Here is a 115,343-nt window from a genome sequence, read left to right as displayed (position 1 = left end):
ACGAGGTTTTCATCACTTCGGCTGGCACTCTTGGTCTTCCGGCTTATGAAATTGACGGAAAGAAAGTCGGCGGCAAGGCAGGGGAGCTTTTGAAAAAACTTCAGGTTGCCGTTGTCGATGATTTTGAAAAGGAAACTGGAGTCAGACCGGACGTTATATAGAACTTTCGTACATGCTGTATTATAATTGCTCCATAGTTTTTAGAGCCACTGGAGGTCATTATGGCTGGATTAATCAAAAAAGTTAATCTTAGGGATCAGGTTTATGATTATATAAAAGCTGGAATTTTATCTCAGGAATTCAGCCAGGGGCAGAACATAAACCTGGACGACCTCAGCCGGAAACTTGGTGTCAGTAATACTCCAATCAGGGAAAGCATCAATCTTCTTGTAAAGGAAGGCTTGATTGAATACAGACAGAACAACGGATTTTTCGTCATATCTCCGGACAGGGAAACCGTGAATGAAATCCTTCAGGTTGTTTTCTTCATGGTAGTCGCCGCATACAGATTCTGCTACAGAAACGGAAGGATGGAAGCGGTGATTCAGAAAATGGGAGAACAGCTTGAAAATCAGCGTAGAATGCTGGACAGCGGGAATTCCCTCGGATACATGGAAACGACATATTTGTTCGAGCGCTGCATAATTGAGGGCGTAGGCAACAAAATGCTGATTTCAGAATATGACGGCAAGCAGACCATTCTGGGCTTTATTTCAACTTACTATTCCGACAACAACATTGAGGAACTGAGGAAGGTTTTTTCGCAGCACGAAGAAATCTACAGGCTCATCAAAGAGCAGAAACTTGAAGATGCGATAGTAAAGATGCGCGAACATTATTATAAGAAGTAGCTTTCCCGCTTTTGCATGTACGGTATTTCTTTTTTTAAGGAGATATCAGCTATGGGAAAAATTGAAGACATTGTTTTGCGTCATTCGGCAAGGGGAATGGATATCCTTCGCACAAAGATGAAGGGAGAATATGCAAAAGCCGCAGCCGAAATGATTCTTTCATGGGAAAAGGGAACCGTCTTTCTTGCAACCGGATTTTTTGTCGCGGGCTTTGCAGAAACGGACGGACCTGCCGGAACCATTTTTCTGGCCCTTGCCCTTAAAAAGCTGGGCTATAATCCCGTCGTAATCACTGATTCCTACACCAAGGGCTTTTTTGAGTGCAGGGATATTGAAGCCGTCTACATGCCTTTTGACGGAGACGAAGACTGGTGCAGGGGACTTCTTAAAAAATACCAGCCGGTCGGACTTATAAGCATTGAAAGGTGCGGAAAGAACAGCAATAATGACTATGCCAACATGCGAGGCGTGAGCATTGCCGACAGGACTGCCAAAATCGACATCCTTTTTGAGCTTGCTTACGGCCACATCCCGACAATCGGAGTGGGGGACGGCGGAAACGAAATCGGCATGGGAAATGTCGCTTCCATCGTTTCAGAAAAACTTTCCCTTGTTCCCTGTGTTGTAAAGACTGACCTTCTTGTGATTGCAACCGTTTCCAACTGGGGAGCCTACGCGATTACCGCTTATCTTGAAAAACTGAGCGGCAGGCATGTCCTCATGAAATTTGCGGATGTCTATGAATACATAAGGCAGACCGTGAGCATTGGCAGCGTGGACGGAGTCCGCAAGGAAAGGACTGTCAGCGTTGACGGTTTTGAGATGAACGTCGAGGAAGAAATAATAAATTCGCTCAGAGAGGCGGTTTAGTTTAGGACATATTGCCATGAAAATTGATTTGAACTGCGATTTGGGAGAAAGTTTCGGAAATTACAAAATCGGGCTTGATGAGGAAGTCATAAAATTCATTTCCTCTGCCAACATTGCCTGCGGTTTTCACGCCTCAGACCCTCTTGTAATGGAAAAGACAGTTCTCCTTGCAAAAAATAATTCTGTTGCCGTGGGAGCCCATCCCGGTTTTCCTGATTTAGTCGGATTCGGCAGAAGGAACATGAACGTAAGTCCTGCCGAGCTTAAGGCAATGATTGTCTATCAGCTCGGTGCCCTGGACGCTTTCTGCCGGTCAAACAAAATCAAAATGCAACATGTAAAGCCTCACGGAGCCATGTACAATATGGCGGCAAAGGACGAGAAAATGGCGCTTGCAATTGCAGAAGCCATAGCCGGATACGACGATTCCCTGATTCTTTTAGGTCTTAGCGGAAGTCAGATGCTTCTTGCGGCGGAAAAGGTCGGCCTTCCATTCAAAAAGGAAGTCTTCGCTGACCGTGCCTACGAGGAAGACGGCTCTCTTGTCGCCCGCACAAAGCCCGGTGCCATGATTGAAAGCGAGGAAGAGGCGATTGAGCGCATAATCAGCATGATCCGCTTGGGAAAGGTAAAGGCTATTACAGGAAAGGAAATTTCTGTGGAGCCGGATTCAATCTGCGTGCACGGAGACAATCCAAAGGCTCTAAAATTCGTTTCGGCAATCCTAAGCCGGCTCAGGGAAGAAAACATCTCCGTCGAGCCCATGGGAAGGTAAAAATCTTTTATCAGGTAGACAAAAGTATCATTAAAGGTTCCAGAAGAATTATTGAACATTTTTTTTGATTCTGATAGATTTAAGGCAATTAAAAACATCATGCACGATGTACTTTAAGATATACAACCAAGTCAACAAAGACGTTGCGTGTGTATAAAAAAAGAGCTGTACAGCCCTTTTAATTTATATGCAGAAAGTCTTGTTGAAGCTTGGAAACTTTCTCAGGGCTTTCTGTAAAAAAAACAAGGAGCCCGCTATGATTAGACTCAACAAAACTCTTGCCATTGGACTTATTGCTTTGATGGCACTTTCAAATGGCTTTGCCGCTAAAAAGCCTAAGACAATCAAAATTGGTTTTAACATTCCTCTTACCGGTGATTCTCCGAAAGTCGGCGAGAGTGCAAAATATGCCGGGGAAATCGTAAAGGAAGAAGTCAACTCTGTCGGCGGACTTGACGTTAAAGGCGAAAAAATCAAGCTCGAATTCGTTTATGTTGATAACGAACTCAAGGCTGACTCTGCAATCAACGCCGCAAACAAGCTTATAGACATTGATAAAGTCCTTGCTTCAATCGGACCTGAAGGTTCAGGCCGCTCAATCCCGGCCGGTGAAATCTACAATGATGCCCGAGTTCCGATGATTGCTCCTTGGTCAACAAACCCAAGCGTTACAAAAAACAGACCGTTCTGTTTCCGTGCCTGCTTCCTCGATCCTTTTCAGGCTCCTGTAGGCGCAAAATTTGCCAGCGAGCAGTTCGGCTCAAAGAACGTCGCAATCATCTACAACCTTGAGGACGACTATTCAAAAACACTTGCCGAGCTTTTCAAGGGCGAGTGGGAAGCAAAATACGGTAAGGTCGTGGTTTACGAGTCATTCGGCCAGAAAGACCAGGACTTCAGCGTACAGCTTACAAAAGTCGTAAACTCGGGCGCAGACTTCCTTTACCTTCCGGTTTACTACAACCACGTCGGCCTTATCACTTCTCAGGCAAAAGACCTGGGCTGGAAAAAGCCTGTAATGGGTTCAGACTCATGGGGTTCAGCTGACCTCTTCCCGCTTTCAAAGGGTGCCGTAGAGGGCGACTACTTCACGACTCACTATGCGGCAAAGGGCGCTACTGGCAAGACAAAGGCTTTCATCGAAAAATACCAGCAGAAATACGGCTATGTTCCTGATGACGTTGCAGCCCTCACATATGATGCGGCTTACATAGTCCTTCAGGCAATCCAGGACTGCGGACTTACCGGCAATCTCAAAAAAGACCGAGTCGCAATCAAGGATGCACTCGGAAGAATCAAGAGCTTTGAGGGAATCACTGGAAACATGAAGTTCAATCCAGAGGGAGACCCTCTCAAGGATGCCGTAATCGTCCGTGTAACAAAAGAAGGTGAATTCGAGTTCGTAAAGAGCCTGCAGCCGTAGTTACTGAAAAAAAGCATGAGGGGCTTTTGAAAAAGATTTACCTGGCAAAAGCCCCTTCTATTTCAAAAAGGAGGGTCACCAAATGACTTTTTTCATACAGAACTTTTTTAATGCACTTCAATGGGGCAGCTTTTATTCAATGATTGCCCTCGGCTACTGTCTTGTATATGGAGTTTTGCGCCTCGTAAACTTTGCGCACGGTGACATCTTCATGACATCCACATACATCGCATTCTTTCTGGTAGCCTTTTTATCAGCACATTTTGCGGGACTTACGGGAGTTCCCCTTTTTGTAATCACTCTTGTATGTACGATGGCGCTTACAGCCCTGCTTGGTGTCGGAATCGAAAAACTTGCCTACAAGCCCCTGCGTGCAAAAGGAGCGAACAGGCTTTATGTAGTAATTACGGCACTGATGATTGGCTTCATTCTTGAAAACGGAAACCTTGCAGTTTTTGGAGCTTCTGCGAGAAGTTTCCCGGACATCCTTGCAAAGCACGTCTGGAATATCGGACCGGTCACAATCACAAGCCTTAAGGTTCTTGTAATTGTCAGTGCAATCGTCATCTTTGCCCTGCTTCAGTTTATAGTTCAGAAAACAACACTTGGCATGAGTATGCGTGCCATTTCCTATGATAAATTCGCGATTCCACTGATGGGAATCCCTGTAAATACAGTAATCACCTTTACCTTTGCATTAGGTTCAGCCCTTGCGGCGGTTGCCGGAATCCTTTTCGGCATGAGCTATCCTGTCATGGACCCTTACATGGGTATGATTATCGGCTGGAAGGCCTTTATAGCGGCGGTCGTCGGCGGAATCGGTGACATCAAGGGCGCTTTCATCGGCGGCTTCCTGCTGGGATTCATCGAAATCTTCGTTACGGCTTTCCTGCCGTCAAGCTACAAGGACCTGGTTTCCTTCGTAATCCTTCTGGTTATCCTTACGATTAAGCCTACAGGATTCTTCGGCGTTGCAAAGAGCACAAAAATTTAAGGAGGACTGGATATGAAGTGGTTAGAAAATTTAAACAGCCGGATTGATTCAAGATTCAATCCTTCTCCAAAGCAAAGAAAATTCATCATGCCTGTCACGACGATTGCTTCGATTCTGCTTGTAACCCTGCTTGCAAAATTCGGAATCATCAACAACTACATTCAGACAATCATCGTAACAATCTGCATCAATATAATCATGTCGGCCAGCCTCAACATCGTAAACGGCTATATGGGAGAATTCAGCTGCGGTCACGGCGGATTCATGGCAACAGGCGCCTACGTTTCTTCTGTCGTCTCGCTAATTCTTTTCAAGGACGGAAACTCAATTACGGGGCAGGCTCTCCTTCCTGAAGGACTTGCTCTTGTCGGATTCCCGATTTCAATTTTGATCGGCGGACTTGCGGCAATGCTCGTCAGCCTTATCGTTGCGATTCCTTCTTTCAAAACCCGTGACGACTATCTTGCAATCATTACGGTTGCGGCAAACTTCATCGTCACGACGGCGATAAACAACATCCCTCTGGTCGGTGCCAGCCGCGGCCTCATGGGAATGAAAAGCGTAATGAACAGCATGGCGGATGTAATCGATGTTCCTTGGATTTTAATCTGGGGGCTTGTCTTTGCAGTCCTTTCAGTTCTTTCTATATATTACCTCATGAATTCAACTCTGGGAAAAGGCATTTCGGCAGTCCGCTACGATGAAATTTCAGCTGAAATCATGTCGGTCAATACAAACAACATGAAGCTGATTGCCTTTACTTTCAGCTCCTTCCTTGCAGGCATTGCGGGCGGTCTTTTTGCCCACCTGCTGGGATTCATCAACCCTTCAAGCTTCGGAATCATGAAGTCAACGGAATCCCTTGTAATGGTATTCTTAGGCGGCATGGGCTCTCTGAGCGGTTCAGTTCTTTCGGCAATCGTCTTTACGATTCTTCTGGAACTTCTGCGCCCGGCCCAGATCTGGAAGTGGGTAATCATTCCTTTAATCCTCATCCTGATTATGGAATTCCATCCTGAAGGAATCATGGGCTCAAAGGAACTCCCTCAGGTATTCCCGTGGCTCAAAAAACTTTTCCCGGCAAATAAAAATCAAATCCGGCCTCAGGCTCAAAGGGAAGGAGGGGCAGCATGAGCGAAACTTTATTGAAAATCGAGCACCTTACGCACAGGTTCGGAGGTCTTCAGGCTCTTACTGACATCAACGTTGAGATAGAAAAAGGTTCAATCAACGCTTTAATCGGACCGAACGGAGCAGGAAAGACAACAGTCTTCAACCTTGTAAGCGGATTTTACGTTCCGTCTGAGGGCGACATCGTTTTTGACGGAACAAGACTTAACGGTCTTCGTCCCCACAAAATCGCCGACCTTCAGATTGGCCGCACTTTCCAGAACATCCGCCTCTGGAGCGACATGACTGTTTTGGACAACATCTGCATAGCCCAGCACTCAAGAATGGGCTTCACCCTGAAAGATGTTTTCCTTCGTACAAAAAAATACAAGGATAGGGAAGCTGAAATCCACAAAAAGGCCTGGGAACTTTTGGAAAAGTTCTCGCTTGCAGACACGGCATTGGATTATCCGAAAAATCTTCCTTACGGCATTCAAAGGCGTGTAGAAATCGCGCGGGCACTCAGTCTTGAGCCTAAGCTTTTGATGCTTGATGAGCCTGCAGCCGGCCTTTCAACATCCGACCTCGACGGACTTATCAGCTACATCCGCTGGATTCACGATACTTTCGGAATCACAATCTGGATGATTGAACACCAGATGCAGGTCGTAAACACTCTTGCTAACCGGATAAAGGTAATCAATTTCGGAAAGGAACTTGCGGAAGGCACGCCTGAGGAAATTCAGAAAAATCCGGCGGTCATCGAAGCCTACCTTGGAAATTCTGACATCGATATTAAGAATGCGTATCCAAGCCTCTCAAAAAAGAGCTAGGAGGAAAAAACATGTTGCTTGAAGTAAAAGATTTGGTTGTGGGCTATGGAAACATCGAAGCCCTGCACGGAATAAATTTTAATGTGGACAAAGGCGAAATCGTCACTTTAATCGGGGCAAACGGAGCCGGAAAAACTTCGACCCTGCTGACCCTTTCCCGCCTTTCAAAACCGGAAGCTCCGACAGTCCGAAGCGGAGACGTTCTCTACGAGGGAAAGAGCATTTTAAAGCTTGAGCCCCACACGTTGATTCAGGACAGGATGATGTGTCTTGTCCCTGAAGGCCGGCATATTTTCGGAAACCTGACCGTTGAAGAGAACCTTCAGATGGCCTGCTATGCACGACAGAAGGAAAAATGGAATGAAATGAACATCATGCAGCAGTATGACCTGGTTTATGATTTGTTCCCCCGCCTTTACGAGCGCCGCAAGCAGAGGAGCGAGCTTCTTTCGGGCGGTGAGCAGCAGATGCTTGCAGTCGGAAGGGCATTGATGACGGACTGTCCTTTTATTATGCTTGATGAACCGAGTATGGGCCTTGCTCCTAAGCTGATGTTTGAAATGTTCCGCGCCCTCAAGAGGCTTAACGTTCAGAAAAAGATGACTCTTCTTGTCGTCGAGCAGAACGCGAAAGTCGCCCTTGATTTTGCGGACCGCGGATATGTCTTGCGCACTGGCGAAATCATTGCGGAAGGCACAAGCGACGAGCTGAGGGCAAACCCGGAAGTTCAGAAAGCATACCTTGGAGGATGATAATTCACAGATGAATGATGTCAGCGTGCTTGTTTCCAGTGAAGATTCAATTCAAATTCAGTTTCCGCAGAAAATTTGCGGCGAAATCAATGAGCGGATTACGGACTTTGTCGAAAACTTAAAGGCCTACACATGTGATGTGCCGGAAATAATCGAAATAGTGCCGACTTACTGTGCCGTAACCGTCTACTTTAATCCCGATGAAATCAGGCAGGATTTTGTCCTGAAACTAATCGGAGAAGTGATTGAAAAAACTGACAAGGGCGCATCATCATCAAAAAAGGGCGGAAAACTTGTTGAAATTCCAGTCTGCTATGAGGACGAAGAATTTGCTCCTGATTTGGCGGATGTTTCAAAACATACAGGCCTTTCAAAAGAAGAAATAATCGCCCTGCATTCATCAAGAGACTATCTGATTTACATGCTGGGCTTTTTGCCGGGATTTCCATATCTGGGCGGAATGGACGAAAGGCTTGAAACACCCCGCCTTGAAAGCCCCCGCACCAAGATTCCTGCCGGAAGCGTTGCAATCGGCGGAAAACAGGCCGGCCTTTATCCCAGTGATTCTCCTGGCGGCTGGCGTATTATCGGCCGTACCCCGCTCAAAGTCTTTGATCAGACGAGAAATCCTGCCTGCCTTTACGAAGCCGGAGACTCAATCCGCTTTGTCCCGGTTTCGCGGGAGGAATTTGACAGGATTGCAGAAAAGCAAAGCTCTTCTTCTGATTCGAAAATTCCGGGGCAGGGGAAAAGTGGCGGTCAGGCTTCAAGTTCCCTTCAAAGATATGTCTGCACGGGCGGAATAAAAATCCTCGAAGGGGGAATGTGCACCACCGTTCAGGACAAGGGAAGGTTCGGCTTCCAGCACCTGGGAATAGGCCAGGGCGGAGTAATGGACTTTGAAAGCTATCAGATAGGAAACAAAATCCTCGGCAATGATGAAAATGCCGCCTGCCTCGAAGCGACTCTCCTTGCTCCGACCATTCAATTTACCAGCGGCTGTGACTTCGTCATTACAGGCGGAATCTGCCAGGCGACTCTGGATGAAAAGCCAGTTCAGATGAATCAAAAATATCATGCGGAAAAAGGAAGCATATTAAAGTGCGGCTTTGTCATGAAAGGCCTGCGCTCATACCTGTGCTTTAAGGGCGGAATCCTGGTCCCTGAGCTTTTTGGAAGCCACTCTACAAATTTAAAAAGCAAAAGCGGCGGATATTTTGGCCGTAAGCTTGAAGCAGGCGATGAGCTTGCAATCGGGGATTTTTCCTGCAAAAAAGGAATTGGCGAAAATCCTGCACCGATTGAAAGCAATTCAATAGAAGAAAACGAAGTTCTTGTCCTTTCCTGCACGAAGGGAAGCCAGTATTCTTCTTTTTCAGAGGAAGCGGTCAGAAAATTTCAGGAAAGTGTCTTTACCGTCCTTCCCGAAAGCGACAGAATGGGAATCCGTTTTTCAGGCCAAAGCCTTGAATGCGGAAAAACTGACATCATTTCAGATGCCATTCCCTTCGGCTCTGTCCAGATAACTTCGTCCGGGCTTCCGGTCGTAATGGCAAGTGACAGGCAGACAACAGGCGGCTATGCAAAAATCGCGGCCGTCACACGAAAGTCGATGTGCGCTCTTGCGCAGGCCCTGCCGGGCACAAAAGTGAAGTTTACAATCAAGAGCAATTCCGGGCTTTTGCCGGAATCTTTTTAAGAGGTAGCAAAATGAATACAAATCCATATAAAGACATCACGCCTAAAGAAGTGCGGAAGTTAATCCGCGAAGAAAAAATTACAGGTCAGACATCGGGAATGTGCGCGGGCTTTGCTCAGGCAAACCTCTGCATCCTTCCAAAAAAATACGCATACGATTTTCTGCTTTTCTGCCAGAGAAACCAGCAGTCCTGCCCCCTTCTCGAAGTCAGCGACGAGGGCTCAAGATTTTTGAAAACTTCTGCCTCAAACTGTGATATTGCGACCGACGTGCCCAAGTACAGAGTTTGGAAAAACGGCGGGCTTGCAGGCGAATATAGTGACGTAAGCAGCTTCTGGCGGGATGACCTTGTGACCTTCGTTATCGGCTGCAGCTTTTCTTTTGAGGCTCCCCTGATTGAAGCCGGAATCGACGTAAGGAATATTTCTGAAAATCACAACGTTCCAATGTACCTTACAAACATCGACACGAATCCGGCAGGCATTTTCAGCGGAAAAATGGTCGTTTCAATGAGGCCGATTCACTACAGTCAGATTGTAAAGGCAACGACGATTACAGCACGGGTTCCAAAAGTCCACGGCGCTCCAATTCATATCGGCTCCCCGGAGTTTATCGGCATAAAGGACATCTCAAAGCCTGATTTCGGAGAGGCGAGCACAATAAAAGAGGGCGAAGTTCCGGTCTTCTGGTGCTGCGGAGTAACGCCACAAAGCGTAGTCATGAACTCAAAGCCAGACTTCTGCATCACCCACGCGCCTGGGCACATGCTGATTACGGATATTCCGGAAACTTTCTTACAGAACTAGGGGGCACTATGCGTTGTACAAAAGCAGTAATTTATAAGGATAACCTCAAATATAATCTGGAGCAGATTCGCCGTCATGTCCGACCAAAGACAGAAATCTGCGTGGCAGTAAAGGCAGATTCCTATGGTCACAGTGCAGTCCTCACGGCAAAAACAGCTCACGAAGTTGGCGGAATCAATTATTTTGCCGTTGCAACAGTCGATGAAGGAATTGAACTTCGTGAAGACGGAATCACGGAAAACATAATCGTCCTCAGCCTCTGCGTGCCGGAAGAATTTGATTCCCTCTTTTCATATAGCCTTACTCCCTTCACTTTCGGAGAAGACTATATTTCAGCCCTTTCAGAAGCGGCGGACAAGTTTTTCAAAAAAGATGAAAAATTCCCGGTCTTTCTTGCAGTTGACACCGGAATGGGAAGAATCGGCTGCTATCCTGATGAAGCAGGAAACGAAGCCAAGCTGATTGAGCAGAGCGCCCACCTTCATCTAAAGGGCATGGCAAGCCACTTCTGTGAAAGCGACAGCGTTACCACTGAATGCCAGAATTTTACCCACCTTCAGTATGAGGAATTCTGCCGTGCCGTCGAAAATGTTCAGGCAAAGGGAATCAATCCCGGAATATGCAGCATCGGAAACAGCGCCGCAATCATGAACAATCACGACATGTACTTTGACATGGTTCGGCCCGGAATCATTACATACGGCTACTACCCCGACCAGATAACAAAGGAATATTTGCAGTCCAGGCACGAGGACTTTGACATCAAGCCCGTCATGGCCCTTGAAACACAGATTGTCGCAATCAGGCATTTCCCCAAGGGAAAGTCAGTCTCTTACGGAAGGACATATTTCTGCGAGGATGAAACAGACATAGCCGTCCTGCCAGTAGGTTACGCCGACGGACTTTTAAGGCGCTTTTCTCCAGGCCTTGAAGTCACCATCAACGGCAAAAAATATCCGGTCTGCGGCAGAATCTGCATGGACCAGTGCATGGTAAACATAGGCAAAGACAACCCCGAAGTCCACCTCTGGGACAAGGCAATTATCTTCGGCCCCGAAGAAAGCGGAGCCCTAACCACCGCCGACGACCTGGCCAAAACCGGCGGCACAATCTCCTACGAAGTACTAACATCAATCGGAAAGCGCGTAAAGCGAATTGTAAAGTAGAACGATAACGAGAACAGCAAAAAAAAGTCCGCCGGAGCGGACTTTTTTCATTCTAAAAGAACGTTAACTTAGCAGTTCTCAGAGAAATATTTGATAGTGCGAACCATCTGAGATGTGTAGCTGTTCTCGTTATCGTACCAAGAAACAACCTGAACCTCGAAGAGACCGTCAGCAATCTTTGTTACCATTGTCTGAGTAGCATCGAAGAGTGAGCCGTAGCGCATTCCGATAACGTCAGAAGAAACGATTTCGTCCTCGTTGTATCCGAATGTCTCTGGGTCAGATGCTTTTTTCATAGCAGCGTTGATAGCTTCTTTTGTTACATCGTTGCCTTTAACAACTGCTGTGAGGATTGTTGTAGATCCTGTTGGAACTGGAACACGCTGTGCAGAACCAATGAGTTTTCCGTTCAACTCTGGGATTACAAGACCGATAGCCTTTGCAGCACCTGTTGAGTTTGGAACGATGTTCTGAGCACCAGCTCGTGAGCGGCGGAGATCACCCTTGCGCTGTGGACCGTCGAGAATCATCTGGTCACCAGTATAAGCGTGGATTGTAGCCATGATACCTGACTGGATTGGGAAAGCGTCGTTGAGAGCTTTTGCCATCGGAGCCAAGCAGTTTGTTGTACAAGAAGCAGCAGAGATAACATTGTCGCCCTTCTTGAGAGTTTTGTGGTTTACGTTGTAAACGATTGTTGGGAGGTCGTTTCCAGCTGGAGCTGAGATTACAACCTTTTTAGCACCAGCAGTGATGTGAGCCTGAGCCTTCTCTTTTGATGTGTAGAAACCTGTACACTCGAGAACTACGTCTACGCCGATTTTTCCCCATGGAAGTTCAGCTGCATTTGGAATCTTGTAGATAACGATTTTCTTTCCGTCAACAACGATGTAGTTGTCTTCGCCTTCACCGTCATGTGACTCAACTGTGTGTTTTCCTTCACCGATGCGGCCAGCGTATCCACCCTGTGCTGTATCGTACTTCAAGAGGTGAGCGAGCATTTTTGGGCTTGTCAAATCGTTGATAGCGACAACCTCATAACCTTCTGCACCGAACATCTGGCGGAATGCCAAACGACCAATACGGCCGAAACCGTTAATAGCAACTTTTACTGCCATTTTTATCTCCTTAAAATAAAGAATACAAAATTTATAGATATAAAATAACGCATTTAAAAGAATTAAGCAATATTCTTGTAAAAAAACTAACTTAAAACTCCGGCGCTATTTATTTTTCTCCCGCTCCTCACGCTCTTTTTCAAATTTCTCAAAGAAATGCGTGGTGATTGGAGACTCCATGTCCTGCCAGAAACCAAGCTCCATGACTTCGATTCCAGGCTTTGTATGCTCGAGCTGAACCTTGTAAATGCCCGGCTTGAGGTTGACAAATGCCGCAACCGCAAATGATTTCTTGCCGTCCGTGCTGCGGCACTCAAATGAGCCAATCGCCTTGTCGTTGACGAGGACGTTTGTGATTGACTGAGAAAGGGTGTCACCGCCATCCTTTCTGAATGAGCCATAAATCCTGTATTCGCCGCCCTTTTCAATCTTGAAGTAGACGACTGAAGCCAGGTCTTCGGCAAAGGCAGGACGGCCTGAAATAAGGTTTGCGCCTTCCGGAGCCGAATTGATGTCGCTTTCGACGAAGACTTCGTTACGGAGTGGTCTGAGCGGAGCTTTTGCGGCAAATGTTTCTGTGATGAAAAGCAGAATGTCCTTTGCGCAGAGCTGGAGCTGGGCCTTTGAGAGCGAGCCCTTTTTGAGCGATTCTTCGAGATTGTCACCGAAGCCGCCCTTGTCAGCCGTGTCGTTTACGCAGACCATGTAAATGTCATTGCGGGCCTTGAGCATTTCGCTGAACTTGTAGCCGTCTGCCTCGCCGCCCTTTACGCAGTCGTTCATTGTTGCCCACCAGTCAGTCATTACAAGGCCGGTAAATCCCCATTCTCCGCGGAGAATTGAATTGTTCAAATCGAAGTAAGAAGCTGCCTTGAAGCCGTTTACCGTGTTGTAGGCTGTCATTACGGAGCGGGCGTTACCTTCCTTGATTGCGATTTCAAAAGGCTTGAGGTAGATTTCGCGGATTGCGCGTTCAGAAGCGACAGAGTCAACGTTGCGGCGATTCTTTTCCTGATTGTTGAGGGCAAAGTGCTTGATTGTGGCGATTGCGCCTGTTTTTGCAAGACCCTTGCATGCCGCAGAAGTCATAATTCCTGAAATAAGAGGATCTTCTGAGTAATATTCAAAGTTTCTTCCATTGAGAGGGTTTCTGTGGATGTTGCAGCCAGGTCCAAGAAGAACGTCGATTTTGTTTTCCTTCATTTCGTTGCCCAGGACTTCGTAAACTTCTTCGACAAGAGCTGAATCCCATGAAGAGGCGAGGGAAGTTCCGATTGGAAGAAGGATTGCCTTTGTGCCGTTGTCCATGCGGATTCCGGAAGGACCGTCAGAACAGCCGACAGCCGGAACCTTTTTGTCGTGAAGAGAGTCGCTTAAGCCGCCGAAAGCAGATGCGATTCCAGCCGTTACCTTGCGGCTCATCATGCCCTCTCCGCGGACTAAAGTCATAAGCTCAACGTCTGAAAGGGTGCCGATGAATTCGTCAATGCGGCTCTTGTCTGCAATTACGTCGCTGAATGTTACGCTGGACTTAGTTGCAGGAATTTCAGCCGGAGTGCTTTCCCTGATTCTTTTTGCAATGTCGACTTTTGAAAGAGGAACTGTTTCTTTTTCTTCTATAAATAAGCCGTCAGAATTGACTTTTCCAGGTTTGATTCGCATAAATTCGCGGTTCGGAGCACAACACTGGCTCAAAGTCTCAAGGGCATAAGTCTTTTCGACTGAGAAAGCGCCTGATACAGCCGGAACTTTTTTGCATGAGAAACAGTCACTTCCAGCCCAGAAATTGTAGTCTCCTTCTTCGAGAACGTAGCTGTAGGCAAAGCCCGTAACTCCTGAGTCATCGTAAGAAGCAAAGCGGCTGACCGGGAATGAAAGCTCAAGCTCCTGACTTTCTTTTGGAGCAAGCTCCTTTGTTTTTGCGAATGCACAGAGGACGCGGCTAGCCTTTCCCAGTTTACCCTGAGGACACTCTGCATAAACCTGAAGGACTTCGCGGCCGCTTTTTGAGCCTGTGTTTGTTACTTTTGCGCGAACAGTGATTTTTGAGTCAGAGAATGAGTAAGATTCGCCTGAAACTTCAAAAGTCGTGTAGGAAAGTCCGAATCCGAAGGGGAACTGAACCTTGCTCTTTGCGAAAGTCGTGAAATATCTGTAGCCGACGTAAATATCTTCCTCGTAGAGAAGGAAATCCTTGTGTCCGAAGTTTTTTGATGAAGGATAGTCTTCGATTTTGTAAGCGATTGAGTCCGGGAGCTTTCCTGAAGGATTAACCTTGCCGCAGAGAACGTCTGCCAGTCCCTGACCGCCCATCATGCCGCCATGCCATGAGAAAAGAACTGCCGTGATGTGAGACTTGAAGACCGACTCGTCAATCCATGAAAGGTCCATGATGTTTGAGGTGTTGAATACGATTGCGACCTTTTCAAAGTGGGTGCAGATAAGCTCGATGTTTTTGCGCTCGATTTGAGTGAGAAGGAAGCTTCCTGCCTCTGCGCTGTTGTCCTGGTCTTCGCCTGCCGTTCGGCCAACGATGAAGACGGCCTTGTTTGATTTTGAAGCGGCCTCTTTAACCAGAGAGTCGCCCAGCTCCATTTCAACCTGACTCCATGGTTCTGCTGCCCAGGCGCCTTTACCGGCATCAAAAGGATGTTCCTTGAGCCAGTCCGAATAGACTTTTAAAAGCTCTTCGTTAAGCTGTGGAAGAGGGAAGCCTTCTTTTTTGAGGGTTTCCATGCCTGAAACAAAATTGACTGAAAAAGGAACGTGGACTGAACCGCCGGAACCTGTTCCGCTTTTGTAGTAATCGACCTGACATCTGCCGAAAACGGCTACATTATCAGAAGGCTCGAAGGGGAGGGTGTTTTTTTCGTTTCTCAGAAGAACGACGCCCTGAGCCGCAGCCTTACGCAGAATTTCGAATTTGTCCATAAAATTAAATTCTCCTCTTGGAAAAAGGAATTAGGATTTGTTATCTTCAGCGGTGAACTTCGTACGGAAATGCAAGACACGGTATTTCTTTGGAGTAATCCCGCAGTTTTTCCTGAATACGTTTATGAAGTAGCTTTCAGAACTGAACTGAAGGTAATTCGCTATGTCCGTAGTTGTGTAGTCACTAAAAATAAGCAGATTTTTTGCCACCTCGATTTTTTTGCTCTGGATATACTGGGCAATCGTGATTCCAACTTCGCTATGAAAGAGTTTTGATACATACGAAGTGCTTAATCCTGAAACCTGAGCCAAATCCTCAAGGGATATCTTATTGTGCAAATTGTCATAAATATAATCAATACATTGCGTGATGGGACGTGAATAAAGACGCTGTTTTTTGACTCCCTGCATTCGCTTTACATAGTTTTCGCAGAGTTCCTTGTGGATTTCGTTTATGCTCTCCACGTTGTTGCAGGTGTCAATCTTTCGGATGTAGATGTCGCTGAGGTTGTAGGCGGCTTCCATTTCAAGACCGGCCTCAATGACGTAGCGGGTAATCATGGCTACTGTAATGATGAGGTGATATTTTAAATTGCGGAGAGGATTGTCACTGAGCTTGCCGAATCCTTCGACGCAGAGAGGCTTGAAAAGACGGTGCATTTCTTCCATATCACCGTTTTTTATGCTCTGGAAAAAAGCCATCTCGCTGTCATAGGGAATATGATTTATGAGATACTCTCGGTTTTTGAATTCGGTTTCGGTAAGTTCGTCTTTGATACCCATGCTTAGCCCCCGTCTAAAAGTGTACAACGTTTTTCAATTTTTTAAAAGCACAGATTTTAAAAAAACTTGACAAACGTAAATCTTCATATATACTGTATGTAAAATCTACAACGTTGTAGATTTCTCTTTAAATAAGGGGGAAACATGAAAAAAATTGTTTTGTTGGCTGCAGCTTGTGAGAATCCCACAGATTCTTCATTCTGCTATGAATTCAAATCTGCGAGGTCAAAAAAATATGGCATCTAAAAAAGAAGAAAAAACAAAGGTAAAAAAGACAAAAAAAGTTGATTACAACAAATGGGGCTATTTCTTCATTGCTCCATTCTTTATCATCTTTACAATCTTCTCATTGATTCCTCTCATTTCGACCTTCGTAAACAGTCTCTATGAGAACTATCGTGTAGGTTTGATGACAATCGGACCTGATTTCATCGGTCTTGAAAACTTCAAATCGATTTTTGAGAGTGACATTCTCCGTTATATCGGTAATACATTTGTTATGTGGATTGCGGGCTTTATTCCTCAGATTGTGGTTTCATTGCTGCTTTCAATTTGGTTCACAAGCACTGACCTTAAAATCCGCTTCCAGCAATTCCTCAAAACAGTTATCTACATGCCAAACCTTATCATGGCTTCGGCTTTCGCAATGCTCTTCTTCACATTGTTCAGTACAAACGGTCCTGTAAACAGCATTCTCGTTAAATCAGGCCTCTTCACTGAAAATGTACGCTTCCTGGCAGAAGCCGGCTGGACCCGCGCTCTCGTCGCAATCATGAACTTCCTCATGTGGTATGGTAACACAACAATCATGCTCATGGCTGGTATCATGAGTATCGACACAAGCATTTACGAGGCTGCCCGCATCGACGGTGCAAACCCGGTTCAGACATTCTTCCGAATCACAATGCCATTGCTCATGCCAATCTTCATCTACGTTTTGATTACATCTCTTATCGGTGGTATTCAGATGTTCGATGTTCCTCAGATTTTGACAAACGGTGAAGGTACTCCTGACCGCACAAGCATGACCCTCATCATGTACCTCAACAAACACCTTGCCAGCAAGAACTACGGTATGGCTGGTGCTGTTTCTGTAGTAACATTCATCATCACAAGTGTCCTCAGCTTCTCAGTCTACACTATGACTATGAGCAAATACCGCAGCATGACAGGAGCTAAAAAATGAAAACATTAACACGATATATCATTTATTTCATTCTTATCGCGCTCGTAGTATTCTCTTTGTTCCCGTTCTTTGTTCTTCTTGTCAATGCTACACGCCTTCACTCAGAAATTCAGAAGGGCTTCTCGGCTCTTCCAGGTCTTGCTTTCGGACAGAACCTCAAAAACCTCATGTCAAACGACAATACTCCGATTGTAAGGGCTTTGTTCAACAGCGTCTTTGTTTCATCAATGTGTGCTCTTCTCACAACATACTTCTCAACAATGACTGCTTACGGCATTTACATGTACAATTTCAAGCTTAAGGATGCATCTTTGAAGTTGATCATGATGATCATGATGATTCCTACCCAGTGTTCTACACTTGGTTTCTTGAAGTTGCTCGATGCTTTCGGCCTCATGGACACACTTGCAGCCCTCTACATTCCGGCAATCGCAGCCCCAGTCGTTTTCTTCTATATGTATCAGGCAATGCAGTCAACGCTTCCTTACTCAATCGTTGAGGCAGCTCGAATCGACGGTTGTCACGAGGTTGCAATCTTCAACCGAATCGTACTTTACATGATGAAGCCGGCTCTCGCTGTTCAGGCAATCTTCTCATTCGTAAGCTCTTGGAATAACTACTTCGTTCCTGCCCTTGTAATTTCAAGCAAGGAAAAGAAGACTATTCCTATCATGATTGCTCAGCTCCGAAGTGCTGACTACCAGAAGTTCGATATGGGACAGGTTTACATGACAATCTGTATCGCTATCGTTCCTCTTATGATTGTTTACCTCTGTCTTTCACGATTCATCATCAAGGGTGTTTCTCTTGGTGCTGTAAAAGAGTAAATCTAAAATCATTAACCGGGCTTCCTTTTTGGAAGCCCTTTTTTTTACATTGACAAAATCCCTGCATTATCTGAAAATTAGGGCATGAAAAAACTCCTTGCCCGCATTTTTCTTTCTATTATATCGGTTATTCTTACAATCCTTCTTCTGCTTGCCGCAGCCCTTGCTTACTGTGCTTTTGACAGAAAATCCGCGCTTTCTTCAATTCCGCGAAACTATTCGCTTTATATCCATACAGATTCCGCCTTTGACACGGTGAACCCGCTTTTTGATTTGCAGGCGGCCGATCTTTTCCTTTCATCGCCTGAGTATTCTTCGCTCCGAAAGCCCTTTATGGATTTCCGTTCGTCTGATTTGCGCGATAACGGATTCGTGAAGTTTGCGGCTTCCCGCCAGGTTGACTTTGCAGTTTACGGCGACGGCTCAAAAATAGGCAGTGATTCCCATTTCGTCGCAGTCCTCAATCTGGGCATTTTTTCCCTTGCAAGCCGGGTGGGCTCCTACATGTACCCCAAGCTTAGCCTTTCTGACTCCCAAAACGAATTCCTTAAAAATCTTTCCTACGAAACAAACGAGCAGACTTCTTACTTTGTCTACAAAACTCCAGACCTTACCCTTTATTTGAAATCCGTTAAAAATCTTTTGATTGCTTCTGATTCTTTCGAGCATCTTCTTACGGCAAGTCTGGTTGAAAATGACACCACATACACTCCAGCCCAGAAAAAGCTCTTCCGTTCAGGAAAAAAGGGCGAGCTTAGGATTGTTGCCGACGCCAGCTCCCTCATGCATTCTGTAACCGGCGGCAATCCAATTCTCTCTTCAATGTCAAATCTGATTGCATCTGACTCGCTGAGCGTGGTTTCCTTTAACATCACTGATTCAGACCTTTCCCTCAAATGCAGGCTTCCGGTAACCAGCGAGTCTGAGGATGCTGCTCCCCTGGCTCCGATTCTTGCCAAAAAATCTAGCGTTCCTTCCATAATAACCCGCTTTTCTGACATTACCCAGTATTACACGGTTTTGAATGCCGGCACTCTTGAAGAACTTAAAGATGCCGTCCTGCCTTTCATTCCCGACGTAAAAAATCCTGATGAATACTGGAAAAATTGCGATGACTGGTGCAAAACCCTTCTTTCCATGGATTTAAATGAATTTCTTTTTTCATGGATGGGGGATGAATTTGCTGTCTTTGGCATTGAAAACCAGAACGACCCGGTTTTTGCCATTCAGATTAAGGATGAAAAAGCCCGCCAGTCTGTCTTCAACAAGCTCCTTTCTTCAATCCTTATAAAAGATGACAATTCCCTGATTTTGGGCGGAGTCCGCCTCTCAAAACTTGAATTTCCGTCATTCCTAAACTGGATGCTGGGTATTGTCGGAGTCAACATGCCGTCGCCATATTTTATGGTTCTGGATGGAACAATCTATTTTTCTGAGAGCGCAGAATGTCTTTCTGCCGTTTACACCAATGCCCACTCAGGAAAATCCCTGATAAAAAGCAAGACTTATTCCGAAGTTTCAAAAGACCTGAAGAATGACACGTCAATTTCCCTTTTCTATAACCTTGAGCGCAGCGTTCCCTTCTTTTTGCGGAGTAACGAGGCTCTTTCCCAGGTTTTAAAATTGTACACGATGGGCCGCTTTGACGTGCGTATCGAAAAAGACGTCCTTGAAATAAATCTCCATGCCTGTGCCCGAAAATCAGGCAGCCTCTATTCGGTTCCGGGCTTCCCGCTTTCACTTGAGCAGAAGGCTTCTCCCTTGAACCTGCAGGTTGATTCCGGCAAAAATCCAAAGCACCTTTACTGGGTTGAGGGCCAGACTTCATTAAAAGCCCTTGACCTTTCCAGCATGCAGATTGCTTCAAAAGAAGATTCCGACAAAATCGAAATCGTAGCAAGCTCTAAGCCTAAAAACGGCGGCACGGTCTGGAGCGTCTCTTCCCACGGAGTCGTCTCCCTCCTGAATCCTGCCCTTGAAGCTGTCGGCCGCTTTCCCCTCATGCTGGGGGAAAATATTTCATGCAGGCCTTGCAGTTCAGGCGAAAATCTTGTCCTCGTTTCTGACTTGGGCACTGTCTTTATCGTAAAGCCGGATGCATCTTTAGTCACGATAGAAATTCCCGGCCTTTCGGCAAAGTCTGAGCCGGTCGCTCTTTCTGACGGCAGGGCTTTTGCGATTTACAGCAAGGGCTTTCTGGGAAAAATTTATTATTTTGAGGGCGAAAAGTGCGTTAATCTTGAAAATCCTTTTGAAATTCCGGGAATTGCCCTGGGGTCACCTGCAATCCTCAAGAATTCTTCCAAAATTTATGTGGGAATCATCACCCAGGCCGGAGAATTGAATATCTGGCGCGCCGATTCAAAGGACGGTGAGCAGATTGACGGCTTCCCGCTAAGGCTGGGCGGCGTTTTCATGACCAACCTTGTCGCAAGCGAAAAATATTTCTACGCCCTTTCAAGCGATGCCCTTTTGTACCGCATTTCTCTGGACGGCTCTATTCTCACTGTTCAGATTCCGAATTCAAGCGCAAGGCACGGATTCATCTGTCTGCGTGATACTGAAAACAACGGCCGGGAAAGCCTCTTTGTCTGCGCGGATGCAAACGTGATTTACGGCTTCAACGAAAATCTGGAGCTGCTTTCGGGCTATCCGCTGGCAGGCTGGGGCAAGCCGGTCTTTGCGGACGTTAACGGTGACAAAGTGAGCGAGTGTCTCGCCCTTACAATCGACAAAAAACTGACGGCATGGAGAACCAGGTAAGAAAATGAAAGTTGAAAACCTAAAATTGAAGATTAAACTACAGGAGGGGGAGGTCGCTCCCTACCCGCAACGCCCCTTTTGGCTCCTTCTTTGCTTTTGTTTCCTGCTCTTGGCTTCTTGTGCTTCGATGCAGGATGATATTGCACTTGATAATATTGCTGGAAATGCTGAGATTTCTGCCTTTGAGAGCCGTTTCAGTGAAATCGATTCGGCTTATTTTGAGGCCGACGAGTCCATTAAGGATAAAAATCTTCTTCGAAAGGCCGAACTTTTGCTTTCCGACATGGAAAAGACTAGTGAAAATCCTGCATTGAAAAATGCCTTTCTTGCCCGCCTTTATGCCCTTTCCGGCTGTCTTGCCTTTGACCTGGGCAAAAAATCACTGGCAAAAAAATATTATGAATCGTCTTCCTCAGCCTTTAAGGGTGATGCCCGCGCCCTGATTCTTGCCCGCCGCCTTGGAATCGAAAAGAATTTTGACGAAAAAACGAAGCAGTTTTCGGACAAGTCCCTTCTTGTTCTGGAAAAGGCTTTGATCAGCTATTCTTCCTGTGATTACGCCAAGGCCCTGGCTTCTTTTGACGAGGCTTTCCTTTCTCTTGAGCCCTTTTACCGCCGTTTTTATGGCGGCCTCCGTGATAAAAGCTGGCAGCTGCGTTCTGCCGAAGGAGGGAAGGGGCTTCTTTCACTTGAAAAACTTTCCGTCCTACAGATGATTCTGCTTACAAATCAAAATCCTGACCTGCTTTACAATTACACGGCCGGCAAGGAGCTTTCTGAAAAGGACCTGTACAAAAAAATAGCAGGCAGTGGCCTTCTAAATCCGGTTTCAAAGTCTCTTGATGCAGAAAACGCCGTCACCAAAGAAACTTCCGTCACTCGCCTGATTGCAGCCCGCTTCCTCTGGAACCTCTACAACCAGCGCAAAAACACGCCGCATCTTGCCGCCAAATATTCTGAAGCCTACAAAAACAAAAAGCGCAGCCCCATCCTTGACGTAAGGCTCGACTCCCCTGACTTCGACGCCGTCCTGGGCTGCGTAGAAAACGAAATAATGAACCTTGAGGACGGAATCGAATTCGGTGCCGAAAAGGAAGTAAGCGGCATTGAATTTAACGAAAGTCTGGGAAAGATTAAATAATCTCCGTCTTGCAAAGAAGGTCGCAGAAGGTGCAGATGTCACAGGTCTTACCTTCCGGCAGCTTTCCCAGTTCCTTTAAGATTTTTATCTGCGATGAAAGTCCTTCCTCGTAGCAGATTTTTATCATCCTGCTCTGCCCGGCATTTTTGAGCACGTCGTCAAAGGTGTCCGTGATTTTTCCGATAAAGAGGGGCTTGTTCTCGTTCGCAAAGCCGCAGCAGGGAGCTATGTCGCCTGTCGCGTGCACGAAAAGAATCTGCCCCATTTCAGCACAGTGCTGGTCCTTGAACCAGCTCTTGTCCTTCCAGGCCCGAATGTCACCAGCCTGATAGCTTTCTGTCTGAATATAGGCCGGCAAAAAATGCTCTCCGTCAGAAAGAGTCGCGATTCCCAGCCCGGATTTTGAAATCTCTTCCTCGTAAGAAAGATTCAATTTTTTTGCAAGAGATTTGAGCATTTGAGTTGTACCTGAACCGCTTTCTCCCTCACTTTTTACGCTTTGGATTTCAACCGCATCGCTTCCAAAAATATCCCAAACGGTCTGAATGAAGCTTGCAATCCGCTCTTCGCTCTGGGCGTGGAAAGTGTCGTAGCTCAGACCGATTTTTCCGTCGTAGCCTGCATCGTAGACTTTCTGCAATGTAGTGCGCAAATCTTCTTCGTTTTTCCACCAGTCGCCGTTGGTCATGATTCTGTCGAACATAAAATCCATGTCGATAGCAGCTTTTATCACCTGGCACAAAAAATCCGGCCTCAAAAAAGGCTCTCCGCCCGAAAATCCCACCTTTTCTATAGAAGAATCCGGCGAATCATTGACGCTTTTGAGAAAATTCACCGCATCTTCGGCCTTGAGGTTAAAAGGATTTCGGTTTACAAAACAGTGGGGGCAGTGCAGGTTGCATGCCGTCGTCACCGCAAAAATAATTTCTTCTGGATTGAACATAGCTCAATTATAAAGAAATTTAAGTACAGATTACACTCTCCGTGTGATTGAATTTGTATAAAAAACGATGTAAAATTGCACAATAACTTTCTTAAAGGAGTTTTACAAATGATTAAAACTGTTAAAGATGTTGATCTTAAAGGCAAACGCATCATCATGCGCGTAGATTTCAACGTTCCTATGAAGGAAGGCGTTGTTCAGGATGATACTCGTATCATGGCAGCTCTCCCTACAATCCAGTATATCCTCGAGCAGAAACCACGTTCTCTCGTTTTGATGAGCCACCTCGGCGATCCTAAAAAGGATGTTAAAAAGGCTCAGGAGAAGGCTGAAAAGGCTGGAAAAACATGGACTTCTGAAGACGCAGAGAAATTCATCAACGGCAAAAACCGCATGAAGCCGGTTGTTGAGTATTTTGCAAAAAAACTCGGCAAAGAGGTTACATTCCTTCCTGATGCACTCGGTCAGAAATCAGCAATCGACGCTCTCCCAGAGGGGGCAGTTGCAATGCTCGAGAACGTTCGCTTCCATAAAGAAGAGACTTCAAAAGACGCAGCTGAGCGCGACGTTATGGCAAAAGAGCTCGCTTCTTACGGCGACATCTTCGTAAACGATGCTTTCGGTACAGCTCACCGCGATCAGGCTTCTACAGCTTCTATCTCTAAATTCATGCCGGTTCCATCAGTTGGCGGCTTCCTCATGGAAAAAGAAGTTAAATACATCCAGCCAATGGTAGAAAACCCACCAAAACCACAGGTAGCAATCATCGGTGGTGCAAAAGTTTCTTCAAAAATCGCTGTTTTGGAGAGCCTCTTGAAAAACGCTTCTGCCCTCGTTATCGGCGGCGGTATGGCTTACACATTCCTCAAAGCACAGGGCCACAAAGTTGGTATCTCATTGGTTGAGGATGACTTCATCGACACAGCTAAAAAATTGCTCGCAGATGCAGCTGCAAAAGGCGTTAAAATCGTTCTCCCAGTTGACCATGTTGCAGCAGACAAATTCGACGCTAACGCAACTCCAGTTGCAGTTGACGGCGTAGATATTCCTGACAATCTCATGGCAATGGACGTTGGTCCAAAAACAATCGCCCTCTATACAGAAGTTCTTTCTACAGCTAAATCAGTTGTATGGAACGGACCGGTCGGCGTATTCGAGTTCGACGCATTCGCAAAGGGTACAGCTACAGTAGCTCAGCTCGTTGCAGACGCTACAGGCCGTGGTGCTATGACAGTTGTTGGTGGCGGTGATTCAGTTGCAGCCGTTAACAAATTCCACCTCGCAGACAAAATGAGCCACGTTTCAACAGGTGGCGGTGCTTCCCTCGAATTCCTCGAAGGAAAAACACTCCCAGGTATTGCAATTTTGGCTACGAAGTAGACAAAATTGCTAAGCACGCGTAAGCGTGCGACGCATTCTTGCTACGAAGTAGACAAAGCCTGAGGCACAAAAAAAATCCTGCTCATTCGAGCAGGATTTTTTTTGTGCTTAACGCTTATTATTTGCTTGCAAATTTACAGATTGTTGTGAACTTGTCAACTTTGAGTGAAGCGCCGCCGATCAAGCCACCGTCGATGTCCGGCTGAGCGAGCAATTCTTCTGCGTTGCCGTCGTTCATTGAACCGCCGTAGAGAATCTTGATTTCGTCAGCTGCTTTCTGGCTGTAGAGGCCTTTGATTACGTTGCGTACGAAAGCGTGTACTTCCTGAGCTTCTGCTGGAGTAGCTGTTTTACCAGTTCCGATAGCCCAAACCGGCTCGTAAGCGATAGAAATGTGAGAGAGCTGATCTTCTTTAACGCCAGCGAATCCCTCTTTAACCTGGTTTTCACAAATCTGGTTTGTAACGCCAGCTACGCGCTGTGAGTAAAGCTCACCGATACAGAGAACTACGTCGAGACCGTTGTCCAAAGCCTTGTGAACTTTTTCGTTGATGAGCTTGTCGCTCTCGTTGAACTCGTCGCGGCGCTCTGAGTGACCAAGGATAACAGTCTCAACGCCGAGGTCTTTGAGCATTGCCCAAGAGATTGCTCCTGTGTGAGCACCGTTGTCTGTTACAGTCATGTTCTGTGCGCCCAAGATGATGTTTGAGCCTTTTACAACCTGTGATACAGCATCAAGATATACGAAAGGTGGTGCAATCATGTATTTAGCATTGAGGCCTTTGAGGCTCTCAACCAAACCCTGAGCAAGAGCGACTGCCCCAGCCTTGTCCATGTTCATTTTCCAGTTACCGGCTACATACTTTGTTCGTGCCATAGGAATCTCCTTAAAATTGTTTGCGATGTTCTATTCTACGATTTTTTTGAATCTATGTCAAAATAGGGGAGAGGTCTCTCCCCTGCGCTGCACTTTGTTGCATCGCACCCCTCTCTGCGGGCTCAGTCGCCGCCCGCAACGCCTGCTCCTCGCTTGACTACAATCCTTCTTTTCTATAAAATTATCTCTACTTATTTCAAATTGTATTCATTCGTTGGAGAAAAAAATGGATTCTATCATTAAAGGCGTGCTCTTAGTTGCATTCGTAATTATTTGTGTTCTTCTTGTTCTTCTTGTCCTCGTTCAGGATCAGGACAACAGCGGAATGGGTGGATTGCTTGGTGGTGGAAACTCTGCTGCTTTCGGTTCTCATTCGGCTTCGGTTCTCACAAAGGCAACTGTTGTTTTCGTCGTCCTTTTCTTTGTCGTCACTTTTGCAATCGCAAAAATGCTTCCTACAAAATCTGATTCTACAGATGCTGACCTGCTTTCTGCTGCAGAGGCCGCTGGTAAAGTTGAAGCTGCCGCTGAGTCTACTCTTCCAAAAGAATCAGACGGAAAATGGTGGAATGAATCAGAGAAAGAAGCAGCTCCTGCTGAAAGTGCAGAAATTGCTCCTGCTACTGAGTCAGCTGCACAGTAATTCAAAATTTAAATCTTGGAGAATGATGTGGTTTTAGGACAGGTTTTTCCAAAAAATACTATTGTAATGGATTTTTCCAGCACGGAAAAAGACGAGCTTTTTGAGGAACTTGTTGAAACCATTCATTCTAATTATCCGGGCTTTGATAAAAACGAAGCCCTTAATGTCCTTAATGAGCGTGAGTCGAAAATGACCACCGGAATCATGCATTCGGTCGGCATTCCTCACGCTCTAATTCCTTCTATTAAAGATTCAATTGGTGCAATCGGCATTTCTCATGATGGAATAGATTATGATTCTTTGGACAAGGCTCCTGTTCATGTCGTTTTCATGATTATCGGCCCCGATAACGATCCAAATCATCATATTCAGATTCTAAAACAGCTGGCATCCGTTTTGCAGATTCCTGATTTTGTCAAAAATCTACTTTCCTTAAAATCAACTTCAGAAATTTACAATTTTATTTGCACATCCGAAGAATCTTTGATAGAATAATACATCGTACTTTTTCGAGGTGAATCATGGCAGAAAAAGAAGTAAACACAATTGCACATCTTTTGGAAATGGAGCAAAAGGCTTCGGCCATGACGTTAAAAGCTCAGGAAGATGCCGATAAAAAAATCGCTCAGGCAAAGGCTCAGGCAGATTCCGAATTCAAGGCTCAGTACGAGCAAATAGTCACTTCACAGGAAAGCTCTTTCAACAGCAAAATTGCCACCCTTCAGTCTGGCAAAGAGCAGAAAATCTCCGAATACAAATCAAAAATTACGGCTTCTCCTCAGGATAAAGCTGCTTTCAACTCGTATCTTGATTCAGTTCTGCTGGCTTAAAGGAATGCGTTATGGGCAATTTGGACAAGTCAGCGGCTTCAAGTTATGTTTACGCCAGGGCAAGCGGTCTTCTCTCAAAATCATTCGTCGGTGCGAATGCAAACAAGCTTTTTGCCGTCCAATCTCTGCGTGAACTTTACACCCTTCTTTTTGACAGTGAAATCCCAAGTGTTCCCGAAGTTATGCTTGCCAAGGAAATCGAAGTAAAGGCAGCCGAAAATTTCATCAGCCTTTACAAAAGCCTGCTTGCCGAATTTGACAAGCCGTCTCCAATCCTTTCCGAAATTCTTTCTTTTTACGAATATGAAAATTCAGAAATTTCTGATTCAGAATCTGATAAAGCCCGCATTCTGGCGCTCTGGAAGGCCGTTTCTTCATTGAGGGGCAGCGACAGGGCCAATCTTGAGCAGCTTTACAAAATGGAAATTTCTTTCAAAAATATTCTCTGGGTTCTCCGCCTCAAAGTCTATTATCATTTTACTGCAGAAGAAATTATGGAGCAGCTCGTTTTTGCCAAAGAGGGCAGGAATAAAGATGACGAGCTTGCCAGGGATGCACTTGCAATCCTTAATAAGGACGTTTCTTCTTATGACGACTGGAAGGGCTGGAAGTACGCCAGATTTTTAAATCCTCACGAAGAAGGCCTTGTCTGGGAACTTGATCCTTGCTGGATTGAACGTTCCCTCAAACATTATCTCGCAAAGAATTATACACATTTCTTCCATAAAGACCCCATGAGCGTCACGAGTTTTGTCGCATGGTTCAGAATCAAACAGTACGAACTTGATTGTATCCGCACTGTGGCAGAAGGCTTGCGTCTCGGAGTTGAGAGCGAAAAGGTAATGGAAGTAGCTGGGCTTAACGCTCAATTTTCTGCGGGAGTATAGGGGAGCAAAATGGCTAGAACGACACCAATGAACCTTGTCGAACTTATGATCATGAAAAATGACATTCGTCCGGTCCTTGAATTTCTTGGAAAAAAGGGTAATTTTCAGTTCCAGAATCATAAAAGTGACTCATCAAAAGTTTCGGATGCTTCACGCTCAGGTGAGGCAAAAAATCCAGAAAGAGATTTATTTGTCCGCTTGCAGGATGCGCGCTCTTTCTTGAATGTAGAAGATATTGATGCTGCTTTAATCGCTTCATCAAAGCAGGCTGGTGAAAATGAGATTACACTCGCAGAAAAGTTCCTTTCAAACGTCGAGGAACTTAAAAAACGCCAGGTCGTAGCCAGCGATGAGCTTAAGCGCGTAAAAGAGTCAAAGGAAGAGGCTGAGTCTTTCAAAAACCTCAAGGTTCCTTTCTCAGAACTTGACCATCTTTCTTTTCTCTCCCTCAAAATCGGCAAAATTGACCCGGAAAAATTCGACGAAATTGATGCGGCCGTAGGTAACCGGGCAATTATCGTTCCGCTTGGTGATGACAAATCAAAAATCATGGCCGCAAGTTCAAAAAAGGCCCGCTTCTCACTCGACACCGAGCTCAAAAAATTCGGCTTTGTTCCTTTTGAGATTCCTTCAGACTTTAAAGGCGTGCCGGATGAAGTTCTTGCAGGTCTTGAGTCAAAGCTTGCAGACTCACAAAAGGCAGTTGAATATATCGAAGAAGAAAAGCGCAACCTGGCTCAGACTCACGCTGAGTCCCTCAGGACTTTGCTGGCTTCATTTGCAATTGCGGCTCAGATTGTTGACGTTCAGAATAACCTGGAGTCAACCAGCCTTGTTTACCGAATCACCGGCTGGATTCCTTCCGATTCATGCCATTCAATGATGAAGGAAATGGACAAGCTCACTGAAGGACGAATCGCAATCCGCGTTTACAATCCTTTTGAAGTTCCTTCTGTCATTAACGGCACGGAGCAGGTTCCTGTCCGCCTCAAGCACGGCAAGCTGGTCGGTGCCTTTGAGCGCATGATTTTCAGCTACGGCTCACCTGTTTACGGAGCAATCGATCCTACTCCTTTTGTCGCACTTTTCTTTACGATTCTTTTCGGAATCATGTTCGGCGATGCAGGCCAGGGCTTTATCTTCCTCTTGATGGGCCTGCTCATGGGCTTTAAGGTCATCAAGGTTGGCGGCTGGAACAAATTCGCGCCAATCTTCATGGCAATCGGTACCTCCAGCATGATTATGGGTCTGCTTACCGGCGAATTCTTTGGCAACGAGGAAGTTTTGCGTCCTCTTTCACTTGCAATCACAGGTCTTTTTGGCGAGCCTCATGCTCCTATCCTCCACCTCATGCCGGACGGAAGCGCACATTCAATTAAAACAATGTTCATGTTCTTCGGCGCAACAGTCGGAGTCGGCTTCATCATCAATTCTGTAGGTCTTGTGCTTAACATCATCAACAACATTATCCTGCACAAAGTTCCAAAAGCCCTCTTCGGCAAAAACGGACTTTCAGGCGCCGTATTCTTCTGGTATGTCGTCGTCATGGTAATCCGCATCGTTCTTTCAGGACATTCTGTTGATTTGACCGACGGAATCGTAATCGGAGTCACTCTTTTTGTTACCATGTTCTCCGAGCCTATCCACCGGATTATGGAGCACGAAAAACCTGTCCTTGAAAACGGTCTTTTTGCAGCTGTAATTGAAGGTGTCGTAGAGCTTTTGGAAACTCTGATCAGCTACATGTCAAATTCAATCAGCTTCATCCGAGTCGGTGCCTTTGGTCTGGCTCATGCGGTTTTGGGATTTATCATCCTTACGCTTTCTGAAATGGCAGGGCCTGCTTATCTTGGCGTCATGCTGGTCGGAAATGCGATTGTTGTAGTTCTTGAGGGAATGATTGTTGCAATTCAGGTTATCCGATTGCAGTACTATGAATTCTTCTCTAAATTCTTCAATGAAACGGGCAGGGAGTTTAAGCCTTTCTCGTTTGATTATTAGCAGCATTTGCAAACTCTGTTAGTTTTCAAATGCTGCTGACGCCCAGCCTTCGCTGAGCGCGAATTTAATGGAAACTTTTCAAAAATTGAAATTTTTGAAAATATATAGTGAGGTTTTATTATGAACAAAAAAATTCTTATGGTTGCGGCTCTTCTTACAGGATTCGCTCTTTTTGGAACTGTCGCTCAGGAAGCTTCTGACAAACAGCCTGCTCAGACAACTCAGGTTGCACAGACTGAAGCTGCTGCACAGCCAGCAAAAGATTCTTCTACAATCAAGTACATCGCTGCTGGTCTCGCTGTTGGTATTGCATGTCTCGCAGGTGGTATGGCTGTAGGCAAAATTGGTGCTGCCGCAATGGGCGCAATGAGCGAAAACGCTGAGCTTTCTGGTAAGGCTCTTCCGTTCGTAGGTCTTGCTGAAGGTATCTGTCTCTGGGGATTCCTTGTAGCTTTGCTTATCATCATTCTGTAAATATATGGAATATTTTGTCATCGCAGAAAGAGAAATTATTCTCGGCTTCAAATTGGTTGGTGTTGACGGTACAGTTGCGCTCAACCGCACTGAGGCATTGGACGCTTTCCGTCGTGTCACCGGGCTTGGCGGCACAGAAAGTGTCCCTGTCGGTGAGCGACCGAAAATTTTGATTCTGACTGAAGACGTGTCTGCCATGATTGAAGATGAAGTCCTCGCATGGCAGAAGGGCAGTCAGTATCCGCTGATTGTTGAGATTCCTGGCATTCACGGCCACATGGAGGGCAAAAAATCCCTCACAGACGCGATTCGTGAAGCGGTAGGCATCTCGGTTTAGGGAAAAATAATGGAAGAGTTACGCTCTACTGAAATACTTGATAAAGAAATTGAAGCTGATGCGCGCAAAAAGGCTGAGAAGATTTTCGCACGGGCAGAAGAAGAAGCAAAAGCAATTCTTTCTGATGTTGAACGCCGTGTAAATGAGGCAAAAGCCCAGAAGGAATCTTACTACTCTGCAAAATATGCACAGGCCGAAAGAAGCGTGAATGAGGCTTTGCCTCTTGAAAAAGGCCGTTTCCTTGTTTCGTTTTACAGTGATGCCGTTTCAAAGGCATTTAATGAATATCTCGAAAATCTCGGGGAGTCAAAAAGACTTGCCCTTATAGAACATAAATTGGAGCATTTGCCTGAAAGCTTGCTTTTAAAGAAGGTAAATGCCCTTGTATTCGGATTTAAAGTTTCCGATGCAAAAAAACTTCTCGAAAAATCCGTTAAAAATCTCGGAAAAGTCGAGGAAGTTTCTTTTGAGCGGTCTGGCGAGGAAGAAGCCCTTGGAAATGCTTTCCACGAAGGAATCATCCTTTCTTCTGATGACGGATTCGTAAAAGTCCGTGCTACAATCGACCAGCTTGTCCGCGAAATCAAAGACAAATACAGCATGGAGCTGGCAGAAAAATTGTTCGGCGGGAGGTTGCCTGAATGAGCGTAATTAAAGGTAAAATCACAAGAATCTCCGGCCCGATTGTTTATGCCGAAGGATTGGAAGGCTGCGGTCTTTATGATGTAGTCGATGTCGGTGAAAAGAAAATCATTGGCGAAATTATCCGCCAGAATGAAGGAAAAGCCACAATTCAGGTTTACGAAGACGACACAGGCATGAAGATTGGCGAGGAAGTCGTTTGTAACGGCCGGCCTCTTTCTCTGCGCCTGGGACCTGGCCTTGTCGGAACAATTTACGACGGAATCCAGCGTCCTCTTAAAAATATGTTCGAAAAATCAGGAGCTTTCCTTGTTCCTGGTGAGCGAACTGAACCGATCGATGTCGAAAAGAAATGGAAGATGACTGTAGCCGAGGGCGTTTCTGAAGGAATGGCAATTTCGGCTGGAATGGTCCTGGGCTATGTTCAGGAAACCGAGTCTATCCGCCATAAAATCATGGTTCCGCCAACTGTAAAGGGCAAGACCCTCAAATCTTTCAAGGGCGAGGGCGACTACACTGTTGATGAAGTAATCGGAACTACTGATTTGGACGAGGAAATCAAGCTGTCTCACTACTGGCCGCTCCGAAATCCACGCCCATACGCTCAGAAACTTGAAGTAAGCCAGCCGCTTGTTACCGGTCAGCGTGTAATCGACGTATTCTTCCCGCTTTCAAAGGGCGGCACGGCTGCAATTCCTGGCGGTTTCGGTACAGGTAAGACAATGACTCAGCACGCTATTGCAAAATGGTGTGATGCTGACTTAATCGTATACATTGGATGCGGTGAGCGCGGCAACGAAATGACAGACGTTCTCACTGAATTCCCGACTTTGATTGACCCGAGAACAGGCCGTTCCCTCATGGAGCGAACCATTCTCATTGCAAATACTTCAAACATGCCTGTTGCGGCTCGTGAAGTTTCCCTTTATTCGGGAATTACTCTTGCAGAATATTACCGCGACATGGGAATGCACGTTGCAATCATGGCTGACTCAACATCCCGCTGGGCAGAGGCTTTGCGTGAGCTTTCAGGCCGAATGGAAGAAATGCCTGCCGAAGAAGGCTTCCCGGCTTATCTGCCTACACGATTGGCAGAGTTCTACGAGCGCGCCGGCCGCGTAAATGCACTTTGCGGCGAAGAAGGTTCTGTTTCCGTTATCGGTGCTGTTTCACCACCGGGAGGTGACTTTTCTGAGCCTGTTACCCAGCATACAAAGCGATTCATCCGCTGTTTCTGGGCCCTTGACCGCGAGCTTGCAAACGCACGACACTATCCTGCAATCGGCTGGATTGAAAGCTATTCTGAATATGCCGAAGAAATCCGTGAATGGTGGGATAAACTCGACCCGGCCTGGGCAGAAGTCCGTCTTTCAGCCCTGGAGCTTCTCAAAGAAGAGCAGAGGTTGCAGCAGATTGTCCGCCTGATCGGGCCTGACGCCCTCCCGGATGAAAAGCGAATCGTTCTTACTGTAGCCGACATGATTAAAAACGGCTTCCTGCAGCAGAGCGCTTTCGATGCAGTTGACGTTTACTCAGTTCCGGAAAAGCAGATTGCAATCCTCATGCTGATGATGACTTACTACAAGCGGGCCCTTGCCGTAATCAAGGCTGGCGCTCCGCTTCCGACAGTAACATCGCTTTCAATAAAAGACGAAATCGTCCGCTTAAAGTCATCGGTTCCAAACGACAAGCTGGAGCAGATGAAGGAAGTAGAAGGCCGTCTCGAAGAGCAGATGGGTAATCTGGAACGACAGTATGTAGTTAACCGCCGGTAAAGGGGCGTTACGGGGTATCCCCGTAGAGTGGGGTACGACACAACGAAGTGTGGCGTAGGGGAGAGGCTTCTCCCCTTTTGGAGATAGCAAATGAAAGGTATCGAATACAAAGGAGTCTCTAGCGTTGATGGACCTATTATTGTCGTAAAACGCAGCGAGAACATTTTTTACAATGAAATTGTCTCTGTCCGTGACCGAAACGGCGAAAAAAAGACTGGCCGTGTCATTGACTTGAACGAAGATATTGCGATTGTTCAGGTTTTCGGCTCTACTACCGGCCTTGACTTGCACGAAACCACTGTTGAGTTCCTTGAGGAGCCGATGGAGCTTCGTGTCGGCGATGGTCTGCTCGGACGAATTTTCAACGGTCTTGGTGAGCCGATTGATGGTCTTCCGCCGATTGTCTCAAGCAAGAAAGTTGACGTAAACGGCATGCCGATCAATCCTTTTGCGCGAGTTTATCCTCGTGACTTCATTCAGACTGGAATTTCTTCAATTGACGGCATGAACACTTTGATCCGCGGCCAGAAGCTCCCGATTTTCTCTGGAAACGGTCTTCCTCACAACCGCCTTGCCGCTCAGATTATCCGTCAGGCAAAAATCCGCAGCAGCGATGAGCAGTTCGTAATGGTTTTTGCGGGCATGGGCATCAAGTACGACCAGGCTCAGTTCTTCATCCATTCTTTCGAGGAATCTGGCGTTCTTTCAAAGGTCGTTATGTTCCAGTCACTTGCTGACGCTCCTTCAATCGAACGAATCATCACTCCGCGCTGTGCTTTGACTGCCGCTGAGTATCTTGCTTATGAAAAAAACATGCACGTTCTGGTCGTTATGACCGATATGACCAACTACTGTGAGGCTTTGCGAGAAATTTCCACAACCCGAGGCGAAGTTCCTGGCCGAAAAGGCTATCCGGGCTACTTGTATTCGGATTTGGCAGAACTTTACGAGCGCGCAGGTAAAATCAAGGGCAGTACGGGTTCAATCACTCAGATTCCAATCCTTACAATGCCTAACGATGATATTTCACACCCGATTCCTGACCTTACAGGCTACATCACTGAGGGACAGATCGTTCTTGACCGTGAGTTGAGCCAGAAGGGCGTTTATCCGCCGGTTTCAGGCTTGCCTTCACTTTCTCGACTCATGAAGGACGGTATCGGTGAGGGCATGACCCGCGATGACCATTCTGCCGTAGCAAGCCAGCTTTTTGCGGCTTACTCAAAGGTAAAGTCAATCCGAAACCTTGCCGCAATCATCGGTGAGGAAGAATTGGGCGAAGTTGACCGCATGTACCTCAAATTTGGTGAGGCTCTGGAAACAAAATTCTTCACACAGGGCGAATACGAAAACCGAAGCATTGAAGAAACTCTGGACCTGGGCTGGAAGCTTTTGAAAATCCTGCCGAAGAACGAGCTTTACCGAATCAAACCTGAACTTATCGAGAAATATTACCCGAAAGACGAGGAGTAGATGGCAAAGCTTAACATTGCACCGACTAAATCTAATCTTCTCGCTATAAAGGAACAGCTTGCTGTTGCAGTTGACGGATATGACTTGCTTGAGCAGAAGCGTGAGATTCTTGTCATGGAACTAATGCGCATGGTCGAGAAAGTCAAACTGCTGGAGCGGGAGCTGGACAAGGCTATTTCTCAGGCTTATCCGGCCCTCAAAAACATGCTGATGACCGTTGGCGGCGACCAGACCGAGCGAATTGCAAAGGCCGTTCACTACGAGTACGACATCAAGGAAAAGAGCGTCGTTGCGGGCGGAATGAGCTTTAATTCGGTTGAGGTGGCTTTGCCCAAGCAGCAGTTATTTTATTCTTTTATGGGAACTTACGCTGATTCCGATAAAGTAATGACTGAGTTCTTCAAGCTTCTTTCTCTTTTGACTGAGATGGCTTCAATCCGAACGATTGCATGGCGGCTTGCAAACGAAGTCAAAAAAACTCAGAGGCGTGTAAATGCGCTCGACAAGATGATTATTCCCCAGGACCGCGAGACCAAGACTTACATCGAAAGTGTTCTTGAAGAGCGGGAAAGGGAAAACACATTCGTCCTAAAGAGTTTGAAAAATCGTAAGGGAAAGTAAAAGCGCCTTTGGGGGAAGCGATGATAAAGCCTTTGTTTCAGAAAATTGTTGTTGCGGTGAATGGCTCTGAATCTTCTATCCATGCGGCTATGTATGGGATTCTTCTCTCAAAGCAGTACAAGTGTGAGCTTAAGGCGATTTATGTCGTGGACACTTCGACCCTCAGGCAGCTTACCATGAGCAAAATCTTTATCGAGGAAGAAAGCGTTGACTATGAAAAATGTCTTGAGGAAGACGGAAGGCGCTATCTTTCTTATCTTGAAAATCTTGCCAAGGAAAAAGACGTAAAAATCAAAACCGAACTGAAAAAGGGTGCAATCTGGTCTGAACTGATTAAGTCTGCCGAGGATTTTGGGGCGGATTTGATTCTTGTGGGCGGAAGGGAGCCTGCCAAAGACGGAGGACGAAATTCAGTCCGCTATGATAAAGTTTCAAACACCAAGTCAGAAATCATCGGCAGTGCAGGCTGTAATGTCCTGGTCGTAAAAATGCCGGAAATCGAGAAATTATTTAAAATTGCATGAAAATTCTGCTTTTTTCATAGTCTGTCGCTTGACAGATTATTTTTTTGTTTTATAATGTAACCAGTTTTATGAAAGCAGTTTCAAAGCAAAGTACAATTTATGATGTTGCAAGACTGGCTGGGGTCAGTTCGGCAACAGTCTCTCGTTTTTTGAATGCGCCTGACCGTGTGGCCCAGGAAAAGCGGGAGAGGATTCAGACCGCGATTTCGGAGCTGAATTTCGTTCCAAAGGCTGATGCAGTTGCCAAGGCCCGCAGTTCATACCGGAAAATCGGAGTGGTTGCGCCTTTCTTTACTCAGCCGTCTTTTATGGAGCGTCTTCGCGGAATTGCGGCTGTTTTGAGCGCGGAACATTATGAGCTGGTCGTCTATTCAATTGATACCATGGAAGACCTGTCAAATTATGTTCAGATGCTTGTAAATACTCAGCGGGTCGACGGACTGATTCTTCTTTGTGTCAATCTTCCGCCTGATCTTTTGGATTTGCTTAGGGGAGCCAGCTTCCCGGTCTGCTTTGTTGAGAATGAGTACGAGGATTTTGACTGCGTGGTCGTTCACAACCTTCAGGGCGGGCAAAAGGCAGCTCAGTTTTTGTGTGAAAAAGGCTGCAAAAAGCCTGGATTCATCGGCGAAAAGTCAATGTTTGAGTATGCGGTCAATGCTACTGAAGAACGGCTTCGCGGATTCAAGTTTTATTGCGCAAACAACGGTATCGTGATTCCGGAAAATCATATCTGGCTCGGAGATTTTTCTGAGGGCAACCTTGATTTAGGAATTACGAAATTTCTGGAGCAGGAAGATTTGCCTGATGGTATTTTCTGTTCCAGTGATGTGATTGCGGCCCGTCTTATCAGAATCGCCTTTATCAAGGGAATTTCGATTCCACGGCAGATTCGCGTGATTGGCTTCGATAACATCGATATTGCGGAGTACATTGGCCTTACTTCGGTCAACCAGAATCTTGAGGAGTCAGGAAGAATGGCTGTCCGCCTGATTCTGGATCGGATTAAGGACGGAAACCGCGGCGGAGTGGTCATGAAGGTACCGCTTTCCGTGATTGAAAGGGAAACAACCGGCAGATAGGTCGGCTTTTATATTCATTTTATTTCAGCAAGCTGATAAAGGGGGCTTTATGAAAAAAAACGTTAATTTTGGAAGAGTGGCAAAGATTTCTGCCGCTTGTGCTGCGATTGCAATGCTTGGTCTTACAGGCTGCAATGATAAAAAACAGGCTGCTGCAAAACCTGAAGACAACACCATTCGTATCGAAGGTGCATTCCGTGGAGAGGAAGAGGCACGATTCCAGGAAATCGTAAAGATTTTCAACGAGCAGAATCCTCAGTTCCATGTAACTTATGAAGGAAGTCCTGATTTCGAGGTTCAGATTCAGGTTGAGACTCAGGCAAACACACCTCCTGACATCGCCGCAATTCCACAGCCGGGAACAATGAAGCGCTTTGCTGATGCAGGCTGGCTCAAGCCTCTTGATCCTGAGGTAGTTGCTGCAATTGATTCAAACTATGCTGCCGTCTGGAAGGAACTTGGTTCTTATAAAGGTCAGACTTACGGAATTTTCCATCGCGTAAATGCAAAGAGTTTCGTTTGGTACAACAAAAAAGAGTGGGCAAAACGCGGATATTCAATTCCTAAGACATGGGAAGAGCTTCGTGCCCTCGAAGATAAAATGGTTGCTGACGGCGTTACTCCTTGGACAGTCGGATTTGAATCTGCTGCCGCTACAGGTTGGCCTGGAACAGACTGGCTCGAGGACTTGATGCTCCGCACAGCCGGCCCTGATGTTTATGACAAATGGGTAAACCATGAGATTAAATTCAATGATCCTGCTGTTGAGAAAGCACTTGAATACTGTGGTGAAATCTTCCTCAATGACAAATATGTTTATGGCGGTTCTGCAAACATCGTTTCAATGAACTATGGCGACAGCATTAAGCCTTTGTTCGAAAATCCTCCTAAAGCGATGATGAACCGTCAGGGTAACTTCATCACAGGATTCATGCAGCAGGAAATTCAGGACAATCTTGAAGAGAATGTCGGCGTATTCGCGCTTCCTGGTGTTGATGAAAGATGGGGAACTCCTGTTCTCGGTGGCGGCGACCAGTTCGTAGCATTCACAGACAAGCCTGGTGTAAAGGAATTCATGAAGTTCCTCACAACCTGGGATGCCTGCGCTCCATGGGCTAGAATCGGCGGTGCCCTGTTCCCACACAAGAACCAGAACTTCAACGACTACGGAAACAGTCTTGAGCGCGAAATCGCAAGGGTTCTTGTAAATGCAAGCGTATTCCGCTTCGACGCTTCTGACCTCATGCCGACTGAAGTTGGTTCAGGCTCATTCTGGACCGGAATGGTCAACTATGTAACAAAGGCAGAAGACGCAAAGACTTGTCTTAAAGTAATCGACGAGACTTGGCCTCAGTAAAATGATTGTCGGGCTTAGTCCCGACAATTGTTTTCGGTGTATAAATAGGAGATTTTTATGGCTGAAACACGAACGCTTAAAAGCTATGCTTCGCTTTCTGACATTGTTAAGACTGCGCTGGTTGTTATCGCTACGGTGATTGTGGCTGGAAGCGGATTTTCGCTTTTGAAGGCCAATGTACTTCCTCAGGTTCCTACTACGCTTGTTGCGATTGTCTGGGGTGTCTCTTCCGTCATTCTGATTTTTTATTCGCTCAACCTTCTTGCACAGATTTTCCCGACTAAGGTTTACAATAAAATCGTTCCATACATCTTTATCGGGCCTGCCGTGCTGATTATGGGCTGGTATCTTCTTCTTCCGACTTTGCGTTCGCTGCTTTTAAGCTTCATGGATAAGACTTCAACGCATTTCGTCTGGTTTGATAACTATAAATTCCTTTTCAGTGACCGCTCAATGCTTGTTTCAATCAGAAATACATTGATCTGGCTTGTATGCGGAACAGGATTCAGTGTTTTCATCGGTCTTGTCGTTGCAATCCTTGCTGAGCGAAGCTACATCGAAAAGGGTACAAAAACTTTCATCTTCCTTCCGATGTCTATTTCCCTCGTCGGTGCGGGCGTTATCTTCAAATTCATGTATGCCGCAAAATTCGGCGGGGCTGAGCAGATTGGTCTTTTGAACGCGATTGTAACTTCACTCGGCGGCAACCCGCAGAACTGGCTGGGCAAGGCTCCATGGAACAATTTCTTCCTTATCGCAATTTTCGTCTGGCTTCAGACAGGCTTTGCCCTGGTCGTTCTTTCGGCCGCTTTAAAGGCTGTCCCTGAGGAAATGCTTGAGGCTGCCCGCATTGACGGTGCAAATGAATTCACTACGCTGGTAAAGATTGTAATTCCTAACATCAAGGCTTCAATCATCAGCGTCAGTACAACCATTCTTCTTGCGGCTTTAAAGTGCTTCGATATCGTTTATTCTATGACAAACGGAATGTTCGGTACGGAAGTTCTCGCAAGCCAGCAGTACAAGCAGATGTTCACTTTCCAGAATTACGGACGCGGTTCGGCAATTGCAATCCTGATTTTGATCGGCGTAAGTCCTGTAATCTACTACAACCTCAAGGAATTCCACAATAAGGAGGCTTTCAAATGAAACAGCTTGACAACAAGGCAAAAAGGACGGTGCCGACACTTATCATTACGATTGTCCTCATCATTTTCTGTATTTTGTGGACTGTTCCGACTTTCGGAATCCTCGTCACTTCTTTCAGAACATCTGACGCGGCTTCATCAACAGGCTGGTGGAAGGCTTTCGCTGACTTCAAGAATTTCACGCTCGACAACTACAATCAGGTTCTTTTTGGCCAGCGTTTCAGCGTAGGAAATGCGAGCGGAACTTCAACTGTCCGCGGTGCGACAATGCTTTCGGCCTTCCTTTCTTCAATCACGGTTACTCTTCCTTCTGTAATCATCCCGATTTTGATTGCGGCGGCCGCTGCTTACGGATTTGCCTGGCTTTCATTTAAGGGCAGGAACATCATGTTTGCTACGATTATCGCGCTTCTGGTCGTTCCCTTGCAGATTTCTTTGATTCCGATTCTCCGTGACTACAATAAAATCGGCCTCAACGGAAGCTATCTGGGAATCTGGCTGGCCCACACAGGCTTTGGCCTTCCTCTTGCGACCTACATGATGTATAACTATATCTCAAGCCTTCCGCGCTCAATTCTGGAATCGGCTTTCATCGACGGTTCGAGCCACTTTACGACTTTTGTCCGCCTGATTCTGCCTCTCTCGGCTCCGGCAATCGCATCCTTTGCAATTTTCCAGTTCATCTGGGTTTGGAACGACATGCTGGTTTCTTTGGTCTTCCTTTCGGGTGCGGGCCAGAAACTCCAGGTCGTAACGGTCCGCCTTATGAACATGGCGGGAACCCGCGGTACAGACTGGCACTTGCTTACGGCCGGTGCCTTCATTTCAATGATTCTGCCGCTCTGCGTCTTCCTTGGATTGCAGAAGTTCTTCGTTCGCGGACTTTTGGCTGGTTCGGTAAAGGGCTAAGCTTATGTATCAGAAACAACTTGAACTTAATATGCCGGCTTTGACGGCTCGATTGTACGAATTGTATGGCTCTCGATGGGATTTCTATCAGATTTTGGCCCGGCTTGAAGCGATTATGAAAAAGGCTGCCGCTGAGCGAAAGTCCGGCTATCTTTTTGAAGCAGATGAAGATGCCCTGAGCTCTGAAAACGGCACTCCATGGTATTTGAATCAGAAGACCGTGGGCATGATGCTTTATGTCGATCTCTTTGCAGACAATCTTCTCGGCCTTATTGAAAAAATTCCTTACCTCAAGGATTTGGGAGTCAATTATGTTCATCTCATGCCTCTTTTTGACTGCCCGAAAGGTGAAAATGACGGCGGCTATGCGATTTCTTCATACAGAAAAGTCCAGCCCCGCCTCGGTACAATCGAAGACTTAAAGGCCGTTGCCGCTGAGTTCCATAAAAACGGAATCCGGCTTGTGCTTGACTTTGTTTTCAATCACACCAGCGATGAGCATGAGTGGGCAAAAAAGGCGAGAAAAGGCGATCCTAAGTTCAAGTCTTTCTATTATATGTACAAGGAAAAGAGCGAGGTTGACAGCTGGAATGCAACTTTGCGCGAGATTTTTCCGACTGTCCGCCGCGGCTCTTTTACCTATCTCAAGGAAAGTGACGAATGGGTCTGGACGACTTTCAATTCATTTCAGTGGGATCTAAATTATTCCAATCCGGAAGTTTTCCTTGCAATGTGCGAGGAAATGCTTTTTATCGCAAATCTCGGAGTTGACGTGCTCCGTCTTGACGCTCTTGCTTTCGTCTGGAAGGAGAAGGGCACTGTCTGTGAGAGCCTGCCAAAAGCCCACACGGTAATTCAGGCCTTTCAGTATGTTGCCTCTATTGCATGTCCTAGCTTACAGTTTAAGAGCGAGGCAATCGTTCATCCTGACGAAGTAATCAAATACATCAATGGCTCGGAATGTCATTTAAGCTACAATCCACTTCAGATGGCCCTTTTCTGGTCAACTGTTGCAACCCGCGACACAAGGCTCCTTTCGGTTTCACTCAAAAACCGCTGGAGCGTTCCGAAAAACTGTGCATGGGTAAATTACATCCGCTGCCATGACGACATTGGCTGGACTTTCAGCGACGAGGATGCAGGATGGCTTGGAATCAACGGATTTGACCACAGAAAATTCCTCAACCGCTTCTTTACGGGGCGATTCGAGGGAACCTTTGCAAGCGGCGAGCCCTTCCAGCTTAATCCGACTACAGGTGACTGCCGTATCTGCGGCACGATGGCAAGCCTTGCAGGTCTTGAACAGGCGGAAAATCTCAACAACGAGGAACTTCGCCGCATGGCAATCAGTCGCATGAAGATGATGTATGCGGTTCAGTTTGCCCTGCCTGGAGTGCCGCTTTTGTACGCCGGGGACGAAAAAGCCGTCTTCAATGATTACTCATACCGTAAGGTCGCAAGCAAAAAAGAAGATTCCCGCTGGGTTCACAGAATCAAGACTGACTGGAGCGGAAAATCTGAATGTAAGTCTCAGAAAATCGTCGCGGATTTTGTAAAGAAAGTGATTGCCCTTAGAAAAGAGGAGCCCGGCTTGGGCGGAAGCGATATTTTCTTCTACGACATTCAGGACAGCCACGTCTTTGCATTCCGCCGTGGAACGATTCATGTTGTGGCAAATTTCAGTGACAGCCCGGCAGAATTCATGATTGACGCATGGAGCGAAAACAGCACCGACTTGCTGACAGGCCGCAATTTCTGGAATCATCAGAAACAGCTGCTCGCGCCGTATGAAGTACGCTGGCTCAAAGAGAAAATAGAAAACTGAGAAATTGAAAGTTGAAAATTGCAAGAGGTGATTTTATGACTTTTTCTACAAATAAATTCGGCGGCAACGATACCGCCCGCAATGAGACTCTTTTTACTACCGGCAACGGAAATCTCGGCTTCCGCGGAGATACTGAGGAAAAGACCGGAACTTCCCACAAGGGAACTTACATAAACGGATTTTATGACTCTGAGCCCATCATTTACGGCGAGACGGCTTACGGTTATGCCAAAAATCATGAGACAATCCTGAATCTTCCTGATCCCAAGCGGATTGAGCTTTGCGTCGACGGCCACAAATTCAACATGTTCGACGAAGGCTGCAATGTTACTGATTTTAAGCTTGAGCTTGATGAAGAAAAAGGAATCCTCACCCGCCGCACTGACTGGAATTTCAAGGGCAAAAGTTCGATTTCCCTGGTGAGCGAGCGGCTTGTCTCCTTTACCCATGAAGACTGTGCCGCAATCCGCTATACCGTTACCAACAAGTCTTCTGAAGCCGAAAAAATTTCTGTTTCATCATGCCTTGATATCGAAACCGGCAATATTCTTGCAGAGGACGACCCCCGGATTGGAGCAAAATTCCGCCACCAGCCTCTTGTCATTGACCAGACTTATCCCTTTGGAAAGGAAATGTCATTTATTTCCCACACCCAGAATTCCGGTCTACTTTTGAGCGGAGGCGTAATCAGTCTTCTTGAGCTTGACGGAAAGGAAGAACGCTGGCAGCACACTTCTTCTCCGGTATTTTCAAATATTTCCCTCTTCATTCCTTCATGCTCGTCAACATTTACCCTTGAAGCCGGAAAATCTTTTACACTCTTAAAATTCATCGCCTACTGTCATTCAAAAGAGGACGATGAAAGTCTTGAAAAACTCCACGAACGCACTTTGAAAACCTGTTCTGATTTTGCATCCCTTGGCTTTGAAAAAATCAAAAAAGAGCAGGCTGACTTCCTTTCTTCCTTCTGGAAAATCGCAGACATTAATATAGAAGAAAATGAATTCGCTGCCTCAAAAGGAAAATCTTCATGCGAGGATGCGCTCAGGTTCAATCTCTTCCATCTTTTGCAGTCGGCCGGCCGTAACGGAAAGGTCAGCATTGCGGCAAAAGGACTTACATCTGAAGGTTACGAAGGACACTTCTTCTGGGATACGGAAAGCTATGTCTGTCCTGTCTTTACATATACTTCGCCACTCGTTGCGAAAAAACTTCTTGAATACCGCGCTTCGATTCTGGACAAGGCCAGGGAGAGGGCAAAAGTCATGAGCGTAAAGGGAGCTCTTTATCCCTGGCGAACGATTTCCGGCGAGGAAACAAGTGCCTACTTCCCGGCAGGAAGCGCCCAGTACCACATCAATGCGGACATAATCTTTGCCCTCAACCGCTATCTCAACGCTCATGGAGAGCAGTCTGATTTCGGTTTTGACGAAAAGCTGGCCGGAGAAATGGCGGCTGAGACTGCAAGAATGTGGGCTTCACTGGGAAGTTTTGAGAGCTACAAGGACGGAAAATTCTGCATCAATGACGTTACCGGTCCTGACGAATACACGGCAATCGTAAACAACAACGCCTTCACAAACCTCATGGCCCGGGAAAATCTTGAAATTTCTGCAAGACGGGCCGGAAAATTCGCATCAGAAAGCGAAAAATCTGAATGGAAGCACATCGCCGAAAACATGTACATTCCATTTGACAAGGAAGCAGGCATTTATCCCCAGGATGACAGCTTTATGGCAAAGGCTGACTGGGATTTTGAGAATACGCCAAAGAAAAACTATCCTCTTCTCCTTCATTATCATCCTCTGGTGATTTACCGCCACCGGGTTTTAAAACAGCCGGATCTTGTATTGGCACAATTTTTGCTCAGCAGAAGGTTCACGCTCGCCGAAAAAATCAGGAATTTTAACTTTTACGAAAAATACACCACGGGAGATTCAGCCCTTTCTCACTGCATCATGAGCATAATGGCCTGTGAAAGCGGAGATCGGGCAAAGGCTCTCGACTACTTCAACAAGACAGTCCGCATGGACATTGATGACGTGAACGGAAACAGCCGCGACGGAATCCACACTGCCTGCATGGCCGGAAGCTGGATGAGCGTGGTCTACGGATTTGCGGGATTCAAGGATTACGGCGGAGAATATTCTTTCAATCCCCAGCTTCCAAAAGAATGGAAAAAACTTTCCTTCTCGCTTGCAATCCGCGGGGCAATTCTGGACATTAGCCTCACTCAAAACGAGGCGGTCTATTCCCTCCGTGATTCATCTGTCCCTCTTGATCTTTGCCACAGAAATGAAAAATTCTTACTTAAAGCTGGTGAAAAAAGGACTTTCAGCCTGAATCCAAAACTTTCTGCCGTTCTTTTTGACCTTGACGGAGTAATCACCAACACGGCTCCACTTCATTTTGCGGCATGGAAGAAAATGGCGGAAGAAGAAGGACTTAAGTTTGACGAAAACATGAATAAAAAGCTGCTGGGAATTTCCCGGGAAGAATCGCTTGAGGTCATTCTTTCTGAAAACGGAGCAGACTGGAGCGAAGAGAAAAAGGCTTCCTGGTGCACCAAGAAAAACGAGATTTACAAGGAATCCCTTTCGACACTGACTGAAAAAGACATACTCCCGGGAATCAAAAAACTTCTGGAAGACTTGAAAGCTCACTCTGTCCCAGCCGCCCTTGCATCAAGCAGCAAAAACGCCCCGAAGATTCTTGAAAGACTTGGCCTGACTGAATATTTTACGGCTGTTGCAGATGCAGGCCGCGTTCAGAAAGCAAAGCCTGAACCTGACCTCTTCCTTGAGGCGGCGGAAAAGGCCTCTGCCTGGTACAGTGACTGTGTCGGAGTCGAAGACGCTGAAGCCGGAGTCAGCGCAATCAGAAAGGCTGGCATGAAATCCGTGGGAATCGAAACGACGGTCAAACTCCCCCAGGCAGACTTACGCCTTGCAACAACGGGGGATTTGACTTACGAAAAACTTCTTGCATTGATGGAGGACTGAAATGAAAAAATACGATGTCGTGGCACTCGGTGAAATACTTATTGACTTTACTTTCGCAGGTACAAATGCTGACGGAAAAAAACTTTATGAAGAAAATCCGGGCGGAGCTCCTGCAAACTGCGTATCTGCCGTCTCAAAACTCGGCGGAAAGGGTGCCTTTATCGGCATGACAGGCAGGGATTCCTTTGGCGAGGACGTCCGCCGTGTCCTTGAGGAAATCAATGTTGACACAAGCGGAATGCGCTACAGTGAAAGCCAGCACACGACCCTTGCTTTCGTAAGTCTTGACCCGAACGGCGAGCGGCATTTCAGCTTCTGCCGTAATCCAGGCGCTGACACACAGATTCGTCCTGAAGACCTGGACAGGTCCATGCTTGAAAATGCAAGATTCCTGCACATCGGCTCCCTTTCCCTCACTGATGAGCCTGCAAAATCCGCAACCCTGGCCGCAATCGAAATCACAAAAAAAGCCGGCGGACTTATTTCCTATGACCCGAACTGGCGGGCAAACCTCTGGAAGGGCAGGAGTGACGCCATTGATTTGATGAAGAGCCTCTTCCCCCTTGCAGACACCGTAAAGGTGAGCGATGAAGAGCTGGCCCTTCTTTTTGGAAAGGACATAAGCGCGGAAGAGGGCGGAAAAAAGATTCTTTCACTGGGACCTTCCCTTGCCATGATTACCCTGGGAGCAAAGGGCGTTTACTACGCAGCCCGAACTCTTGACGGCTCAGTGATTTCAGGAACGGTCGGCTGTAAGGACGTAAAGGTTGTGGACACAACCGGTGCCGGAGACAGCTTTACAGGCGGCATGCTCTACCGCCTTACCCGCCGCGAAAATCCCCTTGCCTTTACAAAGGAAAATCTTGAGGCGGACTTGAATTTTGCCAACACAGTGGCTTCAATCTGCGTAACCCGCCGTGGTGCGATTCCAGCCCTGCCGACTTTGAAGGAAGTTGAAAATTTTTAATATTGTATCAAATCGTGACTTTCGCTAAAATGTTTCTATCTACAGAAAAGTCTTTTAAGAGGTCACGATTATGATAGTTATGAAATTCGGCGGAAGTTCAGTTGCCAATGCGGAGAGAATCCGACATGTTGCTTCTATTATTCAGGCTTATAAGGAGTCTCGCCCGGTCGTTGTTTTGAGCGCCATGGGAGACACAACAGACCATCTTCTTGATGCGGCTGACATGGCTGTTAACGGCAAGGTTGACATCGCCAAAGTCGAAAAACTTCATCTTGACACAGCAAAGGAACTTGAAATCGACGTTCCTGCAATCCAGGAGCTTTTGACAGAGCTTAACACTCTCCTTACCGGTATTTCAATGCTCCACGAGCTTACAAAACGCACTCGTGACTATCTCGTTTCATTTGGTGAGCGAATGAGCGTCCGCATGATGGCCGCTTATCTTTCAAAACAGGGAACACCTGCAAAATTCTACGATGCCTGGGACATCGGCATGGTTTCTGACTCAAACTACATGTCTGCCGAGCTTCTTGACGAAGTATGGGACAACATTCCAAAGCACTTGAATGACTACAAAAACGGCAAGCAGACAGAAATCCCTATCGTTACAGGCTTTATCGCAAAAGACTCAAAGGGAATCATCACGACTCTCGGACGCGGCGGCTCGGACTTGTCTGCAACAATGATTGGTGCGGCAATGAGGGCTGACGAAATCCAGACATGGAAGGACGTTGACGGAATCCTCACTACAGATCCTCGAATCGTAAAGGAAGCCCGCACTGTTCCAGAAGTAACTTACGAAGAAGCACAGGAGCTTGCAATGTTCGGTGCTCAGGTTCTTCACCCACGCAGCATGATTCCTTGCCGCAAGACCGGCACTCCGGTCCGCGTAAAGAACAGCTACAATATCAAGAGCGACGGTTCAGTAATCGTTGAAAAGCATTCCGGGGCAACTCCGCGCGTAACTGCAATCACAAACGTAAAGAACGTAACCCTTATCGATATCCAGTCAAGCCGTATGCTCAATGCCTGCGGATTTTTGGCTCACATCTTCAATCAGTTCCTCAAATGGAACATTTCAATCGACGTAATCGCAACTTCAGAAGTTTCAGTTTCCCTCACAGTAAACACAAAGGCTGATTTGACAGGCCTGCTCGAGGACATCGGCCGAATCGCTGAGGTTAAGGCTACAAAGGACAAGGCAATCGTCACATTGATTTGTGATGCAAGCCATTCCAGCTCAATCCTTGAAGATGCATTTACTGCGCTCAACAAGTCAGGCATCAACGTTCAGATGATTTCTCAGGGTGCAAGCAAGGTAAACATCTCTATGCTCGTTGATGATTCTCAGGTTAATGATGTCGTCAGCATCCTGCACAAGGCCTTGTTCTAGTGAAAAAGACTTTTTTTCGTAATTTAAGACGGAATCTGCTCTTTATCTTGAAAAGCCCGGTCACTTATCTGGTCGTGGCTTTCATTGCCCTCATGACGATTCTCATTGACGTCGTCTATCGTTATGAGGCCGGTGTTTCGATGGAAAGTTACACCGACAGTTTCTGGAATTTCCTCATTGCATTTGTCGCCGGCTACTATGACATTTGTGTCGTCACACCAGTAGGCCGGGCATGCAGCTTCATCATTCTCATCACTGGAATCTTAGTATTCAGCACTCTCACCGGTAAAATCGCTTCCATGTTCATGGATATGCAAATGAAAAAAAACAGGGGGTTGAAAAAAATGAAAAATCTCAAAGGTCATTTCCTGCTTTGCGGCTACAGGGAAGGTTTCGATAGAATCCTTGATACTGTCCTGCGGTCAAATCCCGACCTCTCTCCTGACATGATAGTTCTTATTAATGATACAGATTCTGCAAACATCGAGCAGATAAGGAACCAGCCTCGTTTTAAGGATTTGCAGTATGTTGCCGGCGATTTCAGCGAAGAGGAGACTTTGAGACGGGCCCTCATTAAAGACGCCGGCCGGGTCCTTATAATTACTGACCATTCAAAAAATTATTCCACGATGGAAATGGACAGCCGTACCGTTCTTGCTGCCCTCACGATGAAAAACCTCAATCCAAAGCTTTATATTGCGGCCGAACTCCACGATTCAAAATTCAAGAATCACCTGGAAATGGCCCACTGTGACGAAATCATCCTTACAAGCGAGTATGAGCACAGTCTTCTTGCCACGGCTTCAAGCGGCATGGGATATTCAAACGTTATCCGAGAGCTTATCGGTGACGACGCTGATTCTGGAATTCTTATCGAAGACATTCCGGCATCTTATATCGGAAAAACTTACGGGGAACTGCGCAGTTTTATTGCCACAGGTTCAGTTTTAATCGGACTTTTGCAGAACACGGGAAATTTCTACATGCGCCGCAAGGATGCCCTTCGTGAAGCCCAGAAAAATCCTGACGTTAAAAAAGTCGTTGACAACCTCAGAAAAGTCAAAACCCTCAAAAGTAACGACCCGATTTTCGTTCCTGCGGACGATTTCGTAATTCAGCCGCACACAAAGGCGATTTTTGTAAAAGGCAAAAAACTTAAGACTGAATCAGAGGCGGAGGCATAAAATGGCAGAAAACCTGGACGTATTTGAAGAAGTTTTACCTAAGCTTTTGAAGATTCAGCTTTTCGCGGATTTTAAGAAAGACAATGAAAACGACATGCGCATTCTCAGAATGGTTTATTCCGAGCTTAAGCTGCATACTTTCAGTGCCGGAGAAGAAATCATAAAAGAGGGTGAGAGGGGCGAAAGCTTTTACATCCTCACTTCCGGCAGCGTTAAGGTTTTCCGTAATACTATGATTGGAGACCGCATTGCTCTTGCAGACCTCAGCGCCGACATGGGAATCTTCTTTGGCGAGGCTGCCTTAATCGGTACGGATAAGCGCGGTGCTACTGTTGTCGCCTCAACGGACTGCAGGACTTGCGAAATCACCGGCAAACGCTTTAAGGAACTTTGCGAAAAAGAGCCGATTTTGGGTTATCGCGTAATGCTGTCCCTTGCCAGAAGACAGAGCGTTACGATAAAAAAGGCTAACAGCGACATGGAAACCCTTTACGACGCCTTGTTTGATGAAGTTGTAAATAATATTTTAAATTTAAAATAAAAAATCTCTATTCTAAATCGTGCATTTTTTATATAATTTTTGAAATTCTTTGCATTTTTTGGAGTTTGTATGAAAATCGCTCTTGTTGGATATGGAAAAATGGGCCACATGATTGAATCTTCTGCCAAGGCAAAAGGTCATGAAGTCGTAGCCACAATCGATATTATGGCAAAAGATGCCACAAATCTTGTAGCAGCTGGTGACGGCAAGGCTCTTGCTGAGGCTGTAAAAAACAGCGGTGCTGAGGGAATTATTGAATTTTCTCACCCGTCTTCTGTTATCGGAAACCTCAAGACCCTCATTCCTCTTGGCTTGCCAATCGTATGCGGCACAACCGGCTGGGCAAAATCCGAGGACGAAATCGAAAAACTCTGCGCTGCTTCAAACAATGCCGTAATGCGCTCTTCAAACTTTTCAATCGGCGTAAACATGTTCTATAAAATCGTTGAGGAAGCAGCCCGCCTCATGGCAGAATATTCTGAATACGATGTCGCAGTCTGGGAAGCTCACCACAACCAGAAGGCAGATTCTCCTTCGGGAACAGCACTTGAAATCGCCCGCCGCGTAATGAATGGCAACAAATCAAAGACAGAAATGGTTTTCGACGCCTTTCATGAGCGACCAAAGGCAAACGAACTTCATGTTTCTTCAACACGAGTTGGCTTTGTTCCTGGCACTCACACTGTTTTCTTTGATTCTCCTGCTGACTCAATCGAACTTACTCACCGGGCAAGAAGCCGTGAAGGTTTTGCATTGGGAAGCGTTGTTGCCCTCGAAAAATTGTCTGCCAAACTTGCAGACGGTTCCCTGTCAAAGGGTAAGCTCTACGGTATGGGAGATTTATTCTAAATCAGGGTAATTTGTGCTTAAACTATGAAACTACTTGAAGATAGAATCCTCTCTGATGGAGAGGTAATCGGCGGAAAAATCCTTAAAGTCTCGAACTTTTTAAACCATCAGATTGATGTAGCTTTTTTGGACCAGCTGGCCCAGGAATGGAAAAATCGCTTCAGCGGCTCAAAAATCACAAAAGTTCTTACCATTGAATCGAGCGGAATTGCAATCGGAGCCAGCCTTGCACGTGCTCTTGAAGTTCCGCTCGTTTTTGCAAAGAAGCATCAGTCAAGCAATGTAAACGAAGAAGTCTATTCTTCAAAAATTTACAGCTTTACCCACGACCAGTACTACAATGTCGTTGTTTCAAAAAAATATATTTTGCCTGGCGATAAAATCCTGCTTGCAGATGATTTCCTTGCCAACGGAAACGCGCTCAAAGGCCTGATTGAAATCTGTAAGGGTGCCGGGGCTGAGGTTGTCGGTGCTGCTTGTGCGATTGAAAAAGGCTTCCAGAATGGTGGCGACCAGCTTCGTAAGGCCGGAATCAAAGTCGAAAGTCTTGCGATTATCGAAAAAATGGATTCAAACGGAATCGAATTCCGTAAATAATATTAACCAATATTATGGAGAAAAACATGAAAAGACTTGCAAAAATTGCAATGGCTGTGCTTGCAGCTGGGCTTTTGCTCACTGGCTGCAAAGAGAAGGATTCAAAATCAACAATCACAAAAGAAAACATCATGGTTGGTTTTGTTTACATCGGTTCAATTACTGATCACGGTTATACAGAAGCTCAGGATCAGAGCCGTCTCGCCCTTGTTGACATGGGAATTCAGACCATGTATAAGGAGAATGTTCCTGAAAATTCAGATTGTGAAAAAGCAATCCGCGATTTGATTGACGCCGGCTGTAATGTAATCTACACAACTTCATTCGGTTTCATGGATTCTACTATTAACGTAGCAAAAGATTTCCCAAATGTTAAATTCGGTCACTGCTCTGGTTTCAAAACAGCAGAAAACGTTTCAACATATTTCGGAAAAATGTATGAGGCCCGCTATCTCGCTGGTATCGTTGCCGGTCTCAAAACAAAGTCAAACAAAATCGGTTATGTAGCCGCTTTCCCAATTTCTGAGTGTATCCGTGGTATCAACGGTTTTGCCCGTGGTGTTCAGGCTGTAAACCCTGATGCTACAATTGACGTAGTTTGGACAAACACTTGGTTCGACCCGACAAAAGAAAAGCAGGGCGCTCTTGAGCTCCTTAACCGCGGATGTGACGTTATCGAGCAGCACCAGGACACAACAGCTCCACAGGTTGCAGCAGAAGAAAAAGGCGCATTTGCAATCGGTTACAACGTTCCGACTCCAAGCGCTGCTCCTAAAGCATACCTCACAGCTCCGATTTTCCACTGGGCTACTTTCGTAAAAGATGACGTTGAGCAGATTCTTGCTGGTACATGGCAGAGCCGCAAATACTGGGAAGGCTTGAACTCAGGCATGGTTGACCTGGCTCCACTTTCTAACCTCGTTGCACCGGGAACAGCTGAAGAAGTTGCAGTTGCCCGCACATCAATCGAGAACGGCTCACTCAAAATCTTCGCAGGTCCGATTTATGACCAGAACGGTACAGAAAAAGTTCCTGCAGGTGCTGTAATGACTGACGACGAAGTATGGAACATGACTTGGTTCGTTAAAGGCGTTAACGGCGTTATTCCTCAGTAAAAATTCCCGCCTTTTAAGGTTTAATCCTGATAAAGGCAGTATTTAATGAGATAAGGCTCCCGGCTGATTCACTATTGGATTCCAGCTGGGAGTTTTTTTCTTTTCTTTTCCTATGCAAACTTTTCTAAGTATGATAAAATAGGTGCATGGGTTATGATAGAAAAGAAGACGGACTGAGGACAGACGGCTCAAAAGGTCATGTCCTGGTTGCGGATGACGCTCCCTTTATTACGAAGCAAATCTCAAAAATGCTCACTGATGACGGCTTCCTTGTTGTTGACGTCCTTCATAACGGTGAGGATTTAATCAAAGTCTATAAAGAAAAATATCCTGACATCGATTTGGTCACTCTTGATATTACCATGCCCAAAATGGATGGAATCACCACTTTAGAGCAGATTCTTGCTTTTGATAAGGACGCACATGTAGTCATGGTAACTGCCAACGACAACACATCTGTAGTCCGCAAGGCAATCGCCCTTGGAGCCAAGAATTTTATTGTAAAACCGCTTAAACCCGAAGCTGTTCTTTCCCGACTCAGATCTTCCGTAAGAAAATGAACGCACTGGAAGTACGCAATCTCACAAAAACATTTGGCTCAACTCTAGCCAATAACGACATTTCTCTTGAATTAAGAAAAGGCGAAATCCTTGCCCTTTTGGGTGAAAACGGCAGCGGAAAAAGCACTTTTGTTAATCAGCTGGCAGGAATTTACGCACCGGAAAGCGGTGAAATTTTCATTGACGGTAAAAAGGTTGAATTCAAGTCTCCTCAGGATGCAATTTCTGCCGGAGTCGGCATGGTCCATCAGCATTTCAAGCTTGTTGAGGTCATGAGCGCCCTTGAAAACATCACTTTGGGCGAAAAAGCAGCCGGTTTCTTTGTCAAAAAGCAGGTTCTCTTCGAAAAAATCAATGAGATTCAAAATAAATTCGGCTTCTCAATCGATTTGAACCGCAAACTTTACGAAATGTCGGTCTCAGAAAAGCAGACCGTCGAAATCATTAAGATTTTATACCAGGGTGCAAGAATTTTAATCCTTGACGAACCCACAGCCGTCCTTACTCCTCAGGAAACAGAAAAGCTTTTTGCAGTCCTGCGCCGTATGAAGGAAAACGGCTGTTCAATCATCATAATCACTCACAAGCTCAACGAAGTCATGGAAATTTCTGACCGGGTTGCCGTCATGCGAAAGGGCGAAAACGCTGGCCTGGTCGAAACCAGCTCATGCACCGAAAAATCTCTTGCCCGCCTCATGCTTGGCGGCAAATTTGACTACAAGGTTACCCGTGTAGCGGCCGGAAGAAGCCAGAATCCTGTTCTTGTGGTTAAAAATCTTTCCAGCAAAAACGCCTACGGCAAAAAATCCCTGGACAACCTCAACTTCGACCTTTATGGCGGTGAAATTCTGGGTGTTGCAGGAATCGTCGGTTCCGGTCAGAAGGAACTTTGCGAAAGCCTGACAGGCCTTCTTCGTGTTGAAAACGGCGAGGCAATCTTCCAGAACCAGAATTTGCTCAAGCTTTCACCAATCGAAATCAAAAAGCTCGGTGTCCGCATGAATTTCGTTCCGGAAGACAGGCTTGGAATGGGTCTTGCAGCCGGCCTCGACATCACCGAAAACGTAATGATGCGCTCTTATTCCGAAGAATCTCATTTCTTCCTTGACCGCAAGAAGGGCAGCGAGCTTGCAACGGACATTGTTGAACGCTACGCAATTTCAACTCCTTCAATCCATAATCCGGTACGCCAGCTTTCCGGCGGCAATATCCAGAAGGTTTTGCTGGGCCGTGAGCTTGAAATGCACCCGAAATTCCTGATTGTAGCCTATCCTTTCCGCGGCCTCGACGTGGGAGCTACAAACAACATAATCAACATGCTCAACGAGCAGAAAAAGAAGGGCGTGGCAATCCTTTTGATTGGCGAGGACATAGACCAGCTCTGCGCCCTCTGTGACCGCCTTATGGTAATTCACGACGGTTCAATCAAGGGCATAGTCAACCCGGAGCAAACGTCAAAGGAAAATATCGGCCTGATGATGATGGGAAAATCAGTTCCAGCGGAAAAGGAGGATGGAAATGCTTAGAATCGCAATGCAGAAATCGCTTTCTCAAAAGCAGAAAGTCCTCGTCCGCACGGCTGCTGTTTTTTCGGCAATCGTCTGCTCCATGCTGGTACTTGTCTTTATGGGGCTTAACCCCTTCAAGGTTTATGCGAATATTTTTTCGGGCTGTTTTGGCACTTTCTACCGTTTCAAGCAGGTCGTTTACAAGGCTGTTCCGCTCACAATCCTTTCGCTGGGCTGTTGTGTAGCCTTCAAAATGAAATTCTGGAATATCGGGGCTGAAGGTCAGTTCTACATGGGAGCTTTTGCGGCAACCTGGGCTTTCATGCTTTTTCCAAATGCTCCGGCGGTAATTCTCCTTCCTGTAATGGCTATTTTTGCCCTTATTGCAGGCGGCATCTTTGCCCTGATTCCGGCAGCCCTCAAAATCAAGTGGGGAACAAGTGAAACCCTGGTCACCCTCATGCTCAACTATGTGGCTCAAAAATGGGTAAGTTACCTCAAGTACAGCTATCTTCCATGGCGTGACCCTCATGGCGGCGGTTCACCAAAAATCATCAATTTTTCAGATAATGCGGTTCTTCCAAATCTTTTCGGAATCCACATCGGCTGGCTGATTGCAGTCTTTCTTGTAGTGGCCATGTACTTTTTATTGAAGAAAACTAAGTTCGGATACGAAGTTTCGGTCATCGGCGAAAGTTTTGACACAGCCCGTTATGCAGGAATCAACGTGAGCCGCACGATTGTAATCGCCGTAGTTCTTTCAGGCGGTCTCTGTGCCCTTGCAGGAATGATTCAGGCCAGCGCAATCGAACATTCCCTCACGGATAACATGTCCAACGGAATGGGCTTTACTGCCGTCATCACAACCTGGCTCAGCCAGCTTGATCCTCTGATTTCACTTCTTGTTTCATTTGTATTCAGTGTCCTTTTGCAGGGCGGAAGCTATCTGCAGACTTCAATGGGAGTTCCTGCCAGCATGGGCACGATTATTCAGACAATCATCATTTTCTTCGTTCTGGGAAGTGAATTCTTTGTGCGCTATCGTTTTGTATTTGAGAAAAAGGGGAGCGGAAAATGATTTTAGCTATTGCCTTGTTTTTGCAGGTTGCCGTTCAGACAGGAACCCACATTCTTTACGGAATCCTGGGCGGAATTCTTTTTGAAAAATCTGGCCAGACAAACCTGGGTACTGAAGGAATGATGCTCTTGGGCGCGGCTTTCGGATATCTTGCCGGAAGCACAATCGGAAATCCCCTGCTTTCAGTTCTTTTTGCAGGTCTTGCGGGTAGTGCCGGAGCCTTTATTTACGCCTTCATCACGATTACCCTTCGCGGCAATCAGATTGTCACAGGCCTTGTCCTTACAACTTTTGGAACTGGTGTCGCAAGCTTCATGGGAAAATATCTTGCGGCTTCTCCGTTAAAATCTTCTATTAAAAGTGCATTTTCTGCCATTTCAATTCCCGGCCTTTCAAAAATTCCTCTTTTTGGAAAAATGCTTTTTGAGCAGGGGATTTACGTCTGGATTTCCCTTCTTTTTGCCTTTATCCTCTGGGCTTATTACCGCTACACCCGCTGGGGCCTGAACATCCGGGCAATCGGTGAAAATCCAGCGGCTGCCGATGCTTCCGGAATAAATGTCACTCTCTATAAATACATTCATGTTCTGGTGGGCGGATTTTTGTGCGGTCTTGGCGGAGCCTATCTCTCCCTTGCCTTTGTCGGTCAGTGGCAGGAGAACATTACGGCTGGTGCAGGCTGGATTTCAGTCGCCTTCGTAATCTTCTGTACCTGGAGTCCTTTAAAGGCGATTTTTTGCGCCTGGGCTTTCGGTGCCCTGAGTTCCCTTGCCTTAAAGTGCCAGTCTGTTCCGATTTTCGGTCACATTATCCCGGGTCAGCTTTTGGACATGATTCCTTACATTGCTACGGTCGTCGTGCTTGTCTTGATGGGCCTGCATTTCAAAAAGGAGAATCAGGGACCTGCCGCTTTGGGTATCAGTTTCTTCCGAGAAGAGCGATAAATATGCTTTTTCTGAGAAAAAATGAGAAAGAACTTATAAATCATCTTTTTAAGAGTATTCTAAATACAGAAACGTATAATGAAAAAAACTGATAGAGGTACTATTAAAAAATGAGCTTTAAGGCATTTCTTTCGTATTTTTTCGGAGTAATTGCAATGTTACTCGGCAGTAAATTTTACCTGCAGTCAAGGTCAGCTTTTTTGTTTATTTTGCTGCTGCTTGGCGGCTTTTGTATCAGCCAGATAACATGCTTTATAATCCACATGTATTGCAAGTTAAAAAATGATATGGAAAACCCACCGGTTCCGGCTCAGAATTATGCTGAATCTTTCGCCAAAGATGCTCCAAGGGCAAATTCCATAAAAATTTCTTCTATATATTAATAAAAAAAACAACCGCCTGCAGAGGCAAGCGGCTGGTAAAATCTAAAATCAGTAGTTATTCTTTTTAACTTCAAAGAAGCTCTGTGGATGCATACAAACAGGACATGCGCCCGGAGCTTTTTTGCCGACTACGATGTGACCGCAGTTTGCGCACTGCCAGATTACATCGCCGTCCTTGCTGAATACCTTTTCACCCGTTACATTGTCGAGCAGTTTTCGGTAGCGCTCTTCGTGCTCTTTTTCGATGGCACCGACCATTTCAAAAAGTTTTGCGATGCGTGGGAAGCCTTCTTCGGCTGCCGTTTTTGCAAATCCTGCGTACATGTCAGTCCATTCGTAGTTTTCGCCGTCTGCCGCATCCTTTAAGTTGTCAACTGTTGACGGAACTTCTCCGTTGTGGAGCAGCTTGAACCAGATTTTTGCGTGTTCCTTTTCGTTGCGTGCTGTTTCCTCAAAAATGTCTGCGATCTGCTCGAATCCGTCTTTGCGTGCTTTGCTTGCGTAGTAAGTGTATTTGTTGCGGGCCTGAGATTCACCTGCGAAAGCTGTCTGTAAATTTTTTTCGGTCTGAGTTCCCTTAATATTTTCCATTTTAGTACCTCCTGGAAAAATAAGATTATTTAATTCTAAATGAGAATTTTGAAAAGTCAAATAAAAAATTGAATTTATCTTATAAAATTCCCTTTTCCTTTTTTTTTATCCTTTCTTTTTTTATTGAATTATTCCTCATCCATAGTAGAATTATGTAATTAATAGAAGGAAGTTGTTTTGGATAAAGCCTCATTGACTGACATTATCAAATCCGCAAAAGGCGAAGAAAAAGCCGATCTGGTCATTAAAAACTGCCATGTCGTAAACGTGTTTTCTTCCCAGATAATCAAGGCAGACATAGCCATTAGGGACGGAGTCATTGCAGGAATCGGAAGCTACTCAGGAAAATCAGAAATCGATGCGGCAGGAGCTTACGCAATTCCAGGCTTAATCGAAAGTCATATCCATATTGAATCATCATTTGTTACGCCTGAGGAATTCGGACGGATGGCAGTCCCTCTTGGAACCACGACGGTTATTGCAGATCCCCACGAAATTACAAACGTCTGTGGCTTGAAGGGCTTTTTCTACATGATGGAAGCCGCCAAAAATACAGCCCTGGACATAAAATTCATGGTTCCTTCCTGCGTTCCGGCAACCCCTTTTGAAGATTCCGGCGCAGTTTTAAACTCGGAGGAAATCGAAAAGGTCATAAACAATCCCGATGTACTTGGACTTGGTGAGCTGATGAATTATCCGGGAGTTTTGAATTGTGATGATGAAGTTCTGAATAAGATTCTGCTTGCAAAAAAATACAATAAGATAATCGATGGTCATGCCCCGGGAGTGGTCGGCCTGGACCGGCAGGCTTATATCAGCTGCGGCGTAAAAACTGACCATGAATGTTCGACAATTCAGGAGATGCAGGAATCCTTGCAAAATGGAATGTACGTCGAGCTTCGAGACGGTTCTGCCTGCCATGATCTTGAAAACCTGATTCCGGGAATAACAAAAGAAAATTCCCGCCGCCTCCTGCTATGCTCCGATGACCGCCAGCCGGTGACCTTCCACATAAAAGGGGACATCAACAATCACCTGAAGCTATGCGTTTCCAAAGGTATCGACCCGATAACTGCAATTCAGATGGGAAGCCTTAACGCCGCTGAGTGTTACCGCCTTTATGACCGCGGTGCCCTTGCGCCGGGCTTGAGGGCGGACATTGTGCTTGTGGGGGATTTAAAGAATTTTGAGGCAAAAAAAGTATTCATCCAAGGCGAGCTTGTTGCAGAAGACGGAAAATATCTTAAGGAAGTAAAGCGGGCTTCAATTTCTGATGTGAGCGGAAGCGTAAAAGTTGCAGGTTTTTCAAGGGAAAGACTGACCGTTCATCTTGCAGATAAAAAATCAAAGTGCAGGGTTCATGTGATTGAAATAAGCCCTGGCAGCATAGTCACTAAAAATTCGATTGAAGAAGTGACTACAGACGAGGAAGGAAATTTTCTTCACGACCCGGAAAAGGATATTTCAAAAATCGCCGTGATTGAGCGTCACCACAAAAGCGGAAATATCGGACTTGGGCTTTTGAAAAATTACGGAATCAAAGATGGTGCGATTGCAATTACCATAGCCCATGATTCCCATAATATTATCTGTGTCGGAACTGATGATGCCCAGATGGAAACTGCCGTAAAGGCCCTTATCGAGCAGAAGGGCGGAATTGTTCTTGTCTCAAAAAACAAGGTGATTGAAAGACTTGAGCTTCCGGTCGCAGGACTTATGAGCGACAGGGATGCTGACTGGGTTCAGGAAAAACTTGCAAAAATCAACCAGGCGGCTTTTGAAATTCTTGGAATTAACCGCGAGATTGAGCCTGTTTCTACCCTCTGCTTTATGGCCCTGCCCGTAATTCCTGAAATCAAAATCACCGACAAAGGTCTTTTTGACGTAAAAGAATTCAAGTTTATCGATATTCTGGATTAGGCGGCAGCCCCAGGAGAGAGGGTAGCGGAAAAGCCGCAGGCTTTGTAGCGAGGGAGAGACTTCTCCCTCCTTGAATAAAATTTATTTTCAAATTCCCCTTTAGTCACATTGAAGAACTCTCTTAAATCTTCTATAATTATATCCAAATTCTATTTTTACGTAATCATATCCGTTGGAGGAATTATGACAATCGCTGAAATGCTTAACCAGAGTATTATCCTTACTCTGCTTGGTATGTGTGTTGTTTTCAGCTTCCTGGTCATCATGATTGTCTGTATGAACGGGCTTCGTATTTTCGTTCATGCTGCAGGTCTTGACAAAGAGGAACCGAAAGCAGATGTTGCGTCAGCACCGGCTGCCGCTGTAGACCAAAAAGCAATCGTTGCTGCTATCGCAACTGCATTGCACGAAAAGAACTAATAGGGGATAAAAAATGGCAAAGAAAATTGGTATTTCTGAACTTGTTTTGCGTGATGCTACACAGTCTCTTCACGCTACTCGTATGACTTTGGCAGATATGCTGCCAATCGCTCCAAAAATTGACAAAATCGGTTACTGGGCTGCTGAGGCTTGGGGTGGAGCAACTTATGACTCTTGTATCCGCTTCCTTAACGAAGATCCATGGGAGCGCCTCCGCAAATTGCACGCTGCAATGCCAAACACAAAAATCATGATGCTCTTGCGCGGTCAGAACCTTCTCGGATACCGCCACTATGCAGACGATGTTGTTGACAAGTTCGTTGAGTACGCTTCTAAAAACGGCGTTGACGTATTCCGAATCTTCGATGCTTGTAACGACCCACGCAACCTCGAGCGCGCTACAAAAGCTGCAAAAGCTACTGGAAAGCACGTTCAGATGGCTATTTCATACGCTACAACTCCATATCACACAAAAGAAATCTATGCTGACTTGGCAAAAACATACGCTGACTTCGGTGCAGACTCTATCTGTATCAAAGATATGTCTGGTTTGCTCAAGCCATTCGAGGCTTATGATCTCGTAAAGGCAATCAAATCTAAGGTTGACCTTCCTGTTGAGATTCACTCTCACGCTACAACTGGTCTTTCAGTTGCAACTCTCCTCAAGGCTGCTGAGGCTGGTGCTGACGTTCTCGATACAGCAATTTCTGCTATGGCTATGGGTACTTCTCACTCACCAACAGAAACTGTTGTTGAGATGCTCAAAGGTACAGACTTCGACACAGGCCTCGACATTTCTGCTTTGCTCGAAATCGCTGCTTACTTCCGCGATATCCGCAAGCACTATGCTTCACTCGAGTCTAAATTCCTCGGTGCAGATACACGAATCCTCAAATCACAGGTTCCAGGCGGCATGCTCTCTAACCTCGAAAGCCAGCTCAAACAGCAGGGCGCTTCTGACAAAATCGACCAGGTTCTCGCAGAGCTCCCACTCGTTCAGAAAGACGTCGGATACGTTCCACTTGTTACACCAACATCACAGATCGTTGGTACACAGGCTGTATTCAACGTACTCTTCGGACGCTACGAGCGCATGACAGGTGAGTTCCGTGACCTTCTCGTTGGAAAATACGGTAAATTGCCAGCTGCTCCAAACGCAGACCTCGTTAAAAAGGCTCTCGAGCAGAACAAAATGGACGAAGCTATCACTTGCCGCCCGGCAGACAAAATTGAACCGGAATGGGACAAAATGGTCGAAGAGGCAAAGGCAAACGGTGGCAACGGCTCTGTAGAGGACGTCCTCACATACGCTATGTTCCCGAAAGTAGCTACAAAATTCTTCGAGACTCGTGCAAACGGTCCTGTTGATGCAGAGAAAACATTCGGTGTTAAAGAGGCTCCAAAAGCAGCTTCTGGCAACGGTTCATACACAGTTACAGTTAACGGAACAAGCTACAACGTTCAGTCTAACGGCGACACAGTTACAGTTGACGGAACTCCATACAACGTTACATTCGGTGCAGCATCTGCAGCTCCTGCAGCAGCTCCAGTTTCAGTTGGTGGCGTAGACGTTAAGGCTCCTGTTGCTGGTACTCTCCTCAAACAGTGCTTCGCTAACGGAACAAAAGTTACAAAAGGTCAGACAATCATCATCGTTGAATCAATGAAGATGGAGCTTGAGGTTAAAGCTTCTGACGACGGTACAATCACATACACAGTTCCAACAGGAACACAGATTACAGCTGGTCAGACAATCGCTACTATCGGCGGTGTTGTTAAGGCAGCTCCAGCTCCAGCCGCAGCCCCTGCAGCAAGTGCAGCTCCGGCAGCCGCAGCTCCAGCTGGTGGAAAACCTGTTAACGCTCCTGTTGCTGGTACACTCCTCAAATATGCAGTTGCAGAGGGTGCTTCCGTTCAGGCTGACACAACAGTCGTAATCATCGAATCTATGAAGATGGAACTTGAAATCAAGGCTGGTGCAGCTGGTAAAATCCACTTCACAGCTCCAACAGGCTCACAGGTAACAGCAGGTCAGGCTGTTGCTTCTGTTCAGTAATAAGAGGATTGAATAGAAATGATTGATTTGAACAACAACTTTAAGAAAAAGGTCTTCGGCGTTACTCTTGCCATCATGGCAATTGCTTTCGTTGTAAGCACAGGCTCTAAAGTTCTCGCTCAGACAGCTTCTGATTCAACAGAGGTAACAGCTCCTGTTGCTGCTGTAGAAGTTGAGTCTGGCCACGGTCTTAACCGCGTAATCAAGGGAACTGAGAAATGGGGCGAAGAGCACAACATCGACCCGCTCAAATTCGTCCAGAATATCGGTAAATCAACTGGTATCTATCAGATTTTGAACCAGAAAAGAGAAGCTCCAAAGGCTGAGTTCAAGGCTCCTGTTGAAGAAGCTAAAGAAATCGACTGGGGTACAGCTCCTGGCTGGCAGTCACTCATCATGATCGCTGTCGGCTTCCTTATCGTTTATCTCGCTGTAGGTAAAGGATTTGAGCCACTTCTTCTGATTCCAATCGGATTCGGTACAATTCTCGTAAACATCGTTGGTGCTAAAATGGGTGACTTGCCGGACGGTATGCTCGCAATCATCTATCACGCTGGTGTAGGCAACGAGTTCTTCCCGATGCTCATCTTCATGGGTATTGGTGCCATGACAGACTTCGGTCCGCTCATTGCTAACCCAAAAACAGCTATCCTCGGTGGTGCTGCTCAGTTTGGTGTATTCTTCACATTGTTCGGCGTTGCAGTTATGAACCTCTTCGGCCTCAACTACAACATTATGCAGGCTTGTGCCATCGGTATCATCGGTGGTGCAGACGGCCCGACATCAATCTACGTTTCTGGTAAACTTGCTCCAGAGTTGATGGGTGTAATCGCCGTTGCAGCTTACTCTTACATGGCTCTCGTTCCGATGATTCAGCCTCCAATCATGAAGCTCCTTACATCTAAGAAAGAGCGCCTTATCAAGATGCCAAACCCACGCGCTGTTCCAAAAATGGAGAAGGTTTTGTTCCCTCTCATGCTCTTGATCCTTACAATCCTCTTGTTGCCTCCTGCAGCTCCACTTATCGGTATGCTCGCATTCGGTAACTTCGTAAAGGAGTCTGGTGCTGCTCAGCGTCTTTCTAAGACAATGGAAAATGAATTGATGAACATCGTTTCAATCGTTCTTTCTTTGGGCGTAGGTTCACAGATGACTCCAGAGAAAATCATCAAGGGTGAGTCTGTTGGTATCATCGTTCCTGGTTTGATCGCATTCGCTGTAGCTACAGCCGGCGGTTTGTGCATGGCAAAAGTCATGAACCTCTTCCTTCCAAAAGGAAAGAAAATCAATCCGCTCATCGGTTCAGCTGGTGTATCAGCAGTTCCAATGGCAGCCCGTGTTGCAAACAAGGTTGGTCAGTCAGAAGATCCATCAAACTTCCTCCTCATGAACGCTATGGGTCCAAACGTATCAGGCGTTATCGGAACCGCAATGGCAGCCGGTGTATTCATCGCAACATATGGTGGGTTGCGATAGCACCCCACCATATAGCGGTATCCGCTAAATAAATAAACCACAGATGTGCACAGTTTTTAATGCGTGTCATCTGTGGTTATTTTTTTGTTCTTATCTCTGAAATCTTACTTCGACTTCCTTGAATCCTGCGGCGTAGAGGATTGATTCGATTATTTTTATTGTCTGTGATTCGCCTTCTTTTAAAAATCCTGTTTCCAAAATCTGAATTGATGCCGTGTCCTGGTTGTGCCTGATTTCTTCCATTATCTCTTTGATTGAAATTGATACAAAAATGCTTTTGCTTTCGTCGAAGACTTCGATGCTTGAAATGTCGTTTGACAGGACTTCGAGGGCCGGGAGGATTACTTTTACGCTCCTGCCACGGTCAGAGACTTTGACCTGAGATTTTGATATGTCTGAAATGCCGCCCCGGATTACGCCTGAATATTTTACTATGCTGAAGGTCTTTGCGAAGCCCGCGATTCTGGTCTTTTTGATGGAGATTATGTCGGAATAGGTGTTTTTGACTGTGACCAGTTCCGCGCATTTTTCGAGTTCCCGGAATACGATGGCAGAGGATTTTTCGGTCTTTATTTCACCAAGCTTTTGCCAGCTGAATTTTCCGCCGAAGAAGAGAGCTGCAAGCAGGGCTAAAATCAGGATTATTTTCGTAAGAATTTTGCAGACTGATTTTGTGAGGAGATTTAAAATCTTTGCTTCTTTTTCGATTTTCCTGTCTTTCTTTTCTTTTGCCTTTTTCATGCTTTATCCTCGATTCTTCTTTAAATTTAGCTTAATCTATTGTACAATATAAATATGGCAAATGAAAAGGTAGCACTTTCACAGGATGAAGTAGATAAACTTTTGGGGCTGGTATCATCAGCGGCTCCTGAACAGAAGGTCGAAAAAAAGGAATATAAGGTAGATTCTTTCCTCAGCGAGCAGCAGCTTTCTGAGCTCCGCGAGGTTTGCAAGAACGTCTATAAATATTTCAAACTTTCTCTCCGCAAGAAATTCGGTGAGCCAAAAATCCGTAAGCTTACAATTACGTCGCTGGATCATCAGAACATCAACGATTTTTTTGATTCAGTTACTGACAATGATTTCATTTACGAGGCCAAATTCGGCAGGGCAAAGGCATACATCAAGTTGGATTCATTTTTGTTCGGCGCGCTTTCGGGCATGAAGATTGACACAAAGCACAAGATCAACGTGTTCCAGTCCGAAGTTCTCAAAGAATTTGTCGCCTGCTTTTTGGTTGAGGGTTTTGCCAGGCAGCTTGATAAAGCTCACAAAATTGCAGTCACTTCGCTTTTCGAAAAAAACAAAAATTCTTTCCGCAAGGGTAAGACGGGCGTCTGCGTTTCAATCAACTGGAACGAGAACCTTCATTCATTTGGAATCGAAAAAGTTTTTCTTTCAAAAGAGTTGATTGAAGCCATGCGGGCTGTTTCGTAATCCTTAACTTTTGTGATATAATTCCGATAATATAAGCGAAAATCTTTTTTTCTGTGGGGATAAAAAATGGCTCGTGGAAACGGTGGTATCGGAAAATCAATCTTTCTTCTTATTTTGATCATAATTCTCGTTTTGGGCGGTCTTTTGTGGTTTGACTACCTTGGTGTAATTCATGCCAAAAAGGTTTTTGCTCCTGTCTATAAATTATTTGGCCTTGCGCCTCAGACTTCGGTAACTGCAACGACTTCAAAACCGCTCACGGCCGACTTGGACGAGGACCGGCTTGCAAAAAGAATCGAAGCCCTCGACATCCGCACTCAGGAACTTGACAAGCGCGAGGGTGACATTAAAAAGGTCGAAGAGCAGAACGAGGCAATCGCAAAGGAACTTGAAGACCGAAAGAATTCACAGGACGAGCGTGAAAAGACCTTCAACAATCAGGTCAAAAAATATGATGACCGAAATGTCAATATCGAGACAATTGCTTCCTATTTAAACAGTATGCCTCCAAAAACTGCCGTCGAAGAACTTCTTTCTCATGACGATCAGGATATTATCGATATTCTCCGCAAGGCTGACGAAATGGCGGCTGCAAGCAAGCAGACTTCGCTTTCTTCAGTTTGGCTCATGAACATGCCAGCTGACAGGGCTGCGACAATCCAGCGAAAAATGGCAAACAAGCCTGAAAGTCTGGATTAAAATCAGCTTCTTTTTATAAAACTTACATTTATATCAAATCTTTCCTTAACAATTTCCCGGAAATTCCGATGATAGAAGGGTAGAAATCAAAAAGTTTGCGTGGGTGGCTAGTGGGCGCAGGCTTTCGGTTTTACGGGAGACAAAGCATGAATATACTTTCAATTTCTCAAGTACAGACCCAGGCTTCTCAGGCTGATTTCGCGCAGGAGCTTTCACAGAGTCAGAGAACTTCTTCCAGCGAAAAAGCTTCTTTTGCGGATTTGCTTCGTGATGCAAGAAAGGCCGACTCAGCTTCAGAATCTGTAAAAAGTGAAAAAACAGAAGAGAAAGCTGCAGTTGAATCAGAAAAAATTGCAAGAAATGACGAAAATGCCGATTCTTCAAAAATTTCTGATAAAAACGAAGAGAAAGTTTCTGAGAAGAATGAGAAATCTGAAAAACTGACCCAGAGAAAATCTTCCGACGAAGAAAAAAGTGAAGAAAATTTAAAAAATCTCGCTAAGACTAACGAAGACGGTCAAATCCTTTCTGCTCACGGCATGAATCTTTCGGAAAATTACAGAATCCGGACAATTTCAGCAAAAAATGAAAATGAAGCTTCGATCGAGTCTCTTGAAGGACTTGCTGAAAATCCTGAGATTGACGACAAAATGCTTGCATGGCTTGTCGCTTCATCGAAAGATGCTGAGAACGAAGACATTTCTAACGAAGATTTCTCCGCCCTCATTGACGCCGCAGTTGAATTCATTCCTGGCGAGGAATCTGAGGAAGAAAAACTTGAAATCGCGCAGAATCTTGCTGTAAGCGATCCGAAACTTTTCCTTGAGGCCGTTGAAAATGCCGAACCTGTGGCAAGGGGGGCGGTAAAAAGTGAGCTGGCTCTAGATGACAGAAAAATCGCTTCAAATGAAAAGAAGTCTGATTCAAAAATTTCAGTTCACGATTTGAGGACTCATCACTTGCTTGATGAAAGTGAGTCAAAAATCGCTTCGGACAAAATCGTTCAGAAGGCTGCTGAGAAAAAGGAAATCAATCTTTCAATGCAGAAGCAGGCTGACGGCAATATCCAGATGACCATGGAGCTTGCGGCAAAGGCTGAGCAGAACATCACTTCTTCTTCAGCACAGACGGCCGGGGCATCCGGATCTAACTTCCAGGCAATGCTTTCAAATGCCGTTCAGGAAAATGCTCCTGACTTCGTAAAGGCTGGAAATATCGTCCTTAAAGACAACAATCAGGGCTCGATCAACTTGATTTTGAGGCCGGAGGGCTTGGGCAATGTAAAAATCTCGCTCAACCTCGACGACAAAAATCTTTCTGCCCAGATTATGGTTAACACAAAAGAGGCTATGGAAGCTTTCAAGGAGAGTCTTCCTTCCCTCAAGCAGGCTTTCACCGAAAGCGGATTCGAAACCGGCAGCTTTGACCTGAATTTCTCAAACAACCAGTCGAATCAGCAGGGCTTTGCCCAGGGCGAAAACCAGAATAAGCAGCTCTTCGCACAGAAAAGCTACGGCGAATTCGTAACGCCAAGGTCTCTGGCATCCGAAGCTGCCGCAGATTCTTACGTAGACAATGCTTATGGCATCAATATTGTTGCGTAATCTTCTAAAGTAGCGGTTTTCGATGCCGATATTTGAAGTGTAGCGGATGACGCTACTTGTGGGGTAAAAAATGGAAATGACTGCAACTAACATCAACACAACGATGAGCGCTCAGGACAAGTTCAAGGTCGACAATGTTGTAAACGGATTCAACAAGAAACTCGACGCAGAGCTTCGCCAGGGCAGAGTCGCAAGCAAGGAACTTGGCAAGGACGACTTCCTCAAGCTCCTCATGGCTCAGATGACTAACCAGGATCCGACAAGCCCGATGGAGAACACTGAATTCATCGCGCAGATGGCACAGTTCTCATCTCTCGAGCAGATGACAAACATGAGCCAGAACTTCGAAAGAATGACAGCTATGTTCAATTCAAGCGAGGCACAGAGCCTTCTTGGACGAACGGTTCAGATTGATTTGGGAGCAGAACAGGCAACTACTGGTGTTGTTGAGGCAGCCACACGAGGAAACACCCCGCAGGTTCAGGTGAACGGTATGTTCTACGATATGAATAAAATCAAGACCGTCTACGGTTTCTAAAGTATATAAAAAGAGGGTAGCGATATGATGAGATCACTTTATTCTGGCGTTTCTGGTTTGCAGAATCATCAGACACGAATGGATGTAATCGGCAACAACATTGCCAACGTAAACACAACTGGTTTCAAACGCGGTCGTGTCAACTTTCAGGACATGATCAGCCAGCAGCTCCAGGGAGCCGCAAAACCAACCGAAGAGAAGGGCGGTGTTAACCCTAAAGAAGTCGGCTTGGGTATGACAGTTGCTGCAATCGACACTGTATTCACACAGGGAAACTTGCAGTCAACAGGAATCTCAACTGATATTGCAATTCAGGGCAACGGTTTCTTCATCGAGAAAAGCGGCGAGAAAACATATTACACTCGTGCAGGTGCATTCTCACTCGACCAGAACGGAACACTCGTAAACCCGGCTAACGGTATGCGCGTTCAGGGCTGGATGGCTCGTGAACTCAACGGCGAGATGATCGTTCAGTCTGCTGCAACACCAACAGACCTTACAATCCCTGTAGGTTCAAAAGATCCTGCAAAAGCAACTCAGAACATCAACTTCGCATGTAACTTGAACAAAAACACACCTGAGATTCCAGAAAACCCGACTGAGGCAGACATTGCCAAAGGTACATGGAACACAGAATTCAAAGTATACGACTCATTCGGAAACGAGCATCTTCTTAACGTAAACTTCTCACGCGTTCGTGGAAACCCGAACCAGTGGACAGCTTCTGTTCTCGTTGACCCGGACAATGCAGACTTCACACAGACTCGCGTAGGCTTGGGAACAACAGACGGCGTTGAAAATACATTCACTGTAACTTTCGACAACAACGGAACTTTGGCTTCTGTAACAGATTCAGCAGGAAATGCTTCTAACCCGGACGGAGAAATCATCCTCCAGGCTTCTTACACAGTTCCTGATTCAAATGCTGATGCAGACGGAAATCCATACCGCCAGACAATGAACATCAACCTGGGAACAATCGGAAGCATGATCAACACTGTAACACAGAGCGCTTCAGCTTCTTCAACAAAAGCTTTCTATCAGGACGGCTACACAATGGGCTATCTTGAGAACTTCAAGATTGACTCAACAGGTAAAATCACTGGCGTTTACTCAAACGGCACAAACCGCACACTCGGACAGATTGCCCTTGCAACTTTCGCAAACCAGAATGGTCTTGAGAAAGCCGGTGACAACACATACGTTAAGAGCAACAACTCTGGCGAGGCAAAAATCAACGAGTCTGGCATCGCTGGTGCAGGAAGCCTCTTGGCAGGTGCATTGGAAATGTCAAACGTTGACTTGACCGAGCAGTTCACAGACATGATTGTTACACAGCGCGGCTTCCAGTCAAACGCAAAGACAATCACAACAGCAGATACACTGCTTGAGACTGTACTTTCACTCAAACGATAGGCATCCATGCCTTGACAAGTTTTCATAAATGAAAACTTGCGGTCAACTTGCTTTGTGCCGCGTCCATGCGGCAGATTAGCCTGATTGATAAAAAATATTTGCTAAGGAGTCAGGAAATAGTCCTGGCTCCTATTTTTTTGCAAATTTCATTGCTTATCTATTGACTAAAAATTCTTTTTGATATAATATCCTATTCATTCAGCAATGAACACATGGGCTATTAGCTCAGTAGGTAGAGCACCGCCCTTTTAAGGCGGCTGTCGATGGTTCGAATCCATCATAGCTCATTAAAGTTTCTTTGTTGGAGTTGGGCTATTAGCTCAGTAGGTAGAGCACCGCCCTTTTAAGGCGGCTGTCGATGGTTCGAATCCATCATAGCTCACATAAGGAACATCTGCCCGGATGTTCCTTTTTTTTTGATTGGAGTAAATTATGGCACTTAACTTACAGAAGATGCGCAACATTGGAATCATGGCGCATATCGATGCAGGAAAAACCACAACTACAGAACGTATCCTTTATTATACCGGTAAAATTCACCGTATCGGCGAAATTGACGACGGTGCGGCAACAATGGACTTCATGAAACAGGAGCAGGAGCGCGGAATCACAATCGCTTCTGCCGCAATCACCACCGACTGGAAGGGCTACACAATCAATATTATCGACACTCCGGGCCATGTAGACTTTACTGCCGAGGTTGAGCGTTCTTTGCGCGTTTTGGACGGTGCCGTTGCCGTAATCTGTGCCGTTGACGGCGTTCAGCCACAGACTGAGACTGTCTGGAAGCAGGCCGACGAATTCTCTGTTCCCCGCCTTTGCTTCGTAAACAAAATGGACCGAATCGGTGCTGATTTCTTCTATTCAATCAACGACGTTCACGAAAAATTCGGCGTTACAACAGTTGCCCTTCAGGTTCCGATGGGACAGGGCGAAGATTTTGACGGCGTAATCGACCTTCTTACAATGAAGGAAATCCGCTGGAATGAAGAAGATGAGGGCGAAACTTTCACAGAATCAGACATTTCTGACCAGTACAAGGACCTCGCCGAAGAATGGCGGGCAAAACTCATCGATGCAGTCGCTTCAAACGACGATGAGCTTGGAATGATTTATCTTGAGGGCGGCCAAATCACAAACGAGCAGCTCAAAAAGGCTCTCCGCACCCTCACAATCAACCGTACTCTGGTTCCATGCCTCTGTGGTACGGCCCGCCGTAACAAGGGCGTTCAGCCTTTGATTGATGCCGTAATCGACTATCTCCCATGTCCTACAGACGTTCCTCCTGCAAAGGGCCTTCACGTAAAAAAAGACAAGGAAGAGCCTGTCGAGATTCCTTGCGACGAAAAGAAAATGCCTCTCGGCCTTGTTTTCAAAATCCAGCAGGACCGCGAAATGGGCGCACTTGCCTTTGTCCGTGTTTATTCGGGCAAATTCACTGCAGGAAGCCAGGCTCTCAACGTAGGAAAGAAAAAGCGTGAGCGAATCAACCGAATCCTCCGCGTAAATGCAAACCACATGGAGCAGATGGACTCTGTTCAGGCCGGTGACATCGCAGTTTTCGTAGGCCTCAAAATCTCTCAGACTGGCGACACTTTGGGCAGCGAGGGAATGCCAATCCTTCTTGAAAGCCTCAAATTCCCTGAGCCTGTAATTTCAATCGCTATCGAGCCTGAAACTTTGAGCGACAAGGACAAGCTTGTTGAAACTCTTGCAATCATGAGCCGCGAGGATCCTACATTCACAAGCCACGAGGATGCGGAAACAGGGCAGCTGATTATTTCGGGTATGGGTGAGCTTCACCTCGACGTTCTCGTAACCCGCATGAAGGACGATTTCGGCGTAAAGGCAAACGTAGGTGCCCCACAGGTAACTTACCGCGAGTCTGTCACAAACGAAGCCGAAGTTTCTTCTACTTGGGAAAAGAACCTTGCCGGCAAGGACAACGCCGCAGGCCTTACAATCAAAATCCGCCGCAACGAGCAGGGGGGCGGCAACACATATTCCTGCGAAGCCCACAGTGCGGAAATTCCGGAAGAAATTTACGATGCAATCAAGAGCGGAATCGAGAACTCATTCTCTTCTGGAATCAAATACGGCTATCCTTGTGCTGATATCGGCGTTACGGTCACAAAAATCGACTACAACGAGCTTACAGGCACGCCATTTGCCTTCACTGCATGTGCTGCCCAGGCTTTTGATGAGGCCGCAGAAAAGGCTGTACCTCAGATTCTTGAGCCTGTCATGAACGTAGACATTTCTTGTCCACTTGAGTTCGTCGGTGACGCAATCAGCCAGATTACTCAGCGTGGCGGCATGATTCAGGGCCAGGACTCAAAAGCCAGCGGTGAAATCGTTCACTGTATCGCGCCAATGGCAAAAATGTTCGGATTCTCAACAAACCTTCGTTCTGTAACACAGGGACGCGCTTCATTCAGCATGGAGTTCGCTCACTTCCAGCAGAAAGTAGGCGGCCTGGATTCAGCATACTAAATCGAATTTACGGTCTATAACAAAAAAACGGTCAGACTCGATTCTGACCGTTTTTGTTATAAGCAGAAAATTCAGTTTTATAGCTTTTCCTTTAATTCCTTCTTGCGCTCGTACATGTTTTTGTCTGCACGCTCGAAGATGTTCTGGTATTTTTTGTCTGTCTGCGGGTTGAATTCTGCGTAGCCGCAGGAAACTACAACCTTGCCTTCCTTTAAGTTCCTTTCTACCTGACTGTTGAATTCTTCAATCAGCTTTTCTTTATTTTTGTAATCCTCGCACTTGAGGAAAGCGACAAATTCGTCTCCGCCAATCCTGTAAATCGGACTATTCCTGAATATACTGCTGATCAGCATTGCACCGGACTTGATGTATTTGTCTCCTTCAGCGTGGCCCTTGGTGTCGTTGATATCCTTTAAGCCGTTTACATCGAATACCACAAGGGCAAAATAGTCCAGAAGCCTGTCCTCTAGCCGCCTTTCAATTCCAATGATGTCTTCCATGTAGGCGTTCTTGTTTTTGACTTCCGTGAGAGGATCCTGATAAGCCATCTGCCTTGCGCTTCCCAGTTCTGCTTCCTGAATCCTTTCAACCAGACGAAGCTTTGCGAGTTCCATTCGCCTTGCTTCCTTTTCATCCTCGAGAACGAATGTGTGGATGAGGCAGGTGCCCAGCATGTAGCCGATTGAATAAAAGGGCATGAGGGGGTAAAGACTCTGCAGGACAACGAAAAGGTCCATTGCAATTCCAAAAAATGCGATTGCAAGATGCCGCTGCTTTGCCTGGTTGTGTATTTTCAGCGTGACAAAAAGCATGCGGATTGAAGTGGCCAGAAACAAGATAAACTGGAAGCCCAGATTTACGCTTCTTGCTGTTCCTGTGTGATAGGAGCCGTCCGGGGTGAGCCAGAAGGCAATAGGCCAGAAGAAATTTAAAATAAGGATGACTACCTGCGAAATAAAGAAAAACTGGCCGCCATACTTGAAAATAGTCATGAAGCGGCTTTTTTCGTTAATGTAGACAGTCACATACTTAGTCCACAATAAAACTGAGAATCCCATTACTACAAAATAAATTGATGTCTCAATAAAAATGAGGGGCAGAATTTGCAAATTAAAAAATACTTCCCAGAAAATGTCGACGACATAATATGCCTCGACGCCGTGCAGAAAGACTTTATACGCTTTCTGCGATGAGGTAAGATCTTTTGTTTTTGTTTTAACCAGCACATCATAATTAATGATGACATGTATCAGCAGTGCAATAATTCCGATGCTTGCATAGTACATAGCTTGCTCCCTTGGGCGCATATTGCTGTTTTACAGTATTGTTAAATTATAACATGCCTTTAATTATTCTGAAAAGAAAAATCGTAAAAAAATCTTAAAAAATTTCCAAATTTTAATATATCATGTTATAATACTATTTAAAGATTCAGGGGGGAGGTCCTTTTGTCCAAAAAGCTGGTAATAACAATCCTGGTTTTTGCGTCTGCCTTAGTTATTTCTTTACTGACACCTTCGATTTTGCGCAGTGCAAGGCGTGATACCCAAAAAACAGACCTTATTGCAAATCATTTTCACGATTCTCTTTACGCTGCCATCGGCAAGCCTTTTGTTATTTCCCAGTACATGTCGGCTGACACTTTCCTGTTAAACGCCTTAAAATCAGAAGAAAATATGTCCGAAGACCAGATGGAAGACCTGCTTGCTGATTACCTCGCTTCCATCAGAAAAAAGTTCGGCTATCTGGTCGCATTCGTTATCTCGGAGAAAACCCGCAGATACTACACTTCAAGCGGAATCGCAAAAATCATAAATCCCCAGAGGGACCCTTATGACAGCTGGTTCCAGCTTTTCCTCGATTCCGGCCAGGACCTTCGTCTTGAGACCGACCGCGATGAAGTTTACGACTACCGCTGGACTGTTTTTGTTAATGCCCGCGTCGAAGATTCAGACGGAAAACTGGTCGGCGTGTGCGGCATCGGCGTTTTTATGGATGACTTGCAGAAGTTGCTTTCCGATGCTGAGTCAGAATACGGCCTTAAAATCAATCTGATAGATGCAGAGGGCCTGGTTCAGGTTGATACCGACTCCAGCAACATAAAGAATGCCTATATTTCCGAAGCTATTGCAGACAATGCGACCGAAAAGGAATTCGTTTACACGCCCCAGAGCTTTGGCGGCTTCCGCATGACCCGTTACATGGCTGATTTGGGCTGGTATCTTGTTGTCCATGACATTGGAAGCGGTGAAAAACGGATTGGAATCACCTTCCTTGTCATCACGCTTTATCTCCTTCTTCTTTTGATTTTGATTGCGGATTTGTGGGGGCAGAAGGACATTCCTTCCCACAGGTTCCAGAAGCCACAGACTATCGAAGATTCTCTGACCGGCCTTCCCAACCGCAATTACCTCAAGGAATCATTTGGTGAGCTGGGAATTTTCAATACAACCCGCTACAAGTCTCTGGTCATGTTCGATATTGATAAATTCAAGGTCGAAAATGAGACAAAAGACGGTGATGAGGTAATTCTCGGCGTCGTCAAATATGCAAAGGATATCATCGGTGACAAGGGAATCATGTTCCGCTGGAGCGGCGATGAATTTGTAATTTTTTATGAGGTTCTTTCTGATGAGGCGGAAATAAAATTCAATGAATTCTGCTCGCTTGTAAAGGATAACCTTGATGTTTCGGTTTCAGTTGGAGTCGTTGCGGTAGATCTTTCTCAGAGTATCAAGACGAATTATCACAGGGCGGTTCAGCTCTGCTATGCCGTAAAAACAGCCGGTGGAAATGGAGTTAAGCGGGAAGTATGATAAACAAAGGCCATTATTCGCTTAAAGCCAAGACTTTCGCAGGTGTTTTTGCTCTTGAAATCCTGACTTTTTTGCTGACGGCGGGTTTCAGTTTCTTTTACAACGACTCAAATTTCAGGAAGGGCATTTCCCAGTCTGTCATTCTTATGGCCGAAAAAAAACAGAATGAGCTCGACAAGAATTTTTCTGACGTTGAGGATGCCGTAAAAGTGGCCTCCGGTTATATTCTTGAGTCAATTGACGAAGAGAGGATTTTAAAAGACCCCAAATACGAAGAAGAATACATGGCCACTCTGGGCAGGAAAATGACCGCCTATCCGGGAAATCCCAAGGGAGTCGTCTCCCTCTTTTTCAGGATGGAAGCCGAGCGTTTTGGCCCTGAAAGTGGATTTTTCTACATGGGAAACAAAAAAACTGGCTTTGTAAGGGTTCGTAACACTGATTTGAGTAAATTTTTACCCAATGACAAGGAGCACGTTGGCTGGTACTACACGCCTATCTGGGCAAGAAGACCTGTCTGGACCAATCCCTATGAGAACAAAAACATAGACGTCCAGATGATTTCCTATGTCGCCCCCATTTATAAAAACGGAGAATTGCTGGGCGTCGTCGGAATGGACTTAAAGCTTGCCGTCCTCAAAGACATGGTTGAAACCCTGCCTGTCGAAAATTCTCTGGCCCTTCTTATCGGAAGCGAACGCAACCTCATCTATTCAAACCGCTCCCACCTTCTCAAAAATTCTGTTGAACAGTCGGCAAATCTGAATTTCATTTTTGATTTGCTGAAGAACGAAAAATCTGATTCCCTGAGCGAATTTGTCTGGAACCGCAGCCGTCACATCGGGCTTCTTAAAAAGCTGGAAAACGGCATGTCCCTTGTAATTGCCATTCCTCATTCTATGATAACCGCCAGCCGCATCAATCAGTTAGTCTTTTACCTGGTGATTCTTCTGATTGTTCTTGCCTTGACCTGGTTTGCCGTGGCCGTAGCCTCAGAAAAAATCATTCATCCTATTCAGATCCTGACGGAAGCGACTTTTAAGCTGAGCCGGGGCGAACTCTACAGCAATATTCCCTATGAGTCAAAAAATGAAATCGGAATCCTCGCGGACAATATCCGTAAAATGACCACTCAGATGAAGGAATACATCAGCTATATCCGCGAGCAGACTGTGCGGGAAAGGGAAGAAAAGGAAGCGGCAATTTCTGAAAGCCAGAGCAAGAGCGAATTCTTGGCCAGCATGTACCTTTCCATCCACGAAATTGACCTGAAGAACGACACTTTTACTGAAATCCACAGCCGCAAGGACATCGGAGACGTAATCAGGCGTTCGATTGGAAATGCAAAGGAAGTTCTGCCTGAGGTAATGAAGCAGACTTCGGACGAGACTTCCTGGGATACCCTGCTTCCCTTCGTAAATCTTGATACGATTAACGAGCGATTAAAAGAAAGAATCACGGTTGCCCAGGAATTTCTTGGTGCCGGTGGAAAATGGTGCCGGGGCCGCTTTATCGCCATGGACAGGCAGGATGACGGAAGCCTGAACCACGTCCTCTGGGCAGTTGAATACATCGATGCCGAAAAGAAGGAGCGTGACCAGCTTCAGACTGAGCGAGACCGGCTCAAGTTCGCTGCAGAAAAGAATGCGGCGGCAAGTCAGGCAAAAAGTGCTTTCCTTGCAAACATGAGCCACGAAATCCGCACTCCGATTAACGCGGTCCTCGGAATGGACGAAATGATTCTCCGTGAGGCGGAAGACTCGTCGATTCTTGGTTACGCCGCTAACATAAAAATCGCAGGAACGAACCTGCTTGAAATCGTAAATGAAATCCTTGACTTCTCAAAAATCGAAGCCGGAAAGATGGAAATTCTGCCGGAAAAATACGACGTTTCTTCCATTGTAGTCGATTTGGTCAACATGATTTCAGAAAGGGCAAAAAGAAAGAACCTTGACCTGATTATAAACGCCGATCACAGCCTGCCAAAAATCCTTCTGGGTGACAGCGTAAGGCTCAAGCAGTGCATCCTCAATCTTCTCACGAATGCCGTAAAATACACGAACGAGGGCAGCGTCACCTTCAGCCTGGGTTACGAAAAGCTTGATGAAAAGAGCATAGCCTTAAAAGTCAGCGTAAAGGACACGGGAATCGGAATCAAAAAAGCCGACATGGAAAAACTCTGCTCGCCATTTGAGCGTATTGAAGAAGAAAAGAACAGGACAATCGAAGGTACGGGGCTTGGCATGAGCATCGTCACCCGAATCCTCAGCATGATGGGAACAAAGCTCGAAGTCCAAAGTGAATACGGCAAGGGCTCTGACTTCAGCTTTGTCGTCGTGCAGGAAGTTCTTGACTGGGAAGAGGTCGGCGACGTCAATGAGGCTTATAAAAAGAACGCCCTTCTTGTGTCAAAGTACAAGGAAAAACTCCACGCTCCAAGGGCAAAACTGCTTTTCGTCGATGACACGGAAATGAATCTTGAGGTCGTAAAGGGCCTGCTTAAAAAGACCGGAATCCAGATTGATACGGCTCTCAGCGGAAGGGAAGCCCTGCAGAAAGTCCAGCAGGAAACATACGACATTCTTTTCATTGACCACCGAATGCCTGAAATGGACGGAATCGAAACCCTTCATGAAATGGAGAAACTCGAATCAAATCTGTGCAGGGGCAAGGCTTGCATAGCGCTTACGGCAAATGCAATCTCCGGCGTAAGGCAGATGTATCTTGATGAGGGATTTTCGGATTATCTTTCAAAGCCGGTTGAGCCTTCAAAGCTTGAGGAGATGATTAAAAAGTACCTGCCTCCGGAATATCTTGAGTCTGTGGAGCCGGAAGAATCAATCGCACCGGTCGAGAATCATATTGTTGAAAAAGTCTCTTCAATCTCGGAAATAGAATTTGAGTCTGCCCTTGCAAATTGCGGAACCCCGGAAACTTTGGAGTTATCGCTTAAACAATACTGCACTTCGGCGGACGAAAAGGCCCTGGAACTGCAGCAGTTTTTTGAGGCAGAGGACTGGGCGAACTACGGAATAAAAATCCATGCTTTGAAAAGCACTTCCCGCCTGATTGGGGCAAATGAGATTTCGGGGCGGGCCGAGCATCTGGAAAACTGTGCTGACAGCGGAGAATTTGAGGAAATTCAGAAAGAACATAAGCCCCTCATGAATGATTATCTAGCCTTAAAAGAAAAAATTCGTCAGATTTTCCTTGATGAGGATGACGGTGAAAAGACTGAAATCTCGGAGCAGGATTTTACTGAGAAGTTGGAAAAAATCGGGGAATGCGCGGAAAGTTTTGACATCGACGGACTTGATGCCGTTATGGAAGAACTTGAAAAATGCAAAATCCCAGATGGTTTTAGCGAAAAATATGCAAAAATCCGCGGCTTGGTGGATAATGTAGATTTTATAGCCTTAAAAGAATTTCTTCAGACAGAAAAGTAAGGAGTGATTTATGGAAAATGAAGTTGAAAAGGAAAAAGAAAAGGAAATTTTCGTTATTGGTGATGATTCCCGCCTGCTGGTAAAAAATTTTATCCAGAAATTCGAAGAGGCAAATCCTGACTGTGCTGTCCGCCTGACTATCCCGGATAATGTCGGAGTTGCTTTCGGTGAAGGTGACAGAAGAAAGCATTTCATCGTCTGTCTTTCTGAGGAAATGGATTTTAATATCATCCATAGTCTTGGTGAGGCTCAGAAAAAGTACGGATTTTTCGTCTATTTTATCGGCGCTTCCTTTTCATTTGGAATCGAAGAGGATAAATATTTCAATAAGATTCCTTCGGTCCGCTTTCCCGGCTACCTGTTTGACATGACTCAGCTTCTTGAATACATCGAAAAAAACGAGGTTGAGAAAAAGAGGGTTCTCGTTGTTGATGACGAGCCGATTATGCTCCGAAGCATCAAAAACTGGCTGAACGATGATTTTGAGGTTTCTCTGGTAAATTCGGGCAAGGCGGCGATTCAGTTTCTGGACATGCACCCTGTTGACCTTGTTCTTCTTGATTACAAAATGCCTGAAATGGACGGACCTATGGTTTTGACAAAAATCCGCACCGACAAGAACATTAGAAACCTGCCGGTAATTTTCCTGACGGCCAAGAGTGACAGGGAAAGCGTAATGAGCGTAATGCACTTGAAGCCTGAAGGTTACATTTTAAAGAGCAAGCGGCCTGATGAAATCAGGGGTGCTGTAAAGGACTTCTTTAAGAACAGGATTATCATTGCCGAATAAAGGAAGTCTGATCCCCGCGCGGGGCTTTAAGAGAATTCAAAAGTCTGCTCGTCGATTTTTTGCATTCCGATTGAAGTCCAGAAAATTTCTGCGTTGGTGTCTTTTGCTGCCAGCGTGACTTTTTTGGCTCCGGTTTCAAGCATGAGCCTTTCCATTGCAGCGGTGCCGATTCCCAGCCCCCTGTAATTTTTGTTGACTTCGAAAAGATCGATAATGAGAAGGTCGCCCAGCAGCTTGTAGATGCAGACAGCCTTTAGAAAGTCGTTGGAAGGCTTGAAGTCGAAAATCATGTAATCGCTGTCTTTTAAAAGATAGCCGAATTCACCGTTTTCGGTGTAAGACTTGAGAAGAGGAAAATTGTCCCAGCCTTCCATTGCCATGTAAGACTCAAAAATGTCATTGTCAACAATTCGATAATTAAGGTTCATGTTCAGTTAATTTTATAATAGAAGATTTTGGATTTCAAGACTTGCATCAGGACCTTCTTGTCACGCGGATTTAAAACTGAAAAATTTTTTCATTTTTTTTGCAAAATTTCTTTTTTTACTATTGACACTTTTTAGCGTTTTGTATATTATCTATTACATCAGTTGCGGGGATGGTGGAATTGGTAGACACGCTAGCTTGAGGTGCTAGTGGCGCAAGCTGTGCCTGTTCAAGTCAGGTTCTCCGCACTTACTAAAAGGCTTCCGAATTGGAAGCCTTTTTAATTTATCGGTGTACAACTGTGCGTTCTCGTAAATCGCCGCACGGATGCGGCAAAAAGCCAGTTGACCGCAAGTTTTTTGCTTGTCAAAAAACTTGTCGCGACATGGATGTCGCATGGTTCTCCGCACGAGTTGCAGGGGCGGTTCTTGCTGGGAGCACAACTTGCACTTCTTTCTTTGGAGATAAAAAAAATGATTGCCGTGTTTGTTAATTGTGCCACGATTTTGATTGGCTGCTTTGTCGGCCTTTTGTTTGCGAAAAAGATTCCTCAGAAAGTCACTGATTCAATTCAGCTTGCCTGCGGCCTTGTTTCCTTTGTAATGGGCGTACAGATGTCGTTTAAATATCAGAACGTCGTTTACCTGGCCCTGGCCCTGATTCTGGGCGGAATCGTCGGCACCCTTCTGGACATAGACGGCAAAATCCTCGCCTTTGGCAAATTTCTGGAAAAAATTTTCATGAAGGATTCTCGGGGCAAGCACGCAGGTTTTGAGCGAGTCTCGGCTCAAGCTGAGCTTGAGCCGCTTCCATCCTCTTTTAGTGATGGGAAACCCAAGAAAAACTTCGCCTATGCCTTTTTGAATGCGTCCGTGCTCTTTTGCGTGGGTGCCATGGCTATTGTGGGCAGCTTTAAGGCTGGAATCGAGCACGATTATTCAATTATCTTCCTTAAATCGATTCTTGACGGATTTATTTCGATTGGTTTTGCCGTTGCGATGGGCGTGGGTACTGCTTTTTCTGTGATTTCGATTTTTATTTATCAGGGAGCGCTCACCCTGCTTTCAGTTTTGATTGCCCCTTATGTGAGCGAGCAGATGCTTGCCGAACTGACCGGTAGCGGCGGTGCTTTGATTATCCTGATTGGTATAAACCTTATGGGCTTGAAAAAAGTGAAGACTGCAAATTACCTGCCGGCCGTGCTCTTCAGCGTGATTTTTGTCCTTTGCGAGCCTTTTGTTAAGAGTCTGCTTCATTTATAAAATTTAACGGCAAAATCTAAAATTTTTGCTTGATTTCCTTTTGAATGTCGCTTAAAATGGACATATAAAAATAATCCCTTTATGCCACAGGAGGAAAAAATGGCAAAAGTAGAACTTAAAGGCGTTACAAAAATCTATGACGGCAACGTTCTTGCTGTTGAGAAGTCAAATGTAACAATCGAAGACCGCGAATTCTGTGTATTCGTAGGTCCATCTGGATGCGGTAAATCAACAACTCTCCGCATGGTTGCTGGTCTTGAAGACATCACTGACGGTGAGCTTCTTATCGACGGTGAGCTCATGAACGACGTTCCGCCAAAAGACCGCAATATCGCAATGGTATTCCAGAACTACGCTCTTTACCCACACATGACCGTATTTGACAACATGGCATTCGGTCTCAAAATCCGCAAAGAGCCAAAAATCGAAATTCAGCGCAAAGTCGAAGAAGCTGCAAAAATGCTCGACCTCACACAGTACCTTGACCGCAAACCAAAGGCACTTTCTGGTGGTCAGCGCCAGCGTGTTGCTGTAGGACGTGCAATCGTTCGTTCTCCAAAAGTATTCTTGTTCGACGAGCCTCTTTCTAACCTCGACGCTAAACTCCGCGTTACAATGCGTGGTGAGATCGCTTCTCTCCATCACCGCCTCCAGGCAACAATGATTTACGTTACTCACGACCAGGTTGAAGCTATGACAATGGGTACAAAAATTGTTGTTATGTCAGAAAAACGAATCCAGCAGATTGGTGAGCCATTGTATCTCTACAACCACCCAATCAACAAATTCGTTGCAGGCTTCATCGGTACACCACCAATGAACTTCTTCAAACTCAAGATTGAAGAGAAAGATGGAAAAGTCGTAGCAAACGAAGGTGCATTCACTCTTATCCCAACAGAGGATCAGCAGAAACACCTCAAAGCATATGTCGGAAAAGAAGTTACATTCGGTATCCGCCCAGAGGACTTGCAGTATCAGGCAGCTCCAGCTGCAGAGAACAACATGCAGGTTAAAGTTACAAACAAAGAGCCACTCGGTGCAGAAACACACGTATTCGTACAGGTTCGCGATGCAAACATCGTAGCTAAAGTTTCTCCAGAAGTTGTTGTTCAGCTCGGCGACACCATCAACTTCACACCAGATATGGCACGTGCAAAATTCTTCGACCTCGAAACAGAAATCAACATCTGTGAACCAGAGATCGAGAAGAAGTGGTAGGGAGCCGGTCGCGTTAGCGAACAAACTCACGAGGTGAGTTTGTAGGCGAGTCTCGGAAAAATCTATGATTTTTCCGCGGAAATGAACTACTGATTTTTATAAGCCCCTAGTCCTGTTTTTCAAGGCAAGACTCGGGGCTTTTTTTTATAAAGCAGCCGAACAAAAACACTCTGTTTGTGGCTGTCGCGATAGCGGCATGTTTTTGTTTGAGTGTACTCTTTGCAAAAAATCTGTTAAAATCTTGCCATGAAGAAAAATTCTGTCGTAATCTATAAAAATCTGCCTGCTCTTGTCGGTGAGCGGGATGGTGATAAATTTCTTGTTTCATGGTGCGTGTCCCGTGCTACGGCCAGCGGTAAAAAGGCCGTTTATGCCAGCCAGAAAGTCCGCGAAAAGGATGTAATTCTTTTGTGTGATGGAGAGGCTTCTTCCATCGACGCCCTCCTTGATTTTGCTGAATGTGCCTGTGCAGAAAAGAGCGACGTAAAAAGCCAGATTGCAGAAATCCACGAACTTTTGCTGAGTGATGAAGAGACGGCCGCTCTTGAGCAGACTTTTTCTGATATGGCAGACCTTCTTCGTGGTGAGCTTAATGCCAACGAGTCGTGGGGCATTTATTCAGCCCTCAAATCTTCCTACGAATTTGAAGAAATCCTTCGCGATAATCAGATATTCTTTATTCCCCGTTCTGCCGAAAAAATCACCGAACTTAAAAACAAGGCTTTTGAAAAAGAACATGCCGAAGAAATCCGTGCTGCCTTTATTGAGCGCCTCAAGGCAAAAAATCTCCTTCCAGAGGATTCAAAATTCATGGGGGACGTTGAAGCTCTTGCCCTGGGAACAACCGATAAAAGCAAGACGATGAAGGATGCCGGCTTTAAGGAACTGCCGGAAAAGGCCCATAAGCTTCTTCTCGATACAAAAATCTGGGATATTACGAGAAACCCCTATCCTGTCCGCCTGGGGCTCAGTGCAAAAAGTGCGAATGTCTCCCTTGGCCTTCCGCCGGAAGAAGAGCGTGTCCGCGTGCCGGGCCTTTCCTATGCGATAGACAGCGAGTGGTCAACTGACCCGGATGATGCGATTGCCTTTGACGGAGAGTTTTTGTGGGTTCATATTGCGGATCCGGCCTGTTTTGTTACTCCTGATTCTGAAATCGACAAGGTTGCCAGGGGAAGGGGAGCGACTCTTTATCTTCCTGAAGGGGCTGCCCGAATGCTGAGTGAAGATTGCCTTGAAGACTATGCCTTGGGACTGCGCCAGGAAAGCCGGGCTTTGAGTTTTAAGATTAAGCTTAATGAAAACGGGGACCTGAAAGACTGTGAGGTTTTGCGCACGATTGTTGACGTTAAGCGGCTCTCATACAAAAAAGCCGATGAGTTAAAGGAAAGTCCTGAATTAAAGCCTCTTTTTGAAATCGCACGACGTAATTTTGAGCGAAGGTGCAAGGCTGGGGCGGTTAATATCTCAATTCCTGAAGTCCATATCACGGTCGAGCCTGAGACAAAAGAAGTGACTTTTGAAGACGTGCCCCGATATGAAAGCGGTGAGGTAGTCCGTGAGGCAATGGTTTTAGCGGGCGAGGGTGCTGCAAAATTTGCCTTCAAGAACAATATTCCTTTCCCGTTCATTTCACAGGACGTTCCTGAAGTGCCGAAGGATATCCCGGAAGGGCTTGCGGGGCAGTTCCGTCTCAGAAAATGCATGAGAAAGAGAAATGTGAACATTACTCCGGCCAGCCATGCAGGTCTTGGAGTTGGAATGTATTCTCAGGTGACTTCTCCGCTCCGCCGTTATGGCGATCTTCTCGGTCATGAGCAGCTCCGTGCCTTCTTGAAGGGTGAGGCTCTAATCGATAAGGACACTATGCTTATGAGGATGAGCGAGGGAGACGCCGCAATGCAGGCTTCCAAAAAGGCCGAGCGCAACAGCCGCACTCACTGGACCCTTGTTTATCTCTTGCAGCATCCTGACTGGCAGGGTGAGGCGATTTGCGTTGACAAGCAGCCTGGCCGTGCCCTGTATTTCATCAGTCAGTTTGGAATGGAAACTACGATTGGCGGTGAAGCCCCGGTTGACTTGAACGGCACAGTGCAGCTAAAAGCCGGAAAAATTGACCTTCCTAACCTGGAAGTCGTATTCACGGTAATATAAGAATTTCCATTTGTATAAAAAAGCAAAAAGTTTTATTATATAGGTGCTTTGGAAGACTGTTATAAGATTCTCGGTGTTCGTCATGATGCCACGGCGGCAGAAATCAAGCGGGCATACCGTCAGAAGGCGAAACTCTTACATCCCGACGCTTCTCAGGATACGGCGACCACGGAAGAATTCCGCCAGCTGGTCAAGGCTTATGAGATTTTGTCCGATGCCAAGCAGCGCTCCCTTTTTGATGAATCTTATTTTACCCGCAGGGCGGGCGGTCATTACAACCGGTCGGTAAATTCTTTTGATTACCGGGCATGGCTTTTAAAGCGAAATGATGAAGAAAGCCGTTCCAAGCTGATTTTTTTTGACCTCATGCATAATCGTGAGGATGACGCGGTTGCCGAGTTCAAGCGGATGAGCATGAATCATGCTGGATTCCGTCTTGCAAAGTGGTTTACCCGCGAAGATTTTATGGACTACGGTTTTATTCTCTGTGAGGAACTTGTTCTCCGCCAGGAATATTACGATGCCTTCATCCTGCTGGAGCAGATTATCCGCATGGAGTACAGCTATCATTATTTCAGACTCTTTTTCCCCGAAGTGATGGAACTAGCCGCCAACGTGCTCAAAAATCATCTTGAAGGCAAAATCCCCGACGAGCTGGCACTGGACTGCTGGGAGCGGGCTCTGGAACTTGGTTTCGGTAAGAATAGCGATGCAAATTTCCTGCGCAAGATGGCTTCGGCTTACAGGCGGCTGGGCGACGAGGCTACGGCAAGAATTTGCGAAGAAGAAGCCTTGAGGTTAGTAAAATAGAAGAAAATGTCAAGGAGATATAGATTTTATGATTCGTTTGAAGAATGAAAAGGAAATTGAAGGAATCAGGCAGTCTTGCCATGCTCTGGCAGATTTGTTCCGCGAGGTAGTTCCGCAGGTGCATCCAGGTATGAGCACAAAGGACGTTGATGACCTCGTAAAGAAATTTATTAAAGGCGTTGGTGGAAAACCAGCCTGGTACAAAGAGGATTTTCCGGGCGCTGCCTGCATCAGTATCAATAACGAGGTAATCCACGGAATTCCATCACGAAAAAGAATTATCCACGACGGCGACATCGTTTCCCTCGACATCGGAATTGATTTGGACGGCTATATTTCGGATTCTACCCATACTGTTATGGTCGGTGATGTAAAACCGTCAATCCGCCGGCTTGTTCAGGCTACCCGCGAGAGCCTTGCGGCAGGAATCGCAGCCTGTGTTGCAGGAAACAGAATCCGTGACATTTCAAATGCCGTCTATGATGTCGCTCACGAACGATATGGCTACGGCGTTGTCTACGAATACTGCGGTCACGGTGTCGGCCTTGATGTCCATGAGGATCCGAGCATTCCAAACCTTCCGGAAGGCGGCCCGAATCCTCGCATTCAAGCAGGCATGGTTCTGGCAATTGAGCCGATGATTAACCTGGGAACAGGTGACGTTGACCTTGCAAGCGACGGCTGGACAGTCCTTACCGCTGACGGAAAGTGGAGCTGCCACGAAGAACACACGGTTGCAGTCTTTCATGACCACACGGAAGTCCTGACCGCCTGCGACGATCTGGTTTGCTAAATTTTCTGTAACTAATTTTTGCTTCCGGGATTATATTATTAGATATCGAAAATCACAGGATTTTACTAAAAATAATCCTTTTCGGAGGCAAAAATATGAAAAAAATCACTAAAGGTCTTTTGGCTGGAACGGCGGCTTGTGCCCTGGCATTTGCTGCCCTTTCCCTTTCATGCACTCGGGTTCAGGTTCAGGGCAGTGCGGCAACGGCTTTTGCCGACACTTCAAAACCTGCAGTTACAATTCCGGCAGATTCACTCAAAGTAATCGAAGCCTTGCAGAGTTCTTTCCGCTCAATTTCTTCAGGAGTCTTGCCATCTGTCGTTGAAATCGATGTAACAGAAAAAAAAGAAGCTCCTGCAAATCCATTCTCTTTTGACGGCTGGCCTTTTGACTTCTTCTTTGGAAATCCAAACGGAGAGGGCGAACGTGATCCGGAGTCACGCGGACGAAAACGTGAATACGAGCAGAAAGGTCTCGGTTCCGGCGTAATCGTAAGGCGCACCGGCGATACTGTCTATGTCCTTACAAACAATCATGTTGCAGGCAAGGCGACAAACATCACTGTAAAGCTCAATGACGGACAGGAATTTGAAGGAAAACTGGTCGGTGCGGACGCTCGCCAGGACATAGCCCTTGTTTCTTTCGATGCAAAAAATGCTGAGAATGTAGTAGTAGCTACCCTCGGCGATTCTGACAAGGTTCAGACCGGTGACATCTGTCTGGCAATGGGTGCTCCTTTGGGCTACCGTCAGTCAGTCACACAGGGAATCGTAAGCGCTACAGGCCGAAGCGGCGACCAGATCGGCAACATGAACGACTTCATTCAGACTGATGCCGCAATCAACCAGGGAAACTCTGGCGGCCCTCTCGTAAACATCTACGGCGAGGTAATCGGAATCAACACTTGGATTGCCTCAGGCTCAGGCGGAAGCGTAGGTCTCGGCTTTGCCCTTCCAATCAATTCTGTCAAAAAGGCAATCGACGACTTCATTTCAAAGGGCAAAATCACTTACGGCTGGCTGGGCATTTCCCTTGTTGACGTTACTGATGAATATAAAAAGGAACTTGGCGTAAAAGGTCAGAAGGGTGCATTTGCATCTCAGGTCTTCATCAATTCTCCTGCCGCAAAAGGCGGAATGCAGGCCGGTGACTACATCATTCAGATTAACGGCAAGAACGTAAACAGCCAGAGCGAGCTTATCCGCGAGGTTGCCTACCTTCCTGCCGACAAGAATGCTGAATTCGTAGTTCTCCGTGGCGGAAGCAAAATCACCCTCACCGTAAAGATTGAGGAAAGAACTGAAGCCGTTTCAAATGACAATGCAAAACTCTGGCCTGGCTTCATCGCTTCTCCACTTACTAAAAAACTGCGTGAGAGCCTCAAGCTTGATGACAAGGTAAAGGGCGTTGCTGTAACCAACGTGCTTGAAAAGTCTCCTGCAGCTGCCCTTCGAATCCAGAACGGTGATGTAATTACGGCTGTCAACGACAAGAAAGTCACAAACCTTAAGGAATTCTACGAGGCCCTTGACTTGAGCCGCAACAAGGAAATCTGGTTCGATGTTTACAACGACGGACACACGATTTCCACCGGACGATACAAATTGAACTAAAAAGCAATGTCAGAGTTTCCTCCTTCTCTGACACTGCTGAGATTTTTGCCACACGGATTAAGAACGTGTGGCTTTTTTATTTTCTGGTTTCAAAAAAAGCTAATTCCTTGTATTGACCATAATTCGTAATAAATGATATAATCTCGTACTTATATTTTATTTTTAGTCGTTAGAGTTCCGTTACACTTTGCGGCGATTAAGAGGTTTTACATGTACGCACTTTTTGAATACAAAGGCAAACAGTACAAGGCTGAGAAAGATGCCCTTATTCAGGTCGACAAAATCGATGCTGAAGAAGGTGCAGCAATTGACATCGACTCAGTTCTTTTGGTTAGCGACGGTGACAAAATTTCTGTAGGAACACCGTTTGTTAAAGGCGCAAAAGTCAGCGCAGTTGTTGAAAACAGCATCCGCGACAAAAAAGTTCTTGTTTTCAAATACAAGAGCAAGAAAGACTATCACCGCTTGATCGGTCACAGACAGGAATACACAAACATTCGTGTTAAGGACATCACTCTTTAATAGATGACTTCCATAACACTTTCTTATGGCAAAAATGGCGTGATAAAAAAATGTCAAGCTAACGGGCACGCAGATTTTTCTAAGAAAGGTACTGACATAGTTTGTGCGGCAATTACAATTCTAATCCGCACGGCAATGCAGGTTCTTTCACATAATGAAGATGTTTTTTTGATTGCTGATGCTTCATCGCGGGGAGCACTTTCCTTCAGCGTTGAGGCCAAAACTGAGAGTCCGGAAACGGAAGCCCAGCTTAAATGTATCGGAGATTTTTTAAGAACTGGTATTTTAGCTCTTACAAAAGAATTTCCTGAGAATGTAATTCTTACGGAGGAATAAAATGGGACGAAGTAAAGGTGGTAGCGGCGCAAAAAACGGCCGACAGTCAAATCCTAAATACTTGGGTGTTAAAGCTTACGGCGGAGAATTCGTAACCGCAGGCTCAATCATCGTTAAACAGCGTGGAACAAAAATCTTCCCTGGCGACAATGTTAAACGTGCCGGAGACGACAGCTTGTTTGCAACAGCAGACGGAAATGTTAAATTCCACGAGCGCATGAACAGAAAATACGCATCTGTAGTTCCTGTTCAGGCATAAGTTTCGACTTAATTGATGAAAGCCCGGATTCAGTTTTCTGTCTCCGGGTTTTTTTTATAAGGAATTTGTAAATGAAACAATTTGCTGATGAAGCAATAATTGAAGTAACGTCAGGAAAGGGCGGCAACGGATGTGTATCATTCCGCCGCGAAAAGTATGTGCCTATGGGCGGTCCCAACGGTGGTGACGGCGGCAAGGGCGGCGATGTTATCTTCTGTGTAAAGAGAAATGTAAAGACTCTCGCAAACATCCGTTTCAAGCGCTTCTTTAAAGCCAAGAACGGCGGCGACGGCATGGGCTGGAATAAATACGGAAAGGACGGAGAGGATATCGTTATCGCAGTTCCGCCTGGAACAGCTATCCGTGATGCTGAGACAAAAGAACTCATCAAGGAATTTACAACCGAGAGCGAAGACGAGCAGTTTGTTTTCCTCAAAGGCGGTAACGGCGGCTGGGGTAACGTTCACTTTAAGTCTTCAACCAATCAGGCTCCGCGAACGGCCAACAAAGGCCAGCCGGGCGAATACCGTAAATTGCTCCTTGAGCTGAGCATTATGGCTGATATCGGCTTGGTCGGCTTCCCGAACGCAGGTAAGTCTTCTTTGCTGGATGCATTTACTAACGCACGGCCAAAAATCGCTCCTTATCCTTTTACCACAAAAATTCCGAATCTTGGCGTTTTGCGTGCTGACAGCGAGCAGGATGTCATCATCGCTGATATTCCTGGAATCATCGAGGGTGCCAGCGAGGGTGCAGGTCTTGGAATCCGCTTCTTAAAGCATATTTCGCGCACGGCCGGTCTTTTGTTCATGATTGACTGTTCTGACGAAAACTGCATGACCGCTTATAAAACTCTCTGTGGCGAGCTTGAAGGATTCTCAAAAGATCTTCTCAACAAGCCTCATATCGTTCTCTGTAACAAAATCGATATTGAGGGAGCGGCTGAAAACGCTGCAAAAATCGCTGAGGAAATCAAAAAGACTGAGCCTGAGACAAAGGTTATTCCGGTTTCAGTTGCGGCTCACAAGGGCCTGAACGATGTCCGAATCGCAATTCTTGGTCTTGTCGGCGAGCTTTCATCATGGAAGGAAAAAAAGACTGAGGCAAAGGTAAAGGCTTCTTCATTTATGGAGTCTCGCTCAGTTGATGAATTTATGGAAGAGCAGCTGCCAGGTTCAGAAAAGTCGGAGTATGAATCGTGAAAATTGCCATGCTCGGCGGAAGTTTCAATCCGATTCATGTGGGGCATTTGATACTCGCTGACTCGGTTTGTAAAAATCTCGGCTACGATAAAATTCTTTTCGTTCCCACGGCAAATCCCCCTCACAAAGAACTTTCCTGTGAGCTTGCCGCGTCTGACCGTCTAAAAATGACGGAACTTGCAGTTTCCGGGGACCAGCGTTTTGTGGCTGAGCCGTGCGAGATAGAGAGGGGCGGGGTTTCCTATACTTACGACACAATCTGCTTCCTTGAGCAAAAATATGCTTCGCTTCTTGACGGCAAAATAGGGCTTATCATGGGTGAGGATTTAATCGCTGATTACGACAAATGGTACAGGGCTGAAGAACTTGCCCAAAAAGCTGATTTGATTCTTGCCCTGAGGCCCAAAGATTCTGGCTTGAAGGCTGAATTCCAGAATTCTCCCACTGAAAAATACGGTAAGAATCCCTTGAAGGGTGTGAGCAGGGAGAATTTTCCCTTTCCTCATAAAATTGTAGAAAATCCGCGGATTGAGCTTTCTTCTTCAGAAATCCGGCAGAAAATCGCGGAAGACGGCGCATGGCGTTATCTTGTAAGCGAGCGTGTTTTTGAATATATTATAGAAAGGAATCTTTATGCAAGGTGAATTGTTTAACAAAATTTCCGAATATACAAAAAGCGTCGTAAAAGAAACTCGTTTTGCCCATTCCCAGCGCACGGCCCAGATGCTTGCCGACTTGTGCAAAAATTACGGTCTTTCAGAAGAAAAGGGCTGGCTTGCAGGCATTGCCCACGACATGTGCAAGGACGTCAGCGATGAAGAGCTCTTCGAGCTTGCCAGTAAAGACGGCCGGCCAATCACAAAAATGGAGCAGGAGATGCCTTTTTTGCTTCATGGAAGGGCTGCAGCCGTTCGTATTCAGGAAATGTTCGGTGTGACCGACCCTGAGATTATCGATGCGATTGCAAACCACACTTTCGGTTCGGTAGATTCCTGTGACCTGGCGCTTTTGCTTTTTGTTGCAGATAAAATTGAGCCTGGCCGGCCTCAGTCAACTGACCAGTACCGGGCTAATCTCATGTCTCTTTCCTGCCACGGAATAGTTCTTGCCGTTCTTGAAGAAAACATCGAATATCTTGAGAAAAAGGGAAAAACCGTTGCTCCTGAATCATTTGCCTTGTACGAAAAATTGAAGAAGGAGTCTGCTGAGTAAGCTATGAAAATCAACAATCCGAATTCCAATAAAGGCGCATTCCTTCTTCTCCTGATTTTTGTGATTCTTATCAGTGTTACCGTCGGGCTTGCCCTTTCCCTTCGTGTCAGTACGGTTGACGAAAACCTCAAGACTGACCGCGTTATCAAGACTCTTGTCGTAATGGAAGATAAAAACCGCGTGCTTTTTACCGATGTTTTTATCTATTATCCGGTGTCTCAAAGGGGAGCTCTGATTAACATCCTTGAGAATACCGGCGCTATTTTTTCCAGCCTGGGGCGCGTAGACAGCATTGAGTCCGTTTACCTTGAAAAGGGTATTGACTCTTACAAATCAGAAATCGAAAAGCTTGTCGGCCAGAGTATTCCTTTTTACATCAATTTGAACCTTACCAAATTCGGCCAGCTTACGGATATGCTTGGCGGCATGAAGGTTTTTATTCCTTCTCCAATCGATGCCAAAAATGATGAGGGGGACAGGTGGCTCTTGCCGAGCGGTGTCGTTTCCCTTGACGGAGATAAAATCCAGAGCTATCTGAATTATGAGAGAAGTGACGAAAACGAGGAAGATTTAATCGAGCGGCGTCAGAATGTAATCCTTGCTTTCTTTGCGGCTCTTTCTCGAAACGAAAAAATCATCCGCGACAAAAAATCGTTTGCCGCGATAAGCAAGCGCATGGACTCAAATCTTGATGACAAGGAATTTCACCGGCTTGTAAGCATTATTTCTCAGGTTGATTCTGAGCATTTGACTCCGCAGACAATTACCGGATCTAAGCGAGTTGTCGACGGAAAAACTCTTCTTTTCCCGTATTATGACGGCCAGCTCATAAAAGACGTTTTCAAGCAGGTTTCAAACTCACTGATTTCGCTTGATAACGCAAACGTAAACCGAACCTATGTACTTGAAATTCAGAATGGAACGACGGTACAGGGTCTGGCAAGGAATACCATGGCATTGCTTCAAAGTGCGGGCTATGATATTCTCACTACTGGAAATGCTGATTCTAATGATTACGAAAAAACTGTAATCATAAATCATATTGGAAACGCTGAGATTGCAAAAAGTCTCGGTGATTTTATTCATTGTTCAAATATCGTCGAAGAGTCTGTCTCTTTGGATGCTGACAGCACTACCGCGGCTTCCAATGTTGACTTTACTATTATTCTTGGAAAAGATTTTGACGGACGATATGTTAAGAAATAGGAGATAATATGAAAACTGCACAAGAAGAAGCTCTTGAAATTGCACAGATTCTTGAAGACTCAAAGGCTGATGACGTAAGCGTTATTGATGTTTCAGAATTGAACTCATGGACTGATTTTTTCGTCATCGCTACTGTTCACAGTTCTGCACACTGGCAGGGACTTGCAAAGCAGATTAAGGACTATGTAAAAGAAAACGAGATGGAAATCCATGTTACTCACAACAAGGCTGTTTCCGGCGATGACTGGAACTTGATTGACATCGGTCCGGTTGTAGTACATCTTATGAGTGCTGATGCCCGTGAATTCTATGAGCTTGAGAAGCTCTGGCACAATGGAAAGAAACTGAGATAATGATAAAAATGCCCCACAGCGGTGCCTGGCACTTGCAAATGTGGGGTAAATTTATAAATCAAAAAAGATTGTTTTACTATTCTTCGTCTGAATAATCTTCTGACAGTTCGTCGTTATAATCTTCTGGTTCGGAATCGTAGCTTACGTTTACATCGTCTTCATCTAGAGAGTCGTCATAGATGTCATCGTCAAACTTGTTGAGGGTGTTGTCGTCAAGCGAATCGAAATCTTCTTCATCACCTGAATCTACATAGCTTTCATCAATTTCATCTGTATATGAAAAACCAAGAGCCATAACCTTAACATCATTCATTTCATCGTTAATCAGCATATTGATTCCTTGTCAAAGACACAAAAGTGTAAATTTATAATGCTATTCTGTCAATAAGTTATGAAAATTTTTCTCTAATTTCTCTATTATTTGTTTCTCTGAATAAGTACAAAAAATGCTTGACTTTTAGAAACCTATTGGTATACTAGATTAGCTATGTTTTCTGATGTGTCAGTCAAAGCTCCTGCAAAAGTGAATATCGGACTAAAAGTCTTGAAAAAGCGGGCAGACGGCTTTCATAACATCGAAAGTATTTTTCAGACAGTTGATTTAGCGGACGAGCTTAAGGTTCATCGCATTTCAAAAGCGGAATGTAACATAACCTGCGCTCAAATGAGGCTCCCCTTGGAAAATACTCTTACGAAGACTTATACAGCTTTTCGTAACATAACAGGCATTGATTTCGGCATCGATGTGGAGCTTCACAAAGTTTTGCCCGCTGGTGGCGGCTTGGGAGGTGGTTCTTCTGACGGGGCATCCCTGTTAAAGGCACTTTCTGATTTAGCCGGTATCCCGCTCACTCATTCTTTGGCAGACTCCGTTGCAGAACAGGTCGGAAGCGATGTTTTTTTCTTCTTGCATTCAGGATTTTTTGAAAAAGGTCGTGGATGTGCCTTAGTTTCTGGACGAGGAGAGATTGTCGAGCCAATTGAACCCAGAACAGACCTAAGTTTTTTGCTGATTTTTCCAGGAATTCATTCTTCCACCGCGGAGGCGTATTCTTTGGTTGATGAGGCTTATGAATCAGGAAAAGAAGTTTCTTGTCCTGAATTCATGGAGTTGAGGCGTTTCTATTACGGTTCAGTTGATGCTTGGGAGTTTGCAAATTCCTTCACTCCAGTTCTTATCGAAAAATATCCTTTGATTGGCCAGGCCATTCATGATATTTTAGAATGTGGAGCTGACTGGGCAGATATGTCCGGGTCAGGTGCTACAGTTTTTGGCGTTTTTGAGTCAGAGTCATGCGCAAAGCAGGCCGCTCTGGAATGTCAGAAAAAATGGAAATGTGTTTTGGTACATTAGTTGTCAGGCACATAAAAATTTAATGTAAAAGGGATTTTGTAAAAATGGAAGTCACTGAATTACGAATTCGAAAAGTAACTGCCGAAGGAAAGTTGAAGGCTTACGTCACTGTAACTTTTGATAATTGCTTTGTTGTTCATAATGTAAAGGTCATTGAGGGACAGTCAGGTCTTTTTATCGCCATGCCAAGCCGCAAAACTGCTAATGGTGATTACAAGGATGTTGCTCATCCAATCAGTGCTGATTTCAGAAATGCTTTGCAGGATAAAATTCTCTCTGAATACAATGCAGGCCATTTTGATGAGTCGGGCACGGAAGACTAATTGACTTTAATTCGTTTATAAGTTAAGATTTATTCCTCATTTATTGGGCCGTCGTCAAGCGGTAAGACAATGGCTTTTGGTGCCATCATTCCACAGGTTCGAATCCTGTCGGCCCAGCATATACTTTGGAAAGCTCTGGCGTGACGAACGATGGGGTGCAAGATTCTAATCTTATTCTACTTGTTTGCTTCGTGCAGGCTTTTCCATAAAAATTTTAGGAGTTCTTAAATGGATCAGTTTGTTATCGAAGCAAAAGTTCGCTCAGAAACAGGCAAAAAAGCTGCAAAAGCTATTCGCGCAACAGGTCGTATTCCTGCTGTTGTTTATGATGAGGCTGGAAAAGCAACATCTGTCACAGTTGACTCAGTTCAGTTCAACAAAGCTTGGCGTTCAATCACAGCTACAACTCTAGTTACTCTCGATGTAGAAGGTAAAAAATACGATGCTTTCATCCGCGACACAGAGTACAACATCATCAAAGACGAAGTTCTTCATGCTGACTTCTTCGCAGTTTCAAACAAAAAACCGGTTGTACGCACATACAAAATCCAGTATCAGGGCACACCAGCTGGCGTTCTCAAGGGCGGCTTCATGGTAAAACATGTTCCTGAGGTAAAAGTTAAGGCTTTGCCAAAGGATCTTCCAGTTCGTGTTGTTATCGATGTTTCTGGAGTTAATATCGGCGACGTATTCCGCGTAAAAGATATGAACTTGGGCGACAAAGTAACAGTCCTCACAAACGCAGAGGATTCACTCGTAAGCGTAGCACCAGCTCGCTAATCGCGTGATTTAATCAGATCCCCCTCCAAAAGGGGGATTTTTTTGTTTATAAGCTTTTTTTTATGCTTGATGCGACAAAATTTGAAAAGAAAGTTCTCGACGGATTAAAATCCTGTGGAATTGAAGCTGCTGCCATTTCAGAAAAATCTCCGCTTGGAATTGCCGTCTCTGGCGGTGCAGATTCAATCTCTCTTTTGCTATCCCTGGCTTCAATTTTTGATTCTTCCTTTCTTCGCGTAATTACGCTTGATCATGGAATCCGTTCGGAAGAGGAGAGCGGCGGGGATGTTGATTTTGTAAGGAATTTATGCGGGAAACTCGGCATCAGGCTTTATATCGAAAAAATCGAGCATGGAAAAATCGAAGGTCTTGCAAAAAAATCTTCCGAAAGCGTGGAAGGTCTGGCCAGAAAGCTCCGTTACGAGGCCTTCGAGTCTTTTATTCAAAATGAAAATCTTCTGGCCCTCTGCCTGGCCCACAATCAGAACGACCAGTGCGAAACCTTATTGATGCGTTTTTTGCAGGGGAGTGGCTGTGAAGGAATGGGCGGAATCGAATATGTGAGGGGAAAATATATCCGCCCCATGCTTGAAATTTCCCGCTCCGAGATTGAAAGCTATCTTTCCCTAAAAAATCAGTCATGGCGGACGGACGCCACAAACTCTGATACCCATTACCTTAGAAACCGGGTACGAAATATCCTTGTTCCCTTGCTTGACGAAAATTTTCCAGGCTGGCAAAAGGCCGTTCTTTTGGGCGGCAAAAAATCCCGGGCTGATGAAAATTACTTTGCCAGTGAAATTGAAAGTAAAAAGGGCTCTCTCGTAAAGTCCGTATCTGAGGGAGTGGAGCCAAAATCAGCATTGCGGGGAAATTCTTCCTTAAAAATTGACAGGCGTGCCTTTTATTCGCTTGAGCCAGCCCTTCAAAGGCGGATCTTTTTTGATTCCCTCAATCAGCTGGGCTTCGGTTCCCGCTTTCCTTTCCGGGTTTTTGAAAAAATCCTGACCTGGAAGGAAGAAAAGACTCAGAAAATATCTTTTGATAAAGTCCTTCTTTCCCTTGATTCTGATAATCTTGTGATTGAAATTCTTGAGTGCGAAAAATCTCTGGAAAATGAAGGTTCGTATATTGAAAGCGGTTTTTCTTTCATTCTTAAAGAAGCCGGAGATTCTTTCGAAATAGAAAATCTTCTGGTAAGGGCCCAGAAATCCCCGGATTCTCAGTCAATTCTTCTTTCTGTTGAAAAAAATGATGATGGGGAGAAAATTTCTTTTCCTGTCAGCCTGCCTCTTCTTGTGAGAAGTCCCCTTGCCGGGGATGAAATCCAGACTTCTGACGGAAAATCAAAATTGCTGTCCGACATCTTTACCGACTGGAAAATTCCTAAAAATCAGCGCGACAGGATTCTTGTCCTTGAAAATCTTTCTTCTCCCTCAAAAAACTCTTTGAAAGCCCTTCTTGCTTTTCACCTCGCTTTTAAAAATTGGATTGTAGAATAAGCTAAAGTATAGTAAAATAATAAGTAAGGAATTTTTTAATGTTAAAAAAAGCGGTTTCTTTATTTCTTGTTTTATCGTCTGTTTCTTTGGTGGCATTAAATGCTCAGAATCTTTCAAGCTCTGCTTCTGTGGCCAATCGCCGCACTGCAGTTCGCTATCTTCAGCTTGCCAAGCAGTTCGCTTCCGAAAAACTTTGGAATGATGCTGAGTCCAATGCAAAAATGGGCCTTGCCTACGATGATAAAATCGCCGACCTCTGGTATCTTCGTGCCGTTTCTCAAATGAATCTGGGCGAAAAAAAGTCCAAAATCCTGCCACTTGTTGTTACGGCCCTTACCGAAGCCGAGTGGGTGGATTACAACCGGGACGGAGCTCGGATTTTATATTCCGACATTCTTTCTACGACCCGCCAGTTTACCCAGTCACTTTCAGTGCTTGATTCAGATCCTTTTGTTTATTCTGCTGATGCCGAGTATATTCGGGCAAAATCATATTATTGTCTTGGCGATGAAGAGAGCGTCAAAAAAGCCCGTTCCCGCCTTGATGCAGCCCGTCGTGTTTATCCGGCTGATTCCCGCTTTGCCGAGCTTTTTTATACCCACGAATATCAGATTCTCCGCCAGTCAAAGACCGTCTCGGATGACGCCCGTTCTCTTGCAGACGCCTTTGCCCTCATGATTCCTCTTTACAAGAATGCCCGAAGCGATCTTGAGGTTTATGCTGCAATTTTTGCCGCAAGCGATTCCAAAAAAATCCGTATGCTCAAGGCTTTTAATTCAAAGCGATTGAAGTCACCTCTCTACGCTCTTGAGGCCCTTAAAAACGGTCTTCTTGAAGAAGATGCGGCCCTGGATTATTTCTATCAGTTTTCGGATAAGGGAGTCAGCCTTTCAATTCTTGAGGATTTTGCCTCGCTTCTCAAATCAGACGAAGCCAAAAAAGAATTTGCCGAGTATCTTAATTCATATAATGGAAGAATTACGATTGATGTTGACGGTGACCTGCTGCCAAATCTTACGGTGCTCTACAAGCGAGGCCGTCCTGAGTCAATTGTTTTTGACGAAAATCAGGATGATGATTACGAATGGACTGCAAACTGTGACTTCGGCGTCCCGTTAAAGATTTCCCTGGCGGAAAACGCCCTTGAACTTGAGTATTCTGCCTGGCCATACATTGCGGCTGCCACCTATAAAATGGACGTCAATCATGCGGACCTGCGTTTTGCCCTGATTGCCGAAACCCTGTCATGGACACCTTTTGTGGTTGAGGCCGATAAATCGATTTTCCAGTCCCTTGCCTACGATTTTTACATTCCGGTGCTTTCAGCTCCAAACGAAAATTCTGTTTCCGGCTCGGATCTGCTTAAGGCGGCCTTGAGCTATTCAATTCCTTCAAGGGAGCGGGAAGGGGCTGTAATTCAGGTCAGCCTTTTGAACGGTGTCGCCCAGCTTGCAAGCTATTCTGTCGGCGACAAGATTTACGCCATGGCTCAGTTTGAAAATGGAATCCCGGTTTCCCGCAAGCTCGACGTTGACGGCGACGGACTTTTTGAGACTTCTGAATATTACGGCTTTTCAAACGACGGAAGTGAGAAATTCATTTCAACCAATGATGAAATGCAGATTATGACCAATCTTTTCGGTTCACCGGCTCTTGGCACAGGTTTCTACGTCAAGAAAATCACCGTTGACCGAAACCGGGATACAGTTCCTGATTTTACCGAAGAATATCTTCCTGCCAATGAGGGAGCAAAGATTCCGGGTAAAATTTCCAGCTGGGATACAAACGGCGACGGCAAGTGGGACGTTCAGTATGTAAAACATCCTTCATCTATAGACGGAAAGCTTCGTGAAGAGGCAAAATTCCATCAGCCGCTCACGGATTCTCTGGTCACGGTTTATTCTGAAGACGGAATTCCGGTATCTGTTCAAAAGGGGAACGAAATTCTTTCTGTCACAAAGGGGCTTTCAAAGAATTTCTACTGGATAGCGCAAAGCTCTTCTCAGGCAGATGAAGAAAAAATCATAGAAAATGTTAACCAAATCGGTGAGCAAGGTGTTTCTATTATTGTAGAAGGCGGTGAAAAATCCTCTAAAAAGCGTTTTCTTGCTGTCCGTATCGAAAAAATGATTTTCGGAATGGAAATAAAGGATAATTAGGAGCTGACAGTCTAAAAATGGGGAAAGTTTTCCCACCTTCTCCTAAACCCGTTTGTGAGTTATGAAAAATATGTTCAAAATTAAAAATTTATTTCTCTTTTTAATCCTTTTTAGCTTTTTATCATGTTCATCGGTTCGTGACCCGGACAATGTTTATTCAGAAATAGACTACACTCAGGAAGATGCCCGCAACGAGGAAAAAAAGCGCATTTTTGATTTGCTTGAAAAGAACAAGGTTCAGGCTCTCTGGCGGGCTTATCTTTTGAAAGACGGCGAGACTATTTCCCAGTGTGAGGAAATGGTTCTCGAAGAATACAATGAGGCTGTCGAAAAGAAAGACTGGTATAATGCCCTCAGAATCGCAAAATCTCTGGAAACCCTTTCTTCTCCGGCCCTTGCAAAACTTTCTAAGTCACCTGCGGACCTGGCTTCCCTTTCAAAAAAGAATGTTCCCGGCTTAAACGGCGAAAAATCAAGTGCTGCCAAAAAAGTTTCTTCATATATAAACGGCACGGTTACAATCTGGGTTGACAAGGGAATCAAAGTCGAGCGGGGAATGGGTTTTGCTGACCGCGTAATCGGTTCCGGTTTTTTCATTTCAAAAGACGGCTATATCGTTACAAATCACCACGTTATCGCTGATCTGGTTGATAAAAAGAGCGAGTCTTTTTCCCGCCTCTACATTAAGCTGGCCGAAGACTCTGACACCCGCATTCCTGCCAAGGTAATCGGCTACGACCCGGAAGTTGACCTTGCCTTAATCAAAACCGAAGTTGACGCGCCTTATGTCTTCAGTCTGGGCTCAAGCTCGGATCTGGATGCAGGCGATAAAATCTATGCGATCGGTTCTCCTGTAGGCCTTGAGCGCACCCTTACAAGTGGAATTGTCAGTGCCACAGACCGAAAGCTCTTTACCCTGGGTTCCGTAATGCAGATTGATGCGGCTGTCAATCAGGGAAATTCCGGCGGACCTTGTATCGATGCCAACGGTAATGTTCAGGCCGTTGTTTTTGCGGGTATGCTGCAGTTTGAGGGCTTGAATTTTGCAATTCCAGTTGAATATTTAAAGAGCCTGCTCCCGGCCCTTTTTGCAGGCGGAAAGGTTTCTCATCCCTGGTTCGGCTGCTACGGCCATACAAAAAAGGAACTTGGAAAGGATGCCGGTCTTGAAGTTCAGTACGTCTTCCCGGGCAGCAGTGCAAGCAGGGCAAGAATCATTCCCGGTGATTTGATTACTCAGGTTGACGGTCAGAATGTTGCTACCCTTGAGGACATGCAGAATATCCTCATGAAAAGCGCCGCAAAATCAATCATCAGGGTAAAATATCGCCGTGGTGAGGAAGAATTTCTGGAAAGCGACATATACCTCGCTGTCCGCCCGGAAAATCCAGGCTACAATATTTACAAGGGCGATATAATCGCAAAGGCTTTCCTGCCGATTTTTGGAATGCAGTTGGTTCATGTCTCAACCTCAAACAGCAGGAAGTATTCAATCGAGCAGATTTTAAAAGGCTCTGTCGCAGATGAATCAGGCTTTTCAGAAAACGACCCTGTTGAAATCAGAAACATCAGGCTCCTTGAAGAAAATTCTGTGATTTATGCTGAAATTTATGCAAAAAACCGCAAGAAAGGCTATCTCGACGGAGTAATGGCAATCGGCGCCCAGCTTGACAGTCCTTACTATTTCTAGTCCTTTCTCTCTCCGTCCCATAGCCTGGGGCGGATTGCTCCAAATCGCGATTTCCTATAGAATTATAATACAATGACAGAAATGAAATTTAAGCGCAATTTTTGTATCGTTGCGCATATTGACCACGGAAAATCTACACTTGCAGACCGCTTGATTCAGAAAGCGAAGATTATTGATGACCGCCAGATGATGAATCAGATTCTCGACAACATGGATATTGAACGGGAACGCGGAATCACAATTAAAAGTCAGGCCGTCACAATTCCTTATCACGCCAAAGACGGAAACGACTACGAGCTTAATTTCGTTGACACTCCGGGCCATGTCGATTTTTCTTATGAAGTCAGCCGGGCCATCGCTTCATGTGAGGGAGCCCTTCTTTTGATTGACGCTTCTCAGGGCGTTGAAAGCCAGACCGTCTCTAACCTTTACATGGCAATGGAGCAGGATTTAACGATTGTTCCTGTAATCAATAAGATTGACCTTCCTAGCGCTGATTTGCCTAGAATCAAAAAGCAGATTGACCACGACCTTGGTCTTGATTCAGAAGATGCAGTTCCTGTCAGCGCAAAGACAGGCGAGGGCATTGACGATTTGATGGAAGCAATTGTTACAAAATTCCCGGCTCCGAACGGTGATCCTAACGGCAAGGCTCAGGCTTTGATTTTTGACTGCCACTATGACGAATACCGCGGTGTCATCATTCATATCCGTGTTAAGGAAGGACGCATTAAAAAAGGCGATATTATCCGCTTCATGTCAAACAATACCGACTACAAGGTTGACCAGATCGGCATTTTCAAAATCAACTACGAGGAAACTCCGTATCTTGAGGCAGGCGACGTAGGCTATATTATCGCAGGCGTTAAGACTGTAAGCGATGTCCGTGTCGGCGATACCGTAACTCTGGCAACTGACCCGGCTGCTGAGCCACTTGGCGGCTTTAAGGACGTTAAGCCTGTCGTATTTTCTTCAATTTACCCGATTGATTCAAACGACTACGAAGAGCTCAAGGAAAGCATGGAAAAGCTCAAGCTCAACGATGCTTCATTGATTTACGAAAAGGACAATTCCCTTGCCCTTGGAAACGGATTCCGCTGCGGCTTTTTGGGACTTTTGCACCTGGAAATCATTCAGGAGCGTCTGGAGCGTGACTATGACCAGGCGGTTATCTTTACGGCGCCAAGCGTTCAGTACAAAATTAAGATGACCAACGGCACCGAGCAGATTATCGATAATCCGACCGAGTTCCCTGAGACAAAAATCCAGGAAGCCTGGGAGCCATACATTAAGGCAACGATTATCACGCCTACGGATTACATCGGCGCAATCATGAATCTCTGTACTGAAAAGCGCGGCGTTCAAAAGAACATGACTTACCTTGACGAAAAGCGAGTCGAGCTCACATACGAAATGCCGCTTGCCGAGGTCCTTTTTGATTTCTATGACAAGCTCAAAAGCTACAGCCGCGGTTACGCATCTTTCGACTACGAAATCACTGACTATCAGCAGACTGACTTGGTAAAGGTTGACATCCTCTTGAACGGAAAGCCTGTCGATGCCCTGAGCCAGCTGGCCTACAAGCCTGAAGCTGCCGTTCGTGCTAAAAAAGTGTGCGAGCGTCTTAAGGGTGAGATTTCACGCCAGCAGTTCAAAATTGCAATTCAGGGAGCAATCGGAAGCCAGATTATCGCGCGAGAGACCGTAAATCCAGTGCGAAAGGACGTTCTTGCCAAGTGTTACGGTGGTGACGTCACCCGAAAGCGAAAGCTTCTCGAAAAGCAGAAGGAAGGTAAAAAGCGCATGAAGATGATTGGTAACGTAGAGCTTCCTCAGACAGCCTTCCTGGCAGTCCTTAAAGAGAAAGAAGAGTAGTAACTCCCTGCTTTATATCTTTTAAGAAGAAGTCTATCTGACCTCTGACCCGCTTTAAAAAGCTCAGGTCGGAGGTTTTGCATTTATAGCCGTCGGGGAAGTGCAGAAAGAGGTATTCTCGCTGTGCAATCAGCTTTTCAAGCTCATCGTCCAGGGAGCATGAGCAGCTGGCAACGTCTTTTCCGAACATCAAAAGTTCCTTTATGCGGTTGAGTGCTTTTTCTTCGTCCTCAAGATATTCCAGGACGGTTTGGGGTTTGTCTTTCCCGTCATTTGTGGCGGACTTAAGCAATGAAGATAGAGACGTCTCTGTTTGTGAATCCTGTAGAGTTTCTAAATAGGCTTTTACTTTGTCAGAATTGATTTCCTGTATACTGAGCGGAATTCCCTGCTTTCCGGCGTCGTAAAGATTTGGACTTGTTGCAAAGGCATCGGCGAAGCTTTTTGCGTAACCCTCGAGAGCCGTGTCCGTAAAAACAGGAATATTGTTTTTGCCGATGATTTGCCTTGCTCCGGTGCGGAAGGCTGCGGCATAGTTTTCGACCGGATTAAATCTGTTTGAGGTTGCCAGCCTTGCTATGTGGGCCGGTGTGTTTTTGGCGTGGGTGCGGCCAAGCGAGAAAGAAAAGTCCAGTCCGCTTACAAATACCGGCAGGTTCTGGTTTTCACGCAAAAGAAGGGCAATATAGACCGCAGAAAGCCCCACTGAGCCAAGAGGCGGGACTACAGGCGGGAAAAAGTCTTTTTGGGAAAGAGCCTTAAAAAAAGTGGAATCCGTGTATTTTGAAGCGATATAGGTGACAGCCTTCTCTGTGTGGCGCGTGATCTGCTTTCGGGAAGTGATGTCGGCTATTATAAGTGAAGACTTTGCTGAGCCTCCGATATAGGCCTTTTCGATTGCAAGCTGGCCTTCAAGTGCGACCAGGGCATCGATTTTGATTCCGTATGCCTTGAGAGAAGTGGAGGCCGCATCAACGGCAATCACAAAGCATTTTTCGAGCAGGACTTTTGGAATTTTTGAAAGACTTTCCTCTATGCTTTCTCCTGCTCCAAAGACAAAAATCGGTCTGGTGATTTTGCCCATGAGCTTTTTAAAATCGACTGCGTTTGGAATATTCGCCAGATTTTTGAAAAGATTTCGTGAATAAAGCCTTCCAAGCCTGGTGAGTGTAATTCTGTTCTTCCAGAATGAAGCGATTGTATTTTGGGCAAGGCTTGCCAGCTGAAAGTATTTTTCCTTTGAAAACTGTGTACCTGCGCTCATTTCAATTGGAATTGCCCGGCGGAAGGTTGAAAGGTGGGGTAATCCGATATTTTCTGAAGATGTTTCGCCGCTTAAAATATTTACGATATAATCATTCTGCTCAAATGGAAGAAGGACGATTCTGGATAGTTTTTCCAATGCACCATTGTCTGACTCGCCGGCCTGGTCTTTCTTTATTTTTTCAAGCTGCTTTTCTGCAAATTCATGAAGATTCCTGTCCGCCTCAATTCCCAAAATAAAGGAATCTTCCGGGAGTTTTTCGAGAAGCTTATCAAGACCAAGCCAGAGGGCAGGGGAGAGGGCTAGAATCAGAGTACCGGGCAAAATTGAAAGGGAAGCGATTGCTCCGTCAATTGCACGGCTGGGAGCGTATTTTGAATAGAGAAAGCGGTTCTGATAAGAAACAGAAAAGCCCTGCGCGGTTTGAACCAGGCAGGGCTTCTGAGGAATGTTTAATTCCAAATTTTACTCCCTTTATTTAGAAAGGAATTTGTTGAAGTAAACGTCAGCTACATTGTTCTCAACTTTTGAACTTGAAAGAAGAGCTGACTGTGCGCCAGACTGGTCATAGTCAATAACTTCGATTTTAACTTTTGAAGTGCTGTCTTCTGTTGCCTTGTCATTCTGGATGCCTTTGAGCTGGAATACTGTAACGTAGTTGTTCATTACCATTGGCTCAGAAATGTCGTTGAGCTTCATTGTGAATGCTTTTTTGAGGAAGTCTTCGTTTGTGCTTGCGCTGGCGTAAGCCTTTGCTTCTGAAGAGTTGAGTGTGTCTGCGATTGAAGCATTGCCGTAGTTGAGCGGGAATGCAGGAATCGAAACTACTTCAACATCTGAAGCCTTTGCAGCTGATTCAAAACCGTCTGCCTTTGCTTTTGCAACGAAGTCGTTTGCTTTTGCGATGAAGTAATCTTCAATCTTCTTTGATTCGTTTGTTGTGATGTATTTCTTAACTGCATCAACAGTTGCTGAATCTTCGATGTTAGCGGCTGTTTTGTCGCCTGTGCATTTGTAGATTGAATATCCGTTGTTTGTTTTGATTACTTCGCTCAAAGCGTCTTTTGCAAGTGAATCGATTTTTGAGAAGTCTTCTGTGTTTGCGAGGTTCTCTTTAACCTGATATGCGAAATTCTCTTTAACTTTGCCGTTGCCGTCTGTGTAATATTTTTCTGAATACTCAGAAACTGCATCGTCAAATGTGATTTCGTTGTTTGCAAGCTGACCTGCGAGCTTTTTAGCCTGAGCCTCTTCTTTAACTGTAATCATTGAAAGAGAATAGCTTGTGAAAAGGTCGAGGTTGTCTGAGCCAAACTTTTTGATTTCTGACTCCGGGTAAGCTGCCTTGTCGAATGAAACTGTGTCGAATGAGCGTTTTTCTTCGTTGAGTGAAGCGAGGAAGCTTGTTTCCTTTTCGCTTGATTTGAGTCCGAAGAACTCATAGTCGCCCAATTTTTTTGATGAACCGAAGTTGTCATCGCTGAAACGCTGCCATACGAGCTGTTTTGAAATGTCGCTCTTGAGTGACTCTTTGTCAGCGTTTGAAATCTGGCTGTAGAGTTTTGGATCATATTTTCCGTCTGCATTGAGGAAATATGGAAGCATTACTCGTGAGATTTCTGCAGCGCTTGGTTTGTAACCAGATTTTTTTACAGCGTCTTTGTAAGCTGCAGACTGAACTGCGTTGTTGAAAGCGTAGCTGTAAATGTAGAAATATGCAGACTGGTCAAGCTCCTGACCCTGTCGCTGATAGTAGTTTGTGTAGTTCTGAACTGCGTTTGCAAAATCAGTACCTGGGGCAAGAACGATATCCTTGCCGTTGTATTTTCCGAAAGAAATTCCATTGCCTTCGCCTGTAACTGCACGGATCAACTCTGTGCCTACTCCGAAAACAACGAAACAAATAACAGAAAGAATAAGGATGATTACAGAACCAACCCAAAGCATTTTGTTTTTCATAAGACTTTTCCTTATTTTATATTAATTGTGACAAATATTTTATCACGCTGACTTTCAACTGTCAATGAATACTGTCAATAGCAACAATAGTTTTTTAATGTTAATTTAGATATTTTCATACTATTGTCATATAAAATAGTGTTTTTTCTCATACCGTCTTTCTGTAAAAGAGACTTATACTACAATCAGTACTTAAAGATTTGGAGAAAACGATGAACACTTCCGCTGTCCAGCATTATTCTTACGATAAATTTTGTTATCCGCTCAATAAAGATGAACTTCAGTTGAGCATTCAGACCGGAAATGACATAACTGCCGTTTTTTTGATTTTTGGCGACCCTTTTGACTTCAAATTTGACGGAAAGGACTGGGAATGGCAGAAAACCAGGGTTCCCATGGAAGATATCAAGCGTCTTTCTGATTCAATTTTTTGGAGCGTTTCAGTCAGGCCATTTTTTAAGAGATGCAAATACTTTTTCGAGATTCATTCATGTGATGAAAAAAAGTTTTTCTTTGAGGACGGATTTTATTCCGAGGGGCAGACTGACTTACAGAAAAACGCAAGTCCCTTCATGTTCCCGTGGATGAACGAAGCCGACATAATCAAGCCCGCTTCCTGGGCCGAGAACACCGTCTGGTATCAGATTTTCCCAGCCCGCTTCTGCCGCAGCTCATCATCAGCCAAAGAAGATTATCTTCCCTGGGCAGCTTCTGACCACGCCGTTACCAATGAAGAGCGCTATGGCGGAAATATTGCCGGAATTACAGAAAAACTCGACTATCTCGAAGATTTGGGCATCAACGGCCTTTACCTCAATCCTATAAACCTTTCTGTTTCCCAGCACAAATATGACACCAAGGACTATCTTCAGATAGATCCCGATTTTGGAAGCGAAGAAGACTTGATTCATATGGTAAAAGAGGCCCACCGCCATTCAATGCACGTCATGCTTGACGGAGTTTTCAATCATTCAGGCTGGGAATTCTTTGCCTGGCAGGACCTCATTCAGAAGAGGGAGAAGTCCCGCTATGCCAGCTGGTTCATGGTCAACGACTATAATTTCCTTCCAAAGCCCTGCGATAATGCGGCCAAGGGATTCTATTACTCATTTGCATTTTCTGACCGGATGCCCAAGTTGAATACGAATAATCCGGAAGTCAGGGATTATTTCTGCTCGGTTTGTGAAACATGGGTCAAAAAATATGACATTGATGCAATCCGCCTTGATGTAGCCAACGAGATTTCCCACGCTTTCTGCAGGGAGCTCAGGGAACGTCTCCAGAAGATTAAGCCTGATTTTTTCATTGTCGGTGAAATATGGAACAACTCCCAGCCCTGGCTTCGCGGCGATGAATTCGATTCCGTAATCAACTATCCCTTGAGGACTGCGATTGATCATTTTGCATCAAATCCAGAAAAGAGCGTGCGTTTCCTTGAAGAGTCACTCAATCAGTGCCTTACCCAGTATGCAAGGCAGACCGAGCGGGTTTTAATCAACCAGATGGACAGCCATGATACGATAAGGCTCATCACAAAGAATGACGGAAACGTAGACATGACCCTGCTTCAGTTTGCCCTTATCCTAACCTTGCCGGGTTCTGCCTGCATGTATTACGGCACGGAAATCCTTCTTCCAGGAGGAAAAGACCCGGACTGCAGGCGCTGTATGCCATGGAAGGAAATTGAGGCCGGAAAATTTGCAGAGGCCCACTCATTCATGCGTTCACTTGTGCGCCTCAGAAGAAAGCATGCGGCTTTAAGGAGCGATAAATTCTCCTTCCAGTATCTGAGCACGGACTTGAGCGGAAAGCACCGCCTTGTAATCCTTCGAAAGTTTGATGAGTTTTCCGGAGAGACTATTGACTGCATTTTCAATTTTGGCAGGCTTCCTTTTACCCTCAAAGGTGAATTTTTGCCAAAAGAGGAGAGCATTCTTCTTTCGAGAAATGTCGACGGAAACCTTCTTCCGCCAGGAGCCTTTATCGCAATCATAAAATAAGCAGATTCTAATTTTTAAGAGAATCTTATAAAAGAATTTGCAATTTCAAATGTTGGTTGCTATACTGAATTTTATGGAAAATGCACCTATAGTTACGAAGAATCAAGCATATAGAGAGACTTTTCAGCGTGGTACAGTTGTTTTTCCTGTCCAATACAGCCTTTGTGACACTACAAATCCTCATTATGATTTGCCTTTGCACTGGCACAGCGAGTTTGAGCTGATTCATGTCATCGCGGGCAATTATAATATTTTCATTGAGGACAAAACCATAAAACTGGAAAAAAATGACCTCTGTCTGGTGCCTGCCGATTTAGTTCACGGCGACGCTCAGGACAAGGGCATGGCTCTTTATGAGTCGATTGTTTTCGAGATAGACCTTCTCCGTCTTCACAGCTATAGCCCGGACATTTTCTTTACTGATATTTTAAACGAAAGCATTATTCTCGATAATTATATTCCTGAAAAGCATACGGAAATCCTCGACGCCGCCAGCAAGATTTTTGAGGCCGTCAAGCACAAGGATGAAGAAACAGGCCTTATTGCTGTCGGCTGGATGCTCATTTTCTTCGGTCTTTTAAAGAAGAAGCGGCTTTACAGCGAAAAAAATCTCAATTTGTCGCGTGCCAAGGAAACCCGCACTGATCAGATCAGCAACGTCCTCAATTTTATCCGTAAAAACTACAACAAGGACTTAAATCTCCAGGATATGGCAGAGGCCGTAGCCCTTTCGCCCAAGTATTTCTGCCGTCTCTTCAAGGAAAATACAGGTCACACTCCGATCGAATACCTCAACTGGTTCAGAATCAACCGTGCCTGCACTCTTCTGCGTGAGACAAACGAAAAGCTGCTTGAGATTGCCATGGAATGCGGTTTTAATGATTTCAGTTATTTTACCAAGACTTTCCGGCGTTACAAGGGAATTACGCCATCAAAATACAGAACTTTTGACCCGGCAAAGGCAAAGGAGATTATCATCGATCCTGATTACCTTTGGGAAAAAAATCACCCGGAAGAAAGTGAAGAATCTTCCGGGGATTAAAATTGCAGGAGATTAGGGATTTTTACTAAATCCCAGCCTTAAAACTCTCCGCTTGAAAGAATTACTGTTGAATAAGCTGGAATTGTAATTGCTGAGATTGAAGCTTCGTTACCAGTGATTACAGTTCCCTCTGCATATGATTCAAAGGCTGCCTTAAATCCCTGATAGTCTTTTGGAATCTCAACATTTACGTCCTCGCCTGATACATTGACCATAACGAATGCAGTTTCTTCAGCAGACTTCATCTGCCATGATGAAACTTTGTCGCTTCCGGTTCCAACAGCCGTGAATTTTCCCTCGTAAAGGGCCGGATGAGCTGTCTTTACGCGGATAATCTTTTTGTAGTGCTGGAGAAGTGATTCCGGATCCTTTTCCTGCTCAGAAACTGGAATTGTCTTGACGTTGTAGCGTGACTCACTCCAGCTTGTCTGAAGCCTGTCCTTTGGCTTTCCATCGGAATTTGTGCCTTTCCAGAGCATTGGAGTTCTTTTTGAAGGATCATCCGTGCCGCTTCTCATGCCGATTTCTTCGCCGTAATAAACAAATGGAATGCCCTCAGTGAACATGTAGAGGCTTGCAGCTGCCTTGCACATTTCAACATCGCCTTTCAAAAGGCCTGCAGCTCTTGGCTGGTCGTGGTTTGAAAGGAAGGGGGCGTCCAGATAGTCAGGATTTGACTGGGCCATGCGCTTGTAATCCGCCTGCATTCCGTTGGCGAAGGTGTTGTTGCCGTCGTCACCGTAGCGAATCGTGTCGATAATACGCGTTCCCATGTCAAAATGGAAGTCTGAGCCAAGTCCCGCAAGATACTGAGAGCGGATTGTGTTGTTTTCCCAGACTTCGCCTACATTGTATGTGTCAGGATTGATGCTCTTGTTGTAGTCCGTAATTTCCTTCCACCATGCAATAGCCTGTTCTGTGGAATTTGTGCCGGCCGGAGTCTTTGCGCTGTTGTAGATGTGGCCTGCCGCGTCGTAACGGAAGCCCGCAACGCCCTTGTCCAGCCAGAATTTCATGACTTTCTTGAATTCTTCGCGAAGGGCAGGGGAGTCAAGGTTGTAGTCAGGCATGTGTGGGCCGAAAAGACCTGCATAATAGTTGCCTTTGAATTTTCGGTCTTCATTCCAGACCTTGTGGCCCCACATCTGCTGATTGATGTTGTATTTTTTGTCTTCTGCCGTAATCCAGCGGTACCAGTCGTGATGTGGATCAGAAGGATCCCGACTAGCTGTGAACCAGTCAGTAAAAGTTGAAGAGTGGTTGCATGTCATGTCAAGAATTACTGAAATTCCGCGCTTTTTGCATTCCTGAATAAGGCGCTCAAAGTCTTCCATGGTGCCGTATTCCGGATTAACGCCATAGTAATCATCAACATCGTAACCGTGATAAGTTTGTGTCGGATAAATCGGCAAAAGCCAGATTCCTGTGATGCCCAGGTCATTTGTAGTGCTGTCATCACCGTCGTTCAGGTAGTCAAGTTTTGCCGTAATTCCGTTAAAGTCACCGATTCCGTCGCCGTTTGAGTCAGCGAAAGAACGGACGAAAAGACTGTAATAAACGCCCTGTCTTGCACCATTTGCCCTGCGGCTTAAAGGTTCAACTCCCTTTGCCACAGAAGTGCTGCCACAGCTCAAAAAAGAGAGGGCCAGTGCCGAAAATAGTCCGGCTGCATAGCTTTTATATAGAAGAGATTTTTTCATTATTCCTTGCCTCCAGTACCTGCGAGAGACATAAGCAATGATTTCTGGCCTTTCACGAAGAATATGATGAACGGAATTGCTACCAAAAGCGCACCCGCTGCGAACATTGTGAAGTTATCGTTTGAGCGGCCGTTAATCAAGTCGAACAGACCTACAGCAAGAGTTTTCTTTTCGTCACTTCGCAAAACCAAACGAGGGAAGATATAGTCCATCCATGGTCCTGTAAAACTTGTGAGCGCAAGGAAGACAATCTGAGGTCGGGCTGTCGGAACAACTACGCGGATAAAAGCCGTAAATGGAGTTGCACCGTCGATGTAAGCTGCTTCTGCAATGTCCTTTGAAACTGTGTCGAAGTAGCCCTTCATGAGCCATGCGTTGTAAGGAATACTTCCGGTTGCATAAACGAGAACCAGGCCCCAGAGAGTGTTGAGGGCGTTGATTTTCCACAAAATGACGTAAGTTGCGACCATTCCGATGAAGCTTGGGAACATCTGAAGAACGAGCATGGAAGCCATGACGGTCTTTTTGAATGGGAACCAGAAGCGGGAGAAGATGTAGCCGGTAAAGCTGCATACAAAAACCGTGATGACAGTGTTCATGCAGGCAACTTTGAGGGTATTAAGATACCAGTGGCCGTAGTTTGTCTCAGAAAAAAGCCTCTTAAACTGCATGAGTGAGAAAGGCTTTGAAAAAGGAATCGTTCCGACTGCTGACAAAGAATTTTCCCGGATGAAGGATGCACTGACTGTAAAGGCAATCGGGTAAATAATCAGTAAAACCTGGATAATCAAAATGATTTTTAAGAGCGAAAGTGAAAGACCGCTTCCGCTTAATTTGAATCTGCTGTTCATTATAATTCACCTTCCTTAAATGATTTAGTGCGCATAAAGTTATACAATCCGAACGGAACCAGTACGACGAAGACGAGAATCGAAAGAACCGAAGCGATATTGTACTGGTTTGAGTTCATAGTGAGTTTGTAAATCCATGTAATCAAGTTGTCCGTGCTTCCTGCCTGTGTTGCGATACTGAGGTTGAGGATGTCTGTGCCGGTACCAGTTTTGAGTGAAGGACCGCCGCCTGTAAGGAAGAAAATTGCACCGAAACTGTTGATGTTGCCTGCAAACTGCATGATGAGGTTTGGCTTGAGCTGATACATGACCATTGGAAGCGTGATTGACTTGAACTGCTGCCAGCGGCTTGCACCGTCGATTCCTGCTGCTTCATAAAGAGATTTTGAAATTGCAGTCATGGAACTGGTGACGAGAATCATTGAATAAGGGAAGCCAATCCAGATGTTTACAAGAATAAGGGTAACTTTTGCCAGGAAAGGATCAGAAAGCCATGGAATAGCCTTGATGCCGATTGAATTGAGCATTACGTTGATCGGACCCATTGTGCCGTTCAAGAGGTTTGCCCAGACAAAGAGGGAAAGCATCTGTGGAATGGCATATGGAAGGATGAAAACAGTTCTGTAAATCTGAGGAAGCTTGATTCTCTTGTCCAAAAGAACTACAGAGAAGAAGAAGCCTACGAAGAAACATGTGAATGTTGCGAAAACCGCCCAGATAAGAGTCCAGCTTGCTACATGACCGAAAGCCTTGAACCATTCGCCGTTGCCTGTTGCTGAAGAAGATGAGAACATAGTCTTGAAATTTTCAAAGCCAACCCAGTCAACAAGATTGTTAGGCGGAATGTGGTCTGGAGAAGAGTAGTTTGTGAAAGCTACCAAAGCAGAGAACAAGAGCGGAACAACAGTGAAAAAAGCCATGAGAATGACAGCCGGAGCGATACCCATGATTGGGAATGAGTTCTGAGCGATGTCATTTCGTGTCTGCTGTCTTGTTGGGAATCTATTTTTGGCGACAATCTTTTCACCGTCCTTGCGGGCATTAAAGATTGTTGAAATATACAAGAAAATAAATATTGCCAAAAGAATTACAACGATAAGACCGTTAATCATCATGAAGATTGAATGGTCACGTTCGTTTACCGGAAGTTCAGGATGCGGATCACCCAAAGTGAAAAGGCCTGTCAAACCGCCGATAATTGTATTGTTACAAAAAACAAGATTTACAAAATCCAGGAAAAAGAAAAGCATTCCGTTTAAAGCGCGAAGAAGGAAATTATCGCCTTCATAGTAAATCGAGTCAAAGAAGTCGCCCGGAATGTATATGTCAAAAAGTCCTAAAACTATATCAATAAGAATGTATGCCTCGAACAGCATCAGCAGCATACCGCGGAGACGCTGCCTTAATACTGCGAACTGCCCAAGTCCCATATAGCAACAGGAAGCGCGCATAGCCTTCTGTGGAAGTTTTGGGTCAATTGATTGATTCTCATTAACTGTATTCGTAGTGGTCATGGTTCACTCCCTGTACAATTACAAATAAGCCAGAGCACCAATTATATAGAAGAAAGTTGATGTTCTGGCTTTGAAATATGTTATTTTTTAATTTTATTTAGCACTGTCCATTGCGGCAGCAGCACCATTCAAATCTGTAGCAACATCGTCGCCGTCCCAGATTCCAGCGTAAGCTGCACCCATGGCTGACCAGTATGTGTTCATCTGTGGGATTGTTGGCATTGGGATAGCATATTTTGTCTGCTCGAGGATTCCGTTGCTCAAAGGATCGTTTGTTGTGATGTCTTTGCGTGGAGGAATCTGTTTTGTGAGGGCAAATCGTTTCTCAAGGTTAGCTTTCTGTGTGAGGAAGTCTGCGAATTCAGCTGCTTCAGCAGGATGCTCTGTGTATGAGCTTACGAATGCAAGACGTACACCAGAGAATGAAGTTGCTGGCTGAGACATTCCTGGGAATGCAGGAAGTGGAGCGATACCGTAGTTCAAGCCGAGGCGAGAGAATGCCTCAATCTTCCATGGACCAGTGATGAACATAGCTGCTTTTCCCTGTGTGAATGAAGAATCACAGAAGTCGCCTGTCATATCAGCTGATGGAACGTTAAGAATCTGTTTGCGGAGTGACTGGAAGTACTGAAGACCTTTGATAGCCTCAGGGCTGTTGATGTTGTGCTGTTTGCGGTCATTTCCGTTTGGTCCGAAAAGCTGTGCACCGTAAGAGCTCATGAACATGTAGTCGAAGTAACCGTCTGCAACCGGCCAAACCAAAGCGTATTTGCGTTCAGCATCGTTGTTGAATTTTTTTGCATAAGCGATGACTTCATCCCATGTTTTTGGTGGTGTAGGGAGCAAGTCCTTGTTATAGAAGAGAGCGTATGTTTCGATTCCGATTGGATATCCGTAAGTTTTGCCGTTATATTTTGCTGCAACCTGTGCGGCGTTTACGAACTGTGAGAGATAGTCTTTGTTTGTGTTCTCTGCAACATGTCCGCCGTTTACCAAAGCACCAATGTGGTCGTGTGGAGCAACGAAAACGTCTGCACCAACTCCTGCAGGTCCGTCAAGCTCGATTTTTGCGCGTGCGTCTGTTGATTCAACGTGCTCGTACTCAATTTTTACATTTTTATGAGTTTTCATGAACTCTTTTGCAGCCCATTCAACATATTTTCTTGCTGAATCGTCTGATTCCCAAACTTTGAGAGTGACTTTTCCCGAAGACTTCTTTGAGCGTTCCTTTCTCGCAGCAAACATGTTGATTGGAGCGAGCATAGCAAGAGCTACAGCAGCACATACAATTTTTTTCATTTTTTAATCCTCCTATATTCTTACGGCAAACTGCCGTCATTTCCTGTTTTATATAGAAAGAAACACAGTCCGGAAAGATTTTTTTGCATTGGAATCGTTTCCAATGCAAGGCAAAAAAAATTTGGGGGATAAACAATATAGGCACTGCTATCCCCCGCGAAATAAACACAAAGGAGGCTATGCTTTCTTTCTGTTTTCACTATAGACCTTTTTATTATATTCAGTCAAAAGAATTTTCTGATTTTTTTTGAGAAAGTTCCTTTTGTTATAATTTTTTTGTCACTTTCATACAATTTTCACTTTTGTGAAATTTTGACAGATTTTCCCTGATTTTTTCGTCCGAAAACGTTTTTTTGGCTGAAAGTGTCCATTTTCTCCAAAATTATGACAAAAGGAACTTTTTAGTAAAATTTCGCAAAAAAATTTTGAATAAGTTTTTTTTATGTCGTAACATTAGGAAAAATGCAGTTGGAAACGATTCCATTTTACCGGAATCATTTTCTTATTTGCTAATTTTATTTTGGAGGAAAAGATGAAAAAAGTTTTGACTTTCATCTCAGTCTTGGCAACTTGTTCTGCACTTCTTTTCGCAGACATTACAGCCAAAAAACTGGACGACGGTTCTGTTGAAGCTACATTCTTCTACGGAAACCCTCGTGCTACGGAAGTTCTTCTTGCTGGTGATTTCACCGACTGGCAGAACGGGGCATTATCAATGGAAAAGGGTGATAAAGGATTCACCATCGTGAAGAAATTCCCAAAAGGAACAACTGTAAAGTATAAGTTCATTGTTGATGGCAACTGGACTACTGATTTGAAAGCTCCGGACTCAGTTGATGACGGCTTTGGCGGCAAGAATGCTATGGCTGAGCTTGATTCTCTTGTTGGTGGTGGAAACGATTCCAACGCTAAAAAAGCAAATATTAAATTCATGACCTGGACAATGCTTGGTTCACAGGCAAAATACCTCACACAGGGTGCAAATGATAAATCTAAAAAGGGCATGGATCTTGACAGTGTGACTGTAGGTGCAAAGAGCTACGCTAAATTCAGCGGCAACGTAACACCTGAAATGCCAGTTTATGTTGAACTTGCTGTTGCAGAAACTGAGCTTGATGACACACTTACAATTGATAAAAATCATAACAAGCCAATTAAACTTTATTCAAAAGATTCTTTTGGCAATGAAAAGAAAACATTCCGTCAGTCAGCAAGCGGACTTGCTTCAAGCCCGGCTGCATGGCTTTCAAATGCTACAGACAACCAGAAATCAGATGACCAGGGACCTGGTACAAATCCTTATCTCGGCCACTTGAAATTCGGTTTTGAAACACCATGGGTTAACTACAGCACAGGTTTCAACTATGCTAAACAGGACAAACGAACAAAAATCCTTTGGACTACAATTGATGGTAACTGGGATGCAGGCTATCAGCATGTAGGCGGATTCGCATCATTCAGCACTGGTGCAAAAGCTCAGGATCTCTTTGCTGATAAAGGAATTAAACTTGACGCAGGTTTTGTTCCAAATAAGAGTGCAGACCGAAAGGGTACAAAATACGGCTACATCGGCTGGTTCGGTGCAGAACTTATGGACCTCGGCTTCACATTTGATTTCCAGTCAAACGGCATGTTTGACAGCGACGTACTCTTTGAAGAGTCTGTTGAACGCGACTTCATCTTCGGTTTGAAGGAAAAACTCAATGTTGGTACAGGTTCCCTCACATTTGCTGCTCAGGGACTCTTTGCTACACATCAGAAAACAAGTGATGAAATTGCTGTAATGAACCTTCGAGACAACCCGAATGGCGGTGGTGTTGCTGATTACACAGGCTATTCAACAGACGTATTCTACCGCTCTGGTGATAACGGTGCCAACAACATGGCTGCAGAAGCAAAGTTGAGCTACGATGCAGAAGAAAAACTCTGGGGTGTAACTCTTGATTACCGTATGCGTGGTGCTGAAGCTTCAATGCTCTTCCTCCGTGAAAACCATGATGACGGCACATTCGATCTTTCAAACACTTTGGGTGTTCTTAACAGCCAGAACATCGGTTTCTCAGGTTATGCAAATCTTTTGGATGACGCACTTTACATCGCTCTCGATGCAACAGCTGCTCTTCCTCTTAAACATCTTGCTGCTGATTCTGATCTTGTTAGAAAGTATTATTCAGAAGCTGCCTGGGGTGCATGGTATAAAGATCGTTGTTCAAGCGAAATGGATCCATTGTTTGGCGTAAAGAGTGGTGCAAAAATGAAGTATGAGCCTACAATCGCTTACTACCTCACCGATGATATCAGCCTTACATTGAATGCCGGCCTCAAATACAATGCTTTGAACTATGACGATATTGCAAAAGAAGCTGGAAAAACAAACAAATATGAAGCTTCTGACAGCCAGTTCTTGTTCAACAATGCAGGACTTACAGTGGAATGGTCAGACTTCTCTGACGTAATCAAGCAGATGAATATCTATTATGGTTTGGATAATGCAAATGCAGTTCGCTTGTTCAATACTTTGGTTGCACAGGTAACTCTTCCAATGGACTTCAAGGTAAGCGCAGCATTCGGTCTCAAAACAGTTAAGAGCACAGATGCTGCAGACGGATACAATAAAGACGAGAATACAAAATTTGGTTTTGCTCTTGGTGTAGCAAAACAGATTAAGCGTGTTAAGTCTCCAATTCTCTATGCTCAGTTCGTTTACAATATGGATCCGTACAAAAAATTTGGCGATGGACAGGACGGTCTTGCTCTCAACGGTGCAAACGTAAGCGACCGCTGGGATGGAAAAGGCGTTGGTGGTATTGATGCTGTTGATTATTTCGATGGTTATGCAGCAATTCGTGGCGGAGTCCGCTGGGAATTCTAAAGCGAAGTTTTAAGGAGATAAAAAATGAAAAAAATACTTTCATTACTTGCAGCAGGATTGCTCGCACTCAGCCTTATCGGTTGTTCGGGTGATTTGCATGATTCTGAAGAAATTAACATGTCGGAATTGTTCCTGCGCGGCAACATGAATGGATGGGGTTCAACTCCACTTCAGAACGGAACAGGTAATAATGCTGGTAAATATGTCGTAACTT

100 protein-coding genes and 4 tRNA genes (2 of these 104 running past the window's edge) are annotated in these 115,343 nt (G+C 45.4%); 88 read left to right on the top strand and 16 right to left on the bottom strand.

Annotated elements, in window-relative coordinates:
• The 12 genes from HNP76_RS09155 to alr form a co-directional block, all read left to right on the top strand.
• Positions 1 to 161: the 3' end of an aminotransferase class IV gene (locus HNP76_RS09155; RefSeq protein WP_184659722.1), read on the top strand. 697 nt of this gene lie to the left of the window's left edge; only the last 161 of its 858 coding nucleotides appear in the window; its start codon lies beyond the left edge, outside the window; the stop codon is at positions 159 to 161.
• 60 nt (positions 162 to 221) lie between these two features.
• The gene (locus tag HNP76_RS09150; protein WP_184659720.1) at positions 222 to 851 is read left to right on the top strand and encodes a GntR family transcriptional regulator; all 630 of its coding nucleotides are present in this window, start codon (positions 222 to 224) and stop codon (positions 849 to 851) included.
• A 51-nt stretch (positions 852 to 902) separates the two neighbouring features.
• Positions 903 to 1,721 carry a DUF4392 domain-containing protein gene (locus HNP76_RS09145; protein ID WP_184659718.1) on the top strand — a complete coding sequence of 273 codons (819 nt, stop codon included), beginning with the start codon at positions 903 to 905 and terminating at the stop codon, positions 1,719 to 1,721.
• 16 nt (positions 1,722 to 1,737) lie between these two features.
• On the top strand, positions 1,738 to 2,496 hold the full coding sequence (locus HNP76_RS09140; RefSeq protein WP_184659717.1) for a LamB/YcsF family protein: 759 nt from the start codon (positions 1,738 to 1,740) through the stop codon (positions 2,494 to 2,496).
• Positions 2,497 to 2,752: 256 nt separating this feature from the next.
• A complete protein-coding gene (locus HNP76_RS09135; protein ID WP_184659715.1) occupies positions 2,753 to 3,919 on the top strand; it encodes an ABC transporter substrate-binding protein in 1,167 nt (388 codons plus the stop codon).
• An 82-nt stretch (positions 3,920 to 4,001) separates the two neighbouring features.
• Positions 4,002 to 4,913 (top strand): branched-chain amino acid ABC transporter permease, encoded by a 912-nt coding sequence (locus HNP76_RS09130; RefSeq protein ID WP_184659713.1) that lies wholly within the window; start codon positions 4,002 to 4,004, stop codon positions 4,911 to 4,913.
• Between the two features lie 12 nt (positions 4,914 to 4,925).
• Positions 4,926 to 6,047, top strand: coding sequence for a branched-chain amino acid ABC transporter permease (locus HNP76_RS09125; RefSeq protein WP_246462610.1), 1,122 nt, complete (start codon positions 4,926 to 4,928; stop codon positions 6,045 to 6,047).
• The gene (locus tag HNP76_RS09120) at positions 6,044 to 6,856 is read left to right on the top strand and encodes an ABC transporter ATP-binding protein (protein ID WP_184659711.1); all 813 of its coding nucleotides are present in this window, start codon (positions 6,044 to 6,046) and stop codon (positions 6,854 to 6,856) included. The genes HNP76_RS09125 and HNP76_RS09120 overlap by 4 nt, the downstream gene beginning before the upstream one ends.
• A gap of 11 nt (positions 6,857 to 6,867) precedes the next feature.
• Complete coding sequence (locus HNP76_RS09115) at positions 6,868 to 7,608, top strand: ABC transporter ATP-binding protein (RefSeq protein WP_184659709.1); 741 nt, start codon at positions 6,868 to 6,870, stop codon at positions 7,606 to 7,608.
• Positions 7,609 to 7,618: 10 nt separating this feature from the next.
• Positions 7,619 to 9,307, top strand: coding sequence for a 5-oxoprolinase subunit PxpB (gene pxpB / locus HNP76_RS09110; protein ID WP_184659707.1), 1,689 nt, complete (start codon positions 7,619 to 7,621; stop codon positions 9,305 to 9,307).
• 11 nt (positions 9,308 to 9,318) lie between these two features.
• Complete coding sequence (locus tag HNP76_RS09105) at positions 9,319 to 10,113, top strand: putative hydro-lyase (RefSeq protein WP_184659705.1); 795 nt, start codon at positions 9,319 to 9,321, stop codon at positions 10,111 to 10,113.
• A gap of 8 nt (positions 10,114 to 10,121) precedes the next feature.
• Positions 10,122 to 11,279 carry an alanine racemase gene (gene alr, locus HNP76_RS09100; RefSeq protein WP_184659703.1) on the top strand — a complete coding sequence of 386 codons (1,158 nt, stop codon included), beginning with the start codon at positions 10,122 to 10,124 and terminating at the stop codon, positions 11,277 to 11,279.
• 68 nt (positions 11,280 to 11,347) lie between these two features.
• On the opposite strand, the gene gap is transcribed toward alr, so the two are convergent.
• The 3 genes from gap to HNP76_RS09085 all read right to left on the bottom strand — a co-directional run bounded on the left by gap (position 11,348) and on the right by HNP76_RS09085 (position 16,111).
• The gene (gap, locus tag HNP76_RS09095) at positions 11,348 to 12,397 is read right to left on the bottom strand and encodes a type I glyceraldehyde-3-phosphate dehydrogenase (protein ID WP_184659701.1); all 1,050 of its coding nucleotides are present in this window, start codon (positions 12,395 to 12,397) and stop codon (positions 11,348 to 11,350) included.
• Between the two features lie 105 nt (positions 12,398 to 12,502).
• The gene (locus HNP76_RS09090) at positions 12,503 to 15,328 is read right to left on the bottom strand and encodes a glycoside hydrolase family 3 protein (protein ID WP_184659699.1); all 2,826 of its coding nucleotides are present in this window, start codon (positions 15,326 to 15,328) and stop codon (positions 12,503 to 12,505) included.
• Positions 15,329 to 15,358: 30 nt separating this feature from the next.
• Complete coding sequence (locus HNP76_RS09085) at positions 15,359 to 16,111, bottom strand: helix-turn-helix transcriptional regulator (RefSeq protein WP_184659698.1); 753 nt, start codon at positions 16,109 to 16,111, stop codon at positions 15,359 to 15,361.
• A gap of 235 nt (positions 16,112 to 16,346) precedes the next feature.
• On the opposite strand from HNP76_RS09085, the gene HNP76_RS09080 reads away from it, so the two are divergent.
• The 4 genes from HNP76_RS09080 to HNP76_RS09065 all read left to right on the top strand — a co-directional run bounded on the left by HNP76_RS09080 (position 16,347) and on the right by HNP76_RS09065 (position 22,028).
• Entirely contained in the window at positions 16,347 to 17,297 is a 951-nt protein-coding gene (locus HNP76_RS09080; protein ID WP_184659696.1) for a carbohydrate ABC transporter permease, read from the top strand.
• Positions 17,294 to 18,124: a carbohydrate ABC transporter permease gene (locus tag HNP76_RS09075; RefSeq protein WP_184659694.1), complete on the top strand. Its 831-nt coding sequence runs from the start codon at positions 17,294 to 17,296 to the stop codon at positions 18,122 to 18,124. The genes HNP76_RS09080 and HNP76_RS09075 overlap by 4 nt, the downstream gene beginning before the upstream one ends.
• Positions 18,125 to 18,208: 84 nt before the next feature.
• Positions 18,209 to 20,887: a hypothetical protein gene (locus HNP76_RS09070; protein WP_184659692.1), complete on the top strand. Its 2,679-nt coding sequence runs from the start codon at positions 18,209 to 18,211 to the stop codon at positions 20,885 to 20,887.
• Positions 20,888 to 21,014: 127 nt separating this feature from the next.
• Complete coding sequence (locus tag HNP76_RS09065) at positions 21,015 to 22,028, top strand: hypothetical protein (RefSeq protein ID WP_184659690.1); 1,014 nt, start codon at positions 21,015 to 21,017, stop codon at positions 22,026 to 22,028.
• On the opposite strand, the gene HNP76_RS09060 is transcribed toward HNP76_RS09065, so the two are convergent.
• Positions 22,021 to 22,971: a radical SAM protein gene (locus tag HNP76_RS09060; RefSeq protein ID WP_184659688.1), complete on the bottom strand. Its 951-nt coding sequence runs from the start codon at positions 22,969 to 22,971 to the stop codon at positions 22,021 to 22,023. The two genes, HNP76_RS09065 and HNP76_RS09060, sit on opposite strands and share 8 nt — an antisense overlap.
• A gap of 108 nt (positions 22,972 to 23,079) precedes the next feature.
• Between HNP76_RS09060 and HNP76_RS09055 the strand changes: the two genes are divergently transcribed.
• Positions 23,080 to 24,351, top strand: coding sequence for a phosphoglycerate kinase (locus HNP76_RS09055; protein WP_184659686.1), 1,272 nt, complete (start codon positions 23,080 to 23,082; stop codon positions 24,349 to 24,351).
• 118 nt (positions 24,352 to 24,469) lie between these two features.
• Here the strand turns inward: HNP76_RS09055 and tpiA are convergent, their stop codons facing one another.
• On the bottom strand, positions 24,470 to 25,228 hold the full coding sequence (gene tpiA / locus HNP76_RS09050) for a triose-phosphate isomerase (protein ID WP_184659684.1): 759 nt from the start codon (positions 25,226 to 25,228) through the stop codon (positions 24,470 to 24,472).
• Positions 25,229 to 25,454: 226 nt separating this feature from the next.
• Here tpiA and secG point away from each other — a divergent pair, with 226 nt between their 5' ends.
• The 29 genes from secG to HNP76_RS08905 all read left to right on the top strand — a co-directional run bounded on the left by secG (position 25,455) and on the right by HNP76_RS08905 (position 55,494).
• Positions 25,455 to 25,871, top strand: coding sequence for a preprotein translocase subunit SecG (gene secG / locus HNP76_RS09045; RefSeq protein ID WP_184659682.1), 417 nt, complete (start codon positions 25,455 to 25,457; stop codon positions 25,869 to 25,871).
• A gap of 27 nt (positions 25,872 to 25,898) precedes the next feature.
• Positions 25,899 to 26,366 (top strand): PTS sugar transporter subunit IIA, encoded by a 468-nt coding sequence (locus HNP76_RS09040; protein WP_184659680.1) that lies wholly within the window; start codon positions 25,899 to 25,901, stop codon positions 26,364 to 26,366.
• Between the two features lie 26 nt (positions 26,367 to 26,392).
• The gene (locus tag HNP76_RS09035) at positions 26,393 to 26,701 is read left to right on the top strand and encodes a hypothetical protein (protein WP_184659677.1); all 309 of its coding nucleotides are present in this window, start codon (positions 26,393 to 26,395) and stop codon (positions 26,699 to 26,701) included.
• 11 nt (positions 26,702 to 26,712) lie between these two features.
• Positions 26,713 to 27,588 (top strand): V0D/AC39 family V-type ATPase subunit, encoded by an 876-nt coding sequence (locus HNP76_RS09030; RefSeq protein ID WP_184659675.1) that lies wholly within the window; start codon positions 26,713 to 26,715, stop codon positions 27,586 to 27,588.
• Between the two features lie 9 nt (positions 27,589 to 27,597).
• Positions 27,598 to 29,589 (top strand): V-type ATP synthase subunit I, encoded by a 1,992-nt coding sequence (locus HNP76_RS09025; protein ID WP_184659673.1) that lies wholly within the window; start codon positions 27,598 to 27,600, stop codon positions 29,587 to 29,589.
• Positions 29,590 to 29,709: 120 nt separating this feature from the next.
• A complete protein-coding gene (locus HNP76_RS09020) occupies positions 29,710 to 30,063 on the top strand; it encodes an ATP synthase subunit C (protein ID WP_184659671.1) in 354 nt (117 codons plus the stop codon).
• Between the two features lie 4 nt (positions 30,064 to 30,067).
• On the top strand, positions 30,068 to 30,400 hold the full coding sequence (locus HNP76_RS09015) for a V-type ATP synthase subunit F (RefSeq protein WP_184659669.1): 333 nt from the start codon (positions 30,068 to 30,070) through the stop codon (positions 30,398 to 30,400).
• Positions 30,401 to 30,409: 9 nt separating this feature from the next.
• The gene (locus tag HNP76_RS09010) at positions 30,410 to 31,045 is read left to right on the top strand and encodes a V-type ATP synthase subunit E family protein (RefSeq protein WP_184659667.1); all 636 of its coding nucleotides are present in this window, start codon (positions 30,410 to 30,412) and stop codon (positions 31,043 to 31,045) included.
• Positions 31,042 to 32,817, top strand: coding sequence for a V-type ATP synthase subunit A (locus tag HNP76_RS09005; RefSeq protein WP_184659665.1), 1,776 nt, complete (start codon positions 31,042 to 31,044; stop codon positions 32,815 to 32,817). Before HNP76_RS09010 ends, HNP76_RS09005 begins: the two co-directional genes overlap by 4 nt.
• 90 nt (positions 32,818 to 32,907) lie before the next feature.
• Positions 32,908 to 34,290 (top strand): V-type ATP synthase subunit B, encoded by a 1,383-nt coding sequence (locus HNP76_RS09000; protein WP_184659663.1) that lies wholly within the window; start codon positions 32,908 to 32,910, stop codon positions 34,288 to 34,290.
• Entirely contained in the window at positions 34,291 to 34,911 is a 621-nt protein-coding gene (locus HNP76_RS08995) for a V-type ATP synthase subunit D (protein WP_184659661.1), read from the top strand. It abuts the gene before it with no gap.
• 20 nt (positions 34,912 to 34,931) lie between these two features.
• Positions 34,932 to 35,435 carry a universal stress protein gene (locus HNP76_RS08990; RefSeq protein WP_184659659.1) on the top strand — a complete coding sequence of 168 codons (504 nt, stop codon included), beginning with the start codon at positions 34,932 to 34,934 and terminating at the stop codon, positions 35,433 to 35,435.
• A gap of 68 nt (positions 35,436 to 35,503) precedes the next feature.
• On the top strand, positions 35,504 to 36,517 hold the full coding sequence (locus HNP76_RS08985) for a LacI family DNA-binding transcriptional regulator (RefSeq protein ID WP_184659657.1): 1,014 nt from the start codon (positions 35,504 to 35,506) through the stop codon (positions 36,515 to 36,517).
• 49 nt (positions 36,518 to 36,566) lie between these two features.
• The gene (locus HNP76_RS08980) at positions 36,567 to 37,874 is read left to right on the top strand and encodes an ABC transporter substrate-binding protein (protein WP_184659655.1); all 1,308 of its coding nucleotides are present in this window, start codon (positions 36,567 to 36,569) and stop codon (positions 37,872 to 37,874) included.
• 57 nt (positions 37,875 to 37,931) lie between these two features.
• Positions 37,932 to 39,023 (top strand): carbohydrate ABC transporter permease, encoded by a 1,092-nt coding sequence (locus HNP76_RS08975; protein ID WP_184659653.1) that lies wholly within the window; start codon positions 37,932 to 37,934, stop codon positions 39,021 to 39,023.
• Entirely contained in the window at positions 39,020 to 39,931 is a 912-nt protein-coding gene (locus HNP76_RS08970) for a carbohydrate ABC transporter permease (protein ID WP_184659651.1), read from the top strand. Before HNP76_RS08975 ends, HNP76_RS08970 begins: the two co-directional genes overlap by 4 nt.
• Positions 39,932 to 39,935: 4 nt before the next feature.
• On the top strand, positions 39,936 to 41,756 hold the full coding sequence (locus tag HNP76_RS08965; protein ID WP_184659649.1) for an amylosucrase: 1,821 nt from the start codon (positions 39,936 to 39,938) through the stop codon (positions 41,754 to 41,756).
• Between the two features lie 35 nt (positions 41,757 to 41,791).
• Positions 41,792 to 44,758: a beta-phosphoglucomutase gene (gene pgmB / locus HNP76_RS08960; RefSeq protein ID WP_184659647.1), complete on the top strand. Its 2,967-nt coding sequence runs from the start codon at positions 41,792 to 41,794 to the stop codon at positions 44,756 to 44,758.
• Between the two features lies 1 nt (position 44,759).
• On the top strand, positions 44,760 to 45,725 hold the full coding sequence (locus tag HNP76_RS08955; protein ID WP_184659645.1) for a carbohydrate kinase family protein: 966 nt from the start codon (positions 44,760 to 44,762) through the stop codon (positions 45,723 to 45,725).
• 70 nt (positions 45,726 to 45,795) lie between these two features.
• Positions 45,796 to 47,118 (top strand): aspartate kinase, encoded by a 1,323-nt coding sequence (locus HNP76_RS08950; RefSeq protein ID WP_184659643.1) that lies wholly within the window; start codon positions 45,796 to 45,798, stop codon positions 47,116 to 47,118.
• Positions 47,118 to 48,302, top strand: a complete 1,185-nt coding sequence (locus HNP76_RS08945; protein WP_184659641.1) for a TrkA-related ion transporter — start codon at positions 47,118 to 47,120, stop codon at positions 48,300 to 48,302. Before HNP76_RS08950 ends, HNP76_RS08945 begins: the two co-directional genes overlap by 1 nt.
• A gap of 1 nt (position 48,303) precedes the next feature.
• Entirely contained in the window at positions 48,304 to 48,843 is a 540-nt protein-coding gene (locus HNP76_RS08940; protein ID WP_184659639.1) for a cyclic nucleotide-binding domain-containing protein, read from the top strand.
• A 69-nt stretch (positions 48,844 to 48,912) separates the two neighbouring features.
• Positions 48,913 to 49,692: a 4-hydroxy-tetrahydrodipicolinate reductase gene (gene dapB, locus HNP76_RS08935; RefSeq protein ID WP_184659637.1), complete on the top strand. Its 780-nt coding sequence runs from the start codon at positions 48,913 to 48,915 to the stop codon at positions 49,690 to 49,692.
• 24 nt (positions 49,693 to 49,716) lie between these two features.
• Positions 49,717 to 50,289: a xanthine phosphoribosyltransferase gene (locus HNP76_RS08930; protein ID WP_184659635.1), complete on the top strand. Its 573-nt coding sequence runs from the start codon at positions 49,717 to 49,719 to the stop codon at positions 50,287 to 50,289.
• Between the two features lie 26 nt (positions 50,290 to 50,315).
• The gene (locus HNP76_RS08925; protein WP_184659633.1) at positions 50,316 to 51,404 is read left to right on the top strand and encodes a BMP family ABC transporter substrate-binding protein; all 1,089 of its coding nucleotides are present in this window, start codon (positions 50,316 to 50,318) and stop codon (positions 51,402 to 51,404) included.
• A gap of 146 nt (positions 51,405 to 51,550) precedes the next feature.
• Complete coding sequence (locus HNP76_RS08920) at positions 51,551 to 51,964, top strand: response regulator (protein WP_184659631.1); 414 nt, start codon at positions 51,551 to 51,553, stop codon at positions 51,962 to 51,964.
• Complete coding sequence (locus HNP76_RS08915) at positions 51,961 to 53,490, top strand: ABC transporter ATP-binding protein (RefSeq protein WP_184659629.1); 1,530 nt, start codon at positions 51,961 to 51,963, stop codon at positions 53,488 to 53,490. Before HNP76_RS08920 ends, HNP76_RS08915 begins: the two co-directional genes overlap by 4 nt.
• Complete coding sequence (locus HNP76_RS08910) at positions 53,483 to 54,550, top strand: ABC transporter permease (protein ID WP_206173039.1); 1,068 nt, start codon at positions 53,483 to 53,485, stop codon at positions 54,548 to 54,550. The genes HNP76_RS08915 and HNP76_RS08910 overlap by 8 nt, the downstream gene beginning before the upstream one ends.
• Positions 54,547 to 55,494: an ABC transporter permease gene (locus tag HNP76_RS08905; RefSeq protein WP_184659625.1), complete on the top strand. Its 948-nt coding sequence runs from the start codon at positions 54,547 to 54,549 to the stop codon at positions 55,492 to 55,494. Before HNP76_RS08910 ends, HNP76_RS08905 begins: the two co-directional genes overlap by 4 nt.
• A 431-nt stretch (positions 55,495 to 55,925) precedes the next feature.
• On the opposite strand, the gene rbr is transcribed toward HNP76_RS08905, so the two are convergent.
• On the bottom strand, positions 55,926 to 56,468 hold the full coding sequence (rbr, locus tag HNP76_RS08900) for a rubrerythrin (RefSeq protein WP_184659623.1): 543 nt from the start codon (positions 56,466 to 56,468) through the stop codon (positions 55,926 to 55,928).
• Positions 56,469 to 56,645: 177 nt separating this feature from the next.
• Here rbr and ade point away from each other — a divergent pair, with 177 nt between their 5' ends.
• From ade to HNP76_RS08880, 4 genes are all read left to right on the top strand, one after another.
• Positions 56,646 to 58,388, top strand: coding sequence for an adenine deaminase (ade, locus tag HNP76_RS08895; protein ID WP_184659621.1), 1,743 nt, complete (start codon positions 56,646 to 56,648; stop codon positions 58,386 to 58,388).
• A gap of 183 nt (positions 58,389 to 58,571) precedes the next feature.
• Positions 58,572 to 58,808, top strand: a complete 237-nt coding sequence (locus HNP76_RS08890) for an OadG family protein (protein ID WP_184659619.1) — start codon at positions 58,572 to 58,574, stop codon at positions 58,806 to 58,808.
• A 13-nt stretch (positions 58,809 to 58,821) separates the two neighbouring features.
• On the top strand, positions 58,822 to 60,864 hold the full coding sequence (oadA, locus tag HNP76_RS08885) for a sodium-extruding oxaloacetate decarboxylase subunit alpha (protein ID WP_184659617.1): 2,043 nt from the start codon (positions 58,822 to 58,824) through the stop codon (positions 60,862 to 60,864).
• Between the two features lie 18 nt (positions 60,865 to 60,882).
• Positions 60,883 to 62,340 carry a sodium ion-translocating decarboxylase subunit beta gene (locus HNP76_RS08880; RefSeq protein WP_221301069.1) on the top strand — a complete coding sequence of 486 codons (1,458 nt, stop codon included), beginning with the start codon at positions 60,883 to 60,885 and terminating at the stop codon, positions 62,338 to 62,340.
• Positions 62,341 to 62,430: 90 nt separating this feature from the next.
• On the opposite strand, the gene HNP76_RS08875 is transcribed toward HNP76_RS08880, so the two are convergent.
• Positions 62,431 to 63,081 (bottom strand): DUF4230 domain-containing protein, encoded by a 651-nt coding sequence (locus HNP76_RS08875; protein WP_184659615.1) that lies wholly within the window; start codon positions 63,079 to 63,081, stop codon positions 62,431 to 62,433.
• A gap of 54 nt (positions 63,082 to 63,135) precedes the next feature.
• Between HNP76_RS08875 and HNP76_RS08870 the strand changes: the two genes are divergently transcribed.
• The 8 genes from HNP76_RS08870 (at position 63,136) to fusA (ending at position 70,527) form a co-directional block, all read left to right on the top strand.
• Positions 63,136 to 63,777 (top strand): hypothetical protein, encoded by a 642-nt coding sequence (locus HNP76_RS08870; RefSeq protein ID WP_184659613.1) that lies wholly within the window; start codon positions 63,136 to 63,138, stop codon positions 63,775 to 63,777.
• A 66-nt stretch (positions 63,778 to 63,843) separates the two neighbouring features.
• Positions 63,844 to 64,476 (top strand): periplasmic-type flagellar collar protein FlbB, encoded by a 633-nt coding sequence (locus HNP76_RS08865; protein ID WP_184659610.1) that lies wholly within the window; start codon positions 63,844 to 63,846, stop codon positions 64,474 to 64,476.
• Between the two features lie 146 nt (positions 64,477 to 64,622).
• Positions 64,623 to 66,080, top strand: a complete 1,458-nt coding sequence (locus HNP76_RS08860; RefSeq protein WP_184659608.1) for a flagellar hook-length control protein FliK — start codon at positions 64,623 to 64,625, stop codon at positions 66,078 to 66,080.
• Between the two features lie 70 nt (positions 66,081 to 66,150).
• Positions 66,151 to 66,618, top strand: a complete 468-nt coding sequence (flgD, locus tag HNP76_RS08855) for a flagellar hook assembly protein FlgD (protein ID WP_184659606.1) — start codon at positions 66,151 to 66,153, stop codon at positions 66,616 to 66,618.
• Positions 66,619 to 66,642: 24 nt separating this feature from the next.
• Positions 66,643 to 68,034 (top strand): flagellar hook protein FlgE, encoded by a 1,392-nt coding sequence (gene flgE, locus HNP76_RS08850; protein WP_184659604.1) that lies wholly within the window; start codon positions 66,643 to 66,645, stop codon positions 68,032 to 68,034.
• Between the two features lie 214 nt (positions 68,035 to 68,248).
• A tRNA-Lys gene (locus tag HNP76_RS08845) sits at positions 68,249 to 68,321 on the top strand.
• Between the two features lie 22 nt (positions 68,322 to 68,343).
• A tRNA-Lys gene (locus tag HNP76_RS08840) sits at positions 68,344 to 68,416 on the top strand.
• Between the two features lie 50 nt (positions 68,417 to 68,466).
• Positions 68,467 to 70,527, top strand: coding sequence for an elongation factor G (gene fusA, locus HNP76_RS08835; protein ID WP_184659602.1), 2,061 nt, complete (start codon positions 68,467 to 68,469; stop codon positions 70,525 to 70,527).
• 77 nt (positions 70,528 to 70,604) lie between these two features.
• Here the strand turns inward: fusA and HNP76_RS08830 are convergent, their stop codons facing one another.
• Entirely contained in the window at positions 70,605 to 71,813 is a 1,209-nt protein-coding gene (locus tag HNP76_RS08830; protein ID WP_184659600.1) for a GGDEF domain-containing protein, read from the bottom strand.
• A gap of 162 nt (positions 71,814 to 71,975) precedes the next feature.
• Between HNP76_RS08830 and HNP76_RS08825 the strand changes: the two genes are divergently transcribed.
• The 3 genes from HNP76_RS08825 to HNP76_RS08815 are packed head-to-tail and all read left to right on the top strand — an operon-like array spanning position 71,976 to position 77,579.
• Positions 71,976 to 73,343, top strand: a complete 1,368-nt coding sequence (locus tag HNP76_RS08825; protein ID WP_184659598.1) for a sensor domain-containing diguanylate cyclase — start codon at positions 71,976 to 71,978, stop codon at positions 73,341 to 73,343.
• Entirely contained in the window at positions 73,340 to 76,789 is a 3,450-nt protein-coding gene (locus HNP76_RS08820; RefSeq protein WP_184659596.1) for an ATP-binding protein, read from the top strand. Before HNP76_RS08825 ends, HNP76_RS08820 begins: the two co-directional genes overlap by 4 nt.
• Positions 76,790 to 76,799: 10 nt before the next feature.
• A complete protein-coding gene (locus tag HNP76_RS08815) occupies positions 76,800 to 77,579 on the top strand; it encodes a response regulator (protein ID WP_184659594.1) in 780 nt (259 codons plus the stop codon).
• Positions 77,580 to 77,605: 26 nt separating this feature from the next.
• On the opposite strand, the gene HNP76_RS08810 is transcribed toward HNP76_RS08815, so the two are convergent.
• The gene (locus HNP76_RS08810; RefSeq protein ID WP_184659592.1) at positions 77,606 to 78,007 is read right to left on the bottom strand and encodes a GNAT family N-acetyltransferase; all 402 of its coding nucleotides are present in this window, start codon (positions 78,005 to 78,007) and stop codon (positions 77,606 to 77,608) included.
• 164 nt (positions 78,008 to 78,171) lie between these two features.
• Between HNP76_RS08810 and HNP76_RS08805 the strand changes: the two genes are divergently transcribed.
• From HNP76_RS08805 to rsfS, 15 genes are all read left to right on the top strand, one after another.
• A tRNA-Leu gene (locus HNP76_RS08805) sits at positions 78,172 to 78,253 on the top strand.
• A 225-nt stretch (positions 78,254 to 78,478) separates the two neighbouring features.
• Entirely contained in the window at positions 78,479 to 79,267 is a 789-nt protein-coding gene (locus tag HNP76_RS08800; RefSeq protein WP_184659590.1) for a DUF554 domain-containing protein, read from the top strand.
• A gap of 99 nt (positions 79,268 to 79,366) precedes the next feature.
• Positions 79,367 to 80,485 (top strand): ABC transporter ATP-binding protein, encoded by a 1,119-nt coding sequence (locus tag HNP76_RS08795; protein WP_184659588.1) that lies wholly within the window; start codon positions 79,367 to 79,369, stop codon positions 80,483 to 80,485.
• A gap of 246 nt (positions 80,486 to 80,731) precedes the next feature.
• Positions 80,732 to 82,639 carry a ribonuclease catalytic domain-containing protein gene (locus HNP76_RS08790; protein ID WP_184659586.1) on the top strand — a complete coding sequence of 636 codons (1,908 nt, stop codon included), beginning with the start codon at positions 80,732 to 80,734 and terminating at the stop codon, positions 82,637 to 82,639.
• Positions 82,640 to 82,687: 48 nt separating this feature from the next.
• Complete coding sequence (locus HNP76_RS08785) at positions 82,688 to 83,449, top strand: J domain-containing protein (RefSeq protein WP_184659584.1); 762 nt, start codon at positions 82,688 to 82,690, stop codon at positions 83,447 to 83,449.
• A gap of 28 nt (positions 83,450 to 83,477) precedes the next feature.
• Positions 83,478 to 84,242 carry a type I methionyl aminopeptidase gene (map, locus tag HNP76_RS08780; RefSeq protein WP_184659582.1) on the top strand — a complete coding sequence of 255 codons (765 nt, stop codon included), beginning with the start codon at positions 83,478 to 83,480 and terminating at the stop codon, positions 84,240 to 84,242.
• A 95-nt stretch (positions 84,243 to 84,337) separates the two neighbouring features.
• Positions 84,338 to 85,855: a Do family serine endopeptidase gene (locus HNP76_RS08775; RefSeq protein WP_184659580.1), complete on the top strand. Its 1,518-nt coding sequence runs from the start codon at positions 84,338 to 84,340 to the stop codon at positions 85,853 to 85,855.
• 210 nt (positions 85,856 to 86,065) lie between these two features.
• A complete protein-coding gene (gene rplU, locus HNP76_RS08770; RefSeq protein WP_184659578.1) occupies positions 86,066 to 86,377 on the top strand; it encodes a 50S ribosomal protein L21 in 312 nt (103 codons plus the stop codon).
• Between the two features lie 3 nt (positions 86,378 to 86,380).
• On the top strand, positions 86,381 to 86,713 hold the full coding sequence (locus HNP76_RS08765; RefSeq protein ID WP_184659576.1) for a ribosomal-processing cysteine protease Prp: 333 nt from the start codon (positions 86,381 to 86,383) through the stop codon (positions 86,711 to 86,713).
• Between the two features lies 1 nt (position 86,714).
• Positions 86,715 to 86,972 carry a 50S ribosomal protein L27 gene (gene rpmA / locus HNP76_RS08760; protein ID WP_184659572.1) on the top strand — a complete coding sequence of 86 codons (258 nt, stop codon included), beginning with the start codon at positions 86,715 to 86,717 and terminating at the stop codon, positions 86,970 to 86,972.
• Positions 86,973 to 87,043: 71 nt separating this feature from the next.
• Entirely contained in the window at positions 87,044 to 88,174 is a 1,131-nt protein-coding gene (gene obgE / locus HNP76_RS08755; protein ID WP_184659569.1) for a GTPase ObgE, read from the top strand.
• The gene (gene nadD, locus HNP76_RS08750; protein WP_184659567.1) at positions 88,171 to 88,818 is read left to right on the top strand and encodes a nicotinate (nicotinamide) nucleotide adenylyltransferase; all 648 of its coding nucleotides are present in this window, start codon (positions 88,171 to 88,173) and stop codon (positions 88,816 to 88,818) included. The genes obgE and nadD overlap by 4 nt, the downstream gene beginning before the upstream one ends.
• On the top strand, positions 88,808 to 89,386 hold the full coding sequence (gene yqeK / locus HNP76_RS08745; RefSeq protein WP_184659565.1) for a bis(5'-nucleosyl)-tetraphosphatase (symmetrical) YqeK: 579 nt from the start codon (positions 88,808 to 88,810) through the stop codon (positions 89,384 to 89,386). The genes nadD and yqeK overlap by 11 nt, the downstream gene beginning before the upstream one ends.
• Positions 89,387 to 89,389: 3 nt before the next feature.
• Positions 89,390 to 90,592 carry an LCP family protein gene (locus tag HNP76_RS08740; protein ID WP_184659563.1) on the top strand — a complete coding sequence of 401 codons (1,203 nt, stop codon included), beginning with the start codon at positions 89,390 to 89,392 and terminating at the stop codon, positions 90,590 to 90,592.
• A gap of 8 nt (positions 90,593 to 90,600) precedes the next feature.
• Positions 90,601 to 90,945: a ribosome silencing factor gene (gene rsfS / locus HNP76_RS08735; RefSeq protein WP_184659561.1), complete on the top strand. Its 345-nt coding sequence runs from the start codon at positions 90,601 to 90,603 to the stop codon at positions 90,943 to 90,945.
• Positions 90,946 to 91,021: 76 nt separating this feature from the next.
• Here the strand turns inward: rsfS and HNP76_RS08730 are convergent, their stop codons facing one another.
• Entirely contained in the window at positions 91,022 to 91,276 is a 255-nt protein-coding gene (locus HNP76_RS08730) for a hypothetical protein (protein ID WP_184659559.1), read from the bottom strand.
• A gap of 156 nt (positions 91,277 to 91,432) precedes the next feature.
• Here HNP76_RS08730 and ispE point away from each other — a divergent pair, with 156 nt between their 5' ends.
• The 8 genes from ispE (at position 91,433) to lepA (ending at position 100,628) form a co-directional block, all read left to right on the top strand.
• A complete protein-coding gene (gene ispE / locus HNP76_RS08725; protein WP_184659557.1) occupies positions 91,433 to 92,299 on the top strand; it encodes a 4-(cytidine 5'-diphospho)-2-C-methyl-D-erythritol kinase in 867 nt (288 codons plus the stop codon).
• 44 nt (positions 92,300 to 92,343) lie between these two features.
• Complete coding sequence (spoVG, locus tag HNP76_RS08720; protein ID WP_184659555.1) at positions 92,344 to 92,622, top strand: septation regulator SpoVG; 279 nt, start codon at positions 92,344 to 92,346, stop codon at positions 92,620 to 92,622.
• Between the two features lie 44 nt (positions 92,623 to 92,666).
• A tRNA-Gln gene (locus HNP76_RS08715) sits at positions 92,667 to 92,739 on the top strand.
• Between the two features lie 111 nt (positions 92,740 to 92,850).
• Positions 92,851 to 93,402 (top strand): 50S ribosomal protein L25, encoded by a 552-nt coding sequence (locus HNP76_RS08710; RefSeq protein WP_184659553.1) that lies wholly within the window; start codon positions 92,851 to 92,853, stop codon positions 93,400 to 93,402.
• A gap of 62 nt (positions 93,403 to 93,464) precedes the next feature.
• Positions 93,465 to 94,904 carry a tRNA lysidine(34) synthetase TilS gene (gene tilS / locus HNP76_RS08705; RefSeq protein ID WP_184659551.1) on the top strand — a complete coding sequence of 480 codons (1,440 nt, stop codon included), beginning with the start codon at positions 93,465 to 93,467 and terminating at the stop codon, positions 94,902 to 94,904.
• A gap of 38 nt (positions 94,905 to 94,942) precedes the next feature.
• Positions 94,943 to 97,063 carry a tetratricopeptide repeat protein gene (locus tag HNP76_RS08700; protein ID WP_184659549.1) on the top strand — a complete coding sequence of 707 codons (2,121 nt, stop codon included), beginning with the start codon at positions 94,943 to 94,945 and terminating at the stop codon, positions 97,061 to 97,063.
• Positions 97,064 to 97,133: 70 nt separating this feature from the next.
• Positions 97,134 to 98,753: a S1C family serine protease gene (locus tag HNP76_RS08695; RefSeq protein WP_246462612.1), complete on the top strand. Its 1,620-nt coding sequence runs from the start codon at positions 97,134 to 97,136 to the stop codon at positions 98,751 to 98,753.
• A gap of 72 nt (positions 98,754 to 98,825) precedes the next feature.
• Positions 98,826 to 100,628, top strand: coding sequence for a translation elongation factor 4 (gene lepA / locus HNP76_RS08690; protein WP_184659545.1), 1,803 nt, complete (start codon positions 98,826 to 98,828; stop codon positions 100,626 to 100,628).
• On the opposite strand, the gene HNP76_RS08685 is transcribed toward lepA, so the two are convergent.
• Both HNP76_RS08685 and HNP76_RS08680 read right to left on the bottom strand, forming a co-directional pair.
• On the bottom strand, positions 100,609 to 102,354 hold the full coding sequence (locus tag HNP76_RS08685; protein WP_184659543.1) for a 6-hydroxymethylpterin diphosphokinase MptE-like protein: 1,746 nt from the start codon (positions 102,352 to 102,354) through the stop codon (positions 100,609 to 100,611). The genes lepA and HNP76_RS08685 overlap by 20 nt on opposite strands.
• 12 nt (positions 102,355 to 102,366) lie before the next feature.
• Entirely contained in the window at positions 102,367 to 103,851 is a 1,485-nt protein-coding gene (locus HNP76_RS08680) for a peptidylprolyl isomerase (protein ID WP_184659541.1), read from the bottom strand.
• A 212-nt stretch (positions 103,852 to 104,063) separates the two neighbouring features.
• Between HNP76_RS08680 and HNP76_RS08675 the strand changes: the two genes are divergently transcribed.
• A complete protein-coding gene (locus HNP76_RS08675) occupies positions 104,064 to 105,851 on the top strand; it encodes a glycoside hydrolase family 13 protein (RefSeq protein WP_184659539.1) in 1,788 nt (595 codons plus the stop codon).
• Between the two features lie 73 nt (positions 105,852 to 105,924).
• Entirely contained in the window at positions 105,925 to 106,893 is a 969-nt protein-coding gene (locus HNP76_RS08670) for an AraC family transcriptional regulator (RefSeq protein ID WP_184659537.1), read from the top strand.
• Positions 106,894 to 106,931: 38 nt separating this feature from the next.
• On the opposite strand, the gene HNP76_RS08665 is transcribed toward HNP76_RS08670, so the two are convergent.
• From HNP76_RS08665 to HNP76_RS08650, 4 genes are all read right to left on the bottom strand, one after another.
• A complete protein-coding gene (locus HNP76_RS08665; protein WP_184659535.1) occupies positions 106,932 to 108,593 on the bottom strand; it encodes an alpha-amylase family glycosyl hydrolase in 1,662 nt (553 codons plus the stop codon).
• Positions 108,593 to 109,444 carry a sugar ABC transporter permease gene (locus HNP76_RS08660; protein WP_184659533.1) on the bottom strand — a complete coding sequence of 284 codons (852 nt, stop codon included), beginning with the start codon at positions 109,442 to 109,444 and terminating at the stop codon, positions 108,593 to 108,595. Before HNP76_RS08660 ends, HNP76_RS08665 begins: the two co-directional genes overlap by 1 nt.
• Positions 109,444 to 110,958 (bottom strand): carbohydrate ABC transporter permease, encoded by a 1,515-nt coding sequence (locus tag HNP76_RS08655; protein ID WP_246462614.1) that lies wholly within the window; start codon positions 110,956 to 110,958, stop codon positions 109,444 to 109,446. The genes HNP76_RS08660 and HNP76_RS08655 overlap by 1 nt, the downstream gene beginning before the upstream one ends.
• Positions 110,959 to 111,051: 93 nt before the next feature.
• The gene (locus tag HNP76_RS08650; protein ID WP_184659531.1) at positions 111,052 to 112,257 is read right to left on the bottom strand and encodes a sugar ABC transporter substrate-binding protein; all 1,206 of its coding nucleotides are present in this window, start codon (positions 112,255 to 112,257) and stop codon (positions 111,052 to 111,054) included.
• Between the two features lie 532 nt (positions 112,258 to 112,789).
• Here HNP76_RS08650 and HNP76_RS08645 point away from each other — a divergent pair.
• Complete coding sequence (locus HNP76_RS08645; RefSeq protein ID WP_184659529.1) at positions 112,790 to 115,129, top strand: glycogen-binding domain-containing protein; 2,340 nt, start codon at positions 112,790 to 112,792, stop codon at positions 115,127 to 115,129.
• A 24-nt stretch (positions 115,130 to 115,153) separates the two neighbouring features.
• Positions 115,154 to 115,343 carry the beginning of an early set domain-containing protein gene (locus HNP76_RS08640; RefSeq protein WP_184659527.1) on the top strand. 1,187 nt of this gene lie beyond the right edge of the window, so the window shows 190 of its 1,377 coding nt (coding positions 1–190); the start codon lies at positions 115,154 to 115,156; the stop codon falls past the right edge of the window.

It is taken from the genome of Treponema ruminis, from assembly GCF_014201975.1.
GTDB classification, from domain to species: Bacteria; Spirochaetota; Spirochaetia; order Treponematales; family Treponemataceae; genus Treponema_D; species Treponema_D ruminis.
The sequence above is the reverse complement of the archived record's forward strand: the minus strand, read 5'-3'. Positions and strand labels throughout refer to the sequence as shown.

Excerpts from the sequence above, each read along its gene's own strand:
- HNP76_RS08995 (WP_184659661.1), top strand. The coding sequence starts at position 34,291 with ATGGCAAAGCTTAACATTGCACCGACTAAATCTAATCTTCTCGCTATA.
- oadA (WP_184659617.1), top strand. The coding sequence starts at position 58,822 with ATGGCAAAGAAAATTGGTATTTCTGAACTTGTTTTGCGTGATGCTACA.
- HNP76_RS09065 (WP_184659690.1), top strand. The coding sequence starts at position 21,015 with ATGCAGGATGATATTGCACTTGATAATATTGCTGGAAATGCTGAGATT.
- HNP76_RS09025 (WP_184659673.1), top strand. The coding sequence starts at position 27,598 with ATGGCTAGAACGACACCAATGAACCTTGTCGAACTTATGATCATGAAA.
- secG (WP_184659682.1), top strand. The coding sequence starts at position 25,455 with ATGGATTCTATCATTAAAGGCGTGCTCTTAGTTGCATTCGTAATTATT.
- dapB (WP_184659637.1), top strand. The coding sequence starts at position 48,913 with ATGAAAATCGCTCTTGTTGGATATGGAAAAATGGGCCACATGATTGAA.
- HNP76_RS08890 (WP_184659619.1), top strand. The coding sequence starts at position 58,572 with ATGACAATCGCTGAAATGCTTAACCAGAGTATTATCCTTACTCTGCTT.
- HNP76_RS08980 (WP_184659655.1), top strand. The coding sequence starts at position 36,567 with ATGAAAAAAAACGTTAATTTTGGAAGAGTGGCAAAGATTTCTGCCGCT.
- HNP76_RS08695 (WP_246462612.1), top strand. The coding sequence starts at position 97,134 with ATGTTCAAAATTAAAAATTTATTTCTCTTTTTAATCCTTTTTAGCTTT.
- pgmB (WP_184659647.1), top strand. The coding sequence starts at position 41,792 with ATGACTTTTTCTACAAATAAATTCGGCGGCAACGATACCGCCCGCAAT.
- HNP76_RS08680 (WP_184659541.1), bottom strand. The coding sequence starts at position 103,851 with ATGAAAAACAAAATGCTTTGGGTTGGTTCTGTAATCATCCTTATTCTT.
- HNP76_RS08700 (WP_184659549.1), top strand. The coding sequence starts at position 94,943 with ATGTTAAAAAAAGCGGTTTCTTTATTTCTTGTTTTATCGTCTGTTTCT.
- HNP76_RS08910 (WP_206173039.1), top strand. The coding sequence starts at position 53,483 with ATGCTTAGAATCGCAATGCAGAAATCGCTTTCTCAAAAGCAGAAAGTC.
- HNP76_RS08820 (WP_184659596.1), top strand. The coding sequence starts at position 73,340 with ATGATAAACAAAGGCCATTATTCGCTTAAAGCCAAGACTTTCGCAGGT.
- HNP76_RS08675 (WP_184659539.1), top strand. The coding sequence starts at position 104,064 with ATGAACACTTCCGCTGTCCAGCATTATTCTTACGATAAATTTTGTTAT.
- fusA (WP_184659602.1), top strand. The coding sequence starts at position 68,467 with ATGGCACTTAACTTACAGAAGATGCGCAACATTGGAATCATGGCGCAT.
- HNP76_RS09060 (WP_184659688.1), bottom strand. The coding sequence starts at position 22,971 with ATGTTCAATCCAGAAGAAATTATTTTTGCGGTGACGACGGCATGCAAC.
- HNP76_RS08940 (WP_184659639.1), top strand. The coding sequence starts at position 48,304 with ATGGCAGAAAACCTGGACGTATTTGAAGAAGTTTTACCTAAGCTTTTG.
- HNP76_RS08795 (WP_184659588.1), top strand. The coding sequence starts at position 79,367 with ATGGCAAAAGTAGAACTTAAAGGCGTTACAAAAATCTATGACGGCAAC.
- flgD (WP_184659606.1), top strand. The coding sequence starts at position 66,151 with ATGGAAATGACTGCAACTAACATCAACACAACGATGAGCGCTCAGGAC.
- HNP76_RS08775 (WP_184659580.1), top strand. The coding sequence starts at position 84,338 with ATGAAAAAAATCACTAAAGGTCTTTTGGCTGGAACGGCGGCTTGTGCC.
- HNP76_RS09080 (WP_184659696.1), top strand. The coding sequence starts at position 16,347 with ATGGCATCTAAAAAAGAAGAAAAAACAAAGGTAAAAAAGACAAAAAAA.
- HNP76_RS09030 (WP_184659675.1), top strand. The coding sequence starts at position 26,713 with ATGGGCAATTTGGACAAGTCAGCGGCTTCAAGTTATGTTTACGCCAGG.
- HNP76_RS08915 (WP_184659629.1), top strand. The coding sequence starts at position 51,961 with ATGAACGCACTGGAAGTACGCAATCTCACAAAAACATTTGGCTCAACT.
- HNP76_RS08730 (WP_184659559.1), bottom strand. The coding sequence starts at position 91,276 with ATGCTGATTAACGATGAAATGAATGATGTTAAGGTTATGGCTCTTGGT.
- HNP76_RS08965 (WP_184659649.1), top strand. The coding sequence starts at position 39,936 with ATGTATCAGAAACAACTTGAACTTAATATGCCGGCTTTGACGGCTCGA.
- gap (WP_184659701.1), bottom strand. The coding sequence starts at position 12,397 with ATGGCAGTAAAAGTTGCTATTAACGGTTTCGGCCGTATTGGTCGTTTG.
- HNP76_RS08660 (WP_184659533.1), bottom strand. The coding sequence starts at position 109,444 with ATGAACAGCAGATTCAAATTAAGCGGAAGCGGTCTTTCACTTTCGCTC.
- rsfS (WP_184659561.1), top strand. The coding sequence starts at position 90,601 with ATGAAAACTGCACAAGAAGAAGCTCTTGAAATTGCACAGATTCTTGAA.
- HNP76_RS08985 (WP_184659657.1), top strand. The coding sequence starts at position 35,504 with ATGAAAGCAGTTTCAAAGCAAAGTACAATTTATGATGTTGCAAGACTG.
- HNP76_RS09035 (WP_184659677.1), top strand. The coding sequence starts at position 26,393 with ATGGCAGAAAAAGAAGTAAACACAATTGCACATCTTTTGGAAATGGAG.
- HNP76_RS09125 (WP_246462610.1), top strand. The coding sequence starts at position 4,926 with ATGAAGTGGTTAGAAAATTTAAACAGCCGGATTGATTCAAGATTCAAT.
- HNP76_RS09075 (WP_184659694.1), top strand. The coding sequence starts at position 17,294 with ATGAAAACATTAACACGATATATCATTTATTTCATTCTTATCGCGCTC.
- flgE (WP_184659604.1), top strand. The coding sequence starts at position 66,643 with ATGATGAGATCACTTTATTCTGGCGTTTCTGGTTTGCAGAATCATCAG.
- obgE (WP_184659569.1), top strand. The coding sequence starts at position 87,044 with ATGAAACAATTTGCTGATGAAGCAATAATTGAAGTAACGTCAGGAAAG.
- HNP76_RS08655 (WP_246462614.1), bottom strand. The coding sequence starts at position 110,958 with ATGACCACTACGAATACAGTTAATGAGAATCAATCAATTGACCCAAAA.
- HNP76_RS08740 (WP_184659563.1), top strand. The coding sequence starts at position 89,390 with ATGAAAATCAACAATCCGAATTCCAATAAAGGCGCATTCCTTCTTCTC.
- HNP76_RS09135 (WP_184659715.1), top strand. The coding sequence starts at position 2,753 with ATGATTAGACTCAACAAAACTCTTGCCATTGGACTTATTGCTTTGATG.
- yqeK (WP_184659565.1), top strand. The coding sequence starts at position 88,808 with ATGCAAGGTGAATTGTTTAACAAAATTTCCGAATATACAAAAAGCGTC.
- HNP76_RS09015 (WP_184659669.1), top strand. The coding sequence starts at position 30,068 with ATGGAATATTTTGTCATCGCAGAAAGAGAAATTATTCTCGGCTTCAAA.
- HNP76_RS08800 (WP_184659590.1), top strand. The coding sequence starts at position 78,479 with ATGATTGCCGTGTTTGTTAATTGTGCCACGATTTTGATTGGCTGCTTT.
- rpmA (WP_184659572.1), top strand. The coding sequence starts at position 86,715 with ATGGGACGAAGTAAAGGTGGTAGCGGCGCAAAAAACGGCCGACAGTCA.
- HNP76_RS08870 (WP_184659613.1), top strand. The coding sequence starts at position 63,136 with ATGGCAAATGAAAAGGTAGCACTTTCACAGGATGAAGTAGATAAACTT.
- HNP76_RS08765 (WP_184659576.1), top strand. The coding sequence starts at position 86,381 with ATGACTTCCATAACACTTTCTTATGGCAAAAATGGCGTGATAAAAAAA.
- HNP76_RS09130 (WP_184659713.1), top strand. The coding sequence starts at position 4,002 with ATGACTTTTTTCATACAGAACTTTTTTAATGCACTTCAATGGGGCAGC.
- pxpB (WP_184659707.1), top strand. The coding sequence starts at position 7,619 with ATGAATGATGTCAGCGTGCTTGTTTCCAGTGAAGATTCAATTCAAATT.
- tilS (WP_184659551.1), top strand. The coding sequence starts at position 93,465 with ATGCTTGATGCGACAAAATTTGAAAAGAAAGTTCTCGACGGATTAAAA.
- rplU (WP_184659578.1), top strand. The coding sequence starts at position 86,066 with ATGTACGCACTTTTTGAATACAAAGGCAAACAGTACAAGGCTGAGAAA.
- HNP76_RS08670 (WP_184659537.1), top strand. The coding sequence starts at position 105,925 with ATGGAAAATGCACCTATAGTTACGAAGAATCAAGCATATAGAGAGACT.
- HNP76_RS08645 (WP_184659529.1), top strand. The coding sequence starts at position 112,790 with ATGAAAAAAGTTTTGACTTTCATCTCAGTCTTGGCAACTTGTTCTGCA.
- HNP76_RS09120 (WP_184659711.1), top strand. The coding sequence starts at position 6,044 with ATGAGCGAAACTTTATTGAAAATCGAGCACCTTACGCACAGGTTCGGA.
- alr (WP_184659703.1), top strand. The coding sequence starts at position 10,122 with ATGCGTTGTACAAAAGCAGTAATTTATAAGGATAACCTCAAATATAAT.
- HNP76_RS09145 (WP_184659718.1), top strand. The coding sequence starts at position 903 with ATGGGAAAAATTGAAGACATTGTTTTGCGTCATTCGGCAAGGGGAATG.
- tpiA (WP_184659684.1), bottom strand. The coding sequence starts at position 25,228 with ATGGCACGAACAAAGTATGTAGCCGGTAACTGGAAAATGAACATGGAC.
- rbr (WP_184659623.1), bottom strand. The coding sequence starts at position 56,468 with ATGGAAAATATTAAGGGAACTCAGACCGAAAAAAATTTACAGACAGCT.
- HNP76_RS08930 (WP_184659635.1), top strand. The coding sequence starts at position 49,717 with ATGAAACTACTTGAAGATAGAATCCTCTCTGATGGAGAGGTAATCGGC.
- HNP76_RS08865 (WP_184659610.1), top strand. The coding sequence starts at position 63,844 with ATGGCTCGTGGAAACGGTGGTATCGGAAAATCAATCTTTCTTCTTATT.
- HNP76_RS08790 (WP_184659586.1), top strand. The coding sequence starts at position 80,732 with ATGAAGAAAAATTCTGTCGTAATCTATAAAAATCTGCCTGCTCTTGTC.
- HNP76_RS09085 (WP_184659698.1), bottom strand. The coding sequence starts at position 16,111 with ATGGGTATCAAAGACGAACTTACCGAAACCGAATTCAAAAACCGAGAG.
- HNP76_RS09070 (WP_184659692.1), top strand. The coding sequence starts at position 18,209 with ATGAAAAAACTCCTTGCCCGCATTTTTCTTTCTATTATATCGGTTATT.
- HNP76_RS09140 (WP_184659717.1), top strand. The coding sequence starts at position 1,738 with ATGAAAATTGATTTGAACTGCGATTTGGGAGAAAGTTTCGGAAATTAC.
- map (WP_184659582.1), top strand. The coding sequence starts at position 83,478 with ATGATTCGTTTGAAGAATGAAAAGGAAATTGAAGGAATCAGGCAGTCT.
- HNP76_RS08950 (WP_184659643.1), top strand. The coding sequence starts at position 45,796 with ATGATAGTTATGAAATTCGGCGGAAGTTCAGTTGCCAATGCGGAGAGA.
- lepA (WP_184659545.1), top strand. The coding sequence starts at position 98,826 with ATGACAGAAATGAAATTTAAGCGCAATTTTTGTATCGTTGCGCATATT.
- HNP76_RS08710 (WP_184659553.1), top strand. The coding sequence starts at position 92,851 with ATGGATCAGTTTGTTATCGAAGCAAAAGTTCGCTCAGAAACAGGCAAA.
- HNP76_RS09150 (WP_184659720.1), top strand. The coding sequence starts at position 222 with ATGGCTGGATTAATCAAAAAAGTTAATCTTAGGGATCAGGTTTATGAT.
- HNP76_RS08815 (WP_184659594.1), top strand. The coding sequence starts at position 76,800 with ATGGAAAATGAAGTTGAAAAGGAAAAAGAAAAGGAAATTTTCGTTATT.
- ispE (WP_184659557.1), top strand. The coding sequence starts at position 91,433 with ATGTTTTCTGATGTGTCAGTCAAAGCTCCTGCAAAAGTGAATATCGGA.
- HNP76_RS08920 (WP_184659631.1), top strand. The coding sequence starts at position 51,551 with ATGGGTTATGATAGAAAAGAAGACGGACTGAGGACAGACGGCTCAAAA.
- HNP76_RS08970 (WP_184659651.1), top strand. The coding sequence starts at position 39,020 with ATGAAACAGCTTGACAACAAGGCAAAAAGGACGGTGCCGACACTTATC.
- HNP76_RS09090 (WP_184659699.1), bottom strand. The coding sequence starts at position 15,328 with ATGGACAAATTCGAAATTCTGCGTAAGGCTGCGGCTCAGGGCGTCGTT.
- HNP76_RS08810 (WP_184659592.1), bottom strand. The coding sequence starts at position 78,007 with ATGAACCTTAATTATCGAATTGTTGACAATGACATTTTTGAGTCTTAC.
- HNP76_RS08905 (WP_184659625.1), top strand. The coding sequence starts at position 54,547 with ATGATTTTAGCTATTGCCTTGTTTTTGCAGGTTGCCGTTCAGACAGGA.
- HNP76_RS08990 (WP_184659659.1), top strand. The coding sequence starts at position 34,932 with ATGATAAAGCCTTTGTTTCAGAAAATTGTTGTTGCGGTGAATGGCTCT.
- HNP76_RS08875 (WP_184659615.1), bottom strand. The coding sequence starts at position 63,081 with ATGAAAAAGGCAAAAGAAAAGAAAGACAGGAAAATCGAAAAAGAAGCA.
- HNP76_RS08665 (WP_184659535.1), bottom strand. The coding sequence starts at position 108,593 with ATGAAAAAATCTCTTCTATATAAAAGCTATGCAGCCGGACTATTTTCG.
- spoVG (WP_184659555.1), top strand. The coding sequence starts at position 92,344 with ATGGAAGTCACTGAATTACGAATTCGAAAAGTAACTGCCGAAGGAAAG.
- HNP76_RS09000 (WP_184659663.1), top strand. The coding sequence starts at position 32,908 with ATGAAAGGTATCGAATACAAAGGAGTCTCTAGCGTTGATGGACCTATT.
- HNP76_RS09105 (WP_184659705.1), top strand. The coding sequence starts at position 9,319 with ATGAATACAAATCCATATAAAGACATCACGCCTAAAGAAGTGCGGAAG.
- HNP76_RS09115 (WP_184659709.1), top strand. The coding sequence starts at position 6,868 with ATGTTGCTTGAAGTAAAAGATTTGGTTGTGGGCTATGGAAACATCGAA.
- HNP76_RS08860 (WP_184659608.1), top strand. The coding sequence starts at position 64,623 with ATGAATATACTTTCAATTTCTCAAGTACAGACCCAGGCTTCTCAGGCT.
- HNP76_RS09020 (WP_184659671.1), top strand. The coding sequence starts at position 29,710 with ATGAACAAAAAAATTCTTATGGTTGCGGCTCTTCTTACAGGATTCGCT.
- HNP76_RS08650 (WP_184659531.1), bottom strand. The coding sequence starts at position 112,257 with ATGAAAAAAATTGTATGTGCTGCTGTAGCTCTTGCTATGCTCGCTCCA.
- HNP76_RS08880 (WP_221301069.1), top strand. The coding sequence starts at position 60,883 with ATGATTGATTTGAACAACAACTTTAAGAAAAAGGTCTTCGGCGTTACT.
- HNP76_RS08925 (WP_184659633.1), top strand. The coding sequence starts at position 50,316 with ATGAAAAGACTTGCAAAAATTGCAATGGCTGTGCTTGCAGCTGGGCTT.
- HNP76_RS08955 (WP_184659645.1), top strand. The coding sequence starts at position 44,760 with ATGAAAAAATACGATGTCGTGGCACTCGGTGAAATACTTATTGACTTT.
- HNP76_RS08830 (WP_184659600.1), bottom strand. The coding sequence starts at position 71,813 with ATGTACTATGCAAGCATCGGAATTATTGCACTGCTGATACATGTCATC.
- HNP76_RS09005 (WP_184659665.1), top strand. The coding sequence starts at position 31,042 with ATGAGCGTAATTAAAGGTAAAATCACAAGAATCTCCGGCCCGATTGTT.
- HNP76_RS09055 (WP_184659686.1), top strand. The coding sequence starts at position 23,080 with ATGATTAAAACTGTTAAAGATGTTGATCTTAAAGGCAAACGCATCATC.
- HNP76_RS09010 (WP_184659667.1), top strand. The coding sequence starts at position 30,410 with ATGGAAGAGTTACGCTCTACTGAAATACTTGATAAAGAAATTGAAGCT.
- HNP76_RS08975 (WP_184659653.1), top strand. The coding sequence starts at position 37,932 with ATGGCTGAAACACGAACGCTTAAAAGCTATGCTTCGCTTTCTGACATT.